Annotated in this window: 121 protein-coding genes, 2 tRNA genes, 1 pseudogene and 1 riboswitch (1 of these 125 only partly in view); of the genes and pseudogenes, 36 read left to right on the top strand and 88 right to left on the bottom strand. The window is 59.9% G+C overall.

Annotation, left to right across the window (positions count from 1 at the left end; all coding sequences use genetic code 11):
* The 4 genes in view from ACN0VH_RS11320 to ACN0VH_RS11305 are tightly spaced (each overlapping or abutting the next) and all read left to right on the top strand, a layout consistent with a single transcriptional unit that may run on beyond the window.
* A protein-coding gene (locus tag ACN0VH_RS11320; protein WP_417700638.1) for a histidine phosphatase family protein crosses the window boundary here: on the top strand, positions 1-163 show its final stretch. The gene continues 425 nt to the left of window position 1, outside the view; only the last 163 of its 588 coding nucleotides appear in the window; the start codon falls outside the window, past its left edge; it ends in the stop codon at positions 161-163.
* A complete protein-coding gene (locus ACN0VH_RS11315) occupies positions 160-1,332 on the top strand; it encodes a glycosyltransferase family protein (RefSeq protein WP_417700637.1) in 1,173 nt (390 codons plus the stop codon). The genes ACN0VH_RS11320 and ACN0VH_RS11315 overlap by 4 nt, the downstream gene beginning before the upstream one ends.
* On the top strand, positions 1,329-2,141 hold the full coding sequence (locus ACN0VH_RS11310; RefSeq protein ID WP_417700636.1) for a polysaccharide deacetylase family protein: 813 nt from the start codon (positions 1,329-1,331) through the stop codon (positions 2,139-2,141). The genes ACN0VH_RS11315 and ACN0VH_RS11310 overlap by 4 nt, the downstream gene beginning before the upstream one ends.
* A complete protein-coding gene (locus ACN0VH_RS11305; RefSeq protein ID WP_278923449.1) occupies positions 2,138-2,614 on the top strand; it encodes a class I SAM-dependent methyltransferase in 477 nt (158 codons plus the stop codon). Before ACN0VH_RS11310 ends, ACN0VH_RS11305 begins: the two co-directional genes overlap by 4 nt.
* Before the next feature lie 77 nt (positions 2,615-2,691).
* Here ACN0VH_RS11305 and ACN0VH_RS11300 read toward each other — a convergent pair whose 3' ends face one another.
* Complete coding sequence (locus ACN0VH_RS11300; RefSeq protein WP_278923450.1) at positions 2,692-3,834, bottom strand: alpha-D-ribose 1-methylphosphonate 5-triphosphate diphosphatase; 1,143 nt, start codon at positions 3,832-3,834, stop codon at positions 2,692-2,694.
* A 52-nt stretch (positions 3,835-3,886) separates the two neighbouring features.
* Between ACN0VH_RS11300 and ACN0VH_RS11295 the strand changes: the two genes are divergently transcribed.
* Positions 3,887-4,588, top strand: coding sequence for a DUF1045 domain-containing protein (locus tag ACN0VH_RS11295; RefSeq protein WP_417700635.1), 702 nt, complete (start codon positions 3,887-3,889; stop codon positions 4,586-4,588).
* Here ACN0VH_RS11295 and phnN read toward each other — a convergent pair.
* The 7 genes from phnN to phnG form a co-directional block, all read right to left on the bottom strand.
* Complete coding sequence (gene phnN, locus ACN0VH_RS11290) at positions 4,552-5,130, bottom strand: phosphonate metabolism protein/1,5-bisphosphokinase (PRPP-forming) PhnN (RefSeq protein WP_417700634.1); 579 nt, start codon at positions 5,128-5,130, stop codon at positions 4,552-4,554. The two genes, ACN0VH_RS11295 and phnN, sit on opposite strands and share 37 nt — an antisense overlap.
* Positions 5,127-5,810, bottom strand: coding sequence for a phosphonate C-P lyase system protein PhnL (phnL, locus tag ACN0VH_RS11285; RefSeq protein ID WP_278923453.1), 684 nt, complete (start codon positions 5,808-5,810; stop codon positions 5,127-5,129). Before phnL ends, phnN begins: the two co-directional genes overlap by 4 nt.
* A 12-nt stretch (positions 5,811-5,822) precedes the next feature.
* Positions 5,823-6,593, bottom strand: a complete 771-nt coding sequence (gene phnK / locus ACN0VH_RS11280; protein ID WP_278923545.1) for a phosphonate C-P lyase system protein PhnK — start codon at positions 6,591-6,593, stop codon at positions 5,823-5,825.
* 26 nt (positions 6,594-6,619) lie between these two features.
* Positions 6,620-7,477 carry an alpha-D-ribose 1-methylphosphonate 5-phosphate C-P-lyase PhnJ gene (locus tag ACN0VH_RS11275; protein WP_278923454.1) on the bottom strand — a complete coding sequence of 286 codons (858 nt, stop codon included), beginning with the start codon at positions 7,475-7,477 and terminating at the stop codon, positions 6,620-6,622.
* Between the two features lie 141 nt (positions 7,478-7,618).
* Complete coding sequence (locus ACN0VH_RS11270; protein WP_278923455.1) at positions 7,619-8,719, bottom strand: carbon-phosphorus lyase complex subunit; 1,101 nt, start codon at positions 8,717-8,719, stop codon at positions 7,619-7,621.
* 4 nt (positions 8,720-8,723) lie between these two features.
* Positions 8,724-9,308 carry a phosphonate C-P lyase system protein PhnH gene (phnH, locus tag ACN0VH_RS11265; RefSeq protein WP_278923456.1) on the bottom strand — a complete coding sequence of 195 codons (585 nt, stop codon included), beginning with the start codon at positions 9,306-9,308 and terminating at the stop codon, positions 8,724-8,726.
* Complete coding sequence (gene phnG / locus ACN0VH_RS11260; RefSeq protein WP_278923457.1) at positions 9,308-9,760, bottom strand: phosphonate C-P lyase system protein PhnG; 453 nt, start codon at positions 9,758-9,760, stop codon at positions 9,308-9,310. The genes phnH and phnG overlap by 1 nt, the downstream gene beginning before the upstream one ends.
* Positions 9,761-9,867: 107 nt before the next feature.
* Here phnG and phnF point away from each other — a divergent pair, with 107 nt between their 5' ends.
* The gene (phnF, locus tag ACN0VH_RS11255; RefSeq protein ID WP_278923458.1) at positions 9,868-10,599 is read left to right on the top strand and encodes a phosphonate metabolism transcriptional regulator PhnF; all 732 of its coding nucleotides are present in this window, start codon (positions 9,868-9,870) and stop codon (positions 10,597-10,599) included.
* A 137-nt stretch (positions 10,600-10,736) separates the two neighbouring features.
* Here the strand turns inward: phnF and ACN0VH_RS11250 are convergent, their stop codons facing one another.
* From ACN0VH_RS11250 to ACN0VH_RS11240, 3 genes are read right to left on the bottom strand one after another with little or no spacing between them, the layout of a single operon-like run.
* Positions 10,737-11,540, bottom strand: a complete 804-nt coding sequence (locus ACN0VH_RS11250; RefSeq protein WP_278923459.1) for an ABC transporter substrate-binding protein — start codon at positions 11,538-11,540, stop codon at positions 10,737-10,739.
* A complete protein-coding gene (locus tag ACN0VH_RS11245; RefSeq protein ID WP_278923460.1) occupies positions 11,537-12,253 on the bottom strand; it encodes an ATP-binding cassette domain-containing protein in 717 nt (238 codons plus the stop codon). Before ACN0VH_RS11245 ends, ACN0VH_RS11250 begins: the two co-directional genes overlap by 4 nt.
* Entirely contained in the window at positions 12,253-12,957 is a 705-nt protein-coding gene (locus ACN0VH_RS11240) for an ABC transporter permease (RefSeq protein ID WP_417700633.1), read from the bottom strand. The genes ACN0VH_RS11245 and ACN0VH_RS11240 overlap by 1 nt, the downstream gene beginning before the upstream one ends.
* Before the next feature lie 427 nt (positions 12,958-13,384).
* Between ACN0VH_RS11240 and nadA the strand changes: the two genes are divergently transcribed.
* From nadA to nadC, 3 genes are read left to right on the top strand one after another with little or no spacing between them, the layout of a single operon-like run.
* The gene (nadA, locus tag ACN0VH_RS11235) at positions 13,385-14,437 is read left to right on the top strand and encodes a quinolinate synthase NadA (protein WP_278923462.1); all 1,053 of its coding nucleotides are present in this window, start codon (positions 13,385-13,387) and stop codon (positions 14,435-14,437) included.
* A gap of 53 nt (positions 14,438-14,490) precedes the next feature.
* Positions 14,491-16,086, top strand: a complete 1,596-nt coding sequence (locus ACN0VH_RS11230; protein WP_278923463.1) for an L-aspartate oxidase — start codon at positions 14,491-14,493, stop codon at positions 16,084-16,086.
* A gap of 11 nt (positions 16,087-16,097) precedes the next feature.
* Entirely contained in the window at positions 16,098-16,949 is an 852-nt protein-coding gene (gene nadC, locus ACN0VH_RS11225; RefSeq protein ID WP_278923464.1) for a carboxylating nicotinate-nucleotide diphosphorylase, read from the top strand.
* A 61-nt stretch (positions 16,950-17,010) separates the two neighbouring features.
* Here nadC and ACN0VH_RS11220 read toward each other — a convergent pair whose 3' ends face one another.
* The 8 genes from ACN0VH_RS11220 to ACN0VH_RS11185 form a co-directional block, all read right to left on the bottom strand.
* Positions 17,011-18,996, bottom strand: coding sequence for a CocE/NonD family hydrolase (locus ACN0VH_RS11220; RefSeq protein ID WP_417700632.1), 1,986 nt, complete (start codon positions 18,994-18,996; stop codon positions 17,011-17,013).
* A gap of 143 nt (positions 18,997-19,139) precedes the next feature.
* On the bottom strand, positions 19,140-20,252 hold the full coding sequence (locus ACN0VH_RS11215; RefSeq protein ID WP_278923466.1) for a CaiB/BaiF CoA transferase family protein: 1,113 nt from the start codon (positions 20,250-20,252) through the stop codon (positions 19,140-19,142).
* Between the two features lie 119 nt (positions 20,253-20,371).
* Positions 20,372-21,373 (bottom strand): TonB family protein, encoded by a 1,002-nt coding sequence (locus ACN0VH_RS11210; protein WP_278923467.1) that lies wholly within the window; start codon positions 21,371-21,373, stop codon positions 20,372-20,374.
* 14 nt (positions 21,374-21,387) lie between these two features.
* A complete protein-coding gene (locus ACN0VH_RS11205) occupies positions 21,388-21,774 on the bottom strand; it encodes an ExbD/TolR family protein (RefSeq protein ID WP_278923468.1) in 387 nt (128 codons plus the stop codon).
* Complete coding sequence (locus ACN0VH_RS11200) at positions 21,774-22,169, bottom strand: ExbD/TolR family protein (RefSeq protein ID WP_417700631.1); 396 nt, start codon at positions 22,167-22,169, stop codon at positions 21,774-21,776. The genes ACN0VH_RS11205 and ACN0VH_RS11200 overlap by 1 nt, the downstream gene beginning before the upstream one ends.
* Positions 22,159-22,827: a MotA/TolQ/ExbB proton channel family protein gene (locus ACN0VH_RS11195; protein ID WP_278923470.1), complete on the bottom strand. Its 669-nt coding sequence runs from the start codon at positions 22,825-22,827 to the stop codon at positions 22,159-22,161. The genes ACN0VH_RS11200 and ACN0VH_RS11195 overlap by 11 nt, the downstream gene beginning before the upstream one ends.
* Positions 22,824-23,279 carry a hypothetical protein gene (locus tag ACN0VH_RS11190; protein WP_278923471.1) on the bottom strand — a complete coding sequence of 152 codons (456 nt, stop codon included), beginning with the start codon at positions 23,277-23,279 and terminating at the stop codon, positions 22,824-22,826. Before ACN0VH_RS11190 ends, ACN0VH_RS11195 begins: the two co-directional genes overlap by 4 nt.
* Before the next feature lie 26 nt (positions 23,280-23,305).
* Positions 23,306-25,297, bottom strand: a complete 1,992-nt coding sequence (locus ACN0VH_RS11185; protein WP_278923472.1) for a TonB-dependent receptor domain-containing protein — start codon at positions 25,295-25,297, stop codon at positions 23,306-23,308.
* Between ACN0VH_RS11185 and ACN0VH_RS11180 the strand changes: the two genes are divergently transcribed.
* From ACN0VH_RS11180 to ACN0VH_RS11160, 5 genes are all read left to right on the top strand, one after another.
* Complete coding sequence (locus tag ACN0VH_RS11180) at positions 25,296-25,511, top strand: hypothetical protein (protein ID WP_278923473.1); 216 nt, start codon at positions 25,296-25,298, stop codon at positions 25,509-25,511. The two genes, ACN0VH_RS11185 and ACN0VH_RS11180, sit on opposite strands and share 2 nt — an antisense overlap.
* Before the next feature lie 108 nt (positions 25,512-25,619).
* The gene (locus tag ACN0VH_RS11175; RefSeq protein ID WP_417700630.1) at positions 25,620-26,726 is read left to right on the top strand and encodes a hemin-degrading factor; all 1,107 of its coding nucleotides are present in this window, start codon (positions 25,620-25,622) and stop codon (positions 26,724-26,726) included.
* The gene (locus tag ACN0VH_RS11170) at positions 26,723-27,628 is read left to right on the top strand and encodes a heme/hemin ABC transporter substrate-binding protein (RefSeq protein ID WP_417700629.1); all 906 of its coding nucleotides are present in this window, start codon (positions 26,723-26,725) and stop codon (positions 27,626-27,628) included. The genes ACN0VH_RS11175 and ACN0VH_RS11170 overlap by 4 nt, the downstream gene beginning before the upstream one ends.
* Positions 27,629-27,630: 2 nt before the next feature.
* Complete coding sequence (locus ACN0VH_RS11165; protein ID WP_417700781.1) at positions 27,631-28,716, top strand: FecCD family ABC transporter permease; 1,086 nt, start codon at positions 27,631-27,633, stop codon at positions 28,714-28,716.
* On the top strand, positions 28,713-29,540 hold the full coding sequence (locus tag ACN0VH_RS11160) for a heme ABC transporter ATP-binding protein (RefSeq protein ID WP_417700628.1): 828 nt from the start codon (positions 28,713-28,715) through the stop codon (positions 29,538-29,540). Before ACN0VH_RS11165 ends, ACN0VH_RS11160 begins: the two co-directional genes overlap by 4 nt.
* Before the next feature lie 89 nt (positions 29,541-29,629).
* Here the strand turns inward: ACN0VH_RS11160 and ACN0VH_RS11155 are convergent, their stop codons facing one another.
* Genes ACN0VH_RS11155 through ACN0VH_RS11135 form a run of 5 tightly spaced genes read right to left on the bottom strand, consistent with a single transcriptional unit; the run spans position 29,630 to position 33,574 of the window.
* The gene (locus ACN0VH_RS11155) at positions 29,630-31,249 is read right to left on the bottom strand and encodes a polyamine aminopropyltransferase (protein ID WP_417700627.1); all 1,620 of its coding nucleotides are present in this window, start codon (positions 31,247-31,249) and stop codon (positions 29,630-29,632) included.
* Positions 31,239-31,463, bottom strand: coding sequence for a DUF350 domain-containing protein (locus ACN0VH_RS11150; RefSeq protein ID WP_278923477.1), 225 nt, complete (start codon positions 31,461-31,463; stop codon positions 31,239-31,241). The genes ACN0VH_RS11155 and ACN0VH_RS11150 overlap by 11 nt, the downstream gene beginning before the upstream one ends.
* Positions 31,464-31,474: 11 nt before the next feature.
* Positions 31,475-31,633, bottom strand: a complete 159-nt coding sequence (locus ACN0VH_RS11145; RefSeq protein WP_278923478.1) for a hypothetical protein — start codon at positions 31,631-31,633, stop codon at positions 31,475-31,477.
* 1 nt (position 31,634) lies between these two features.
* Positions 31,635-32,951 (bottom strand): DUF4178 domain-containing protein, encoded by a 1,317-nt coding sequence (locus ACN0VH_RS11140; protein WP_417700626.1) that lies wholly within the window; start codon positions 32,949-32,951, stop codon positions 31,635-31,637.
* Complete coding sequence (locus tag ACN0VH_RS11135; RefSeq protein ID WP_417700625.1) at positions 32,948-33,574, bottom strand: DUF4178 domain-containing protein; 627 nt, start codon at positions 33,572-33,574, stop codon at positions 32,948-32,950. Before ACN0VH_RS11135 ends, ACN0VH_RS11140 begins: the two co-directional genes overlap by 4 nt.
* Positions 33,575-33,923: 349 nt before the next feature.
* Here ACN0VH_RS11135 and ACN0VH_RS11130 point away from each other — a divergent pair, with 349 nt between their 5' ends.
* On the top strand, positions 33,924-34,151 hold the full coding sequence (locus tag ACN0VH_RS11130) for a hypothetical protein (RefSeq protein ID WP_278923481.1): 228 nt from the start codon (positions 33,924-33,926) through the stop codon (positions 34,149-34,151).
* Between the two features lie 103 nt (positions 34,152-34,254).
* Here ACN0VH_RS11130 and ACN0VH_RS11125 read toward each other — a convergent pair whose 3' ends face one another.
* The 5 genes from ACN0VH_RS11125 to pgi all read right to left on the bottom strand — a co-directional run bounded on the left by ACN0VH_RS11125 (position 34,255) and on the right by pgi (position 41,025).
* Entirely contained in the window at positions 34,255-34,977 is a 723-nt protein-coding gene (locus ACN0VH_RS11125; protein ID WP_417700624.1) for a FadR/GntR family transcriptional regulator, read from the bottom strand.
* A 5-nt stretch (positions 34,978-34,982) separates the two neighbouring features.
* Positions 34,983-35,807 carry a sulfite exporter TauE/SafE family protein gene (locus tag ACN0VH_RS11120; RefSeq protein WP_417700623.1) on the bottom strand — a complete coding sequence of 275 codons (825 nt, stop codon included), beginning with the start codon at positions 35,805-35,807 and terminating at the stop codon, positions 34,983-34,985.
* Positions 35,808-35,976: 169 nt separating this feature from the next.
* Positions 35,977-37,815 carry a phosphogluconate dehydratase gene (gene edd, locus ACN0VH_RS11115; protein ID WP_417700622.1) on the bottom strand — a complete coding sequence of 613 codons (1,839 nt, stop codon included), beginning with the start codon at positions 37,813-37,815 and terminating at the stop codon, positions 35,977-35,979.
* Between the two features lie 80 nt (positions 37,816-37,895).
* Entirely contained in the window at positions 37,896-39,356 is a 1,461-nt protein-coding gene (zwf, locus tag ACN0VH_RS11110) for a glucose-6-phosphate dehydrogenase (protein ID WP_417700621.1), read from the bottom strand.
* A 43-nt stretch (positions 39,357-39,399) separates the two neighbouring features.
* Positions 39,400-41,025: a glucose-6-phosphate isomerase gene (gene pgi / locus ACN0VH_RS11105; RefSeq protein WP_417700620.1), complete on the bottom strand. Its 1,626-nt coding sequence runs from the start codon at positions 41,023-41,025 to the stop codon at positions 39,400-39,402.
* Positions 41,026-41,374: 349 nt separating this feature from the next.
* Here pgi and ACN0VH_RS11100 point away from each other — a divergent pair, with 349 nt between their 5' ends.
* The gene (locus ACN0VH_RS11100) at positions 41,375-43,924 is read left to right on the top strand and encodes a response regulator (RefSeq protein WP_417700780.1); all 2,550 of its coding nucleotides are present in this window, start codon (positions 41,375-41,377) and stop codon (positions 43,922-43,924) included.
* A gap of 60 nt (positions 43,925-43,984) precedes the next feature.
* Here ACN0VH_RS11100 and ACN0VH_RS11095 read toward each other — a convergent pair whose 3' ends face one another.
* The 3 genes from ACN0VH_RS11095 to ACN0VH_RS11085 form a co-directional block, all read right to left on the bottom strand.
* Positions 43,985-46,045, bottom strand: coding sequence for a putative bifunctional diguanylate cyclase/phosphodiesterase (locus ACN0VH_RS11095; RefSeq protein WP_278923487.1), 2,061 nt, complete (start codon positions 46,043-46,045; stop codon positions 43,985-43,987).
* A gap of 305 nt (positions 46,046-46,350) precedes the next feature.
* On the bottom strand, positions 46,351-47,796 hold the full coding sequence (locus ACN0VH_RS11090; protein ID WP_417700619.1) for a cryptochrome/photolyase family protein: 1,446 nt from the start codon (positions 47,794-47,796) through the stop codon (positions 46,351-46,353).
* 99 nt (positions 47,797-47,895) lie between these two features.
* The gene (locus tag ACN0VH_RS11085; protein WP_278923489.1) at positions 47,896-48,354 is read right to left on the bottom strand and encodes an Lrp/AsnC family transcriptional regulator; all 459 of its coding nucleotides are present in this window, start codon (positions 48,352-48,354) and stop codon (positions 47,896-47,898) included.
* Positions 48,355-48,468: 114 nt separating this feature from the next.
* Between ACN0VH_RS11085 and ACN0VH_RS11080 the strand changes: the two genes are divergently transcribed.
* The 4 genes from ACN0VH_RS11080 (at position 48,469) to ACN0VH_RS11065 (ending at position 54,979) form a co-directional block, all read left to right on the top strand.
* On the top strand, positions 48,469-49,671 hold the full coding sequence (locus tag ACN0VH_RS11080) for a methionine gamma-lyase (protein ID WP_417700618.1): 1,203 nt from the start codon (positions 48,469-48,471) through the stop codon (positions 49,669-49,671).
* Between the two features lie 21 nt (positions 49,672-49,692).
* A complete protein-coding gene (locus ACN0VH_RS11075) occupies positions 49,693-52,092 on the top strand; it encodes a thiamine pyrophosphate-binding protein (protein ID WP_417700617.1) in 2,400 nt (799 codons plus the stop codon).
* A gap of 265 nt (positions 52,093-52,357) precedes the next feature.
* Positions 52,358-52,558, top strand: a riboswitch (cobalamin riboswitch).
* 64 nt (positions 52,559-52,622) lie between these two features.
* The gene (locus ACN0VH_RS11070) at positions 52,623-53,894 is read left to right on the top strand and encodes an aromatic ring-hydroxylating oxygenase subunit alpha (RefSeq protein ID WP_417700616.1); all 1,272 of its coding nucleotides are present in this window, start codon (positions 52,623-52,625) and stop codon (positions 53,892-53,894) included.
* A 5-nt stretch (positions 53,895-53,899) separates the two neighbouring features.
* Positions 53,900-54,979, top strand: a complete 1,080-nt coding sequence (locus tag ACN0VH_RS11065; RefSeq protein WP_278923493.1) for an FAD-binding oxidoreductase — start codon at positions 53,900-53,902, stop codon at positions 54,977-54,979.
* A 150-nt stretch (positions 54,980-55,129) separates the two neighbouring features.
* Here the strand turns inward: ACN0VH_RS11065 and ACN0VH_RS11060 are convergent, their stop codons facing one another.
* From ACN0VH_RS11060 to ACN0VH_RS11030, 7 genes are all read right to left on the bottom strand, one after another.
* Entirely contained in the window at positions 55,130-56,824 is a 1,695-nt protein-coding gene (locus ACN0VH_RS11060; protein WP_417700615.1) for an FAD-dependent oxidoreductase, read from the bottom strand.
* The gene (locus ACN0VH_RS11055; protein ID WP_278923495.1) at positions 56,821-57,579 is read right to left on the bottom strand and encodes an SDR family NAD(P)-dependent oxidoreductase; all 759 of its coding nucleotides are present in this window, start codon (positions 57,577-57,579) and stop codon (positions 56,821-56,823) included. The genes ACN0VH_RS11060 and ACN0VH_RS11055 overlap by 4 nt, the downstream gene beginning before the upstream one ends.
* A gap of 10 nt (positions 57,580-57,589) precedes the next feature.
* A complete protein-coding gene (locus ACN0VH_RS11050) occupies positions 57,590-58,336 on the bottom strand; it encodes an SDR family NAD(P)-dependent oxidoreductase (RefSeq protein ID WP_278923496.1) in 747 nt (248 codons plus the stop codon).
* 64 nt (positions 58,337-58,400) lie between these two features.
* Positions 58,401-59,519: a C4-dicarboxylate TRAP transporter substrate-binding protein gene (locus ACN0VH_RS11045; protein ID WP_417700614.1), complete on the bottom strand. Its 1,119-nt coding sequence runs from the start codon at positions 59,517-59,519 to the stop codon at positions 58,401-58,403.
* A 60-nt stretch (positions 59,520-59,579) separates the two neighbouring features.
* Complete coding sequence (locus ACN0VH_RS11040; RefSeq protein WP_417700613.1) at positions 59,580-60,881, bottom strand: TRAP transporter large permease; 1,302 nt, start codon at positions 60,879-60,881, stop codon at positions 59,580-59,582.
* Between the two features lie 10 nt (positions 60,882-60,891).
* Positions 60,892-61,404 (bottom strand): TRAP transporter small permease subunit, encoded by a 513-nt coding sequence (locus ACN0VH_RS11035; protein WP_278923499.1) that lies wholly within the window; start codon positions 61,402-61,404, stop codon positions 60,892-60,894.
* Positions 61,401-62,159, bottom strand: coding sequence for an SDR family NAD(P)-dependent oxidoreductase (locus ACN0VH_RS11030; RefSeq protein WP_278923500.1), 759 nt, complete (start codon positions 62,157-62,159; stop codon positions 61,401-61,403). Before ACN0VH_RS11030 ends, ACN0VH_RS11035 begins: the two co-directional genes overlap by 4 nt.
* Before the next feature lie 167 nt (positions 62,160-62,326).
* Between ACN0VH_RS11030 and ACN0VH_RS11025 the strand changes: the two genes are divergently transcribed.
* On the top strand, positions 62,327-63,070 hold the full coding sequence (locus ACN0VH_RS11025; protein WP_278923501.1) for a GntR family transcriptional regulator: 744 nt from the start codon (positions 62,327-62,329) through the stop codon (positions 63,068-63,070).
* The gene (locus ACN0VH_RS11020) at positions 63,067-63,687 is read left to right on the top strand and encodes a glutathione S-transferase family protein (protein ID WP_417700612.1); all 621 of its coding nucleotides are present in this window, start codon (positions 63,067-63,069) and stop codon (positions 63,685-63,687) included. The genes ACN0VH_RS11025 and ACN0VH_RS11020 overlap by 4 nt, the downstream gene beginning before the upstream one ends.
* Positions 63,688-63,770: 83 nt before the next feature.
* Here ACN0VH_RS11020 and ACN0VH_RS11015 read toward each other — a convergent pair.
* The 6 genes and pseudogenes from ACN0VH_RS11015 to ACN0VH_RS10990 form a co-directional block, all read right to left on the bottom strand.
* Positions 63,771-64,148: pseudogene (locus ACN0VH_RS11015) on the bottom strand (IS110 family transposase); the annotation flags it as partial.
* A gap of 322 nt (positions 64,149-64,470) precedes the next feature.
* Positions 64,471-64,547, bottom strand: a tRNA-Arg gene (locus ACN0VH_RS11010).
* Between the two features lie 101 nt (positions 64,548-64,648).
* A tRNA-Arg gene (locus tag ACN0VH_RS11005) sits at positions 64,649-64,725 on the bottom strand.
* Between the two features lie 137 nt (positions 64,726-64,862).
* The gene (locus ACN0VH_RS11000; RefSeq protein WP_278923503.1) at positions 64,863-66,248 is read right to left on the bottom strand and encodes a sensor histidine kinase; all 1,386 of its coding nucleotides are present in this window, start codon (positions 66,246-66,248) and stop codon (positions 64,863-64,865) included.
* A 15-nt stretch (positions 66,249-66,263) separates the two neighbouring features.
* Complete coding sequence (locus ACN0VH_RS10995) at positions 66,264-67,715, bottom strand: dihydrolipoyl dehydrogenase family protein (RefSeq protein WP_417700611.1); 1,452 nt, start codon at positions 67,713-67,715, stop codon at positions 66,264-66,266.
* Positions 67,716-67,718: 3 nt separating this feature from the next.
* Positions 67,719-68,480 carry a TVP38/TMEM64 family protein gene (locus ACN0VH_RS10990; protein WP_278923505.1) on the bottom strand — a complete coding sequence of 254 codons (762 nt, stop codon included), beginning with the start codon at positions 68,478-68,480 and terminating at the stop codon, positions 67,719-67,721.
* Between the two features lie 335 nt (positions 68,481-68,815).
* Between ACN0VH_RS10990 and rpmH the strand changes: the two genes are divergently transcribed.
* From rpmH to ACN0VH_RS10940, 10 genes are all read left to right on the top strand, one after another.
* A complete protein-coding gene (rpmH, locus tag ACN0VH_RS10985; RefSeq protein ID WP_027241708.1) occupies positions 68,816-68,950 on the top strand; it encodes a 50S ribosomal protein L34 in 135 nt (44 codons plus the stop codon).
* 26 nt (positions 68,951-68,976) lie between these two features.
* Positions 68,977-69,423, top strand: coding sequence for a ribonuclease P protein component (gene rnpA, locus ACN0VH_RS10980; protein ID WP_417700610.1), 447 nt, complete (start codon positions 68,977-68,979; stop codon positions 69,421-69,423).
* 37 nt (positions 69,424-69,460) lie between these two features.
* A complete protein-coding gene (gene yidD, locus ACN0VH_RS10975) occupies positions 69,461-69,706 on the top strand; it encodes a membrane protein insertion efficiency factor YidD (protein ID WP_278923507.1) in 246 nt (81 codons plus the stop codon).
* A 124-nt stretch (positions 69,707-69,830) separates the two neighbouring features.
* A complete protein-coding gene (gene ttcA, locus ACN0VH_RS10970; RefSeq protein WP_417700609.1) occupies positions 69,831-70,718 on the top strand; it encodes a tRNA 2-thiocytidine(32) synthetase TtcA in 888 nt (295 codons plus the stop codon).
* Positions 70,719-70,782: 64 nt separating this feature from the next.
* Positions 70,783-72,327 (top strand): putative bifunctional diguanylate cyclase/phosphodiesterase, encoded by a 1,545-nt coding sequence (locus ACN0VH_RS10965; RefSeq protein WP_278923509.1) that lies wholly within the window; start codon positions 70,783-70,785, stop codon positions 72,325-72,327.
* Positions 72,328-72,449: 122 nt separating this feature from the next.
* Entirely contained in the window at positions 72,450-74,261 is a 1,812-nt protein-coding gene (gene yidC, locus ACN0VH_RS10960) for a membrane protein insertase YidC (RefSeq protein WP_417700608.1), read from the top strand.
* Positions 74,258-74,995 (top strand): MOSC domain-containing protein, encoded by a 738-nt coding sequence (locus ACN0VH_RS10955; RefSeq protein ID WP_417700607.1) that lies wholly within the window; start codon positions 74,258-74,260, stop codon positions 74,993-74,995. Before yidC ends, ACN0VH_RS10955 begins: the two co-directional genes overlap by 4 nt.
* The gene (gene yihA, locus ACN0VH_RS10950) at positions 74,995-75,645 is read left to right on the top strand and encodes a ribosome biogenesis GTP-binding protein YihA/YsxC (protein ID WP_278923512.1); all 651 of its coding nucleotides are present in this window, start codon (positions 74,995-74,997) and stop codon (positions 75,643-75,645) included. Before ACN0VH_RS10955 ends, yihA begins: the two co-directional genes overlap by 1 nt.
* On the top strand, positions 75,646-76,017 hold the full coding sequence (locus ACN0VH_RS10945) for a DUF2946 family protein (protein WP_417700606.1): 372 nt from the start codon (positions 75,646-75,648) through the stop codon (positions 76,015-76,017). It abuts the gene before it with no gap.
* Positions 76,018-76,097: 80 nt separating this feature from the next.
* Complete coding sequence (locus ACN0VH_RS10940) at positions 76,098-77,495, top strand: PepSY-associated TM helix domain-containing protein (RefSeq protein WP_417700605.1); 1,398 nt, start codon at positions 76,098-76,100, stop codon at positions 77,493-77,495.
* Between the two features lie 157 nt (positions 77,496-77,652).
* Here the strand turns inward: ACN0VH_RS10940 and ACN0VH_RS10935 are convergent, their stop codons facing one another.
* Entirely contained in the window at positions 77,653-78,381 is a 729-nt protein-coding gene (locus ACN0VH_RS10935; RefSeq protein WP_278923515.1) for an SDR family NAD(P)-dependent oxidoreductase, read from the bottom strand.
* A 128-nt stretch (positions 78,382-78,509) separates the two neighbouring features.
* Here ACN0VH_RS10935 and argB point away from each other — a divergent pair, with 128 nt between their 5' ends.
* The 4 genes from argB to ACN0VH_RS10915 all read left to right on the top strand — a co-directional run bounded on the left by argB (position 78,510) and on the right by ACN0VH_RS10915 (position 81,294).
* The gene (argB, locus tag ACN0VH_RS10930; RefSeq protein ID WP_417700604.1) at positions 78,510-79,370 is read left to right on the top strand and encodes an acetylglutamate kinase; all 861 of its coding nucleotides are present in this window, start codon (positions 78,510-78,512) and stop codon (positions 79,368-79,370) included.
* Positions 79,371-79,460: 90 nt separating this feature from the next.
* Positions 79,461-80,198, top strand: coding sequence for a ferredoxin (locus tag ACN0VH_RS10925; protein ID WP_417700603.1), 738 nt, complete (start codon positions 79,461-79,463; stop codon positions 80,196-80,198).
* On the top strand, positions 80,195-80,704 hold the full coding sequence (locus ACN0VH_RS10920; protein WP_278923518.1) for a SixA phosphatase family protein: 510 nt from the start codon (positions 80,195-80,197) through the stop codon (positions 80,702-80,704). Before ACN0VH_RS10925 ends, ACN0VH_RS10920 begins: the two co-directional genes overlap by 4 nt.
* Before the next feature lie 131 nt (positions 80,705-80,835).
* On the top strand, positions 80,836-81,294 hold the full coding sequence (locus tag ACN0VH_RS10915) for a DUF411 domain-containing protein (protein WP_278923549.1): 459 nt from the start codon (positions 80,836-80,838) through the stop codon (positions 81,292-81,294).
* 96 nt (positions 81,295-81,390) lie between these two features.
* Here the strand turns inward: ACN0VH_RS10915 and ACN0VH_RS10910 are convergent, their stop codons facing one another.
* The 42 genes from ACN0VH_RS10910 to ACN0VH_RS10705 all read right to left on the bottom strand — a co-directional run.
* Complete coding sequence (locus tag ACN0VH_RS10910) at positions 81,391-82,140, bottom strand: amino acid ABC transporter ATP-binding protein (protein ID WP_417700779.1); 750 nt, start codon at positions 82,138-82,140, stop codon at positions 81,391-81,393.
* 30 nt (positions 82,141-82,170) lie between these two features.
* Complete coding sequence (locus ACN0VH_RS10905) at positions 82,171-83,472, bottom strand: amino acid ABC transporter permease (RefSeq protein ID WP_278923520.1); 1,302 nt, start codon at positions 83,470-83,472, stop codon at positions 82,171-82,173.
* A gap of 3 nt (positions 83,473-83,475) precedes the next feature.
* On the bottom strand, positions 83,476-84,696 hold the full coding sequence (locus tag ACN0VH_RS10900) for an amino acid ABC transporter permease (protein WP_278923521.1): 1,221 nt from the start codon (positions 84,694-84,696) through the stop codon (positions 83,476-83,478).
* Positions 84,697-84,839: 143 nt separating this feature from the next.
* Positions 84,840-85,856: an amino acid ABC transporter substrate-binding protein gene (locus tag ACN0VH_RS10895; protein ID WP_278923522.1), complete on the bottom strand. Its 1,017-nt coding sequence runs from the start codon at positions 85,854-85,856 to the stop codon at positions 84,840-84,842.
* A gap of 228 nt (positions 85,857-86,084) precedes the next feature.
* Positions 86,085-86,789, bottom strand: a complete 705-nt coding sequence (locus ACN0VH_RS10890) for an ATP12 family chaperone protein (protein ID WP_278923523.1) — start codon at positions 86,787-86,789, stop codon at positions 86,085-86,087.
* A 3-nt stretch (positions 86,790-86,792) separates the two neighbouring features.
* Entirely contained in the window at positions 86,793-87,461 is a 669-nt protein-coding gene (locus ACN0VH_RS10885; protein ID WP_278923524.1) for an HAD-IA family hydrolase, read from the bottom strand.
* The gene (locus ACN0VH_RS10880; protein ID WP_278923525.1) at positions 87,458-88,504 is read right to left on the bottom strand and encodes an RluA family pseudouridine synthase; all 1,047 of its coding nucleotides are present in this window, start codon (positions 88,502-88,504) and stop codon (positions 87,458-87,460) included. The genes ACN0VH_RS10885 and ACN0VH_RS10880 overlap by 4 nt, the downstream gene beginning before the upstream one ends.
* Positions 88,501-88,881, bottom strand: a complete 381-nt coding sequence (gene crcB, locus ACN0VH_RS10875; protein ID WP_278923526.1) for a fluoride efflux transporter CrcB — start codon at positions 88,879-88,881, stop codon at positions 88,501-88,503. The genes ACN0VH_RS10880 and crcB overlap by 4 nt, the downstream gene beginning before the upstream one ends.
* Positions 88,882-89,002: 121 nt before the next feature.
* Positions 89,003-90,322 carry a replication-associated recombination protein A gene (locus ACN0VH_RS10870; RefSeq protein WP_278923527.1) on the bottom strand — a complete coding sequence of 440 codons (1,320 nt, stop codon included), beginning with the start codon at positions 90,320-90,322 and terminating at the stop codon, positions 89,003-89,005.
* A 3-nt stretch (positions 90,323-90,325) separates the two neighbouring features.
* Positions 90,326-91,744, bottom strand: a complete 1,419-nt coding sequence (locus ACN0VH_RS10865; protein WP_278923528.1) for a trypsin-like peptidase domain-containing protein — start codon at positions 91,742-91,744, stop codon at positions 90,326-90,328.
* A 172-nt stretch (positions 91,745-91,916) separates the two neighbouring features.
* A complete protein-coding gene (rplQ, locus tag ACN0VH_RS10860; protein ID WP_278923529.1) occupies positions 91,917-92,342 on the bottom strand; it encodes a 50S ribosomal protein L17 in 426 nt (141 codons plus the stop codon).
* A 153-nt stretch (positions 92,343-92,495) separates the two neighbouring features.
* A complete protein-coding gene (locus ACN0VH_RS10855) occupies positions 92,496-93,512 on the bottom strand; it encodes a DNA-directed RNA polymerase subunit alpha (RefSeq protein WP_009810844.1) in 1,017 nt (338 codons plus the stop codon).
* A 112-nt stretch (positions 93,513-93,624) separates the two neighbouring features.
* Entirely contained in the window at positions 93,625-94,014 is a 390-nt protein-coding gene (rpsK, locus tag ACN0VH_RS10850) for a 30S ribosomal protein S11 (RefSeq protein WP_232405483.1), read from the bottom strand.
* 16 nt (positions 94,015-94,030) lie between these two features.
* On the bottom strand, positions 94,031-94,399 hold the full coding sequence (rpsM, locus tag ACN0VH_RS10845) for a 30S ribosomal protein S13 (protein ID WP_232405482.1): 369 nt from the start codon (positions 94,397-94,399) through the stop codon (positions 94,031-94,033).
* 242 nt (positions 94,400-94,641) lie between these two features.
* Entirely contained in the window at positions 94,642-95,022 is a 381-nt protein-coding gene (locus ACN0VH_RS10840) for a hypothetical protein (protein ID WP_417700602.1), read from the bottom strand.
* Positions 95,023-95,211: 189 nt separating this feature from the next.
* Entirely contained in the window at positions 95,212-95,859 is a 648-nt protein-coding gene (locus tag ACN0VH_RS10835; protein WP_278923531.1) for an adenylate kinase, read from the bottom strand.
* Positions 95,856-97,220, bottom strand: coding sequence for a preprotein translocase subunit SecY (gene secY, locus ACN0VH_RS10830; RefSeq protein WP_278923532.1), 1,365 nt, complete (start codon positions 97,218-97,220; stop codon positions 95,856-95,858). Before secY ends, ACN0VH_RS10835 begins: the two co-directional genes overlap by 4 nt.
* 110 nt (positions 97,221-97,330) lie before the next feature.
* Positions 97,331-97,801: a 50S ribosomal protein L15 gene (gene rplO, locus ACN0VH_RS10825; protein ID WP_417700601.1), complete on the bottom strand. Its 471-nt coding sequence runs from the start codon at positions 97,799-97,801 to the stop codon at positions 97,331-97,333.
* 298 nt (positions 97,802-98,099) lie between these two features.
* A complete protein-coding gene (locus ACN0VH_RS10820; RefSeq protein ID WP_278923534.1) occupies positions 98,100-98,315 on the bottom strand; it encodes a DUF1127 domain-containing protein in 216 nt (71 codons plus the stop codon).
* 243 nt (positions 98,316-98,558) lie between these two features.
* On the bottom strand, positions 98,559-98,747 hold the full coding sequence (gene rpmD / locus ACN0VH_RS10815; protein ID WP_009810836.1) for a 50S ribosomal protein L30: 189 nt from the start codon (positions 98,745-98,747) through the stop codon (positions 98,559-98,561).
* A gap of 12 nt (positions 98,748-98,759) precedes the next feature.
* Complete coding sequence (gene rpsE / locus ACN0VH_RS10810) at positions 98,760-99,329, bottom strand: 30S ribosomal protein S5 (RefSeq protein WP_027241741.1); 570 nt, start codon at positions 99,327-99,329, stop codon at positions 98,760-98,762.
* A 113-nt stretch (positions 99,330-99,442) separates the two neighbouring features.
* Complete coding sequence (gene rplR, locus ACN0VH_RS10805; RefSeq protein ID WP_058335703.1) at positions 99,443-99,802, bottom strand: 50S ribosomal protein L18; 360 nt, start codon at positions 99,800-99,802, stop codon at positions 99,443-99,445.
* 11 nt (positions 99,803-99,813) lie between these two features.
* Positions 99,814-100,347: a 50S ribosomal protein L6 gene (gene rplF, locus ACN0VH_RS10800; protein ID WP_278923535.1), complete on the bottom strand. Its 534-nt coding sequence runs from the start codon at positions 100,345-100,347 to the stop codon at positions 99,814-99,816.
* A 13-nt stretch (positions 100,348-100,360) separates the two neighbouring features.
* Positions 100,361-100,753: a 30S ribosomal protein S8 gene (gene rpsH, locus ACN0VH_RS10795; protein ID WP_122071980.1), complete on the bottom strand. Its 393-nt coding sequence runs from the start codon at positions 100,751-100,753 to the stop codon at positions 100,361-100,363.
* Positions 100,754-100,766: 13 nt separating this feature from the next.
* Entirely contained in the window at positions 100,767-101,072 is a 306-nt protein-coding gene (gene rpsN / locus ACN0VH_RS10790; protein WP_278923536.1) for a 30S ribosomal protein S14, read from the bottom strand.
* A gap of 22 nt (positions 101,073-101,094) precedes the next feature.
* The gene (gene rplE, locus ACN0VH_RS10785; protein WP_232405473.1) at positions 101,095-101,658 is read right to left on the bottom strand and encodes a 50S ribosomal protein L5; all 564 of its coding nucleotides are present in this window, start codon (positions 101,656-101,658) and stop codon (positions 101,095-101,097) included.
* Entirely contained in the window at positions 101,658-101,963 is a 306-nt protein-coding gene (gene rplX, locus ACN0VH_RS10780; protein WP_232405472.1) for a 50S ribosomal protein L24, read from the bottom strand. The genes rplE and rplX overlap by 1 nt, the downstream gene beginning before the upstream one ends.
* 2 nt (positions 101,964-101,965) lie before the next feature.
* On the bottom strand, positions 101,966-102,334 hold the full coding sequence (rplN, locus tag ACN0VH_RS10775) for a 50S ribosomal protein L14 (RefSeq protein ID WP_009810828.1): 369 nt from the start codon (positions 102,332-102,334) through the stop codon (positions 101,966-101,968).
* Positions 102,335-102,431: 97 nt separating this feature from the next.
* Positions 102,432-102,662: a 30S ribosomal protein S17 gene (gene rpsQ, locus ACN0VH_RS10770; RefSeq protein WP_009810826.1), complete on the bottom strand. Its 231-nt coding sequence runs from the start codon at positions 102,660-102,662 to the stop codon at positions 102,432-102,434.
* A gap of 12 nt (positions 102,663-102,674) precedes the next feature.
* A complete protein-coding gene (gene rpmC, locus ACN0VH_RS10765) occupies positions 102,675-102,878 on the bottom strand; it encodes a 50S ribosomal protein L29 (protein WP_009810825.1) in 204 nt (67 codons plus the stop codon).
* Between the two features lie 307 nt (positions 102,879-103,185).
* Entirely contained in the window at positions 103,186-103,806 is a 621-nt protein-coding gene (locus ACN0VH_RS10760) for a 2OG-Fe(II) oxygenase family protein (protein ID WP_278923537.1), read from the bottom strand.
* 150 nt (positions 103,807-103,956) lie between these two features.
* A complete protein-coding gene (gene rplP / locus ACN0VH_RS10755; RefSeq protein WP_278923538.1) occupies positions 103,957-104,370 on the bottom strand; it encodes a 50S ribosomal protein L16 in 414 nt (137 codons plus the stop codon).
* 11 nt (positions 104,371-104,381) lie between these two features.
* Complete coding sequence (gene rpsC, locus ACN0VH_RS10750; RefSeq protein WP_232405469.1) at positions 104,382-105,092, bottom strand: 30S ribosomal protein S3; 711 nt, start codon at positions 105,090-105,092, stop codon at positions 104,382-104,384.
* Positions 105,092-105,472: a 50S ribosomal protein L22 gene (rplV, locus tag ACN0VH_RS10745; RefSeq protein WP_232405468.1), complete on the bottom strand. Its 381-nt coding sequence runs from the start codon at positions 105,470-105,472 to the stop codon at positions 105,092-105,094. The genes rpsC and rplV overlap by 1 nt, the downstream gene beginning before the upstream one ends.
* A gap of 3 nt (positions 105,473-105,475) precedes the next feature.
* A complete protein-coding gene (rpsS, locus tag ACN0VH_RS10740) occupies positions 105,476-105,754 on the bottom strand; it encodes a 30S ribosomal protein S19 (protein WP_008207545.1) in 279 nt (92 codons plus the stop codon).
* A 3-nt stretch (positions 105,755-105,757) separates the two neighbouring features.
* Complete coding sequence (gene rplB, locus ACN0VH_RS10735; protein WP_232405467.1) at positions 105,758-106,600, bottom strand: 50S ribosomal protein L2; 843 nt, start codon at positions 106,598-106,600, stop codon at positions 105,758-105,760.
* 271 nt (positions 106,601-106,871) lie between these two features.
* A complete protein-coding gene (locus ACN0VH_RS10730; protein WP_417700600.1) occupies positions 106,872-107,678 on the bottom strand; it encodes a hypothetical protein in 807 nt (268 codons plus the stop codon).
* A 403-nt stretch (positions 107,679-108,081) separates the two neighbouring features.
* Positions 108,082-108,378, bottom strand: a complete 297-nt coding sequence (locus ACN0VH_RS10725) for a 50S ribosomal protein L23 (protein ID WP_232405465.1) — start codon at positions 108,376-108,378, stop codon at positions 108,082-108,084.
* The gene (gene rplD / locus ACN0VH_RS10720) at positions 108,375-108,992 is read right to left on the bottom strand and encodes a 50S ribosomal protein L4 (protein WP_232405464.1); all 618 of its coding nucleotides are present in this window, start codon (positions 108,990-108,992) and stop codon (positions 108,375-108,377) included. The genes ACN0VH_RS10725 and rplD overlap by 4 nt, the downstream gene beginning before the upstream one ends.
* Positions 108,989-109,699, bottom strand: coding sequence for a 50S ribosomal protein L3 (rplC, locus tag ACN0VH_RS10715; RefSeq protein WP_278923540.1), 711 nt, complete (start codon positions 109,697-109,699; stop codon positions 108,989-108,991). Before rplC ends, rplD begins: the two co-directional genes overlap by 4 nt.
* 18 nt (positions 109,700-109,717) lie before the next feature.
* Complete coding sequence (gene rpsJ, locus ACN0VH_RS10710; RefSeq protein WP_232405462.1) at positions 109,718-110,032, bottom strand: 30S ribosomal protein S10; 315 nt, start codon at positions 110,030-110,032, stop codon at positions 109,718-109,720.
* A 431-nt stretch (positions 110,033-110,463) separates the two neighbouring features.
* Positions 110,464-110,592 (bottom strand): EF-Tu C-terminal domain-related protein (locus ACN0VH_RS10705; RefSeq protein ID WP_490362986.1); only part of this gene is annotated, 129 nt, incomplete at its 5' end.

Raw genomic sequence — 110,592 nt, 5'->3', positions numbered from 1 at the left:
TGGGATAATGCGGATGATCCTGGCCCGTGCCCATCACTGGGATTTTGACGGTCCAGCCCCCTTTCGCATCAAACGCAACCGGCTGTTTGTGGTCGAAATCGACCAGGCGCACCTCACCCCCTGGGCAGAGCCGGTGCGCCTGCTGAAGAGGCCCGCACCATGAAGGTGATGATCGTGGTCACCCACCTGCTGGGCACCGGCCATCTGGCGCGGGCGTTGACCCTCGGGCGGGCCTTTCAGGCTGCTGGTGATCAGGTGCAGATCGTCTCGGGCGGCTGTTCTGCGCCGCAGCTCGACACCTGCGGGATCCCGCTGCTGCAACTGCCGCCGCTACGCTCTGACGGGGTGAATTTCACCCAGTTGCTGACGCCGGACAACACCCTGGCCGATGAGGGCTATCACCGGACGCGCCAGGTGGCGCTCTGTGCTGCGCTGCGCGCGATGCAACCTGACCTGCTGATCACCGAACTCTACCCCTTTGGCCGCCGCTCCCTGCGGGCGGAGTTCCGCGCCCTGCTGGAAGCAGCACAGCAGCTGCCCAAACGACCAAAGATCCTTGCCTCGATCCGCGACATCCTGGCACCGCCATCAAAGCCGGAAAAGGCCATCAAGGCGGATGCCATGATTGCAGAATTCTACGATGCCGTTCTGGTGCATTCCGATCCGCAGGCCACCCCGCTCGCGCTAAGCTGGCCGGTCTCGGATATGCTGGCCGCCAAACTGCACTACACCGGCTTTGTCGCCCCTGCCGCAGCCGGACCACATCCAGAGGCAGAGGGGCGCGGCGAAGTTCTGGTCAGCGCGGGAGGAGGCAATGTCGGAGACGAGATCTACCACTGCGCCCTGGCTGCCGCCCGGCTGATGCCGGATCAACCCTGGCGCCTGCTGGTGGGTGGCAGTGACGCCGCCGAGCGGATCAAGGCCCTGTCCAGTTTGGACTCACCCGCCCGGATCGAAGCCGCCCGCCCTGATTTTCGCCAGATGCTTTCACATGTGGCGGCCTCGGTCAGCATGTGTGGCTACAACACCGCGCTGGATCTGTTGCAGGCCAATACCCCTGCCGTGCTTATCCCCTTTGATGCAGGACGCGAGGTCGAACAGGGGCTGCGCGCCCAGAGCCTGGAACCGCTGCCGGGCTTTGCCAGCCTGCGCACCGCCGATCTGACACCAGAGCGCCTGGTTGCTGCGGTGCAAGCCGTGCAACAGGCGCCACGCCGCACGGCGGCGCAGTTTCAGTTTGACGGCGCGGCGCGCAGCGTCGAAATTGCCCATGACATGGTCCGGGATCAGGCCCAGGATCAGGCCAACGATCAGGCAGGAGCAAAGCCATGAGCCCGACGCAGCCCCCTGGTGCCACGCCTGATGCCACCCCTGACGGCCCCCCGGACTGGGCCCCGCTCGACCAAGAGCTGCGCCACTGGCAGGCAGCCGGTCTGAAACTGCCGCTGTGGTGGCGCGACGATGATGCGATCGAACCAACGCCGCAGCTCGACCAGCTGAGCGCACTGGCACAAAAGCTTGCCCTGCCGGTGCATCTGGCCGTGATCCCGCGCGATGCCCAGCCCGCGCTTGCGGCCTATGTCGGGGCGCATCCCGAAGTGATCCCCCTGGTGCATGGCTGGGCCCATATCAGCCGGGCCGCCCCCGGCGACAAGAAGTGTGAATTCCCGCCCCGGCATCCGCTTGCAGGGTCGCTTGCCGAGATGGCAGAGGGACTGGCGCGGCTAAAGGCCCTGTTTGGCCCCCGATTGCAGCCCATCTTTGTGCCGCCCTGGAACCGCATCGCGCCGGACCTGCTGCCCTTGATGGCAGACCTCGGTTTCGCCGCAGTGTCGCGTTTCACCCCGCGCACGCAGGCCTGGGCCGCCGCCGGGCTGGCACAGATCAACACCCACCTCGATCCCATCGACTGGAAGGGCAGCCGGTCTCTGGTTGCCCCAGAGCACCTGATCAACCAGGTCAGCAACCAGTTGCGCGCCCGGCGATTGGATCAGGCGGACAACCGCGAACCCTATGGCATCCTCACCCACCATCTGGTGCATGACGCGGCCATCTGGGATTTCACCGAGGCGCTGATTACGCGCCTGATGCAGGGGCCGGGGCAGATCTGGACCCTTGACAAAGAGGAAGATGAGAGATGAGCCGATTGGATTCCATGCTGCGCCGTTTGACCGCCCAGCGCGACGGGCTGAACTGGGCCGCCAGTGCAATCGCCGGGATCGACGGGGATGTGCTGGACATGGGACTTGGCAATGGCCGCACCTATGACCACCTGCGCGAAACCCTGCCAGATCGCCGGGTCTGGGTCATCGACCGGGTTCTACAGTGCCATCCGTCCTGTGTGCCGCCCGAGGCGGATTTTCTGCAGGGCGAGGCGGTGCCGATGCTGGAGCGCCTCAAATCTGAGGGCCACAAGATCGTTCTGGCGCATTATGATTTTGGATTTGGCGTCAAGGAAGAGGACGTGGCCGAGGCCGCAGCCATGTCGCCAGTGATTGCCAGCGTCATGGCCAGGGGCGGCATTGTGGTCTCGGGACAACCTCTGGTGGGGTTTGAAGAGCTCAAAGGTCCAGACGGCATTCCCGAGGGTCGCTACCTGTTTTACCGCGCCTGACACTGCGGCGACCCCTGCCAGAACATATTGCAGGGGCCACCGCAGTTGCATGTACCGCGGGCACAAAGCCTACTTGGCTAGGCCACGCGCTGCCCACGCGCCCAGACCCCCCGCAGCGCCGGGGTGCCATCAATCAGCTTGAAACGGATCAGATCGGCGCGTTTGCCGATCTCCAGCCGTCCACGATCCGACAGCTCGACCGCGTCTGCCGGGGCCAGGGTCACCGTTGACAGACCGCGCGCCATATCGCCCCAGATCTGGCCGAGTTTCACGGCAGACATCAGCAGTGCCCCCGGAACATAGTCCGAAGAGATGATATCCAGCAGCTCCAGCTCTGCCAGCTCCTGCGCTGCGACATTGCCCGAATGAGACCCGCCGCGGATCAGATTGGGCGCCCCCATCATTACCTTGATGCCATGGGCCTGGCAGGCACGTGCGGCCTCTACCGTGGTAGGGAATTCCGCCAGGTGAATGCCGTGCCCTGCCGAGGTTGCAACCTGGTCCGCGGTGGTATCGTCGTGGCTGGCCAGCACCGCGCCAAAGCGGCGCGCGGCCTTGACGGCCTCCACCTCATGCAGATCCCCGTATTGGTCCCGCAGGGCCTTCAGGTGGGCAACGTGGGCCTGAAACCCGGCATCATCCAGCCCGTGCTTGCCTTTGACATAGGCCTCCAATTTGGAGATGTCGCGAAACTGTCGCTGCCCCGGCGTATGATCCATAAGCGAGACCAGACCAACGCGATCCGCCTCGTCAAACTCTGCCAGTTCTTCGACCAATGTATCCGAACAGACCTCTGCCCGCAGGTGCAGGAAATGCGAAATCTTCAGAGCGTCGGCTGACCGCAGGTCCAACAGCTCGGTCGCCAAACCACGCGCATAAGATCCATAGCGGCTTTCTTTGCGGCTGACCGAGCCCACCCGCATGGCATCAAACACGGTGGTGATCCCGGTGCCGGCCAGCTCTGCGTCATGGGCCATGATGGCAGCAGCATGCGGCCAGTCCACCGAGGGACGCGGCTGAATGTGGCGCTCCAGATTGTCGGTATGCAGTTCAACCAAGCCAGGGCTCAGATGATCGCCATCGCAGTCAATCGCGCCTGTCGGCACCGATGCACCCGCACTGATATCGGCAATCTTTCCGCCGTGGATTTTGACCTGCCCGCGCAGTGTTTCACCAGGCAGGACAAGGGTGGCATTGGCAAGGATCAATTCATCTGTCATCTGAGCTTCACAACTTTCGGACTATAGGAACGGCCACGTATAGGAGGCCAATGTGACATTCACGCGATATGCGATTTACTACGCCCCCCCGGTGGGGGCCGATTGGGCTGAGTTTGCAACCCAGTGGCTGGGTTGGGACATGGAGGCTGGCATACCCGCCCCACAGCCCCAGATTGCCGGTTTGGATCTGGCCAGCATCACGCAGGTGCCGCGCAAATACGGGCTGCACGCGACGCTGAAGCCGCCGATGCGTCTGGCCAAGGGGCGCAGCCTTGCGGATCTGCAACAGGCCTGCGTCAGCCTGGCGGCCCGGCAGGCCCCGGTGGTGCTTGACGGGCTGCATCTGGCGCGGCTGGGGCGGTTTCTGGCCCTGCGCGTTAGCGGCGATGAGACCGCGCTTGGCCAATTTGCGGCCGCATGCGTGCAGGATCTTGATGCCTTTCGTGCGCCCAGCTCTGCGGCCGAACAAGCCAAGCGCCGCGCGACAGGGCTCTCCCCTGCGCAGGATGCAAACCTCATGACCTGGGGCTATCCTTTCGTACTGGATCAGTTCCGCTTTCACATCACGCTCACCGGCAAACTGCCCAGGGCGGATCTTCCCGCTGTCGAGACCGCGCTTGACGCCCATCTGATACCCTTGCTGCCCAGGCCTCTGGTGATCCGGGATTTTGCCCTGGTGGGCGAAGACAGCGCAGGACGGTTTCATTTGCTGCATCGCTATCCCCTCACCGGCAGTGGGGCATCAGCGGGATAAATCGCTGCCCTGGCCTGGGCGACGGCCAGCCCCAGATCGCCACTGTTGTCGATCTCGTGCAGCCGCAGCAGCCCCGCAGGCAATGGCTGGCCTGCGCGGGCCAGGCGACGTTGGACCTCGGCGCTGTCTTCGCGCCCGCGCTTGGACAACCGCTCGGCCAAAATCTCTGGGTCGGCGGTCACCGAAAGCACGATGAGATCGCTAAAAACCTCTTGCGCCGTTGCCAAGACGGCGCGCGACAGGTTCACCAAAACGCCCTGCCCCTGGGCGCGCAGATCTTCGATTGCCAACGGAATGCCATAGTGCAAACCATGGGCGTGCCAGTGCAGGGCGAAATGCCCGGCTTGCACCAGCTCGGAAAACGCATCTTCGCTAACCGCATCATAGTCTTCGCCGCCGGCCTCTGGCGCGCGGGTCACCACGCGGCGCATCAGGCACAGCCTGGGATCGTCTGTCGCCAGCGCCTCCATGATGCTGTCCTTGCCCACCCCGGAGGGGCCGACCACCGCAATCACCGGCCCCTTAGGTGCGCTGGCCTTCATGCCGCCACCTGCGGCGAAAAGGCCGAAACATCAACAAAGCGGTCGCAGACCTGATCGCGGGTGGCCTCGTCATGGAAAATGCCGATAATTGCCGCCCCCCGTGATTTGGCGCCTTCGATCAGCCGCAGCACCGTGGCGCGGTTCTTGGCATCCAGACTAGCGGTGGGTTCATCCAGCAGCAGCGCCGGATAGTCATAGGCAAAGCCGCGCGCGATATTCACCCGCTGCTGTTCGCCGCCGGAAAAGGTCGTAGGGCTCAACGACCAGAGCCGCTCGGGGATGTTCAGCTCCGCCAGCAGGCTGGCGGCCTTGTCCCGCGCCGCCGCCTGCGGGGTGCCAACAGCCAGTAATGGCTCTGCCACCACATCCAGTGCCGCCACACGCGGCACCACCCGCAGGAATTGGCTGACATAGCCCAGTGTGTCGCGGCGCAGGGCGATGATCTGACGCGGCGCCGCCTGGGCCACATCCAGATCCCCCACCATAACCCGGCCAGAAGCCGCAAGGTAGTTGCCATAGATCAGCCGCATCAGGGTTGATTTCCCCGCACCTGAAGCCCCCACCAGACCGACACATTCACCCGGAGCAACCGTCAGGTTGACCCGCTCCATCACCGGGATTACTGCACTGCCCTGATTGTGCAGGGTGAAACTCTTGCTCACGTTTTCAAGTTCAATCATCGTCTTTGTCCTTCAAACCTGCAGCACGCTGGAAACCAGCAGCTGGGTATAGGCATGTTGCGGGTCATCCAGCACCTGATCGGTCAAACCGCTTTCGACCACATGGCCGTCCTTCATCACCATGAGACGATCCGCCAGCAGGCGCACAACAGCCAGGTCATGGGTGACGATAATGGCACTAAGGCCCATTTCACGCACCAGACTGCGCAGCAAATCCAGCAGGCGGGCCTGTACCGAAACATCCAGCCCCCCGGTGGGTTCATCCATGAACACCAGTCGCGGCCCCGTCACCAGGTTGCGGGCGATTTGCAGGCGCTGCTGCATGCCGCCGGAAAAGTCTGAGGGGCGATCATCAATGCGGCTGTCACTGATCTCCACCCGGCCCAGCCAATCGGCGGCCTGCTCGCGGATCTCGCCATAATGACGCCCACCCACGGCCATCAGCCGTTCGCCGATATTGCCGCCAGCCGAAACAGACATGCGCAGGCCATCTCGGGCATGCTGATGCACAAAGGCCCAGTCGGTCCGCCCCAGCATCCGGCGTGCCGGTTCTGACATGGTACAGGTATCCACCGGCCCATCAGCGCGGGTATCAAACACCACTTCGCCGCAATCCGGCGCATGATGGCCAGCCATGGCATTGAGCAGTGTCGACTTGCCAGATCCACTTTCGCCAACGATGCCCATGACCTCACCTGGATAAAGATCAAAGCTCACATCCTTGCAGCCAATCCGGGGACCATACATTTTGGTCAGGGCCTTCACCTGCAACAGCGGTGTCATGTCCTGTTCTTTCACTTCAGCCCCCATCACGCGGCCTCCTCACCCAATCGACCCACATGGCCCTCGGCACGTCGGCTGCGGCAATAATCGGTGTCTGAACAGACAAACATCCGGCTGCCCGCATCATCCAGGATCACCTCATCCAGATAGCTATCCTCTGCGGCGCACAGATCGCAGGGATGATTGGCCTTCGTGGCCTCAAACGGGTAGTCCTCAAAATCGAGGCTCACCACACGTGTATAGGGCGGCAGCGCATAAATGCGCTGTTCGCGGCCCGCGCCAAACAACTGGATCGCTGCCATCTCAAGCTTGGGATTGTCGAATTTGGGGATCGGCGAGGGATCCATCACATAGCGGTCCTCTACCTTCACCGGATAGGCGTAGGCAGTGGCAATATCGCCGTGCTGGCTGATATCTTCATAAAGCTTCACATGCATCAAACCGTATTCCTCAAGACTGTGCATCTTGCGTGTTTCCATCTCCCGCGGTTCCAGAAAGCGCAGCGGCTCAGGGATTGGCACTTGATAGACAAGAATCTGGTCCTCGCTCAGGTCGGCCTCGGGAATCCGGTGGCGGGTCTGAATGACGCTGGCCTTTTTCGTTTCCTCAGTGGTGGCAACCCCAGCGGTGCGTTCAAAGAACTTGCGGATCGAAACAGCGTTGGTGGTGTCGTCCGCGCCCTGGTCGATCACCTTCAGGCTATCGTCAGGAACCAGCGTCGCTGCAGTGACCTGCACGCCCCCCGTGCCCCACCCATAGGGCATCGGCATTTCACGGCTGGCAAAGGGCACCTGATAGCCCGGCACAGCCAGACCTTTCAGGATGGCGCGACGGATCATCCGCTTGGTTTGTTCGTCCAGATAGGCGAAATTATAGTCAGACATGTTGGGCATCCTTCTTACCTTTAGCCCGGCAGCGCCGGGCAGCGCCCGATCTCCCCGTCAAGTCGGAGACTTGCTTCCAGAAAAATGGGAGGGCGCTTTGGACCCACCCGAGGTCGGGCACTGCCCTTTGTTCCAAGTGGTTCATTCCGCCGCCTCCTGTGCTGCCATCTGATCCGCCAGTTCCTGCGCCTCGCGGCGCAGTTTGCGCACCAGTTCCAGCTCGGATTGGAAATCCACGTAATGCGGCAGTTTGATGTGCTCCAGGAAACCCGTCGCCTGAATATTGTCGCAGTGGCTGAGGACAAATTCTTCGTCCTGTGCTGCGGCACCTAGGTTGTCTTCGCCCAGCTCTTCCCAGCGCAGGGCCCGATCAACCAGCGCCATGGCGATGCTCTTGCGCTCTGACTGACCAAAGACCAGACCGTAGCCACGGGTGAACTGCGGCGGCACCGTTTTGGAGCCTTTGAACTGGTTCACCGTCTCACATTCGGTCAGCTCCACCTCGCCAATCTCGATGGCAAAGCCCAGCTCGGGGATTTCCATCTCAACCGGCACCTTGCCGATGCGCAATTCCCCCACAAAGGCGTGGTTGCGCGCATAGCCACGTTGGGTCGAATAGGCCATACCAAGGATAAATCCTTCATCCCCACGCGCCAAGGATTGCAGCCGCACCGCACGCCCGGCAGGGAAGCTCATCGGTTCGCGGGTCAGATCGCCCGGCGTAACATCCGAAGCGGGTTCGCGCTCGATGATGTCCTCGCCCTGCAGGAACTCGGTGATATGCGGTGTTGCCTCAAGGCGTGGTTCTGCGATCGGAGCCTGCGGCACCTCGCCATCGGCGGCCAGTTTAAAATCGAGCAACCGATGGGTGTAATCAAAAGTTGGCCCCAGAACCTGCCCGCCCGGCGCATCCTTGAAGGTGGCAGAGATCCGTCGATCACAGGCCATCGCGCCAGTATCCACCGCCTGCGTGTAGCCAAATCGGGGCAGCGTGGTGCGATAGGCGCGGATCAAGAAGATAGCTTCGATCAGATCACCACGCGACTGCTTGATCGCCAGGGCAGCCAGATCAGGATCATACAGCGACCCCTCGGCCATCACCCGGTTCACCGCCAGGCTCATCTGTTCGCGGATCTGTGCCAGGCTCAGCTCGGCAACGTTGGTATCCCCCCGGCGCTCTTCGGCCAGCCAGGCATGGGCATTGTCGATGGCGCGTTCACCACCCTTTACAGCGACATACATCGGGTCACTCCTTTGGCAAAATCGTGGTGGACCGGGGCAGCGCCGTCAGTTGGCCACCGCAGGTAAAGAAGAAATCCACCCCCAGCGGGAACTGCATCGCATTTGCCTGACAGGCAGCAACATCCGGCAGACGCAGTTCTGCGCGCTCCTTTATGCCCGGCCCGGTCAGGGTGGCCGTAGCAGGTATCAGCTGCGCCATCTCGACAATCAGGGTGGCAGATCTGTCCGGGTATTCCGAGGTGCCGACGCGGTATTGTCCCACGGGCATCAAGGCCACCCAGCTGCCAAGGGCAAAATCTGCCTGATCCGCCGCAACAATCGGCGCGCCGGTATGAAAGGCCAGCCAGGCGCGCAGTTCAGGACTGTCCACATCCGGGGCCAGATAGACGCCAGTTTCCGGGTCGCACAGCGTCAGCAGCAAGGCCCCAGCCGCAGGGGAAATCCCCGCAGGGGGGCTGGCCCCGGCAATATCCTGAACAGTGCCGGGACGCGCCATGGCATTCATCGCCGCGCGAAAGGCATTTGCCGCATCCACAGGCGGCGTGGCAAAGCCACCGCCATAGCTGTTGGTCTCAATATCTAGGGACATCAATCCTCCCCCCGAACCATTGTGAAGAATTCAACCTTGGTGGCTGCGGCCTTGGCGGCGCGCGCCTCCTTGCGCGATTGCTGTGCCTGCTGCAGCGGCTCCAACACCGCTTGGCGCAGGTCATTTGCTACTTGGGTCTGCATCAAGGCATCCACCTTGGCCGCGATTTCGGCCTTAGGTTTTGAGCGCCCCTGCACATATGCATGGCCCACAGTGCCATCCGTCAGCGTCAACGCACAGCGGGTCACTGTCATCTCGCCCAGATTGAACGCCGCGCCCGCGCCCCCCATGCGGCCGCGCACCATGACGCCACCTGCTTCGGGGGGGCGCAGCCAGTCAAACGCCGGATCGTGATCAAAACCGCGCCACAGGCTGGCAAGCTCTGCCTCATTGGCCTGTGCCAGCAGGCTCATCCAAGCCTGGCGCGCGGTTGCGGAAATATCTGTTTTCATCAGTGAAAGCCTCTTGGCCGGGTTGTCTACATGAACTATACAACTAGACAAATACTAACGAGTCCAACCGCCCCAGCGCAATCGAAACCTTGTGAAAGTTTAGTGACATGTCCGATGCCCCCTCAGCAGCCAGCCGCACGCCTGTGTGGAAATCCATCTCGATCTCGCTGACCGATGACATCGCCCAGGGGCGGTATGGCACGGCGGACAAACTGCCCTCGGAGGCGCAGTTGGCGGCGCGCTTTGGTGTCAATCGCCATACGGTGCGCCGGGCCTTGGCTGCCATGGCAGAGCAAGGCCTGGTGCATGCCCGACGCGGTGCCGGCGTCTTTGTCGCCGCCGCCCCTACCGATTACCCAATTCGCAAACGGGTACGGTTTCACCAGAACATCCAACGGGGCGGGCAGACCCCGGCCAAGCAGATCCTGATGCTGGAAACCCGCATTGCCTCGTTGATCGAGGCCGAAGCCCTGGCGCTGGAACCCGGTTCATCTGTGCATGTCTATGACGGGATATCTCTGGCCGACGGCCATCCAATCGCACTGTTTCAAAGTGTTTTTCCCGCAGAAAACCTGCCCGGTATGCTGGCCGCGCTAGAGCAGAAACAATCGGTAACAGAGGCACTGAAGGACTGTGGAGTTGCTGACTATACCCGCGCAGAAACCCGCATCACCGCCAAGCTGGCCACCGCCACCCAAGCGCTGCATCTGCGCATTTCGGAAGGCGCGCCAATTCTGCGCACCACCGGGGTCAACATCGACCCCAACGGCCAACCGGTAGAATTTGGCCGCACCTGGTTTGCCGGCGATCGGGTGACCCTGACGGTGGATGGACGCTGAAGGCCCTGCCACCATGAAAACAGGCCCCCGCCATTGAGCGGGAGCCTGTCACAGGTCAGCTTGTTTGATTTCGCATGCATTGATGCGCGAAACCGGGACACATTTTTTCGCGACCTGCTCTAGACGCCAGTCGGACCCTACTGTTTGGCGTTAAAGACAAACAGGGTTTCGCCATTGATCTTGTAGTCGTTGATCAATTCCTTGGCCCGATCCGAGGTCAGCCAACCCTCTAGCTGCATCGCCAGATCGTTCTTGGCATGCGGGTGCTTTTCCGGGTTCACTGGCAGATAGGCATATTGGTTGAACAAGACCGGATCGCCAGAGAACAGCAGTTCCAGATCGCCCTTGTTGCCAAAGTTCAGCCAGCTTGCCCGGTCCGCCATGATGTAGGCGCCCATGCCAGAGGCCGTGTTCAAAGCCGCGCCCATGCCCGCGCCGACAGCGCGATACCAGGCGCCAAATTCTGCCGGGTCCAGATCCGCTGCCTGCCACAGGCTCAGCTCTTTCTTGTGGGTGCCACTGTCATCGCCGCGGCTGACGAAGGGGGCAGCAGCAGTTGCAACCCGCTGTAGCGCCGAGGCCGCATCCGACGCACCGCGCAGGTCCGCGGCATCGGTCTTCGGGCCGATAAAGACAAAATCATTATACATGATTTCGCGGCGGTGGGTGCCATTGCCACCCGCCAGGAATTTTTCTTCGGCCTTTTGCGAATGCACCAGAATAGCGTCAACATCACCGGCCTCGCCCAGACGGATCGCCTGCCCGGTGCCCACCACCAGAAGCTGCACATCAAGATCCAGATCGTTCTTGATTTCGGGCAGCAAAATTTCCGCCAGTCCCGAATTGTGGAAAGAGGTGGTCACCGCCAGTTTCATCTCTTCGGCCATGGCTGCACCAGTCAGCAACAGGCTTGTAAGTGTTCCGAAAATTATATGCTTCATTCTACAATGTCTCCTCTTAGAAACGCACTTGCTTGCGGGGTTTTCGGCCCGGCAAAAAATGCCTTGGCCGGGGTGAATTCATGGATGCGCCCATGCAGGACAAACAGCACCTCATCGGCCAATCGCTGCGCCTGCCCCATGTTATGGGTTGACATGATCAGCCGGGTGCCTGCAGCGGCGACCTCTTGCAGGATATCTTCGATTTCACGGGTGGCGCGCCCATCCAAAGAGGCGCAGGGCTCATCCAGAAAGAGCACATCCGGTTCGCGAATCAGCGCACGGGCCAGCGCCAGTTTCTGCCGCTCCCCCCCGGACAAAAGTACCGCCTGCCGGTCCAGCGCATCGCCCAGATTGATCCGTTCGGCCCACTGGGCTGCGCGCATCCGTGCCTCTTTGCGCGGGACGCCAATCAACTGCAAAGGATAGGCAATGTTTTCCACCACCGGGCGCCGCATCATGATCGGCGTCTGAAACACGAAGGCCTGTCGCCGCTGCGCCTGTTCCATCGGGCAGGCCCAGTTCAGGCTGCCTCCGCCCATCCGCGCGATCCCATGCAGCATCTTCAACAGGGTGGTTTTTCCCGCCCCATTGGGCCCGACGACGATGCTGGTGCCCTGCCCCGCAAGCGTCAGATCAATTGGGCCGACCAGCACCTTGCCGCGTCGGCGGACAAGGGCCTGTTTGGCAACCAGAGGAAACATCTGCTGCGTCATCACCAACGCCCCTCGCTTTCAGTATGGCCCAGCCAGTGGATTGCCAGGTTGACCGCAACCGCCATGGCGATCAGCACAAAGCCAAGCCCCAGCGCCATGGCAAATTCGCCCTTGCCGGTTTCCAGGGCAATCGCCGTGGTCAAAACCCGCGTGGCATGGTCGATATTGCCGCCAACCACCATGATGGCGCCGACTTCGCCGATGGCGCGGCCAAATCCTGCCAGCGCCGCGGTCAGCAGCGCGCGACGGCCATCCCACAGCAGGGCCTTGATACGTTGCACCTGGCTGGCATTCATCGAGATCAGCAAATCGTGGTAATCGCTCCAGAGTTCGCGCAGCGATTGATGCGCGATAGAGGCGACCAGCGGCACAATGATCACCACCTGTGCGATAATCATCGCCGTGGGGGTAAACAACAGCCCCAAGACCCCCAAAGGCCCCGCCCGCGACAGCAGCACGTAGATGATCAGCCCCACCACAACCGGCGGCAGCCCCATCAGCGCATTCAGCACCGCAATTGTGACACGGCGCAGACGAAACCGTCGCACTGCAAGCAGCGCCGCCAGCGGCAGCGCAATCATCGAAGCAATCGCCAGCGCCGTCAGCGTCACCCTGAGAGAACGCAAAGTGATCTCGACCAGATCCTGGTCCAGGGTCACCAATAGCCAAAAGGCCTGGGCTATGCCGTCCCACAGATCAGCCATTGCGCGTGTCTTCCCCCCAATGCGCGCGAAATCACCCCCGGTGCCGCGTTCTTATCGTGTTCAAAATCATAGCTATGGCGCCAGAAACAGTGTAAAAAACATCACAAATGAAAAAGGGTCAATTTGTCTACCCCGGCGAGAGCCAGGCCTGAAGGCCGGGCCATATCCGGCACCTTTTCCTAGCTGGTTTTTGCCGCCTCTCGCAGCCAAAACGGACGCGACACACAAAAAATGCGACCCGCACGCCGTCTTGCCTGTTTCCTTTCGCCGCCACAATGCGCCCATCTGCCCCAAATGCGCCGGGTTCCGCGCGCTAAATCATCGCAGTAGGGCAGCTATTCTACCGGCTTCTCTTGCGTGCGGGAATCGAACGTGAAACAAGCCCCTGCCATGGTTTCAATGCGAAACACCACTTTGAGGATTAGCCATGTTTGATCTGCAAACTATGCGCGATCAGCTCGCCGCTCATTACGATCTGGCCCCCAATCCTGCCCTGGCGCAGGAAATGTCAGAGACCTATGCCACCATGCAGCGCGTGATCACGCCAATGGATTGGGCCATTCATGCCCCCTATGTGGCCGCCATCAACGCGCTGAAGAAAGAACGCAACGCCGTCATTCTTGCCCATAACTACATGACCCCCGAAATCTATCACGGTGTGGCGGATGTGGTGGGCGACAGCCTGCAGCTGGCGATCGAAGCCACCCGCGTCGAGGCCGATGTCATCGTGCAATGCGGCGTGCATTTCATGGCCGAGACCTCCAAGATCCTCAGCCCGGACAAGATCGTGCTGATCCCCGATCTGGAGGCTGGCTGTTCGCTGGCAGAATCGATCACCGCCGAGGGTATCGCCGAAATGCGTCGACGCTACCCCGGTGCCCCCGTGGTCACCTATGTGAACACCACTGCCGAGGTCAAAGCCGCCTCGGATATCTGCTGTACCTCTTCCAATGCGGCGCAGATCGTCAGCGCGATGGAAAGCGACACGGTGATCATGACGCCTGATCAGTATCTGGCGCAGAACGTGGCAAAGGATGTCCCCCAGAAAAATGTGGTCTGGTGGGAAGGGTCGTGCATCGTGCACGAACAATACAGCGCCAAGGATCTGCGCGAGTTCCGCGAATGGAACCCCGGCACCCGGCTGATTGCCCACCCCGAATGCCCGCCAGATGTGGTCGCCGAGGCCGATTTCTCGGGCTCGACCAGCGGCATCATCAAATATGTCACCGAAGAGAAACCGGAAAAAGCCCTGCTGATCACCGAATGTTCGATGGCCTCGAATATCTCTGACAGCCTGCCCGAGGTGGATTTTGTCGGCCCCTGCAATATGTGCCCCTATATGAAGATGATCTCGCTTGAGAAAATCCTTTGGTCGCTGCACACAATGTCAGAGCCGGTCGAAGTTGACCCGGCCGTGGCTGCGGGCGCCCGCCAAGCGGTGCAAAAGATGATCGATCTATCGCAAAAGCTGGGTATCTGACCCCAGCCCCCGCGCAGCGACACTGACGGAGAGCACAGCATGGCCCGCGCCCGATGAGCAGCCCCCCCAGCAGTCCCTTGACGACGGACCGCATCGTGATCGTCGGGGCCGGCCTTGCTGCGCTCTATGCTGCGTTGGAACTGGCACCACGCCCCGTGCTGATGATCTCACCCGAGCCTTTGGGCCTGGGGGCCAGTTCTGCCTGGGCGCAGGGCGGCGTGGCGGCGGCCATGGCCAAGACCGACAGCGCCGCAGCCCATGCCCAGGACACCGAAGCCGCCGGGGCGGGCACCGTCGATCCCGAGGTCGCCGCGATGGTCACCCGCATGGCACGAGATCACATTCTGGACCTGACGGCCCTTGGCGCGCCCTTTGATCGCGATCCGCAAGGCAACTATGTCATGAGCCGCGAAGCCGCCCATTCCGCCGCCCGTGTGGTCCGGGTCAAGGGCGATCAGGCCGGACATCAGATCATGGAAACCCTGATCCAGACGGTACGCGCCACACCGTCGATCCAGATCATTGAAAACACCGAGGCCCTGCGACTGCAGACCGAGGGCGACACCGTCACCGGCCTGTGGATCCGCCGGGCTGATCGGCCTTCAGCGCCGGTGCAGATAAGCTGCCCTGGCGTGCTATTGGCGGGGGGCGGTTCCGGTGGGCTATTTGCCCATACCACCAATCCGCCGCGTATCCGGGGCCAGGTGATTGGCCTGGCCGCCCGCGCAGGCGCCAAGATTGCCGATGCGGAATTTGTCCAGTTTCACCCCACAGCGGTGGATTGCGGCGAGGATCCCGCGCCACTGGCAACCGAAGCCCTGCGCGGTGAGGGGGCAATCCTGATCAATGCGCAGGGCCACCGCTTCATGCAGGATCTGCACCCGCAAGCAGAACTGGCCCCGCGCGATGTGGTGGCCCGTGGCATCTTTGCCGAAACCCAGGCCGGACGCCGGCCGATGCTGGATACCCGCGCAGCCCTGGGAGAGGGGGTACTCAGCCGCTTTCCCGCCCTGGCCGAAACCTGCGCCCGTGCAGGCATCGACCCGGTGAAGGATCCCATTCCGGTGGCCGTCGCCGCGCATTACCACATGGGCGGCATCCAGACCGACCTGCAGGGCCGCGCCAGTCTGAACCACCTTTGGGTCAGCGGCGAAGCCGCCTCTACCGGGCTGCACGGGGCCAATCGCCTGGCCTCCAACGGGCTGCTTGAGGCGCTGGTCTATGCGCGCCGGGCCGCTGCCGACATTGCCGCCAGTATCGCCCCGCCGCCAGCCGCCGATAAGGTGCCACCGGTACATCCCGCATTCCCACCCGCAACCGATGGCGGCGCGGGTATGGATCTCGCCGCGCTGCAACGCCTACGCCAGACCATGACGGCCCATGTGGGCATGCGCCGCGACGCCGCCGGGCTGACCACTGCGCTGCGGATTCTGGCGCAGCTTGAGGTCGAGCAGGCCGAGGATGAGGCCTTTCTTAACATGTGCGCCACCGCGACGCTGATCACCATCAGCGCCCTGCAACGGCGCGAAAGCCGGGGTGGCCATTTCCGCAGCGATTATCCCGATGCCGACCCCGCCTTTGCCCGGCGCAGCCATATCACCCTGGACGCGGCCCATGCGATCCGCGACCGGGTGCTCTCGACCTCTTGAAAGGACAGCCCATGCTCCGCCAATCCCCCCTGCCCGATCTGCTGCTGGAGCCGCTGGTGCGCGCCGCCCTGCAGGAAGATCTGGGACAAAACGGCGATATCACCACCCGCGCGGTGATCCCGCCTGCGACCCGGTACAAGGCACGACTGAATGCGCGGCAACCTGGCGTGGTCTCGGGGATGCAGATAGCCCGCCTTGCCTTTCAACTGGTGGACCCTGCCCTGCAGATTGTCACGCAGGTTGAGGATGGCGCCGCTTGCGCGCCCGGCGACACGCTGATGACCATCGAAGGGGCCGCCGCATCCATCCTGTCGGGGGAACGGGTGGCGCTGAACTTTGCCGGCCGCCTGTCAGGCATTGCCAGCCTCACCGCCAGCTTTGTCGCCGAAACCAGGGGCACCCAGACCCGCATCACCTGCACCCGCAAGACCACACCGGGGCTGCGGATGGTGGAAAAGCAGGCCGTGGTGCATGGCGGCGGTGCCAACCATCGCTTTGGCCTGTCAGATGCCATCCTGATCAAGGACAACCACATCGCCGCCGCCGGGGGTATCGCGGCAGTGCTGAACGCCGCCAAGGCCAACGTCAGCCATATGATGAAGGTGGAAATCGAGGTCGACACCCTGGCACAGCTGGATGAGGTTCTGGAAACGGGTGGCGCAGATGTGGTGCTGTTGGACAATATGACCACCGAAGACCTGCGCCGCGCCGTCACCATGGCTCGTGGCAGGTTGGTCAGCGAAGCCTCGGGCAATATGACCCTGGGCCGTATCGCCGAGGTCGCCGCCACCGGAGTTGATTACATATCATCCGGGGCGCTGACCCACTCGGCGCAGACGCTGGATCTGGGGCTCGACTTTTAGCGGTACGCCCATCCCCGGAATACGGTTTCGAAGGGGGGGCAGCGTGCTTTGCCCCCCTGGTTCACAAAAATCCGCGCGGGATGGTTTCTTGCCATTCCTTGACCAGAACCTCTGTGCCCTCGGCCCCTTCGCGGGCGGTCACCCGCCGCCAGAGGTGAAAGTTATCGGTGTCGCAGGTCATCTTGTTTTCGGTATCAATCGAGACCTGCCAGTCCTCGCGCTCGAAGGTGAAGTTCCAATCACTGGCAAAGACCGCAGAAGCCGGATCATCTGGGTGGATCGCATAGTGCATTGTCACATGACTGCCCACCACCATGCCATGATAGGGATCACGGGCCTTGCCGTAGTCATCAAAGGTATCCAGCATCAAGGTGCCATCCGCACGGGTTGTGCGCTCCGATGTGCCGCTGGCCGCCCGCAGCACCTCGCTTTGCAGGGTGGGATAGGCGCGGGGCGCACCGGGGTTTTGCGGCGCGATTTCCGCCGCGACCTGGCGCTGCGGCAGGGTCAGGGTGCAGCCCTCCAGATGCAATGTCACCTCTACTGCCTGTGGGGCGGGCCAGACAATCGGCCAGTAGGATGTTGACAGGGCCAGCCGCAGCTGATGCCCCGCGCGCAGGTGATGGGCGCATTCGTTCAGCTCTACCACGACACTGTAGCGCTGCCCGGGCACCAGCATCTCTGGCGCGGTATGGCTGTCACGATGGGTCAGGTTCAGCGGGCGAAAGCTGATCCTCTGCGACACTCCTTCGGGCGACAGATCACAGAGCCGCGCCACCAGCTGGGCAACAGGGCGATCAACGCTGAACTCCACCCGCAGCCGTGGCCGCCCAAGGATTTCCAAAGGCGCCGTGAGCGGCGCTGTGTCAAAGCAGGCCGACAGTACATCATCACCGGATTGATCCCCCGGCAGTTCGTTGTCAAACCGCATCCCGGCGCAGAAATAACCACTCTCCTGCCCGAGGGTCGCCGGATTACTGATCCGCTGTTCCCCGCTGGCCGGTTCGGCCTGCAACCCCTGCGGGCCAAGGTGCATCACCCGATCCGTCACATTGGGCGAGGGCCACTGCGCCTCGGCCACCCAGCGGCCCCGGCGCGGTTTGTTCTGCTGGCTCGGGTTGAAATGTTCCTGCATGTAAACACGATAGTCCGGCAGGTCAGCCGCACCGCTATCCTGACCACGCAGGTGCTGATCAAACCAGGTCAGCACCTCGCCATGGAAATCCGCCGGATCGATCTTGGCGATATGGGCATAGCGATGTTCCCAAGGGCCAACCAGCGCCTTGGTCGGAGCCGTCAGGTTGGCGGCCAGCGCCGAGGGCGTGTTGACATAGGCATCCGCCCAGCCGGTGATCGCCAGAACCGGCGCAGTGATCGCCGACCAGTCCTCGCAGACCGATCCATGCTGCCACTGGCCGTCGCGGGTCTGATGGCGCAGCCAGTCTGCCGCCATAAAGGGCATATTCTGCATCCGCGCGATCCAGTCTTCGCGCCAATCCGCACGGTTCAGCGGGTCAGCCGGGCGCGATTGGTAGGCAAACATCTGGGCCCCCCAGTTGGCATTATCGCTCAGCAGGCAGCCCCCCATATAGTGGATATCATCCGCATACCGATCTGCGGTCGAGGCCACCGAGACCACCGCCTTCAGCGCCTCTGGCCGCCGATAGGCCAGCTGCAAGCCATTGAAGCCGCCCCAGGAAATGCCGATCATGCCGATGTTTCCGTCGCACCAGTCCTGGGCCGCGATCCAGGCCAGAATCGCCTCTCCGTCGCTCAGCTCTTGTTCCGAGTATTCATCGTCAAACCTGCCTTCGCTATCGCCGGACCCGGCAATATCAACACGGATACAGGCATAGCCTTCGCTGGCAAAGACCGTATGGGTCGTCTCATCGCGCGGCGCGGTACCGTCACGCCTGCGGTAGGGCAGATATTCCAGAATGGCCGGCACAGGCCCATCGACCTGCGGCAGCCAGAGCCGCGCCGCCAAACGGCGCCCGTCAGGCAGAGGGATCCAGGCGGTCTCGGTCACGTCATAGGCACAGGGCATTGGGGGCTCTCTTTCTTCTCAAATATTGCAGCGCGGTTTGTCCAGCGTGACCTCTGGCCGCCGCAGATACCACAGCAAACACGACATCTGCGGGATTTTTGCCCAAGCCCGCGCGCGGCAAGGCCGCTGGCGGGCCTATCCGATCAGGCCTTTGTCTTGGGCAGTACAGGCGCCGATTTGTCCAGTGCCAGTTCCGCATCAGAAAACCGCCAGGGGCCGCGCACACCTGGGATGCCCTCGGGCGAGATCTGCATCTCGCGGTGCTTGATCTGCGCATCGTCAAAGGCCTGGCCAATGGTATTGATCGGGCCTGCGGGCACGGTTGCCGCCTCCAGTGCCGCCAATAGGTCTACCTGGCGCCAGCTGGCAACAACGCCTTCCAGCAGGCTGGTCAGCGCCTCGCGGTTGGCCACCCGCTGCTGATTACAGGTAAAGCGCACATCATCCTTGATCCCCGGCAGGCCCAGCACATCGCAAAGCCGGTGAAACTGGCCATCATTGCCCACCGCCAAAATCACATGGCCATCCTGCACTGCCATGACCTGATAGGGCGCGATATTTGGGTGGGTATTGCCTAACCGGGTCGGGCTCTCACCCGTCGCCAGATAGTTCATCGCCTGATTGCCCAGGATTGCCGTGGCGCAGTCCAGCAGGGACATATCGATCTGCTGCCCACGCCCGGTGGTGTGGCGCTGCTCCACCGCGGCCAGAATGCCGATGGTGCCGTAAAGCCCGGTCACCACATCGGTGATCGCCATACCAACCTTTTGCGGCTGGCCCTCTGGGTCACCGGTGATCGACATCAAACCGGACATGCCCTGCAACAGGAAATCATATCCGGCGCGTTTGGCATAGGGCCCGTCCTGGCCAAAGCCGGTCACCGAACAATAGATCAGCCGCGGGTTGATCTTGGCAAGGCTAGCATAATCGAGCCCGTATTTCGCCAGCCCTCCCACCTTGAAATTTTCCACCAGGATGTCGGCATCGCGCACCAGTTCCAGCACGGTGGCGCGGCCTTCTTCAGTGCGGAAATCGGCAATCACGCAGCTCTTGCCGCGATTGGCCGAGTAATAATAGGCCGCCGATTTGTCAGTGCCGCGTTCAATGAAGGGGGGCCCCCAGCTGCGGGTGTCATCGCCATCCGGGCTTTCGACCTTGGTGACCTCAGCACCAAGGTCCGCCAGTGACTGGCCTATCCAGGGGCCTGCCAAGATACGTGCCAGTTCAACTACTTTGAGGCCAGAAAGCGGGGTCATGGGCATCTCTCCTATTGCGACGGAGAGGTGCCCCGCGCGTGATCCTGCCTGCTGTGTAGCCCAGAGAATCGGGGCACTGCAACGATTTGATCAAATACGGGCTGCGCCTCTTTGCCGCCTCACTTGCCCTTGATCCGCACCGTGAAGCTGGTGCGCGCGCCGGCGGGTGGTGGCGGAAAGGGGGCCGCGCGGCGGACCTGATCCAGGGCAATCCGGTCCAGCTTGTCAGAACCGGAACTGCGCGCCAGGCTCAGGCCTGCCAATCCGCCCCCTGCACCGATGCGAAACCGCACCATCGCAACACCGCGTACAGTGGTACGCCGCTTGGCCCGCTGGATCCGGCGCATGACCAGGCCTGGGTAGTTGCTGGCTGCCGCATTGCCCTGAACCTGCGCCGTCCCGCCCGTTTTGGTGGCCTGCCCGCCAGCGGGGCGGCTGTTGGATGTTTCCGCCCCCTGTTTCGCGCTGACGGTGCTATTGCCGCGCGACGACTGAGCCGCTGGCGCGGCTGTTGCGCCAGCCGTTGTCGCGGTCGGTTCGCGGGGATTGGCATCTGGGGCTATGCGCTGCTCGGGGGCCTGTTCTAGCGGCTGTTCTGCCGGGCGTTGCGGTGGCCGCAGCGAAGCTGTCACCGCCCTGCTTTGCGGCGCTGACGGCTGCGGCTGAAGCCTGGGCTGCCTGGGCGTGACCGTCGGGGTGGCGACCACATCAGCCAGGGCATCTGGCGTCACCGCAACCAGAGGCACCCCGCCCCGGACCGGCTTGATTGGCAGGGCCTGCGTCACCGCCACCGCCTGCTGTGGCAGCGCCGTAGCCGCCTTGGCAGATGTTGCAGGCGGTGTTGCAGCAACTGTAGACGGGACCGTTTGCTGCAACAGCGGAGCCGAAACCGGAGGGATCGTCGCAGTATGATCCGGGGCTCTGACCGGGGTTTCGATTCCGGCCGCCAAATTGACAAAACTATTGCCCTGCGCCGCAAGCGCCGTCTGGCCGCCCGCCTGCTGCGTGATCGTGCCAGTCCCCTGCAGGGCAAAGGCCGCATGTAGGCCAAAGGCCAGAACCAGGGCCAGCAGCGCCGCCAGGAAAGAGCGCGGCACCGCATGCCCCAAGGGAGGCACCATCTGCGCCACCCCGCTCACAACGCCCGCTCTGAGATCAGCACAACCCGTAGGGCCCCAGCCTCGCGCAGGATATTACCAACCTGCACCAGTTCTCTGGCTGGAAGGGCCTGATCCGGCACAATTCGAACCACTGCGCGGGCCTCGGACGACAAACCAGCGACATAGGCGCCGGCATCCGCAATGGCTGTGCCCCGCAGCGTAAGCCGCCCATCCGCATGCACCACCAGCGTATCGGGGGGCTCACGCCCCTCCAGATCTGCAGTTTTTATCAACGTCAGATCCCGGTCCAGCGGCGGCGCCAGAGTGCCCGCAATCATAAAGAAGATCAGCATCAGAAAGACAATGTTGATCAGGGCGATTGTTGGCTCTTTTGGCGTCGGAATACGGGGTTTCAACTGCATCAGCCCAGCACCACAGTCTGCAATTTCTTCACCTGGCGCAGCGCCGCCAACAGATCGACCAGCTGCTGCGCCGTGGCCTCCGCATCCGGGCTGATCAACACAAGATGGCCCCGACTGTCTTGCGGCTGACTGCGCACAAGATCCGCTATCCGCCCCAGATCAACGGGTTGGCCATTTAGCGCCAGACCATCACCGCCGAGGCTGACAAACAGCCGATTGCGGTCTTCCTCCGCGCCGCTCTCTCCAGGAGCCGCGCCTGCCGCCATCAGCTCGACCTCGCCGTATTTGGAAAAGGTCGAGGTCAGCATGAAAAACAGCAACAACAGAAAGATGACATCAATCAGCGATGTCATCGACAGGCGCGCACGCCGGGGAGCAGAGAGCTTAACCGGCATAGGCCAGAACACCTGCGGCAGACTCACCAGACGCATCTGCGGCGCTCTCTTGCGGCGCAAAAACCCGGCGCAGCGCTTGGTTGGCGAAAACCCTCTCGCGCTGCATCCGCGCCGTCAGCCAGCTGAGCACAAGCGAGGTCGGCATGGCCACCGCCAGCCCAGCCGCAGTGGTCAGCAGCGCCACCCAGATGCCACCCGCCAGCAAAGACGGATCCACCGAAGATCCCGCTGACTGCAATTTCTGAAAGGCTTCGATCATGCCGATCACGGTGCCAAACAGCCCCATCAGGGGTGCCAACTGCGCCACCATATCCAAGGCCCCGAGCCCGCGCTCCAGTTCGGCAAAGCGCGCTTCGGCTTCGGCGTCAACCCGGGCTGACAGTTCAGGGGTCTGCGGTGCCGCCAGCGCCATGCGCAACACCGGGGCAAGGTAGGATCGGCTTTCGCCCAGCGCCATCAGCGCCGCCTTGTGGTTGCCCCGGTCCCAAGCGGCGACAGCTATTGCCAGCTGCCGGTGGCGCCCCACCCGCGCCGCTTGGTATTGCCACAGTTTATAGATCACCAGTGCTGAGGTCAGCACCGAGACACAAAGCAGCAGCAAAACCACTGGACCGCCCAAATCCAGAATCCCGGTGATGGCATCTTGAATCAGGCTCATCCCAGAAGCTCCACCTTGACGCGACTGGTCAGGCTAAGCCCTTGACTACAGGCACCTTTGGGCAATGCGGGGGCAGAACAGGTCTGCGCCCCATTGATCAGAACCCGGCTGATATCAGCACAGGCCTGCGGGAATTGAAACTGCCGCACGCGCGGGCGCCCGGCAGGAAGATCCTGGAAATCCAACAGGGTCAGACGCGCCACCTGGCCCGCCGCGTCGAACAGGACGGTTTCATATACCGCCTGCTCCACATCGCTTTTATGGCCATTGGTCACCACAAATGACAGCTTGCACTGCGCATTCAGGTCTTCGGCCGCGCTCAGCTCCATCGCGATTGCAGGCCCTGCGGTCTGCGCCATCTCTTGGACCGTCTCCTGGGCGGTGGCGGCAGTGCCAAACCCTGCCATAAAGCAAAACGCCAAGGTCGAAGATTTCAGAGCAAGATGTCCCATTGGTATCCTCTCGTTTGGATCAGTGATCAGAAAGTTTTGGCCAGTGTCAGCTTGAAGTTGCGGCCTGCTGCCGCACGGGTCGACAGCTGGGTCTGATACTGTTTGTCAAAAACATTCTCGACGCCAAAGCGGATTTCCGTCCCTTTCAAGACACCATTCTGCGGCCGATAGGTGGCACGCAGGTTGTTGACCCCGTAACCACTGATCGGACCACTGCCATTGACCGCCATGGTGCCCTCTGCCGCGACCAGCTCCCAGCTGAGATCAAGGCTCTCGTCAAAGCGTTTCCCAAGCGTCAGCGCCGCCGATCCGACCGGCGCAAAGATATAATCGGAAACGGTGCCATCGGGGCGGCGCTGCTCTCCTTCAGCCGAGGTAGCGTTCAGGTCGACATAGAACCCATTTTCCATCCCGTAGGAGGCTTCGATTTCGACGCCACTGGTATCGATCTCTGTCAGGACGTCACCGGCAACACGCACATCTTCCAGGGTGGTGTCATAGTAATTGACCTTGACGGCAAAGCGATCCCCCGCCGAAAACAGGCTCTGACGCTGGTAAGAGAAGCCAATCTCGTAGGTTGTTCCCTGTTCCGGCACCCAGACCAAAGGATCCTTGTCCAGGCGGTCGATGATCGGAAAGACCTCGGTATAGGCGGCACCAGCAAAGAGCGCCAAGCCGCTGTCAAATTCATAGCGCGCCGATAGACCGCCCATCAGGGCGTCATTTTTGATTCTGCCGTTATAAGGATCGGTGTCACCCGGAGACACAATATCCGTGCCTTTTACATCCTGGGTTTCATAGCGCAGCGCCGGGGTCAGCGTGAAGCGCTGGCCAAACTGGATGTCATCCACCGCAAACAGCGCAATGCGGCGATCCGTACCCCCAGGGGCCGAAGGCGCATCCAGGCGTTCGCGGTTAACAAACTCCAGCCCAAGGCGCAGATCATGCGAGGCCAGGCCGGTATCAAAGTAGCTGGTATTCTTCAGGGTCAGCTTGGTGGTTTTGTAATTGTGATCCGCATTCAGCAAATCGGACACCGAAGCATCACAGCCGGGGAACCCTGCGCAGCTGCCGGGAAGATAGGTGCTGTCGATATCCTGTTCGGCATAGGTCAGCGTTGCGTCCAGATGGATCAGGTCATTGCCAACCGGATCAAACTGATAGCGCAGCCCAGCCGTGCGGCTATCGACAATTCGGTCCACATTGCCAAAATAGAACCCGCCCCCACCAGAGGCGCCCAATGCGTCATAGGGCACGTCCCTCTCGTTCGAATGGGTCACATTGTACCAAGCGGTCAGCGCGTGTTCGCGACTGTCGCCAAAGGTAAACCGCCCCTTGGCCAGATAGGAATAATCCCGAAAATCCGAGCCTGAAACCTGGGTGCCTTCACCATCGTCATAGGCGTCATTGTCGCGCACCGTATAGTTCAGCAGGAACTCGGCATTCTCGGTTGGCTGGAATGCCAGAATTGAGGAGGACGCCCACCCCGAACCATTGGACTGCGCCTCTAGCGTTTGGCGGAACCGAGTGCCGATTTCACCACCAGTGATATCCGAGGCATCCTTGGTTTCCAATTTGACAACCCCGCCGACAACGCCAGAGCCAAATTCAAAACTGCCAACAGTCCCCCGGATAACAGAGACCTCTTTGTAAAGCGCCGGGTCAGTGAACAGCTGGTTGCCGATACGGTAGATTTCCTCACCACCTGTAGTGGCTCCGTCGATTGAGACCAGCACCCGCGGGCTGGTGCCATAAGTCGCATCCGCGCCAAAGCCGCGGATCGAAATCCCCGAAGACTGCGGGGTGGTACCGTTCACCAGGCTCACCCCCGGTACGGACTCTACCAGCTGCGCAATTGTTGCCGCCTGGCGATCGTCAATTTCTTCCTGGTTGATCACTGTCAGGGGCACTGCGGTATCCACCTGCACCGCCCGCTTGCCCTGGCCCAGCTCAATCGTGCCCAGGAAGGCTTCATCCTGAAGATCCAGTGCCAGATCGTCGGGAAGATCCTGCGCCATGGCAGCCGATCCCAACGTCAAACCCAAAATGGAAACGGTCCCCAGCAAATGCTGCGCCAGCCGAATTCTTCCCATCACATGTCCCTTTGCATCTTTGGTCTTTGAACCGATGCTTGCAGTAGGGGCTGGCGCGGTATTTTTGCATTTTCAGTGGAAAATTAAGTTTCCACTTGAGCCTGATAGTAAAGGTGATAAAAACAGTCAACATAAATAAACGCTGTTTCAACAACAGCCGCCAGCCCTGCCTTGCGCCTAAAGACGCAGGTTACAGCCCAGAGCCAGCCCTTTCCGTAAACACTTCTGCTACTGAAAGGGCCCTAGAATGGACCTCTCTTCCCCGCTGGATCCCCAGACAATTCGCCAATTGCGCCAAGACCACGACACACTGCGCGACCGCGATTTTGCTGCCCAATTCCAGATCACCGAAGCCCAGCTGGTTGCAGCCTATGTCGGGCACGGCGTGACGCCAATCGCGGCGGATATCGACGCGATTTTTCCCCGGCTCGCAGATCTGGGAGAAGTCATGGCGCTGACCCGCAATGACGCCTGCGTGATTGAAAAGGTTGGCACCTACAGCGGCTATCACCCTGGCAATCATGCCGCGATGGTACTGAACCCGGATATCGACCTGCGGCTGTTCCCGCGCCATTTCATCTCTGCCTTTGCGGTTGAACGCAGCTCTGACAAGGGCGGCACCCGGCGCTCCTTGCAGTTCTTTGATGCGGCTGGCGATGCGGTGCACAAGGTGCATCTGCGCCCTGCCTCGGATCTTGCGGCCTGGGAGAGCCTGCTTGCGGATCTGGCACTGAAAGATCCCAGCGACCACCTAGAGGTCGCTCCGCGCCAGGCCCCGGAACCGGCCCGCGCCGAACCTGACAAGGCCGTACAGCTGCGGATCGGCTGGGCCAAGATGACCGACACCCACCAGTTTCGCAAACTGACAGGCGATCTCAAGATGAACAGGCTGGGCGCGTACCGGCTTGCCGGTGCGCCACTGGCCTGCCCGCTGGCACCCAGCGCGGTGGATGCGGCCCTGCAGGCCATCCAGGACACCGGCACCGAAGTGATGATCTTTGTGGGCAATCCCGGCTGCATTCAGATCCACACCGGTCCGGTGAAAAATCTGCGCCGCATGGGACCCTGGCAGAATATCCTCGACCCCGGCTTTGATCTGCACCTGCGCCTGGATCACCTGACCGAGGTCTGGGCCGTGAACAAACCAACCAAACGCGGTGCCGCGGTCTCGCTAGAGGCCTTTGACGCCGAGGGCCGGATCATCTTGCAGATCTTTGGCCGTCGCGACGAAACCGGTGATCACCGCCGCGCCTGGGAAGAAATTGTCGCGGCCCTGCCCGCCCCTGATGAGGCGACATGCGCGCAGGCGGCACCGGCAGCGCAGCCGGCACCGGCGGCGGAGGTCACGCAATGATCCCTGGCATTGGTAAACCAAAATCCCCTGACCTTGGCGCCAAATGTCAGCCCGCACTATTGGGGGCTGTCACTGCCGCCCTGTTGTTGCTATCGCCCATCGCCCGCGCCGACACCCCACAGCGGATCCTCTCGGTCGGCGGGGCTGTCACTGAAATCATCTATGCGCTGGACCAACAGGCGCGGCTGGTGGCGCGTGACAGCACCTCCACCTTTCCGCCCGAGGCCAGTGATCTTCCCAACGTCGGCTATGCCCGTGCGCTCTCTCCCGAGGGGGTGCTTTCGGTAGACCCCGACATGATCCTGGCCTCGCAAGGCTCTGGCCCGCCGGAATCCATCGAAGTTCTGAAACAGGCAAATCTGCGTTATGTCGAAGTTCCGGAGACCTATTCGGCGGCAGGGATCATCAGCAAGATTACCACCATCGCAGCAGCGCTGGACCAACAAGAAGCCGGTTCCGCCCTGGCAGAGCAGGTCGGCGCAGATCTGCAATCGGCCCAGGATTTCGCCCGCGCTGCCGCAGGTGACCACCGCAAGCGGGTGCTTTTCATCCTGTCGACACAAAGCGGGCGGATTACCGTGGGCGGCAAGGGGACCGGCGCGGATGCCATCATTACGATGGCAGGGGCAGTGAATGCGATCAGCGAATTTGACGGCTACAAGCAAATGACCGATGAGGCGATTACCGCCGCTGCACCGGACATTCTCCTGGCGATGGATCGCGGCGGCGACCACGGGCTGACGCTTGAAAGCATGACCAGCCTACCAGCCCTGATGCTGACACCGGCGGCACAAAATGGCCAACTTGTGCGCATGGATGGGCTGCGGCTGCTCGGCTTTGGCCCGCGCACCGCAACTGCAGTGAAAGACCTGTCGCAGGCCTTTTACGGAGCGAACGAGTGAACATGCTTTCAACCGAGATCGGCCCTGGTGCCGTCACCGCTCCGGCGCCGGTACCGGATCGACGGCACCGGGCGCGACGCCTGACGCTGGCCTTGCTGCTTTTGCTTGTCCTGACGTGCATTTTATCGCTGACCACCGGGGCCTCGCAGGCGTCCTTATGGCGGGCGCTGACCCATCTCTATGATGGGCAAGAACTGACCACCATGGACCAGATCGTATTGCTGGATATTCGCCTGCCCCGGCTGTGCATGGGGATTCTTGTCGGCGCGGCCCTGGCGGTCTCTGGCGCGGTGATGCAGGGGCTGTTTCGCAACCCTCTGGCGGATCCGGGCATTGTCGGCGTCAGCGCCGGTGCCGGGCTGGCCGCCATCTGCGCCATTGTTCTGGGGGCCTTTCTGCCACTTTCACTGCAGAAAATCCTAGGTTCAGCCCTTGTGCCGGTGGCGGCCTTTCTGGGCGGCTGGGGCTCAACGCTCTTGCTGTACCGGGTATCAACCCGCGGCGGACAGACCTCTGTGGCGACCATGCTGCTGGCCGGGATCGCACTTGGCGCGCTGGCCGGGGCGGCCTCTGGGGTGCTGGTGTACTACAGCGATGACAACCAGCTGCGCGATCTGACCTTCTGGGGCATGGGATCCCTGGCGGGGGCTACCTGGGCCAAGGTACTGGCAGCGCTTCCCATCATTGGCCTGGCCTTGGCGGCGGCCCCCTTTCTGGCGCGTGGCCTCAACGGTATGGCCCTGGGCGAAGCCGCAGCGGGCCATATCGGCATCCCGGTGCAACGGGTGAAGAACAGCGCCATTCTGGCGGTGGCAGGGGCCACAGGCGCGGCGGTGGCAGTCTCTGGTGGCATTGGCTTCATCGGGATTGTGGTGCCGCATCTGTTGCGCCTGGCCACAGGCCCGGATCACCACAGCCTGCTGCCCAATGCGGCCCTTTTGGGCGCGGCGCTCCTGCTAGCTGCGGATATGATCGCCCGGGTGGTTGTCGCCCCGGCAGAATTGCCCATTGGGATCATCACCGCCATTCTGGGCGCGCCGGTGTTCCTGTGGATCCTTTTGCGCCGCCGCGGGGAGCTGTCGATATGACACAGGCCCCCCCCTCCGCGACAGCCCAATTGCAAGCCATCGATATCACCGTCCAACTGGGACGACGGCAGGTCCTTCGGCAGGTAAATTTCACCGCCACCGCAGGCCGCGTCACCGCCATTGTCGGCCCAAACGGATCTGGCAAGACCACACTGTTGCGGGCGATGACCGGCGAAGTTGCCCACAGCGGCCAGGTCTATCTGAACGGTGCCGATACCGCCCGGCTCAGCCCTTGGGAACTGGCAGCGGTGCGGGCGGTACAGCCGCAAAGCAGCACGATTGCCTTTCCCTTTACCGTGCTTGAAATCGTTCGCCTTGGCCTTAGCGCCGGCCTTAGCGCGGCGGACAGCCATGTGCCGCTACAGGCGCTAGAGGCCGTTGGGTTGCACGGTTTCTCAGGGCGGATGTATCAGGATCTATCGGGCGGCGAACAGCAGCGGGTGCAGCTGGCCCGCGTCATCACCCAGGTCTGGGAACCGATGGTTGATGGCGCACCGCGCTGGCTGATTCTGGATGAACCCGTCGCCAGCCTCGATATTGGCCACCAGTTCACTGTGATGGATCTGACCCGCAACTACGCGGCCCGTGGCGGCGGCGTAGTTGCGGTGATGCATGACCTCAATCTCACCGCAATGTTTGCCGATCATGTGGTACTGATGCAGGCCGGCGCGGTTGCAGCCACGGGCACCCCGCAAGAGGTTCTGACAGATGAAACCCTGGCGCGCACCTATAGCTGCCCTGTCCCGGTCAATACCACCCCGCCCGACAAGATACCCTTTCTGCTGCCACAGGCGCGCAGGCGCTCGTCTCCGGTATCGACCTAGCGAGATACGGACAATAAACAGGCCCCGGCTTTTCAATCGGGGCCTGTTTACGGCCTATGCCTGCGCCCCCTAGGCCGACCAGTCGCCCCTTATTCAAACCAGCGCGCCCACCCCTTCAGGTAATAGCCCACCAGCGCATGCGACTGCAGCGAATTCACCGCGACAGGCAGCTTGGCGCTTTGACGATCAAACACCTGCGCCGCCTGCCAGACCTCGGGGGTGAGGTATTTCAACTGCTGTTCCAGCGCCGGAGGCAATGCAAGATGGCCCGCCGCAGCCCCCGCGCGCTGACTGGCGAGGACAAACCCCCAATCGCCAAAGCTGGGCAAATAGGCGTGATAGGGCTGCGTCACCAGGCCGGTGCCGGGCTGTTGCGGATTGCGGCTGGCCTGCAGCGTCGCATTGATCGACCAAAAGGCCTCACGCGCGAACAAAGGAGAGCCGGCCTGGGTAACCAGGCTGCCATATGCGCTCAACCGCTCCACCAAGGCACCATAGAACTGGCGACTATAGAGTTTTGACAGAGCCAGGTTCTTGGGGTCCGGCAAGTCGATGATGATCACGTCATAGATCGCGCTGGTGCTCTCCACATACCGCCAGGCATCGGTGTTGTGGATCTCGACCCGCGGATCAGACAAGGCATCCGCGTTGAGCTGCGACAGGTCGGGATGATCGCGAAACAGCGTGGTCACACGGGGGTCCAGATCCACCAGCGTGACCGCCTCGACATCGGGCCAGCGCAGCACCTCGCGGGCTGCCATGCCATCGCCACCACCCAGGATCAGCACCCGGTTCCGCCGCTGCGCCTGCGCCATCGCCGGATGGACAAGGCTTTCGTGGTAACGGTATTCATCCAGGCTGTCGAACTGGATTGAATAGTCCAGAAACAGCCGGGTGCGGTCGCGGTAGCGAGTGACGGTAATCTGCTGGTATGGCGTTGTTTCGCTAAGGATGATGTCATCCTCAAACAGATTGGTCTCGGTCATCGACACCAGCCGTTCGGCCTGCCACAACCCCAGCAGGGTGACGCTCAATGCGATGGCCCAAACCCCCACCTGCAAGCGGCTTGCTTCACTGCGAAAAACCCACAGCGACAGCCCCGCAACCGCGAGGTTCAGCGCACCAAAGGCGAGGCTGCCTGCCATCAGCCCCAGATGCGGAATGATAAGCACCGGAAAGGCCAGCGATGCCACAAGCGCGCCGATGTAATCCACGCTCAGGACGTTTTCAAACCGGAACTCCGGTGCCCCAATGCCCTTCAGCACCCGCGCGATCAGAGGTATCTCCATCCCCGACAGCAGCCCGACGGTGATCAACACTCCATAAAGCAGCAGGCTCACGCTCTCCATCCAGGCAAAGGCAAAGAACACCGCAGGCGCCATAAAGCCCCCGGCGATGCCGAGCAGGATCTGCGCCCAGACAAAGCCGGACATGGCACTCTCCACATAGCGAGAAAGCCAGGCCCCCAGCCCCATGGCCGATAGAAATATCCCAATGACATAGGAAAACTGGCGCACGGAATCGCCCAAGAGATAGCTCGACAATGTCGCCGCAATCAGCTCGTAGATAAGGCCGGCCACAGCCACCAGAAAGGTCGCCACCAAGAGCCAGGTCTCACGCAGGCGCAGATCCGACTCCGCAGCACGCGGATCCGCTGGCGCGCCTGCCTTCGCTGTCCCTGCAGTCTTGGCGCGCGGATCAGGAGACAATGACAGCCGCGATAATAATCGCAATAGAGATGAACAGCATACCGATCAGCACCGCCAGGGCCATGTTCTGATCCTGCTCGATCTCTTTCATGATCGGAAAGGGCGTGAGCCAGTCGATCACCTTCCAGACCAGCCCCATAAGCCCCACCCCGAGGATGGTATAGACGATGGTGCTGATCATCTCAGCCAGTTGAATTGCGGCTAGATACTCCATGAGAATCCTCTCTATTTGATACTTCCATTCAATCCCCGCCCGGCGCTGACGGCGCGAATAGAGCGATCCAGGTCCCGGCTTTCACCGCCATGACCCAGATAGGCAACATAGCTGGTGCCGGCGATGGCACTTGCAGACAGCAAGACAAAGACCACGCGAAATACCATCATCTCAATCGTCGTCCTCTTCGGTCCAGTCACTGCCCTGCCAGCGGGCCCTGTTGTGCAACATGCGGCGCAGCGCCGGATACCCGGCAACCCCGCCAAAGCAAAGCGCCAGGATCATCAGCCAAAAGCCGCTGGACACACCAGTGCGAATGCGCAGGCCTATCTGTGTCATCCTATGTTGGGCAGAGGCAGCAGCATTCTGACGCGGGGCCCATAGACCGGTCTCTTCCAGATCCAGGGTCAGCCTATAGGTGCCAGGCACAGGCGGAAAGAAAGCCAGGCTGGCCCGGTTGCTGCCTTCGCTCCAACTGCCGTCTTGATCGCGTCCGTTGTAATATTCAACGGTGCGACCGGATTCAAACAACAGCTCCCCTTCGGGATCTTCCAGTTCCACCGCAAGGTAGCTCCAGCTGTTGCGGCCGTTTCCCTCTAGATCGATGCGGGTCAGACGCCCCGCCTCGCTGACGTCAAACGGCACCGTGACCGGCAAGTCCAGCACGCTGTGGACCTGCGGATCTATTGCCCGCACACCGCCCTGCAGCGCCATAAAGCCGCTCAGAACCAGGCAGGTTAGCATGGCCCCCAGCCCAGTCTTCATCAAAAAACTGCCGTGGGAGTTGGCCTTGCGCCCCTTCAAAGGGTGCGCGCCACTGGGCGCCACCGCATCATAGGCGGCGACAAACCCGCCGCCCAGGTCGTCTCTCTCCAGGTAGGTGGTTCGGTAGATCTCGCGCTCGCGGGCGGTTGCGGAAAAGGACAGCATCGCAGTTTCGGACAGCGCGGTCACCGTGGTGGTTCGCTTGCCCTGGCGCGGTGTCCAGGTGAATTCCCCCTCGGCAAAGATCACCTCGCTGGTCGAGGTGTCATAGTATTTATAGATCTCTCCTGCGACGCTGAGCTGCGGCCGGGTATCGGCGCGGTTGACCTGTTCGGACGACATCCATCCCGCCGGTTTGCGGTAGCGGCGCGAAAAGGTCAGGTGCCCCTCTTCCAGCGTAATCCAGGCATAGCCATGGGTCGGGGAAAACACCTGATGATCCACCCAGCGCCAGATCCGGCCGTGCCAGGTCTCTTGATGCAGCAGCAGGCCGATCACGGTGAAATCAACGTCAAAAATCTGCCCCGCAGTGCCGATCTTGAAACTGGTTTCGGGGCGTTGCAGCAGGTCGAACTTTTGCAGCGCGCGATAATTGTCCAACGCGTCCAGCGCCGACCCGCAATAGGCGCAGATATGGGTGGTGACACGCCCGCCGCCCAGCACATCAAGCCCAGCACCGCAGGCAGTGCAGTTGATCGCCTTCAGATCAGGATTGAGGCTCATGCAACTGTCACCTTGACCTCAAAAGGATCAATCCAGGTGCCGATGAACCATTCATATTGCTCGCCGCTGATTTCAGCAGAGAGCACATTGCCAGCATCGCCCTGCAGGTTGAGAAAGCGATAGCTCTCTCCCACCGTCAGCGGATGATCAAAGCTGCCCTTGAGCCCGATGCAGGTGCCAGTGCCGTCTTCATCCACCCGAAATCCTTCGCTTTTATAGCGCAAGATCCGCCCCAGTCGCAGCTTGCCACCATAGGTGGGCCAAGCCTCGGGCGGCAGGCTGCGTTGCAGGATCAGATCGCCTTCGTCTACCGAAATCCAGACGGGTTTGCCCCCGGCATCAACCGCCCAGAATTCATCCCAGGTGCCACGCCTATAAGAAAACCGGGCATGGCCCAGGATCTGATACCGCCCGGTGCCGATCTGCAGCTGATCCCCCAGCCCGCACAGCATAGGCACGTCATGCAGCACCCCCTGTTGGCCAGAAAGACGCAGCCCCGCATCTTCCAGAAGCAGGGTGGTTGTGCAGGATTCGCAAGTGATCATCTTGACGCTTTTGATCGCCGGGCAGACCAGATCGCCGCAATTGGGACAGTGCAGTTCGCTCATATCTGCCAGTGTCATCACAGCTGCCAAGAGCGCAAGCGGGAAAAACCGCAAACACCGCTCAGAGTTGCATCATTTCCGTAGATGGGCACGGCGACCTGCCTGCATCTCCGAACTGTACCGGGCCTGTACGCCGCCTGCACGCTCACTGCGTCCTATGCGGTGCCTTTGCCCCGCCACCCAGGCCAGCGCCTTATTAAATCGCAAGAATTTTGATAGGCGGTCCAGAGACGTGCCCAGTTTTTGGGCAAATCCCGCCACCTGCGCCGGACGCATGGCGGCTATACCACTGCGATGGCTGGTCCCAGCCCCTGGTGCCGCCTATGTCCAAAGCAAGGGAGATGTTTATATTCAGGAGTGACCTGCAATGGCACATGCCGCCCACTACACTGCACCAACCGCCCTTGGCGTCCTAAGCCTGCTGGCAAAACCCTTTATCGCCCTGGGCAATGGCCTGGTTGCCATCGGAGAGGCAAACACCCGTTATCAGACCCTGAACAAGCTGATGGACCTGAGCGATGCAGACCTGGCCAAACGTGGCTTGAAGCGTGACGATCTGGTGCACCACGTCTTTTCCGACAGCTACTACCTGTAAGCGCCGCCGCTGCGGCACGACATCCGGGCAAACCTGTTTCTACCCTCGCAGCGCCTGGTGCCTGCGCGGGTGGATTGCAAAACCGGGCAGGAACGACCAGGCGCTAACTGCACGGATCACCCGTTTTCTGCGGCACGACTGGCCCAGCCTGCATCAGCGTTCGCGAAACGCAAATCAGATGGTCGCGCATCGCCTCTGTCGCGGCCTCTGCCTCTCCATTCAAGATCGCCTTTGCCAGCCTTTGGTGTTGCTGTCCCAGGACTGACGTGACCTCTGCGGAATAGGTTTTGGCCCGCGTCCGGGTCCACATCGCCTGTTGGCGCACGGAGCGGATCGACTCATAGACCGTTAGAAACAGCGGGTTTTGCGCCATCTCTGCAATCTTGTAGTGAAAAATGTCATCCGCGATCTCATAGCTTTGCTGATCTGGCGCATCCAATGTGGCCTGGGCCACCTCGGCAAACACCGCGCGGGCCTTTTCATTGGCGCGCAGGGCCGCCAGCCCGGCCAGAGCGGGTTCGATCTCAAGGCGCACCTCCATCACATCCTGCGGGCGCACCCGACGTGCCAGCCGATGCAAACCCGCCGCATCCGTCGCAGGCGGGGGCTGCACAAAGGTGCCCTGTCCACGGCGGCGAAACAGCGCGCCTTCACCTTCCAGTTGATCCAGCGCCTGACGCAGCCTGGCCCGGCTGACGCCAAAATACTCGGCCATTTCGCGTTCGGGCGGCAGGCGGTCGCCGCGCTGCAACTCTCCGGCGGCGATTTCCCGGCGCAATCGTGCAACCAGCGCCGCCTGTGTAGATTTCAAGACAGGCTCGGGCATCGTGCTCAGCCGCCCAGAAGGTCGCTGAACATCCGGGCTGATGTCAGCATCAGGAACAGCCCAAAGACCAGCCGCAGCGCCCGTCGCGGGATGCTATGGGCCAAGCTCACTCCGACACGGGCAAAGATCGTGCTCAAGGGAATGATGGCCGCAGCACACAGCAGATTCACATAGCCAAGCGAAAATGGCGGCAATCCTTCGGCAGCAAAACCGGTGCCCATGTAGATCAGCGCCCCCGGCAGCCCAATTACAAAGCCAATCGCCGCAGAGGTGCCCACCGCCTTGCGGATATCATAGCCGAGGAAGTTGAGCAGAGGCACGCAGACCGTGCCGCCACCGATGCCCATCATCGCAGAGACCGCCCCGGCAAAGACACCAAATCCCGCCCAGACAGGCCTGGAAAAACTGCGCGGAGTTGCACTGTCGGCACCAGTACGCAGGATCATGTCCAGCGCCACAATCGCCGCCACGCTGGCAAAGACCCCGATCAGCACCTTGCCGGACACCACGCCGCCCAGAATACCGCCAATCACCACCCCGATCAGGATCGACGGCGCCCAGAGCTTGAGCAGCCCCATATCAATGGCACCTTTGCGATAGTGGCCATAGCCGGACGACAAAGAGGTAAAAACAATCGTCGCCAGCGAGGTGCCCACCGCCACCTGCATGGTCAGGGCACTTTCCATCCCGGTCAGCGTCAGCGCCAGATAGAGCGCAGGCACAATGACGATACCGCCCCCCACGCCAAGCAACCCGGCCAGCACTCCGCCCACAATCCCAGACCCGGCAGCCACAGCAGCCAGGGTCACCAGGGTTTCGGTTTCAAACATCCACGTGTTTCCTTCTTGCCGCAGCGCCCCGCCCGAGGTCGCCGCAAGAGACAGGCCCGCTGGCGCCGTGCTCTAACAGCGCAGCGTCAGACCTTGAACCAATATAAGATTGGTTCAAAAGCACCAAAAAGCCACGGCAAGTCAAGCAGTCAGTCCACGATGATACAGGTTAACCCTTGGCGAAATCATCGCCTTCATTCTGGCCAAACACGGTCGCCCCCTGATCGGCAGAGGTCACAGAACGGCGGAACACGCCAAACATTTCGCGCCCCGTACCCTGTTGATAGGCGCTCAGATCAGCTGTCGCACTGTCGCGCTCCAATACACCCGGAGTGCAGATCTCCAGCACGCCGTTGGTGGCATCAAGCCGGATCAGGTCGCCATCGCGAATTTTGGCAATCGGGCCGCCGTCCAGGGCTTCGGGAACCACATGGATGGCCGAGGGCACCTTGCCAGAGGCACCAGACATGCGCCCATCCGTCACCAGGGCAACCCGATGCCCCTGCCCCTGCAGGATCCCCAGCATCGGCGTCAGACTATGCAATTCAGGCATGCCATTGGCCTTGGGGCCCTGAAAGCGCACCACCACGATAACATCGCCGGTGAATTCCCCGGCCTTGAAGGCCTCCTTGGCGTCCTCTTGGTCGTGAAAGACCCGCGCCGGAGCTTCGATCACGTGGTGTTTTTCATCCACCGCCGAAACCTTGATAACCGCCGTGCCCAGAGACCCGGTCAGCCGTTTCAACCCGCCCGTTGCCTGAAACGGCGCGCTGGCCGGGCGGACAATGGCCGCGTTCAGCGTCTCTTTCGGTGTGGGGCGGAAGGTCAGCCCCCCCTCGTCCGACAGGAAAGGTTCCTGCGCGTAGGTCTCAAGGCCAGCGCCCGCAATGGTTTTAGTATCAGCGTGCAGGAAACCCGCGTTGAGCAGCTCTTTGATCATGAAGCCCAAGCCGCCAGCCGCATGGAAATGATTCACATCCGCCAGCCCGTTTGGATAGACACGCGCCAGCAGTGGCACCACGTCGGACAGATCCGAGAAATCCTGCCAATCCAGAATGATACCGCCCGCCCGTGCCATGGCAATCAGGTGGATCAACAGATTGGTAGAGCCCCCGGTCGCCATCAGGCCCGTGATGCCATTGGCATAGGTCTTTTCATCCAGGATCTGGCAGACTGGCGTATAGTTGTTGCCCAGCGCGCTCAGCGATAGTGCCCGTTTGGCCCCCTCAACGGTCAAGGCCTCGCGCAGGGGGGTGCCCGGATTGACAAAGCTGGAGCCCGGCAGATGCAGCCCCATGAATTCCATCAGCATCTGATTGGAATTGGCCGTACCATAGAAGGTGCAGGTGCCCGGGCCGTGATAGGCGGCCATTTCGGCTTTCAACAACGTGGCACGGTCAACCTCGCCCGAGGCGTATTTCTGGCGGATCTGCGCCTTTTCATCATTGGCAAGACCGCTGGTCATCGGCCCGGCAGGCAGGAAAACCGCAGGCAAATGGCCAAAAGACTGGGCGCCGATCACCAGCCCCGGCACAATCTTGTCACAGACGCCAAGGTAGACCGCCGCATCAAAGACATTGTGGCTCAGCGCGATGCCCGTTGCCATGGCAATGGTATCACGGGAAAACAGGCTCAGTTCCATGCCTGCCTCGCCCTGGGTAACGCCGTCGCACATGGCCGGCACCCCACCCGCCACCTGCGCCGTGCCCCCGGCGGCGCGCAGCGCGTCGCGGATCAGGGTTGGATAGCTCTCGAACGGCTGATGCGCCGAAAGCATATCGTTATAGGCGGTGACAATTCCCAGATGCCCGCTGCTGGCCTGCGCCAGACTGGCCTGATCCGCCCCCGCTGCAGCATAGGCATGCGCCTGGCCAGAGCAGCTCAGATGGGCCCGCGCCGGACCCTTGCCGGCGGCAGCGGACATTCGGTCCAGATAGGCACGGCGGGTTGGCGCAGAGCGGGCAACAATCCGGTCGGTGACCTCGGCGAGTGTTTTATTTAAACGCATATGAGAAACCTTTCGGGTGTCAGACAGGGGGCATTAAAACAGGCATTAACAGCGTCATATCATCTGGAGCACCAGCAATATCAGGAACCGATACCGCGCCAGCGCCGGTTGTCGCGGTGCATCAGCAACAGGGAATCATCCGGCCCAGAGCTGCCCGGATCATAGAGCTGCGGCTTCGCACCGGACTGGCTCCAGTTGGCGATGATCGGATCAGCCCAGGCCCAGGCGGCCTCTACCTCGTCGCCGCGCATGAACAGGGTCTGATTGCCCCGGACCACATCCATGATCAGCCTCTCATAGGCATCCTGTGGACGGCCCGCTTCGGGCAGGGAATCCGCAAAGGTCATATCCAAGTTGGCCGCGGTGAGGCGCATACCTCCAGGCCCGGGATCCTTGATCGTGGTGCGCAGGGTGATGCCTTCGTCCGGTTGCAGCCGGATCACGAGAACATTGCCATGTACCCCGGCGGCACCTTCAAAAATGTTATGTGGAGGATCACGGAAGTAGACCGCGATTTCGCTTTCACGGGCACGCAGGCATTTGCCCGTGCGCAGATAAAACGGCGTGCCCGCCCAGCGCCAATTGGCCACATGCACCTTCAGCGCGATAAAGCTCTCTGTTGTGCTATCGGCATTGCCTGCATGGTCATGATAGCTGTCCGCCTCGGCGGTGGCGGCATTGCTGCGATACTGGCCCCGCGCCAGATCACTCTCCGACACTGGCTCCAGCGACTCTATCACTTTGACCTTTTCGTCACGCACCGCGTTGGGGGTAAAGCGCGAAGGCGGCTCCATCGCGGTGAGGCACAAGAGCTGCATCAGGTGGTTTTGCACCATATCCCGCATGGCGCCAGAGCGGTCATAATACTCCCCGCGCCCGGCAACGCCAATGCGTTCGGCAACGGTAATCTGCACATGGTCGATATGGGTGGAATTCCACAGCGGTTCAAACAGCGAATTGGCAAAGCGCAGCGCCATCAGGTTCTGCACCGTTTCCTTGCCCAGATAGTGATCAATCCGGTAGATCTGGCTCTCGCTGAAATGCTGGCTCAAGGCGGCATTCAGCGCCTGCGCCGAGACCAGATCATGGCCAAAGGGTTTTTCAAGCACGATCCGGCTTTCGGGGGTGGCGATACCATTGCTGTTCAGCCGACTGGCGATTTCGGGAAACAGGCTGGGCCCCACCGAGAGGTAGAACACCCGGACAACATCGGCGCGCAGATGGGTCTTCAGCTCCTGCCAGCCGGTATCGCCCCTAGCATCCACCGGCACATAATCCAGCAGTTCAACAAAAGCCGCGATATCGTCCTCTCCGGTTTCACCCTCCTGACCGAACTCGCGGATCGCAGCGGCAACAAAATCCTGAAATCCGCCGCGATCCAGTTTGCTGCGCGAGGTGCCGATGATGCGGCTCTTGGGGCAGAACTGGGCGATCTGAAACCGGTGGAACAGACTGGGGAGGATCTTGCGCCGGGCCAGATCGCCGGTGGCGCCGAACAGCACCAGATCAAAGGGGTCAACGGGGATAACGCGAGAAACCATGTCGATATCAGATCCAGAAAGGAACAGCGCCGCAGCAGGCGCGTCAGGTTGCGGATTTAGGCACAGAGAGCTTGGCCACAAGCCCAAGGGTAGAGCTGTCTTTGCTGGGGTCTTTGCCACCCTGAACAAGAGGCAGCAAACTCTCGGCGAGTTCCTTGCCCAGTTCCACCCCCCATTGATCAAAGGAGTTGATGCCCCAGATGGCGCCCTCGGTGAACACCCGATGTTCATACAGGGCAATGATCTGCCCCAACACAAAGGGGGTTAGCCGCGGATAGGCCAGTGTAACCGAAGGACGGTTGCCCGGGAAGGTCAGATGCGCGGTCATGCGCTCCAGATCGCTATCAGTATGGCCACGGCTTGCGGCCAGCGCGCGTGCCTGCTCGGGCGAACGCCCGGCCATCAGTGCCTTTGATTGCGCCAGGCAATTGGCCTTCAGCAGGTCATGCTGATGCGCCAGCTCTGGCTCATGACCGGTTGCTGCAATCAGGAATTCAGTCGGCACCACATGGGTGCCCTGATGCAACAGCTGATAAAAGGCATGCTGGCCATTGGTGCCGGGTTCGCCCCAAACAATGGGACCAGTGGTCCGGCTGACCTTTGCGCCCTCCAGCGTGACGCCCTTGCCATTACTTTCCATATCCAACTGTTGCAGATAGGCCGGCAGGCGGGCCAGACGTTGATCATAGGGCAAAATCGCCCGCGTGGCGTAGCCGCAGATATTGCTGTGCCAGATGCCAATCAGTCCCAATAGAACCGGCAGATTCTGGCGCAGATCCGCAGTTTGGAAATGGTGGTCCATCGCTGCCGCGCCGCTCAGCATCGCCCGAAAGTTGTCCCGCCCGATCGCCATCAGCACCGGCAGGCCTACGGGTCCCCAAAGCGAATACCGACCCCCGACCCAATCCGCGAAACCAAAGACCCGCTCTGGCGGGATGCCAAACGCGGCCGTCTTGTCCTGCGCGCTTGAAACAGCCACAAGATGCTGGCTGGCTTGCTCTCCCAAGGGGCCGCGCAGCCAGGCAATCGCCGTTGCCGCATTGGTCATGGTTTCGATGGTGCCAAAGGATTTAGAGGCAATGATAATCAGCGTGGTCTGCGGATCCAGCCCCTTCAGGCAGTCGGTAATATCGGCCCCATCCACATTGGAAACATAGTGGCAGCGCGGCCCATCATGATAGGGGGCCAGTGCCAGCGTGGCCATCACCGGCCCGAGATCAGAACCACCAATGCCAATGTTCACGACATCGGTAAAGCGTGCCCCGGTTGCACTCTTGTGGGCACCACTGCGCACCGCCCCGGCAAACCCTTCCATCCGCTCTAGCGTGTGGCGAATGCCAGGCATGACGTCCTCGCCATCGACCTCAACCACCGCATCGGCCGACGCACGCAGGGCCGTATGCAGGGCCGGCCGCTTTTCGGTCACATTGATCGCATCGCCCCGAAACATCTCGGCGATGCGGTCAGCTAGCCCGGCCTGCTCTGCCAGTTCTATCAGACCGGCAAGCGCGGTCTCGTCCAGCGCGGTCTTGGAATAGTCCAGCAACATGCCGTCCGCCTCGGCGGAAAAGGCCTGAAACCGCTGCGGGTCATCTTGAAAAAGCTTTGAGATCGCAATCTCAGAGGTGCGCCGACGATGATCCGTCAACCCTGCCCAATATTTGTCCATTTCAAAAACCCTTACCAAAGCCAACTGGCCGAATCATGCCTTTCGCTCTTATGCAACAAAGTTAGCGCTAACAAGAAGCAAAGAGAAGTCAAAGCACGGTCTCTGTCTTGCATCTGTGTACCACCCAGGCGACTGAGGGCTATTGCCCAGGTGGAGAATACGGAACGGTTTTGGATGACCACGTAGGCAAGAGCTGCTAGTCTCCCCTCAGGACCCAGAAAAACCCGCCTGGGTAGTGCTGTACAATTTTCCCCCCGCACCCATTTTCCGGGCGCAGAAATGAGGGTGAAAACGCATATAACAACCCTGGCTGCCTGAATACGGCCTGCCAAAAATTGATATTGGATTGGTGATCTACGGAGGCAAAACTCTGTTACAAGACCCAAAAACCCAGGCCAGCCGGGAGGGTGCCGCCCAGCCGGAACTGAAACTATCCGCCTATTTCACAAGATTTATTCCCCCCGCCAATATCACAATTCTCTTGGCCTTTCTGGCGCTGATTCTTGTCTTTGCCTCGGTTTTTCTTAAGATCCTTTCCGCTGAAAAGGATGCCTTCAAGCGCGAAATTGTTACCGTCGCAAACGTTTTTGAAAGCCACAAACAGAAGCTGAACTTCCAGCTGGAGCGCTACGCCGCTTCAAACGCGGCCTATCTCAAGATTGATACCGAGTTTTCGCTGCCTTGGATCGAGGAGCGGTTTACATCCGATCTGGCCACCGTCTCTGACTACGATGCCCTGTTCCTGATCGCCCCGGATCGCGAGATTGCCTTCAGAGCCTTCGCAGAACAGACGAGCACCGGTACCCCAGCGCGAAATTTTCAACAGATCCTGTCAGACGAAAGCATTCCACGCATACAGCAAAACTATCTCGATATCCTCGCGCAGGATTCCACACAGAGCAGACATTTCTCACCATATGTTTCCGAGCTGTCGCAGGTTAATCTCTACCAGTTTGGCGAGGACTTTGCCCTGGCCACCTATTTTGCCATTGTCCCCGATCCAGGCGGCATCCCCATTGCCCAACGCGCACCTTATGTTCTGGTCACCCTGCATGTTCTGGACGCTGCGCATTTGGAAACTCTGCTGTCAGCCTTGCCGCTGGAAGATCTGGTACTGGTGCAAGAGATCCCCTCTGGGATGATCGGCCTGCAGCTAACCCCCGACACCCCTGACCCAGACGCAGGCCCGGCCTATCTGGCCTGGCACCCAACTGCCAAAGGGACCTCGATTCTGCTGTCCTCTGCCCCGGTACTTGGCATAACGGTCGGATGCATTTTTCTGCTGGCGCTGTTTTCCATCAGGCGCAGCCAACGCGATCGGGCAGACCTGAAGGTCAGCGAACGCCAGCTGCATGACGCACATCGCATTGCCAAAATGGGCAGGTTTTCCATTTCGTCAGATAATGTGTTCAACTGCGGCGCAGAAACCTTGCAGTTGCTGGGCACTCCGGGCAGCGAAAAGATATCGTCATTTGATGACTTCTGCGCCCGGCATGTCCATGCCGACGATCAGGCCCCGCTTCAATCTGCGGTGCGTAAATGCTGGCAAAACGGCTGGCCGTTTGGCTGCGAATTCCGGGTCAGTTCCACCACTGACAAGGAAACCACCCTCCGCATGCAGGGGCAGGTGCATAACGGCGGCACCAAAGACGAACTCCAGGTGGTGGGCATGATCCAGGATGTTTCCGAATTCATACTTCTGGGCGAAAAGCTGCGCCAGTCACAAAAGATGGAGGCAATCGGCAACCTGACCGGTGGCATTGCCCATGACTTCAACAATCTTCTGGCCGTCATCCTTGGCAATCTTGAGCTCATTCAGGACTGCGAAACCTCCAAGATCACCCAGTCCCACATGGAAGATGCGATCCGTGCCACCATGCGCGCGGCTGATCTGACCCAGAACATGCTGACCTTTGCGCGCCGCGCACCGCTTGCGCCAAAACAACTGCAGCTGAACCAGATCATCAAAGATACCCAGAAATGGGCTGGCCGCGTCCTGCCCGAGACCATCGAAATCACGACCCGGTTGGAAAACGATGCCTGGCCCATTGCCGCAGATCCAAGCACCACAGAAAGCACCCTGCTCAATCTGATGCTGAATGCCCGCGATGCGATGCCCAATGGCGGCAGCCTGTTGATCGAAACCTCCAACATCTTGCTGGATGAGGAATTTATCAAGACGGTCAAGGAAGACCAGCCCCCCGGATTCTATGTCATGCTGTCCGTCGTCGATAGCGGGCAAGGCATCCCCGAGGCGTCGCTAAAGTACATCTTTGATCCGTTTTATACCACCAAGGGCCCCACCCATGGCACCGGACTTGGGCTTTCGGTGGTGCAGGGGTTCATGGAACAAACGGGGGGGCTGGTTCTGGTGCAGTCAAAACTTGGCGCTGGCACCAGGTTTGATCTCTATTTTCCCGCCCAAACGACCCACACCACAAAAGGAGAGCTGCCCTTTGACCCAGACATGCCCGCCCCGCCCCACAAGGGAAAGAAGGCGCGCATTCTGCTTGTCGAGGATTCCCCTAGCATGCTGAAAATGCTGGAAACAACTCTCAGCCAGGCTGGTCATAGTGTCATTTCCGCCACCTCTGGGGATCATGCACTGCTCGCCTTTGAGAGTGCTGACAGATTTGATCTTTTGCTCAGCGACATTGTGATGCCCGGCCAGATGCAAGGGATAGCTCTTGCCAATCAATTGCGGGCAAAACAGCCCTCTTTGCGCATCATTCTGATGACAGGTTATCCCAAGGCCCTACCCGATATCACCAAGGATCTGTCTGAGGGCGGCCAAGTACTGACAAAACCGATGCGCACAAAAGACCTGCTCTTGGCGATTGAAACCGCGCTGTCCCAACCCTCTCTTGACACCGCGACCCGCACTGCATCCGTTGACTGAGCCCAGATCGAAGCGGCGGCCGCTACCTTCACCGGAGGGCCAAGGATAGGCCGGACAGGATCACGCCGATCGCTCTGATCTGGGCAGGGCGATCTCATTCACGACCCGCCGCATCTCCTCGCGATTCATCGGGGTGCCAAAATAGAAGCCCTGAACAGAATTGCACTTCTCCTGCTGCAGGAACTGCAACTCTTCTTCACCTTCCACCCCCTCGGCTAGGACAGGAATATTCAACGCAGAACCCAGCAACAAAGTAGAGCGCACAATGGCCGCACTTTGTGCATTCTGATGCACACCGCGCACAAAGCTCTGATCAATCTTGATCTTGTCAAAAGGAAAGGTCTGCAAGGTCGCAAGAGAAGAATACCCGGTCCCAAAGTCATCCATCGCAATGCGCACACCATAGTTTTTCAGCTTATGCATTACCTTCAAGGTATGGACCTTGTCGTCGATGATGCTGGATTCAGTGATTTCCAGTTCCAGTCTTTCCGGGGCTAGGCCGGTCTCGAACAAGACATCCATCACATCCTCGACAAAGGAGGGCTGCACCAGCTGTTGGGGGGCGACATTGACCGCCACCTGAAAAGGGCGCGTCCATCCGGCGGCTTCTTTGCAGGCCGTTTTCAGAACCCAATAGCCGATCTCGCGGATCAGGCCGGTTTCTTCTGCGATTGGGATAAACTCATCCGGTTTCACCCGACCACGTGTGGGGTGGTTCCAGCGCAACAGCACCTCAAAGCCAACTGGCTCTAGTGAATTCAGGTCATTTTGAAATTGGTAGGCCAGTTCAAACTCGCCAGCAGCAGAGGCACGGCGCAGATCCTGGACCAACTGGAGTTTTTCGCGGCTTTGACGATCCATTTCTTCGCTGAACTGACAGACATTGCAGGTCATATCCGCTTTCGCACGGTACATTGCCAGGTCAGATTTATGCAGCAACTCTTGCGGGTCCCGACCATCCTTGAGACTGGTGGCGATGCCAATGGCGGCCCCCACATGCAGCGATTGGTGCTCTAGATCGATGGGATCAACAACAATCGAGGCATGCAAACGTTCCGCATAGGCCTGCACCTCTTCTATCCGCCGAAATCCCAGCTTCACCGCAACAAATTCGTCGCCGCCCACCCGCGCGATATATTCATCCGCGCCCTGCTGCCGGGTCAGGCGCTCAGACACCGCCTGCAGGACCTTGTCGCCCACGGCATGGCCGTATAGGTCGTTCACCTCTTTGAACAGGTTCAGGTCAATGGTCAAAACGGCTGCACGCTCGGTTTCGTCCTGCTCCAAGCGATGCTGCAGCCCCGACAAAAACTGCGTCAGCCACATACGGTTGGCCATAGAGGTGAGTGGATCATGCAGCACGGCATGCGCCAGTTGGCTACGGGCTTCGCTTTCGACATTTTGTTCAATGCTGGCCGAGGCAAATCCGAGAAGCAAAATAATTCCCGTGATGCCAAAAATCACGGTGCCCAGCGTCGCATCCGAAATAACCTGCGTCGGCACATCCACCAAGGGGCTAAGCCGCACGTCAATTGCGCTCATGCCGATGAAATGCATGCCACAGATGGCGCTGACAAGCAGCCCCGTTGCAGCCACCCAGCTTTTCACATCCAGCTTTTGTTTGACTGCAATAGAATAGCCCAAAGCCCCCAGACCGGCCCCGACCACAACCGAGAGCACAAGATATCCCAGTGACAATTCCAGGGTGCCAGGCACCAGATAGGCCTGCATCCCAGAGTAGTGCATTATCGAAACCGTAACCCCGAACAGCGCGCCCGCGACATAGGGCACCTGCCGCCCAGAGGCAAAGACAAGCACCGCATTGACCCCGAAGACGCCCAGAATGGCAATCAGCAGCGACAAGCCCGTCACAATCGGTTCATATCCGTGCTGAAAACCCGGTTCATAAGCTAGCATCGCAATGAAATGCGTCGACCAGATCGTCGCGCCTGCGATCATACTGGACAGCCCCAGCGGCACCAGCCGCCGCCGCTCTGCTGTGTCCAAAAGCCCGTTGGTCAGACGAACCGTCAGACTGACCCCCACCACGCAGACAAACGCAGCCACCGCAACAAGCGTGTAGTTGTGCTGCTGCGTCAAACAATCCAAAATTCGGTACATATGGGGGTCTCAAACTGTTAGTTATTACGGCCCCCCACCAAAGCAGCAAAAGCTTAATGAATGGCGAAACCCCCAGGGACTCATGGTCTATCCGGGCAGATATTCACCGCGCGGGCGCATGCTTTTGGTTAAAATCAAAAACAACCACCGCAACCTCTACTGCCCCCGGTCGCCCCCCCCCCCTTTGCAAGCGCGAAATCTGTATTGCTTGCTTTGCCACGCTTAATTAGGAAATAGCGCCCCCAGCTACGGAAAAAGGCGCGCATATTTGCGACCTTTCCCACCAGCTAGGCAGCCCGTGTTCGCTAAGCGTCGCCGCGCCCCTCTGAGCGCGATTTCATCTGTTCATAGGCCGCAAGAGCCCGCCGTCTTCCGCTACCAAGGTCAATCATCTGTTCCGGATAGGTATCGTCCGGGGCCAGTTGCCAGCAATGCGGACAGGCCTGGTAAAAATCCAGTGCATCGCGGCCCGGATCCTGTGACAATTCAGCCAAGTATCTGTGTACATATACCTTTTTCCCATCGAACTTCTCCGCCTGTGTTTGCGGGTTGAAGATCCGGAAAAACGGCGAAGCATCCGGCCCGGAACCGGCGACCCACTGCCAGCCCATAGCGTTTGCGGCAGGGTCCCAATCGATTAGGCAGTCTTCGAACCACTGCTGGCCAATGCGCCAGTGTTTCAGCAAATGTTTGGTCAGGTAGGATCCGGCGATCATTCTGCAGCGGTTGTGCATGTAGCCGGTCACATAAAGCTGACGCATCGCGGCATCGACAAGCGGCACGCCCGTGCGCCCCATTTTCCACCGCAAAACCGCCTCATCCTCGTCTTCCTGCCAAGGAAAACTGCTCCAGTCCGGACGCCAGTTTGACGATATGATTTCCGGCGAATGATAGGCGAGATGGTACGAGAACTCGCGCCAGACAAGCTCTTTCAGGAAGTGTTCGGCCCCCGGCTTGCCATCATTCATCGCCTGCACCCCGGCATGCCAGATAGTCCGGGGGCCAATCTCTCCCCAGGTCAGGTTTTCGGAAAGACGGGAAGTCGCCTCCTCGGCGGGGAAATCCCGGCGCTCCTTGTAGCCTATGACAGGACCATCGAGGAAATGTTCAAGACGGTCTAGCGCGCGGGCTTCGCCGACACAGGCATGCCGCGCCAGGATATCCCCGCCACGATTCATCGCCAGCTGCAAACCCCAGCTTTCAAGCTGGTCGCTGTCCGGCCAACTGTTGGGCGATAGCATCTGTTGCGGCGCAGGCTCTGCGCGCTCTACCGGCCTGTCTCGTACGGCGCGCCACATTGGGGTGTAGACCTTGAAAAACCCACCCTGCTTGGTCTTGACGCTCCAGGGTTCAAACAGAAGATGCCCGGCAAAGCTGCGGGCGTCATACCCCGCCGAAGCCAGACTGGATTTCACCGCGGTATCGCGGGCAATTGCATCTGGATCATAGGCGCGCGTCCACCAAATGGCACCGGCACCGGTTTCTTTGGCCAGGGACGCCAAGACATCCGCCGCCCGCCCCCGGCGCAGGATAAGCCGCGAACCGAGCGATTTCAGTCGCTCATCAAACAGGCGCAAGGCCGCATCCAATCGCCATTTTGGCGCGGCCCCGTAGGTTTCAACCACTTCGTCCAGTACAAAAACCGGAACAATGGGGCGGCCGGATCGCACCGCCTCGGATAAGGCTGCATGCTCTGCCAATCTGAAATCCCGTCTGAACCACAGGATTATCGGTGATTTGGTCTCTGACATGGCGTTTCCTATTCTAGCCCTGGCCTACAGGGCGTGGTGCATCTTGCTGCTTCTGGTTCCGCAGAAAGCACCGGACAGTAGTATTGGGCAAGACAGGGATCATGGCGTTGCCGGGAACACGGCCGTTTTCTTCACTGTTCCATAGACAAAACTGGTGTCGATCGAGGCTATGCCGCCAATGGGATGAATGCAATTGCGAATGAAATTTTCATAGGCTTCAAGGTCAGGTACCAGCACCCGAAGCTGATAATCCATCGCTCCGGTCATGACATGGCACTCCAGCACTTCGTCGATCAGCCGAACCCGTTTTTCAAAATTCTGCACATCCGCCTGATTGTGCCGTTCCAGTTTGATGCGCACGAAAACGGTGATGGAAAGACCATAGGCAGCCGGGTCGACATCCGCGCTATAGCCTTGGATGATCCCCTTCGTTTCCAGGTTTCTGACCCGGCGCAAACAAGGCGAAGGCGACAGGTTGACCGCATGGGCGAGATCCTGATTGGTCATGCGACCATCGCGCTGAAGGGTGCGAATGATTTGCTTATCTTTACTGTCCACCGGGGCCTCACATTAGCATACTATGCCAATATATATCGAAGATGTGGCAATATTGGCAATCCATTGATCCAATTTATGGTGCAAGGTAGCTCAAAATAGGATCAGGAGTTCACAATGCCCCACCCCACTGGTTTTGCCACCCGCGCCATCCACCACGCGTATGACCCGCAAGAAAATGAGGGCGCGCTGACCCCGCCGCTGCATTTGACCTCTACCTTCGCCTTTGAGACCACTGAGGCAGGCGGCGAGATGTTCGCAGGCGAACGTCAGGGGCATATCTACAGCCGCATTTCCAACCCAACCTGTGATCTGCTGGAACGCCGTATCGCCACGCTGGAGGGGGCCGAGGCCGGGCTGGCGTTGTCGAGCGGCATGGGCGCGATTACCGCCGTGTTGTGGACCCTGCTGTCACCGGGGGACGAGGTGATCGTGGACAAGACGCTGTATGGCTGCACCTTCGCTTTCATGCAGCACGGTTTGGCGAAATGGGGGGTTACCATCACCCATGTGGACATGACCGACCCTGACACCCTGCGCGCTGCCATCTCTGATCGGACCCGCGTGGTCTATTTCGAAACTCCAGCCAACCCGAACATGCGTTTGGTGGATATTGCCGCCACCGCCGAAATCGCCCATGCCGCCGGGGCGCAGGTGGTGGTGGACAACACCTATGCCACGCCCTACCTGACCCGCCCGATCGAATTGGGAGCGGATATCGTGGTGCATTCCGCCACCAAGTATCTTGGCGGCCATGGCGATGTCGTGGCCGGGCTGGTCGCGGGCCGCATGGAACAGGTCACCGAAATCCGGCTGGTCGGGATGAAGGACATGACTGGCGCAGTGATGGCGCCGTTCAACGCGATGCTGATCCTGCGCGGGCTGAAAACCCTGTCCCTGCGGCTGGATCGTCATTGTGAATCCGCCCAGATTGTGGCCGACTATCTAGAAGCACACCCGGCGGTTCAATCGGTGTCTTTCCCCGGATTGGAAAGCTTTGCGCAACACGATCTCGCCCAGCGGCAGATGGCACAGCCCGGCGCGATGATTGCCTTTGAAGTTACCGATGGCATGGCCGGGGGCATCCGGTTCATGAACGGGTTGAAGATGATCCAGCGGGCCGTATCGTTGGGCGATGCGGAAACTCTGGTCCAGCACCCGGCCTCGATGACACATTCGACCTATACCCCCGAGGAACGTGCCGCACATGACATCAGCGATGGGCTTATCCGCCTGTCCGTCGGGCTAGAGGACGTCGCGGATATTCTTGCCGATCTAAAGCAGGCCCTGCCGTTTCCTGCCCAATACGCTGCCGAATAAGCCCCGAACAAGGAGAGAGCCATGCACAACGATATGACCCACCTGAAGACCATTGAACAGCGTCTGTTGTGGCTCTCTCACTGGATGATCCATCACGCCAATCACCTGCGCCCGAAGGTGGACGGGATCAAGGTTGGCGGTCATCAGGCCTCATCGGCTTCGATGGTGTCGATCATGACCGCGCTCTACTTCTCGACGCTGAAACCCGAGGACCGGGTCGCGGTGAAACCCCATGCCTCTCCGGTTTTTCATGCGCTGCAGTATCTGATGGGCAACCAAACCCAAGAAAAGATGGAAAACTTCCGGGGCTTTGGCGGGGTGCAGTCTTATCCCAGCCGGACCAAGGATATCGATGATGTCGATTTCTCCACCGGGTCGGTTGGGCTTGGGGTGGCGATCACCTCCTTTGCCTCGATCATTCAGGATTATATCAAGGCCAAACGCTGGGGCGAGGACGCGCCGATGGGCCGGATGGTGGCACTGGTCGGTGATGCTGAACTGGACGAAGGCAACATCTACGAGGCGCTACAGGAAGGCTGGAAAAACGATCTGCGCAATACCTGGTGGATCATCGACTATAACCGCCAGTCCCTGGACGGGATCGTGCGCGAGGGCCTGTTTGAACGGGTCGAGAAAATCTTTGATGCCTTTGGCTGGGATGTGGTGCGGGTAAAGCACGGCGCCTTGCAGCGGGCCGCCTTTGAAGAACCGGGCGGCGACCGCCTGCGCGATTGGATTGATGCCTGCCCGAACCAGGAATACGCGGCGCTGACCTTCATGGGCGGCGCGGTCTGGCGCAAACGGCTGTTGGAGGATCTGGGCGATCAGGGCGCGGTATCGGCGCTGATCGAACGGCGCGATGATGCGGCACTGGCGGCGCTGATGGAAAACCTCGGCGGCAACTGCGTTGAAACGATGGCCCAGACCTTTCAGGCGATCGACCATGACCGCCCAACCTGTTTTCTTGCCTATACCATCAAAGGCTGGGGCACCCCGATTGCCGGGCACAAGGACAATCACGGCGGGCTGATGAATACCAGCCAATTTGCCCAGTGGCAGGCGCACATGGGGGTGAGAGAAGGGGAAGAATGGGATCCGATGGCCACCGTTGAAGATCCCAAGGCCCTGCAAGAGTTCCTGTCCCAGGTGGCCTTCTTTGCGCAGGGCAGACGTCGTTTTCAGGATATCAAACTGGCTGTGCCCAGCCTTGAAATTGACACCGCCCGCGATACTTCGACACAGATGGCCTTTGGCAAGATCCTCGATGATCTGTCCAAAGGTGACAGCCCGCTGGCCGAGCGGATCGTGACCACATCGCCTGATGTGACCGGCACGACAAACCTGGGCCCCTGGGTGAACCGGCGCAAACTATTTGGCCGGGCAGAACAGGCCGACGCCTTCATCGAACACCGCATCCCTTCGACCGCGAAATGGGAATTCACGCCGCAGGGACAGCATATCGAACTGGGCATCGCAGAAATGAACCTGATGCTGTTATTGGGGGCGGCGGGCCTGTCACATTCGCTGTTCGGCAAGCGCCTGATCCCTATTGGCACGGTCTATGACCCTTTTGTTGCCCGCGGCCTGGATGCGCTGAACTATGCCTGCTACCAGGATGCCCGTTTCATTCTGGTGGGGACGCCGTCAGGCATTACCCTGGCACCTGAAGGTGGTGCCCACCAGTCAGTCGGCACGCCGCTGATCGGGATGAGCCAGGACGGTCTCGCCGCTTTTGAACCTGCTTTTGCGGATGAATTGGCGGTGATCATGCAATGGGCCTTTGACTACCTTCAGCGCGACGGCGAAGGCGACCCGGATGAGCGCACCTGGCTGCGCGACGAAACCGGCGGCTCTGTCTATTTGCGCCTGTCCACCAACCCGATCGAACAGCCCGGCAAGCGGGTCGACGATGATTTCCGCCAGGGGGCCATTGATGGCGCCTACTGGCTGCGCAGGCCGGGGCCGAATTGCGATGTCGTGATTGCCTACCAGGGCGCCGTCGCGCCCGAAGCGATCAAGGCTGCAGGGATGATTGGCGAGGCCCGGCGGGATGTGGGCGTTCTCGCCGTTACCTCGGCTGACCGTTTGAATGCGGGCTGGACTGCGGCGCAACGGGTGCGGTCGCGCGGCGCTGCTGATGCGCAGTCTCATATCGAAACTCTCATGTCTGCCCTGCCGCCGCATTGCAAAATCATCACCGTGATCGACGGTCACCCGGCAACCCTGTCTTGGCTGGGGTCGGTTGCGGGGCACCAGACCATTCCGCTGGGTGTGGAACATTTTGGTCAGACCGGTACGATTGGCGATCTCTATAGTCATCATGGCATTGATGCTGCCGCCATTGTCGAAAAGGTCAATGGCCTAACCACTGGCAGAAACATACACCAGAACGCGTCTGGTTTACCGCTCAGCAACGCCTGATAGAGCGGTAGGCCACGCCAGCAACAGTTGGGCGATGACGGGGCCATCCCGGATGGCAAATCTTCGGCCAGCCCCCTCCCCGCTCTCGGTCTTCCCAATGCCCCCGCATCGGCGCAGCATTCGTTGCATGGGGCATCAACCTTCGCTTTTTGGGCATGGCAAGCCCTGCTTCGTTGCCTGCGGCGGCCATGTTGCAGCTTTTGCATGGCAGTACGGTTTTGGACCTAAAGAAGTCGTTCGCAACTCAGAAATCCGGCGCTTGCGATCTAGTCTGTCCCGGCAAGGTGCTGCCGTCCCGCGCGGGCGGCAGAGAATTGGGAAGTCGGTGAAAACCCGACACTGCCCCCGCAACGGTAAGGAAGATCAGGTTCGGCTATCACCACTGGGACGAGGATCCCGGGAAGGTGCCGCTACCCGGTGAAAGCCTCTTCCAAGTCCGGAAACCAGCCTTGCAGATATGTCAAACCGCGGGTGGCGGTGGGGGCACAGATTCCGGACGTGTTCCTCGCGCGCCTCCGAACTGTTCTCCCATGTCATCTGCCCAAGCAAGGCCGCGGGGCGCGGCAGGAGAGCCAGAAGTGAACACTATTCAAAGCCTAATTGCCCGCCGAAAACCGAAACATACCTTGGAACAGGCGTTCTACACCGACCCCGAAATCTTTCAGGCCGACCTGGAGAACATCCACTACCGCGATTGGCTGTTTGCAATTGCGGCCTGTGAATTGGCCAAACCCGGCGACTACGTCACCTATAACGTAGGGGCCTATCGCGTAGTTATCGTGCGGGGCGCTGACAATCTGATTCGGGCCTTCCACAACACTTGCCGCCACCGTGGTTCTATCATTTGCAAGGCGGCCAAGGGAAACGCCCCCAAATTGGTCTGCCCCTATCACCAATGGACCTATGAGCTTGATGGATCTTTGCTCTGGGCCCGCGATATGGGGCCTGATTTTGACCCCAGGCAGCATGGTTTGAAAACGGTGCATTGCCGCGAACTGGCAGGGCTGGTCTATATCTGCCTGGCGGACGAGGCCCCTGATTTTGATAGCTTTGCTGAAGTCGCCCGCCCCTATCTAGAGCCGCATGATCTGGGAAATGCCAAAGTCGCCTTCGAGAGCTCAATCGTTGAAAACGGCAACTGGAAACTGGTCTGGGAAAATAACCGCGAATGTTACCATTGCGGCGGTAACCACCCGGCACTTTGCAGGACTTTCCCGGATGACCCTGCTGTAACCGGTATCGAAGACGGCAATACACCAGCGCATCTGCAGGCGCATTTTGACCGTTGTGAAGCTGCGGGGCTGCCCTCTCACTTTCGCCTTGATGGTGACGGACAGTACCGGCTGGCACGCATGCCGCTGAAGCAAGGTGCCGAAAGCTATACGATGAACGGCAAAGCCGCTGTGCGTCGCGGGATGGGGCACGCCCCCTTTGCCGATGCCGGGGCACTGCTGAAGTTTCACTATCCCACAACCTGGAACCATTTCCTTGCGGACCATTCCATTGTCTTCCGTGTCACGCCGATCAGCGCGACCGAAACTGAGGTGACCACCAAATGGCTGGTCCACAAAGACGCGGTCGAAGGTGTCGACTATGATCTGAAACGCCTGACAGAGGTCTGGATCGCCACGAATGAAGAAGACCGGGAGGTTGTCGAAAACAATCAACAAGGCATCAACAGCCCAGCCTATGCGCCCGGCCCCTATTCGGGAACGCAAGAGACCGGAGTACTACAGTTTGTAGAGTGGTATTGCACCACATTGACAGATCGCCTGGCACCTGATGCCGTGGCGGCGGAGTAAACGATATGAAAGACCTCTATTCAGCCGCAGGCGTTTGGAAAGATGGGGAAACACTGGAATGTGTTTCAGTGGTTCCTGAGGCGCCAAATACCGCAAGCTTCAGCTTTCGCGCGCCTTCCGGGGCGCTCTTCAGCTATGAGCCCGGACAGTTTCTGACGCTCGAAATCCCGGCTCCGGGACAGCCGGGCGGTGTTGTGCATCGCACCTATACGGTTTCCTCCTCTCCGTCGCGGCCGCGTTCGATCACCATCACTGCCAAGGCGCAAGAGGACAGCATCGGAACCCGCTGGATGCTGGATAATTTGCAACCCGGGATGCGCATGAAAGCAATTGGCCCGGCGGGATTGTTCAGCAATTCCAAAAGCAAGGCCAGCAAGTATCTGTTCGTTTCCGCAGGTTCTGGCATCACCCCCATGATGTCGATGACCACCTGCATGTGGGATGAGGGCCAGGATCTGGATGTTGTCTTCATCAATTGCGCCAAACGCCCATCTGAAATCATCTTTCGCCAGCGCCTGGAATGGATGGCGAGCCGCACACCAGGGCTTGATCTCAAATTCGTGGTGGAAGAACCCGATCCTTACAAACCCTGGACCGGCTATCAGGGGCAGTTCAATCAGTTGATGTTGGGCCTGATGGCGCCGGATTATCTAGACCGAGAGGTCTATTGTTGTGGGCCAGAGCCTTTCATGACTGCCGTGCGCGAAGCACTGGCAGGGCTGGGCTTCGATCTGGACAACTATCACCAAGAGAGCTTTGGCGCCCCTGTCGAGACAGAGGCAGACCAGCCCGATCTGGATGATGTGGTGCTTGACGATGATACCAATGCCGTGATCCATTTTGCCACCTCTGACATAACAGCCAAAGTCGCGGAAACGGATACCGTCTTGGCGGCTGCACGCAATGTTGGCCTGAATATCCCGTCGGGCTGTACATTTGGTGTCTGCGGAACCTGCAAGGTCAAGAAATCCGCAGGCGAGGTCCATATGGTGCACAATGGCGGTATTTCTGAGGATGACATTGCAGCGGGATACATCCTCGCCTGCTGTTCCAACCCAATCGGAAGAGTTGAAATCGAAGTCTGAAAACCCAAAGGGGGCGCCGATCCGCGCCCCCTATGTAGTTGGACATAAACCTTCTACACCAATACGATTGCTTCGAGGGGGCTTGTGTCATCTCGTGTTGGCCAGGGGGGCGAGGCCTCCTCGCCCCGCCCCTGTTCTTCGTCTTCGCCGTCAGCCCTCCCCGGCAGCGTGGCGCCCAGCCAGATAGCCGAAGGTCAGAGCCGGTCCAAGCGTGATCCCCGCGCCTGGATAGGTACCGGCCATGATCGAGTTCATGTCGTTGCCGCAGGCGTAGAGCCCGTCGATCACGCTGCGGTCCTCGCGCAGGACCCGAGCGTCTGCATCTGTGGCGAGTCCCATGCTGGTGCCGATGTCGCCCGGGAAGATGCGCACGGCGTAGAATGGCCCGGTCTCAAGCGGGTTGAGGCAAGGGTTCGGGCAATGATCGGGATCCCCCAGATAGGTCTGATAGGCGGTTGATCCCTTGCCGTACTGCCGGTCGATCCCCTCTGCTGCATCAGCGTTGAAGGCCTGAATGGTCCGGTTAAGGGTCTCTGGGGGCAGGTTGATCCGCCGCGCAAGCTCCGCCGGGGTCGCAGCCTTTTTCAGGTAGCCCGAGCGCAGATGGTGGCGATAGGGCGCAGGCGCCGGACGCACCGGCCCGAGACCGTAGCGGCGCAGGGCCCGATGGTCACAAATCAGCCAGGCCTCCTTCAGCCCGGCACGGGTCATGCCCGATACGAAGTCATGATAGGAGACCGCCTCGTTGACAAAACGCTCCCCCTTGGGAGAGACGGCTATCACCCCCGGCTTGGCGCGATCCAGGAACAGATGCGGGAAAGGCCGCGTGGCGCCATTGCCCTCCGGGATCAGCGAGACCGGCGCCCAGAAACCCGCGTTGCGGTTGGTATCGATGAAATGCGCTCCAATCGCTCGGGCCGCACCGATGGCACCACCTGTGGCGGGACGGGGCGACATGGAGAAATGCTGAGCCCCCTTTGCCACATGGGGCATCAGCTCCGCGCGCATCTCGGCATTGGCCGGGAAACCGCCAGTCGCCAGAACCACGCCGCAGCGGGCGGTGATCTGCCCCCCGGCTTCTGTCTGGATCCCGGTGACGCGGCCCGCCCCGTCGGTCAGCAAAGCGGTGAGCGCCTGACCGGTAAAGATCGGAATGTCGCGTTCGAGAACCGACAGGGCAAGACGCCCGGCGACCGCCTGCCCCAAGGTGAGCCGTGTGCCGCGAGAATGGCGCAGTCGGTCACGGCCATGGCGCAGCAGAAGCCGCAACGCATGCAGCGCCGAGCCAGGCTTGCGCGTCATGTTCATGAAATGACCGATGTCGAAGCGATTGAGCATCATCCCCCCGAAGAGGGTAAAATCACCGATCGGCGGTTTCAGCCGGTCGAACTCCTTGCCCAGTCGGCGGCCATCGAAGGTCTGCGCATCAAGCACCCGCCCGCCCATGGACGCGCCCGGCCTATCGGGATGATAGTCCGGCGAAACTGCGCGATGTTCGAATTGTAGTGCGGTGTTGTCCTGAAAGAAACTGACCATCTCGGGGCCGGCCTTGAGGAAGCGGCGCACAAGATCCGTATCCATCAGATTGCCAACCTCGCCCTGCAGGTAGGTAAAGGCCGCCTCCGCATCCTCTTCCATACCCGCCGCGCGCATCAGCGGGTTATTGGGAATCCAGATGGCGCCGCCGGAGACGGCAGTGGAGCCGCCGAAATGGCTGTCCTTCTCGACGATCGCCACATCGAGCCCACCGATCTTTGCGGTGAGGGCCGCTGCCATACCCGCCGCGCCGGAACCAACGACAACCAGGTCATAGGCTGCGGCAGGGGTGTTTTCCTGACCGCTCATATCTGCGCCTCGCGCGGGTAGCGTCCCATGGCCCAGCCGCCATCGACGCGCAGGCTTTCACCCGAGATGAAGGCGGCCTCGTCACTGGCGAGAAACGCAATGGCCTGCGCCACATCCTGCGGCTGGCCAACGCGACGCATCGGCGATTGCTCGACGAAGATTTCGTGGCGCCAGGCCTCGGTGCGGATACGCTCGGCGGTGAGCGGGGTTTCGATCAATCCCGGCGCCACCGCATTGACCCGGATGCCCTCGGGCCCGTAGTCCGTTGCCATCTGGCGGGTGAGCGCGGCCACCGCCCCCTTGGAGGCGGAATAGCCGGAGGAGTTCTGAGCACCGACCTCGGCATAGATCGACGCGACATTGACGATGCTGCCACCGCCTGCGGCCTGCATTTGACCAACGGCAAAGCGCGCAAGGCGGAACAAACCGACCACATTGACCTCCATGTAGCGGCGCAACTCCTCGTCGCTGGTCTGGTCTAGACGACCGCCGCCGCCGATGCCGGCGTTATTGACCAGAATGGCGAGCGGTTTGCCAATCCGGGTGATTTCTTCCGCGAGGGTCTCGGGCAGCGCCGGGTCGGTCATATCACCGATGATGGTAGTGATGCCGCTCTGCGCCAACTCCTGCAGGGGCGCAGCGTCGCGATCCACCGCAATAACCTGCGCACCGCGGGCAGCGAAAAGCTCTGCCGTGGCGCGGCCGATACCGCCCGCCGCTCCGGTGATGAGGGCGAGTTTGTTCTCAACTGTCATGTTTGTATCCTTAGATCCCGAGCGCACCGCCAAGCGAGCGCCCGCCGTCGACCAGCAGGGTCTGGCCGGTGATGAACCCTGCCTGCGGAGCAGCGAGAAAGGCCACCGCCGCAGCGATATCGTCAGGGGTGCCAAGTGTGCCGCCCGGTTGCAGCGCGCGCAGGGCGTCCAGATTTGTATCAGAGCGGGCCCGCAGCATGTCCGTTTCGATCACCCCGGGGGCAACCGCATTGACGGTTATGCCCTTTGGGGCAAGCTCCAGCGCCAGCGAGCGGGTGAAGCCACCGACCGCCGCCTTGGAGGTGGCATAGTGAATGTATTGGGCCGAGCCGAGCATCGCCCGCGAGGCAATGTTGACGATGGCCCCCCCCTGCCCCATGGCAGCCGCCGCGCATTGGCACAGGCTGAACATGGCAACCACATTGACCTCATACATGCGGCGGAAGTCCTCAGCCTCCAGTGCGTCAAAAGGTTTGACGTTGAAGATACCGGCATTGTTGACGAGGCAGCGCAGGGGGCCGACGCGCTCGATCATGGCCGCGACGGCCTTCTCGTCGGTGATATCCAGCGTCTCCGCCTGGCCCTGCCCGCCCGCCGCTGTGATCAGCGCGACGGTTTCTTCGGCCATGGCGCCGTTCAGATCGGCAACGATGACGCGATGTCCGGCCTCTGCCAGATGAAGGGAGATGGCGCGCCCGATCCCGGCGCCGCCCCCGGTGACGATTGCGACATTTGCCTCTGTCGTGTGCTGTGCCATGAATTGTCTGCCTCTGTCTTGAAAGGGGGGAGAAGGCCGCTGCGGGCGGCCTCCTCGCAAGGGGTTACCGGCCCAGCTGCGCCATGTCCGCCTTGCCGTAGATTTCGGCGCGGATCAGGGCGGCGACCGCCTCTGCATCGGTGCGGTCAATGGTGGCGAGGCGCTCTTTCCAGCCCGCTTCCGCCGCCTGGAAGGCCGCGATCAAGGCGGACGGATCTTCGATTCCGCGGTCGGCTACCGATTTCTGAGGCAGGGCGGCAACGAAGTCCGACTGGAAGGAGGCCAGCGTTTCGGTCAAGCTGTCATCCGCTTCGAGGATCTCCAGGCCACGTTCGCGCGAACCGGCAAAGGCGGCCTCCACGTCGGCGGCATAGACCAGCTGCGTGCGCGCCAGACCGAGCGCCATGTGATCAAGCATCGCCTCGCGCTGCGCCTCACTGAGGCCGACCCAGAAGTTGGTATTGGCCACATAGGTCGCGCCCATCACCACACCCATCGGCAGCGTGGTCACGCTCTTGGCGACCTCCCAGAACTTGTTGCCCTTGTCGAGGTTGGTCGGGTCCGACATCGTGCAATCAAGCGAACCACGGCTGAGGCCGGAGTAGACATCGCCGATCGGCACCGAGACGGGCACCCCGCCGATCGCCTCGACCCATTTGGTTTGGGCACCACCGGCGGTACGGATCTTCTTGCCGCGGGCATCCTCGAGCGAGCGGATCGGATCCATGCAGATGAAGTGGTAGACCGGGGTGGAATACCCCCCGAGGAACACCCCACCATTCTCGTTCCATTCACCCTGCACCTGCGCATTGGTCACCCCGACCTCGGTATAGGCCAGAGCGGCAGCAAGCGCGTCATCGGCGGTGAAAACCAGGTCGTTCAGCACGTTGTTGACCGGCAGCTCTGAGGGCGAATAGCCCGGATAGACAACCCCCAGCTGGGCCACATTGTCACGAATGCCCTGCATGGTCGCCTTGGCCGGGATAAGCGAGCCGCTGGAATAGACCTCAAAGCCGATGCCTGCATCTGCGTCTTGGCCAAGCTCCTCGGCGAACTTCTGATAGGGCTGTGCATTGAGAATATGCACCGGAGCCAGCCAGTTGCTGGCGATATAGGTGTCGGCAGTGGCAGCGGATGCGATCAGACCGGCGACGGCCATCGGGATCAGTTTCAAGTGTTTCATAAGGTCTCCTCCTAGGTTGACGGGCACGGCCCGCCGGATCTGTGATGGGCCGATCTGGGATCAGCCCATCAGACTTGGCAGCCACAGCGAAAGCGCTGGGAAGGCCACCAGAAGTGCGATGGTGAAGGCGTCGGCGACGATGAACCACGTCACGCCCTGAAAGATCGTGCCGAGGGAAATCGTGTTCCCGAGGCTCGACTTGATGACATAGACATTCATCCCCACCGGCGGTGTGATGAGGCCGGTTTCCAGCAGTTTCACCGCCAGCACGCCGAACCAGATCAGGTTGATGTCCAGCGTCCCGAGCAGCGGCGCCAAGACCGGAACGGTCAGCAAGATGATCGAAATACTCTCTAGAAAGCAGCCGAGCACCAGATAGAGCAGGCAGATCAGGATGATGACCCAGATCGTATCCAACCCCTGGAACTGCCCGGTGACCCAGACCGGCAAGGTCGAGAGCGCCACGAAGCGCGAGAACAGTGCCGCCGAGACTACGATGATGAAGATCGCCGAGGTGCTCACCGCTGTGTCAACAAGCGCGCGGCGCATCATGTCGAAGGTCAGCGCCCGCCGCGACAGCGCGATCAGACCGGCAAGGAAAGCGCCGATGGCTCCGGCCTCGGTGGCGGTGAACACTCCAGAGAAGATACCCCCAAGCACCCCGGCAATCAGCAACGGCAGCGGCCAGGTTTCCCGCAGCAGGGAGAGTTTTTCCCGCCAGCTGGTGGTCAGGTCCTGGCGCGGCGCAAGCGAAGGCTTCAGCCAGCAGCGCAGGGTGATCATCGCCGCAAAGACGACACCGGAAAGAATCCCCGGGATCACTGCCGCCAGGAAAAGCGCGCTGATCGAGACATCCATCATCAACCCGTAGATGATCAGCAGCACGCTGGGCGGGATGAGCGAGCCAAGAGTGCCCGCCGCCGCCACCGAACCGGAGGCCAGCGAGGGCGCATAGCCCGCCTTCAGCATCTCGGGAATGGCGATCCGCGAAAAGGCCGCTGCGGTGGCCACGCTGGAGCCGCTGGCCGAGGCGAAGAGCGCACTGGATGCAACAGAGGCCGTCGCCAGCCCGCCGGGCACCCGGTTCAGAAATACCCGCGCCGCGTTGAACAGCCCACTGGTGAGCCCCGCCCCGGAGGCCAGATAGCCCATCAGCAGGAACATTGGCACTGCCGAGAGGTTCCAGTCCCCGATCATCTCGTAGGGGATGGCCTTGGTGATGCCGATGGCGGGCATGGAGCCCATCATCAGCCAGATTCCACCAAAGGAGGTCAGCCCCATGGCAACCGCGATCGGGACACGCAGCAACACCGCAACCAGCATCACCACGACGCCGAACAATCCGATTTCAAGACGTTCCATTTCTGTCCCCTTAAACCTGTTCGACTGGCGCCATCTCGGCGCGGTAGCGTCCGGTCAGGATCTGCACGAGACGCAGCACCATCACCAGGCAGGCCATTGCCAGCCCCAGCGGAAGCAGGAATTTCGTTGGCCAGATCACCACCCGCCAGGTGCCCTCGACCATTTCACCAATGCGCCACGACTGGATCGCCGGTGCCCAGGACAGCCATGCCAGCCCGCCATAGAAACAGGCGGACAGGGCGGTGCCGAGCAGCTGCGCGCCAGTGCGGGCCCGGCGCCCGAACTGCTCGTACAGCAGCTCCACCACGATCGAGCCATTGTTGATCTCGACCCAAGCCAACGGCAGGAAGACCGCTGCCACCATGTAGTAGCTGGCCACCACCTCGGCGGTGCCGGGGATCGGCGCGTTGAGCAGATACTTGCCCGCCACGTCCAGGGTCACGTGGAACATCATCAGCAGCAGAGCCCCCGCCGCCAATGTCGCCAAGACCTTGGCGATCATATCAATGATACGGTCTATCATTGCATCCGGTATCCGCCGTTCACGTCGATGACGCTGCCGGTGATGTAGTCGCTGTCGGCTCCGGCCAGGAAGGAGACCGCCCCGGCCACATCCTGCGGAGTGCCAATCCGGCCCTGCGGGATCGACTGGGCGACCTCGGCATCCTTGGCCGGATCAAGCGAGAGACGCAGCATCGGCGCATCAATCAGCCCCGGTGCGACCCCGTTGACGGCAACCCCCAGCGCGGCGCCTTCACGTGCCCCGGCCCGGATCAGACCAAGGACGGCGGATTTGCTGGCGATATAGGCCGAGCTGGAGCGATAGCCCCCGAGCTGTGCCGCCACCGAGGAAAAGCCGATGTAGCGCGCGCCCTCCACCCGACGGGCCGACCGCGCCTGCAGGAAGGCGCGCAGCAAAAGGAAGCTGCCGGTGCTGTTGATGGTCTGTGTGGTGTTCCACTCCTCCAGGGAGGTGTCGGTGAGCGGCCGACGCTGACCGTTCTCATCGAGGATCAGCACCCCGGCTGCGGCCACCAGAACCGCGATCGCACCATGCTCTGCCTCGATCTCCGCGATCAGCGTGTCGACCACCTCCTCCTCGGCCACATCGAGGGCAAAGGCCAGATGCCCGGCACCGGGCAGGCCCTGGATTACCGCCTCGGCCGCCGCGCGGTCGAGATCCGTGCCAATGACGGTGAACCCATCTGTCGCCAGTCTTTCGCATACGGCCCGGCCAATGCCCCCCGCCGCACCCGTTACCAATGCCAATCCGGCCATGGTTGCCTCCTCAGGTCTGTGATCTTTCGCATGATTGGATACATTTTGACGATATAGTCAACCATAAATCTTAAAAATCGCCCATATTGGATAAAATCTAACAGACTCCTCTTGAGATCACCGTGCATTCCGGTCAAGCTGGCGACAAGCAAACCAAGGATGTGAGCATGGATGTAAACGGACACACCGTGGCCGATGGTGCCGCGACAGCGCTGCGGGAGATGATCCTGTCGGGGGAGCTCCGCCCTGCTGCGCGCGTGCATCAGGACCAACTGGCCGACCGCCTAGGCCTTTCGCGGACCCCGCTGCGCACGGCGCTGGCCACTTTGGCCAATGACGGACTGCTGGTCTATGAGGCCAACCGGGGTTATCGAGTGCGCGAATTTTCGGTCGAGAGCATTGGTAGCGTCTTTGAAATCAGAAGCGTGCTCGAAGCGCAGGCTTGCCGGATTGCCGGACGGCTCAGCTGCTCCGAAGAAATGCTGGACAGATTGGATACATTAGTGCGCACCGGCGACGACATCCTCGCCTCGGGTCGGCTCGACCCCAAGGATCTGCCCGCCTGGCGCCGGATGAACGTGGAATTTCACGAAGCGATCATCCAAGCTGCAATGAACCCCTGGCTGGAGGAGTTTGTGGCACGCACCCATAATGTGCCCATGGTCTCCGACCGGGTGATCCTCTGGGACGACTATGAGATCATCAAACGCTCCCATGACGATCACCACCGGATTGCCAAGTGCCTGCGTCAGGGCGATGGCGAGCGGGCGGCGGCAATCATGCACGAGCATGTGAGCTTTGCCGGGGACCTGCTCACCGAACGCCTCAGCAAGGATCCTGAAGCTGCCTTCGAACAGTTCATCGGCAGCCCCCATTCCGCGAATTCTAACCCCAAGGAAGATGAAACATGACCCTCAGAGTTTTCCATTCCCCAGCGTCGCCCTTCGTGCGCAAGGTTCTGGTCTGCGCCCATGAAAAAGGTCTCGAGCAACAGATCGAAAAGCTGCCCTCGCAGGCCTGGCCGGTCAAACGCGACCCGGTGATCGTCAAGGAGAACCCTTCCGGGCAGGTGCCCACCGGGCTGACCGACGACGATGATCCCCTCTATGACAGCCGGGTGCTCTGCGCCTATGTGGATTCGTTGTCGGCAGAGACGCCGCTCCTTCCGTCCGAGGGCCGTGACCGTTTCGCAGCGATGACGCTGGAAGCGCTCGGCGACACGCTGCTCGGCGCGGCCCTGCTGTGCCGGTACGAATCCGTGCTGCGCCCCTCCGAATTCTACTGGGATCTGTGGCACGACAGCCAGATGGAGAAAGTCAACAGCGCGCTCGACGACCTGGAGGCACGCTGGCTCGACACGCTGAGTGCGCCGGTCTCCATCGGCAGCATCACCATCGGCTGTGCGCTCGGCTATCTCGATTTCCGCTTTGCAGATAAGGACTGGCGTAGCGGCCATCCGCAGCTGGCGGACTGGTACGCAGGCTTTGCCGAGCGGCCCTCTATGGTGGCGACTCAGCCGGTCGGCTAAGCACTCAACCGGACCTCGGGGTGGCGCCTTGCAGCTACATTGCGCCGCCCCCTGGCAACCCACGACCGGCTGGCCGGTGCCCGCTCCCGCGCCCGATGCAACGACAGCAGTGATTGTTGCTCGACTGTTTTGATCGCCACAAACCTCATGGTCGGTCGGGTTACGGCTTCGCAGATGGCCTCGGCGTCGATTGCGTCGGACTTCCCGCGTTTGACCTATGGCTTCACGTACATCGGCGGGAACAACCGCACGTCATGGCCCAATGCGGTCAGTTCACGGGCCCAATGATGCGCGCTGCTGCAGGATTCCATGCCAAACAGCCAGGGCTCCAACTTCGCAAAGAAAGGCAGAAACTGCGTCCGCCGCAAGGGCTTGTTGAACACTACTTCTTCACTGGAGGTCAGCCCGTGGACTTGGAAAACGTTCTTGGCCAGATCAACGCCAATTGTGGTAACTCGCACGGGGTGGCTCCTCTCATAACCGGATTTTGACAGCTGCACTATGGCGCATCGCGACACCGGTTGAAGCAGGAGCCATCCACCCCATCAGTTTTGGTGAAGCCGCACTGCGGCGTGACACGACTTGGCTAATGTCTCCTTCCGGGCCGGAAGCGTCGAGAGATGTGAGGGCCGACTTCCCAGGAAACATGCCCGCTTCCTGCGCCCTGGTGGCAAAGATCCGTTGGGTCGGGAATGCTTGGCACGGTCCTCTGAGAAGACTCAGAAAATTCGTCGGGAAAAGCCGGAAATGCGCGGCATTCGAAAAAAAAGGGGGGGGGGGCAGTGGCGGACCGAGGAGGATTCGAACCCCCGACCCCCTGATTCGTAGTCAGGTACTCTATCCAGCTGAGCTATCGGTCCACTGCTGCAGGATTTAAGGCCCCTGCGAAAAAGAAGCAAGCCAATTTGGCAATCTTCCCAAAACCTTTTCAAACCAACCACATCGGGAGAATTTGAAAGCGTGGCGGACCGAGGAGGATTCGAACCCCCGACCCCCTGATTCGTAGTCAGGTACTCTATCCAGCTGAGCTATCGGTCCACTGCGGCGGGGTTTAGTCCTAGGGACTGAAGCGCGCAACCCCTAAAACAAAATCCTGCCAGTCTTTTTGAATTCCGCCAGTCTGACCGCCAGTCTGCCCCCTAGTCTTGCCGCCAATCCGGCGGCTCTTCGCGTCTTCACAGGGTTCCGTCGCCCTTGGGCAGGTGGATTTCAAAAAGACTGCCCTCAGCACCGGTTTCACGCAGCACCAAAGCGCCGCCATGCCCCTTGGTCAGTTCAGCGGCGATGGTCAGCCCCAAACCGCTGCCGCCCTTGCGCGCACTGCCCTGAAACGGGGTGAACAGATTGTCCTGGGCGCGTTGCGGCAGGCCTGGGCCGGTGTCAGAGACCGAAATCCACCAGGCGTCCTCATCCTCGCGGGCGGCGATAGTGACGCGGCCGGGGGTGCCAGTCGCGACAATCGCCTGACGGGCGTTGCGCACCAGGTTCATCACCACGCGAAACAGCTGTTCGCCATCACCGCGCAGCATCATGCCCTTTGGCACCTCATTGAGGATCTCAACCCCGGTTTCATCGGCCACCAGCAGTTCACTTTCGACGATATCCTCGACCAGTTCACACAGCGCTATGCGGGCAAAGGTTGGTGCCGGCTCTTCGGCACGCCCAAAGGCCAGCGTGCCCTCACAAAGCGACACCGCCCGGGTAATCGAATTCACCAGTTTGGGGGCCAGCCGCCGCACCAGGGGATCCTCGCTGGCCTCAATCCGGTCGGTGAACAGCTGCGCAGAGGTCAGGATATTGCGCAGATCATGGCTGATCTTGGCCACGGCGCCGCCCAGTTGTGCCAGCCGTTCACGTTGGCGCAGCGCCTGGGTCAACTCGGTCTGCAATTGCATAAGCGCCTCTTCAGCCTCGCGCAGCTCGCGCACGCCAGCACTGGGGTGGATGATACCCCGGGCATCTTCCGGCGCGGCAGCGTAGCGCTGCATATAGCCCACAACCCCCTTGATCGGGCGCACCAGAAAAGCGCGGACGGCGGCAAACAGCAGCAAAGCGGTAAAAATGGAAATCACCGCCGAAAGCAGCAGCACCCGAATGCCATAATCAATCATTGCGCTGCGCAGCGGCGCGGTTTCAATGGTGATCTCGATCAGCAGCCCCGCATCACGCACCGGTGCGCCAATCACCCGGATGATCCGGTTTTCCGCGCTGAACAACTGCAAGAAGGCATCCCCGATCAGGGTAAAAGCCGAAGCCCGACGCAAATCATAGGTGCCTGCGATCTCTTGCGGAATAGGCGAGGACAGCATCAGCTGGCGGATCTCATCGCGGCGCAGCACCACGTTATAGACCCCGGCGTTTTCCAACAGCTCTGCCTCCAGCTCGGTATCCAGCATATCATCCGCCAGCAGCGCCAGAGAGGCAATCTGCGCCCGCTCCAGCCGGTCTGCCAGGTAATCAAGACGAAAGCGAGAGATCGAGGGCACGAAGATCAGCACCTCGGCCAGCATGACAAAGACAATGGTCAGAACCAAAAAACGGCCTGAAAGCGAATTCAGCATGGCGCTCTTTCCGGGTTAAGGGATCCAACGCTGCACAAAGCGCACCGCGCGCTTAACCAGCACACTGTCAAACAACCGTGGTGAGAAGTAGGCGCCAGCGACACGTTTATTGATCTCCCCGATTGACGGATATGGCGCCACCATTGCGGCAACCTGGCTCATCTTCAACCTATTTGCCAAAGCGAGCGACCACAATGAAATCAATTCTCCCGCTTGGTGCCCGACAATCGTCGCCCCCACCGGGCGCCCTTTGACCACCATCACCTTGATGAAACCCTTGGTTTTCAGCTCTGCCAGGGCGCGGTCATTATGGGCAAAATCAAACCGCGCCAATTCCACCCCATCGCCATGCCGGGCGCGGGCCTCGGTCTCTGTCAGGCCGACCTGGGCCAGTTCCGGGTCACTATAGGTGGCGCGCGGCAGGTGCAGTTCCTGCGCCCTGGACGGCAGGCCAAACAAAGCCGAGCGAATGATGACCCCGGCGTGATAGCCCGCCACATGGGTAAACTGCATCCCCCCCGCGACATCGCCAATAGCATAGACGCGACGGTTGCTGGTGCGCAGCGCCGCGTCCACCTTGATGCCGGTCTTGCTCGGCGTGATCCCGCCGGCCGCAAGATCCAGCCTGTCGGTATTGCTCTTACGGCCCACCGCCACCAAGAGATGCGAGCCGGTAAAGCGGCGCCCATCCCTGGTTTTCACCTCGATGGCACCAGCCTCGCCGCTGATCTGGGCCGCCATCGCGTTCTCGGCAATCACCACGCCCTCATTGCGCAGCGCGTCCAGCACAACGGCGGCGGCTTCTGGATCATCACCGCCCAACGCGCGCTCGCCTTCGATCACCGTGACCCTGCTGCCCAGCCGGATATGCGCCTGCGCCATTTCAATGCCAATCGGACCACCGCCGATGATCAGCAGATGCTCTGGGCGGTGGCTCAGATCAAACAGGGTTTCATTGGTTTCATAGGGCACAGTCTCCAGCCCCGGCACCGGCGGCACCAGCGGTACGGAACCCGTGGCGATCACCACCCGTCGGGCGCGGATCACATGATTGCCGGCCTGTACCTCGGTTGGGGAAACAAAGCGGCCAAATTCACGGATCACCCGCACGCCGAACCCCTCGAATCGCTCTTGGCTATCCATCGGGGTGATCGCATCAATGGTGTTCTGCACATGGGTTTGGGCTGCGGCGTAGTCCACGGTCGGCGCCACCTCGGCCACGCCAAAGGCTGCGCTGGTACTTTGGCCATAGGCCGCCTTGGCGCTGGCCAACAGCGCCTTGGACGGCACACAGCCATAGTTCAAACAGTCACCGCCCATCCTGTGCCCCTCAAGAAGCACCACCGAAGCCCCCATCTGGCTGGCTCCTGCCGCCACCGACAACCCGCCCGATCCGGCCCCGATCACCAGCAGGTCACATTTCAGCCGGGTTTGGGATGCGGCATCGGTTGCCGGGGCAGATGTCATGGTTCAGCGCCCCTTTGTTGGGGGCTTGGGGTTGGGGTTGGCGCTTTTGGGGCGCAGGGTTTTGACGATGATCGGCATCACCGCCAAGACACACAGCCCCAGAAGCGGGCCGATCACATGCGGTTCCCACAACAGGGACAGGTCTGGATCTTCGCCGCGATCAAAGACCTCTCCGACGCCGACCCCGATCCAGGTAAAGACAATTGCCCCCGGAATGATGCCAAGCGCCGTGGTCCACAGGAAATTGCCAAACCGCACCCCCACCAGCGCGGGCAACAGATTAGCGACAAAGAACGGCACTGCAGGCACCAAACGCAACAGCAGCAGCACCTCCACCTCATTCTGGCGCAGCGCATTCTTCAACATATGCACCCGGCCTTCACTCGCTTCTAGCTTCGCCGTAAGCGTCTCGCCCAATCCCAGGCGGGCCGCAAGAAAGATCGCCGATGCCCCAAAGGTCGCCGAGACCACGTTCAGCGCAGTGCCCGCGCCCAAACCAAACAGAAAGCCCCCCGTGACCGAGGCCACCGCCGCACCCGGCAAGGAAAAGGTCACAATCAGGACATACAGCCCAACAAAGAGCGCCACCAATCCCAGGTAATTCTGATCGCGAAAGGCCATCAGCGCCTCGCGGTTGTCGCGCAGCGTATCAAAGCTGAGGTAATCCTTCAGGGTCACCGCGCCGATCAGCGCCACCGCAACCACAGCGATCAGCGGCAGGTGGCGGGCAAGCCCTCGTTTTGGCGTCTTGGTCATATGTCTCATCTCTCTTGGTCGTCTGCCCCGGACCACAGGTCTAGCTGCCAATACCTGCTAGCGCCAAATGCACCCCAAGACGAGGTCTGGCATGGGCTTATCACGCGGCCTTGATCTGTTAGATGTGTTTTTGTGAAGATTCGCACCCTGCCCCGCCGATTTGCGGCATTTTGCGGCCTGCCCCGGTAAATTCCGGCCTTTTTGGCAGAAATCTTGCCCGGGCGCGACAAAAGTCAGGGCTCAGCGTTTGACTTGCCCGAGAATCCCTTCTAAAGACCGGGCTTCGAGATAAACACCACGGGGAGCGATTCCGCTGCCCCCTGTAGAAATTGGAGACCGGAGCGATGAAACGCACCTTTCAGCCCTCGAACCTGGTTCGTAAACGTCGCCACGGTTTTCGTGCGCGCATGGCCACCAAGGCAGGCCGCAAGATCCTTAACGCACGCCGCGCCCGTGGCCGTAAGGAGCTGAGCGCATAAGCGCGAGGCACCAAGGATTGACAGATATGACACCGCCGAAGGCCCCAAAGGACAGCGCAGCTGGCCACGGGAACCAGCCTTCGGCGGTTTCTGTTTGCCCAGCGCCCAAACAGACCGCAAAAAAAAGCCCGTCCTTGACCGTTCTGGCCAAGCGCAGCGCCTTTCTGGCCGCAGCCCGTGCCCGTCGTCAGGGCACCCAAGGCATGATGGTTCAGGGGCGCAAGCGCCGCGACGGCGAAACCGCCGAGCCCGGCTTTCGTGTTGGCTTCACCTGCTCCAAGAAGGTTGGCAATGCCGTGGCCCGCAACCGCGCCAAACGACGCCTGCGCGAAGCCGCCCGCCTGGTGCTGCCGCAACAGGGCCGCGATGGCTGGGACTATGTCCTGATTGGCCGCGCCAAGGAGACGGCAAGCCGCGATTTTCAGGATCTGCAGCGCGATCTGGCCTATGCGTTGAAAAAAATCCACGGGTGATCTGTTTCCAGCAGGCTCTTGCCCCTATTTTACCCCCATGACGCCGCTTGCCCATATCCTTGCCCTGCCGGTCCGCGCCTATCGGCTGCTTTTCTCACCCTGGGTGGGTTTCAACTGCCGCTATCAACCGACCTGTTCAGCCTACGCGCTGGAAGCCTATGAAAAGCATGGCGGCATCAAGGGGACCTGGCTGACGCTGCGCCGCATTGGACGCTGCCATCCGCTTGGGGGCAACGGCTATGACCCGGTGCCGGACCCAAAGCCCACCGCGCCACCAAAGTAATCGCCAGACAGTCCTGCCCCCCCTGCCCGGACAGCGAGCCTGCTGCGGGGCCTAGTGCTGGACTATTGCGACGCGCGTGCCCTTTTTCCTTGGCAAAGGCCGCGCCAGGGGCTAGGGGGCCGATATGCTTGATGATGATCAAACCGAAATCCATGCGCTGTTTGCCGGCGCGCCCTCGACCACCGAGTTCAAGAAGCTGCGCAAACGCATTGTGCGTCAGGCGCGTGAAGCGATTGAACAATACGGCATGGTGGAACGCCCCGCTGATGGCAGCACGCCGCGCTGGCTGGTCTGCCTCTCGGGGGGGAAGGACAGCTATACTCTCTTAGCTGTGCTCCATGAGCTGAAGTGGCGCGGGCTGCTGCCGGTGGATCTTTTGGCCTGCAATCTGGATCAGGGGCAACCGGGATTTCCCGCCACTGTGCTGCCCGCATTCCTGGAAAAGATGGGCGTGCCGCATCGGATTGAATATCAGGACACCTATAGCATCGTGGTGGACAAGATCCCGGAGGGACGCACCTTCTGCGCGCTGTGCTCGCGTCTGCGGCGGGGCAATTTGTACCGGGTCGCGCGGGAAGAAGGATGTTCTGCGGTCATATTGGGCCATCACCGCGATGATATTCTTGAAACCTTTTTCATGAATCTGTTCCACGGTGGGCGCCTGGCCACCATGCCGCCCAAGCTGCTGAACGAAGAAGGCGACCTTTTTGTCTATCGCCCGCTCGCCCATGTGGCCGAAGCCGACTGCGAGAAATTCGCCCGCGCGATGGACTATCCGATCATTCCCTGCGACCTATGCGGTAGTCAAGATGGGCTGCAGCGGCAGCAGGTGAAGCAGATTCTCGACCAGTGGGAATCAAACAGTCCCGGTCGCCGCCAGGTCATGTTCCGCGCCTTGACGAATGCACGTCCGTCGCATCTACTTGACCCCAAGCTTTTTGATTTTACCGGGTTGGAGCGCAATTCTGACGAAGATTCTGCCGATTCATCAGAAATACCCCTGTTGCGTTAACCCGCGAGTCAGAACCAGCCCTCTATTCTGCCGATGCACCCTGCTTTAGGCGAAAGGTCTGAACATGACAAAAGCGAATTCAGGTCTCCTTTACCGAATTCGAACAAGATTGGCTCCGGCGCTGCTTGCGCCGCCGATTCTTGCGTTCTTGCCTGCGCTCACCCTTGCGACTTTCTGGATCGGTGGCGAAGCTGCTCTGCTTTGGGTTGCTCTGGGTATGCCAGTTCTTTTTGCTGCTTTTGGCGGTTTTTCCGCCTATGGCCGAAACCTTGCGCCGCGCGACAGTGTAACAGGGCTGATGCTGCGCGAAGGATTTGAGCTAGACATGGAGCGAATCGTTGAAGATTGCGCCAGAACCGAGCTGCGGTCGGCGCTGTACTACATCGAAATTGACGACTTCAAAGAGCTGAGCAACCGAGAGGGCCAAGATGCCTGCGACCGGGTTATTCAAAGCTGCGGCGAACGTATCGCCAGCACCCTGCGCAATGGCGATACGGTTGCCCGAATCGGCGACAGCAAATTTGCCGTCTGCCTGACCCCGGTGCTGCAACTGGATCTGGAAACCTGCGTGCAGATGGCAGGGCGCATTCAATCCGCCGTGGAAGAGCCGATCTCGCTGGATGGCACCACGGTCTATGTCTCTTGCTCTATCGGGTTTTGCCTGAATACCCGCGCGCCCAGCAAATCCTATAGCGACTGGTCTGGCGCAGCAGCGGCGGCGCTGTCCGACGCTCAGCAAAACGGCCCCTCTGGGATCCGGGTCTTTTCCAACGATATGCATCAACGCAGCAAAGCCCATGGCAACCTGCGCGAAGAAGCCGCCGAAGCGCTGGAGGCCGGTCATATCCAGCCCTGGTTCCAACCGCAGATCTGCACCGACACCGGCCGCGTTTCAGGCTTTGAGGCCCTGGCCCGCTGGATGCACCCTGTGCGCGGCCTGATTCCGCCCGGCAAGTTTCTGCCCCTACTGGAAGAAACCGGTCTGATGGAACGCCTTAGCCAGGTCATGCTCTACCATTCTCTGACTGCGCTAAATGCCTGGGATGCCGCAGGTCTGAAGGTGCCGGCCGTTGGCGTCAACTTTGCCACCCAAGAGCTGCGCAACCCCAATCTGGCGGAAAACATCAAGTGGGAGCTGGAACGCTTTGATCTGCCCCCGGCGCGTCTGTCGATCGAAATTCTGGAAACCGTGATGACGGATCGGCCCGATGATGTGGTAACCCGCAATATTGCTGCGCTCAGCGATCTGGGCTGCCATATTGAGCTGGATGACTTTGGCACCGGACATGCCTCTATCTCGGCGGTGCGTCGCTTCAATATCTCCCGGATCAAGATCGACCGCTCTTTTGTGCTGCGTGCCGACCGCGACCCGGAACAGCAAAAGCTGATTGCCGCGATCCTGACCATGGCCGAGCGCCTGGACCTGGAAACCCTCGCCGAAGGGGTGGAAACCGCCGGCGAGCACGCGCTCTTGTCGCAGCTCGGCTGTGGCCATGTGCAGGGCTTTGGCATTGGCCGTCCGATGCCCTTTGACCAGACGCTTGACTGGATCACCGCACACGAAGCCAAACTGCAAGAGGCCCCGGAAATCGGCCGCCGCACCCGCTGATCCCCGCTTTTTCCAACGTCGGGGCGTATTGCCGCCCCTGATTTCCCCGATTCCACTTGACCTTTGGGGGTCATCTCTGTTGAACCCACCGTGTCATTCCCTACACGAGGTGGCAGTCCCAAATGGACGACCAGAACAAGAATCTTATTCTCGCAATCGCACTCAGCAGCCTCGTGCTTCTTGGGTGGATGTTTTTTTTCCCACCCCCAGAGGTCGAACCGACACCGGAGGCCCTGGCAACAGAAACTGTGCCCGCGTCCGCAGGTGACACCGCAAGCAGCCCTGGCGCTGATGCGACCGGGGCTGTCACCAGCCAGACCAGCGAAGAGGCCAGTGCTTCTGATGCGCCACGGATCAAGATCGAATCTGATCGCATCACCGGCAGCATCTCGCTGCAGGGCGGTCGTATCGACGATCTGGCGCTGAAAGATTACCGCGTCACCAACGATGCCCCGGAAATCGTCCAGTTCCTGTCGCCTGTCGGCGAACAGGGTGCCTATTACGCTCTCTACGGCTGGGCTCCAGGCAGCGGTCTTACCGCTGACGATGTCCCCGGTGCCAATACCCTGTGGCACACCCCTGATGGCGCCCAGCTAACGCCAGACACGCCCGTGACCCTGACCTGGGACAACGGCAAGGGCCTGACATTCAGTCGCACCATCGCGGTGGACGAGAACTATATGTTCTCTGTCAGCCAGTCGGTCAGCAATGCCTCTGGCAGCAATGTCTCGCTTGCGCCCTATGGCACATTGGCCCGTCATGGCGAGCCTGAGGATATGAAGAACTTCTTCATCCTGCACGAAGGCCTTGTTGGCATGGCCGATGGCGAGCTGTCAGAGCTGGACTATTCCGATGTCGCCGATTTTGACATTGACCCGCGCGACGGGTCGCGCTCTGAGGTCAAGCAGGTGGAAGGCAACGGCTGGATCGGCTTTACCGATCACTACTGGATGTCGACGCTGATCCCGGAGCCGGGCCAGTCCTTCCGCTCGATTGCCAAATATGACGAGCGTCGCAATATCTATCAGACCGATATCGTGCTGCCCACCGTCACCCTGGCCGATGGCGCCAGCACCGAGGTTACCACCCAGCTGTTTTCCGGGGCCAAGGAATGGGCCACCATTCGGGCCTATGAAAAGGGCGGCATCGCCGGTTTCCTCGACAGTATCGACTGGGGCTGGTTCTTCTTCCTGACCAAACCGATCTTTGCAGTTCTGCACTGGCTGAATGGTCTGATTGGCAACATGGGCTGGGCGATCATCGCGCTGACCGTGCTGATCAAGATCCTGGTCTTCCCGCTGGCTTATAAATCCTACGCCTCCATGGCCAAGATGAAAGAGCTGCAGCCAGAAATGGAGAAGCTGAAAGAGCGCTCTGGCGATGATCGGCAAAAGCAACAGAAAGAGATCATGGAGCTGTACAAGCGGGAAAAAGTGAACCCCGCTGCCGGCTGTTTGCCGATCCTGATCCAGATCCCGATCTTCTTCTCGCTCTACAAGGTGATCTTTGTCACGCTGGAACTGCGCCATGCGCCGTTCTTTGGTCCCTTCCAGGATCTGAGCGCACCGGATCCCACCTCGATCATGAACCTTTACGGGCTACTGCCCTGGGCCGGGCCGGCACCCGAAAGCCTGCTAGCATTGGTCTTTATCGGTATTCTGCCGCTGCTCTTGGGTATCTCGATGTTCTTGCAGCAAAAGCTGAACCCGGCGCCTACGGATCCGACACAGCAAATGATCTTTGCCTGGATGCCTTGGGTCTTCATGTTCATGCTGGGGGGCTTTGCCTCGGGGCTGGTGGTATATTGGATTGCCAACAACACCATCACCTTTACCCAGCAGTATCTGATCATGCGCAGCCATGGCTACACGCCGGATGTGTTTGGCAATATCAAGGCCAGCGTCAAGCGAAAGCCAAAGGCCGAGAACAAATGACAGCAACTGTCAAACAAATGTGGCGGCACCCGATCAAAGGGGTCGGGGCCGAACCATTGACACAGGTCCGTCTGGAGACAGGCGGGCCTATGCCGTTGGACCGGGCTTGGGCTGTGCTGACCGGCACAGCCGAGGATACCGGCGCATGGCAGCACTGCCGCAATTTTGCCCGCGGCTGTTTCGGGCCCGAACTGATGGCGGTTACGGCTGAAACACAGGGGGCCCAGATTACGCTGCGCCACCCGAAACAGGGTGAGATCACCCTGAACCCTGCAACTGATGGCGCAAAACTGATCGATTGGCTGCAACCGATCTACCCGACCGATCGGCCGCAGCCGCACAGCCTGATTGCGGCCCCGGCGGGCGGCATGGCAGATGCCAGTTTTTCGGCGCTCTCGATTCTGTCGCTTAGCTCTCTGCGGGCGCTGGGGGAAACCCTGGGGCAGAGACTGGACCCGCGCCGGTTCCGTGGCAACCTGTGGATCGACGGCCCTGCCCCCTTTGAGGAATTTGACTGGGTTGGGCGCCAGTTGCAGATAGGTGAGGTGCGTCTGGAAGTGGTCGACCGCATCACCCGTTGTCGCGCGACCGAAACCAACCCGGACACAGGCAAGCGCGACGCCAACACGCTAAAGGCCCTGCGCGAGCACTGGGGCCACACCGATTTCGGCATTCGTGCCAAGGTGCTGTGCGATGGGAAAATCGCCCTCACCGATACCCTGGAGGTTCTCTGATGCAGATCCCATTCTCTCTCGCCGAAGAGCCAGATCCAATCGCCGCTGAAAAGGGCCGCAAACTGTTTGCCGGCGAATCGGAATTTGTCAAAGGCGTCGTTGCCATGTCGGGCCTGCCCGAGGCCGACCGTATGGAAGTCTGCTTTGCTGGGCGTTCCAATGTAGGCAAATCCAGCCTGATCAACGCGCTGACCGGCACCAAGGGGCTGGCGCGGGCTTCCAACACACCGGGCCGCACGCAGGAAATCAACTTCTTCACCCAGGGGCCGGACCTCTATCTCGTCGATCTGCCCGGCTATGGCTATGCCAATGCGCCGCTGGCAGTGGTGGAAAAGTGGCAGAAACTGCTGAAACGATATCTCAGCGGCCGCCAGACCCTGCGCCGCGCCTTTGTGCTGATTGACAGCCGCCATGGCGTCAAGGATGTCGATGAAGAGATCATGAGCCTGCTCGACAGTTCTGCCGTGACCTTTCAATGCGTGATGACCAAGGCCGACAAGGTCAAAGCCAAGGACCGCGAGAAGGTGATAGAACAGGTGCGCACTGCCCTGTCCCGCCACCCGGCAGCCTATCCTGAAATCGTGCTGACCTCGTCGGAAAAAGGCGATGGCATCGCCACGCTACGCTCTATCATCACGGGCCTTGAGTAGGTGCTATCGCGCCTGCTGCCCTATGTGATGCTGCTGGCAATCACTGCTGCCGGGTTGATCCCGGCGGGGTGGATGCCGGCGCATGCAGGTAACGGCAAGGTGCTTTTGGTCATCTGTACCACCGATGGGGTCGAGGAGCGCTGGGTTGATCTGGGCGACGACGCGCCGCAGCCTATCCCGGCTGACCAGATGGATGACCGCAGCTGTCCTTTTTCAGCCCTATCAACCCATGCCAACCTGCCGCAGAACACGCCGCTTGCGCTGGATCTGACACCCTCCCTTGGTGCCCGCTGGGCACATGAGAGCTTTACCCATTATTCTGCCGGGTTCCACTGGCGCTATGATGCACGCGGGCCGCCTGCCCTCTCCTGAACCTTCAAAACACCGACGTTTTATCGCAGCCAAGCCGGGCAGCCCCCGGCAATGGCACAGTTCAGATATGGAGAAATCCCATGGCAAACAGCCAACCGCATCCTGCGGGCCAATCGCGCTCGCTCACCGAAAAATTCTACTTTGCCGCCTGGCGCTGGCATTTTTACGCCGCGCTTTATGTCATCCCCTTCTTTGTGACCCTTGCCATCACCGGCCTGATGATGATGTTCATCACCCAGTTTGACGGACGGGATGGCGAAACCATCCAGGTCACCCAGGGAGAAACCGCCCTCAGCCTGACCGAGCAATCGCAACGGGTTCTCGCCGCCCAGCCCGGCACCATTGCCGAATGGATCGGACCAAAGGCGCCTGATCTTGCCGCTGTGTTCCGGGTCAAGACCGAAGAAGGCCAACGCCTGGTGGCCCTGAACCAATACACCGGAGAAGTGATCGAGATCTGGGACCGCCGCGCTGGCTGGTATGATTTCGCCGACAATATCCATTCGGACCTGCTGATCGGCACTGCTGGTGACCGGATGATCGAAATCGCAGCCGGGCTCGGCCTGGTGTTGATCTTCACCGGGCTTTACATCTGGTGGCCTCGCGGCAACGCCATGTCGGCCTTTGTGCCGGATCTGCGCGCCCGAGGCCGCGCCCTGTGGAAGAACCTGCATGCGGTCACCGGTTTCTGGATTTCGGCCATGCTGGTGATTTTTCTCATCTCGGGCCTGTCCTGGACCGGCATCTGGGGGGAGAAGATGATGCAAGCCTGGAGCACCTTTCCGGCTGAAAAATGGGACAATGTCCCCCTGTCCGATTCGATCCACGCCGATATGAACCACGGTGCCACCAATGACGTGCCCTGGGCGCTGGAGCAGACCCCGATGCCCGCATCAGGATCGCAGGCAGGCATCACCGGCATTCCCGATGGCACCGCGATCAATATCGACAGCCTGGTAACGCTCGGCCGCAGGCTGGGCATGGAGGGGCGCTTTCGCGTGGCATATCCCGGCGGTGACGGTGGCGTCTGGACCATCAACCGCGACAGCATGAGCAGCGATTCAGATGATCCCTTTGTCGATCGCACCATCCATATCGACCAATACACCGGCAAGATCCTCGCGGATGTGAAATACGAAGACTATTCCTGGGCCGGCAAGGCCATGGCCGTGGGCATTCCGTTTCACATGGGGCTTATGGGCACCTGGAGCTTTGTCCTCAACGTGGTTTTCTGCCTGTCGGTGATCTTTGTCGCACTGTCCGGTCTGGTGCTCTGGGTCAAGCGCCGCCCTTCCGGGGCGGGTCGTCTGGCCGCCCCGCCGGTGCCTGCTGAAATGCCCTTCTGGAAAGGTGCTGTTTTGATTGGTCTTTTCACCTCGATGGCCTTCCCGCTGGTCGGGGCAACGCTATTGGCCGTGCTGGCCTTTGATCTGCTGATCCTCAGCAATATCCCTGCGATGAAACGCGCCTTGAGCTGACCGGGCTGGCGTCGCCCTGCACCTTCACCAGGGGGCGGCGCCTGAGGTCATGGGGCCTGTTGCGTCCCTTGAGGCCCCATTGACCCAAAGCCCCCGCAGAGCCTGGAGAGCGCTGCGGGGGCGGTTTTTATTGGGGGGGGCGGCATTCCTGCTACCGTCAAACGTGCTGCGCGCCGTTCACCTCGATCTCGGCCCCCGAGATGTAAGAGCTTTCCTGCGAGCAGAGAAAGAAAATAGCCGCCGCCACTTCTTCGGGTTGGCCCAGACGCTGCATCGGCAGTTTTTCGACGATCTTATCGGTGCCCGGCGACAGGATCGCCGTCTCGACCTCTCCCGGTGCGATCGCATTGACCCGCACCCCGAGGGGGCCAAAGTCATGTGCCATCTCACGGGTCAACGCGGCCAGCGCCGCCTTGGATGTGGCATAGGCCGCCCCGGCAAAGGGATGCACCCGGCTGCCCGCGATGGATGTCACATTGACCACCGATCCCTTGGCCGCCGCCAATTCATCCTTCAGCCCGCGTGCCAGCACCACCGACGAAAAGAAATTGACGTGAAAAACCTTACCCCAGGTCATCAGGTCGGTGTCCAGGGTGTTCAAACGCGCGCCATCAGGGCCCTTGGGGGAAATGCCGGCGTTGTTGACCAGTGCATCCAGACGGCCGCCCAGACGCTCTTGAATGATGCCCACCGCGTTGATGGTATCGCTTGGGTCAGACAAGTCCAGCTGGACATGGTCTTCGCGACCGCCGCCCCAGGGGCATTCCTCGGGGAAGGGATGGCGCGAACAGGTCATCACGCGCCAGCCTTCGGCATTGAACCGGCGCACTGTGGCATGGCCGATACCCCGGCTCGCACCGGTCAGAAGCAAAGTCTTTTGGCCCATCACACACTATCCATCTATTTGAAGCCTCTGCCGACACTATCAGCGCGCGGCTGCACTGCAATCGCTATGTGGCACTTGGCAGCGACGCCGGAAGCGCGTAACACCAGATGCCAAAGGGACCCCGAGCCATGAAGAAACAAGACATGAACCGCGACTGGATTGCCACTGCCGAAACACTGTCAAGCGCCCTGCCCTATTTGCAGCGCTATGATGGTGCCATTGTTGTCATCAAGCTGGGTGGCCATGCCATGGGCAGCGACGAGGCGATGGAAACATTTGCCCGCGACATCGTGCTGATGCGCCAGGTTGGGGTCAATCCCGTCATCGTGCATGGCGGTGGCCCGATGATCAACGCCATGCTGGACAAGCTGCAGATCAAGTCCGATTTTGTCGATGGCAAGCGGGTCACCGATCAGGCCACCATGGAAGTGGTGGAAATGGTGCTCTCAGGTGTGGTCAACAAGCGCATTGTGCAAGCGATCAACGCGCAGGGTGGCCGGGCCGTGGGACTGTCTGGCAAAGACGCCAATCTGATCACCTGCGATCAGGCCGATGCCAAGCTGGGCTTTGTTGGCGCACCCGCAGATATGGACCCGCAGGTGCTGCACGACCTATTTGAAAAGGACATCATCCCGGTGATTGCCCCCATCGGGGCTGGTCGCACGGGTGAGACCTTCAATATCAATGGCGATACTGCGGCTGGCGCCATCTCCACTGCGCTCAATGCCGACCGGCTGCTGCTGCTCACTGATGTGTCCGGCGTCAAGGATGCCAGCGGCGAGGTTGTGACCGAATTGAAAGCTGCTGATGTGGAACGGCTGACTGCCGAAGGCGTCATTGCAGGGGGCATGATCCCCAAGACGGAAACCGCTCTGGCGGCCGTTCGTTCCGGTGTGCGCGCCTGTACCATCGTGGATGGCCGGGTCAAAAATGCGGTTCTGCTGGAACTTTTCACCGATCACGGCGCGGGTTCGATGATCCGCGCCTAGGCTCTGGCCCAATCTCGTCGATTTTACGCCCCAGATGTTCCAAGGATCTGGTATCATCCCCCCAGGCTAGCCACGCCCTTGGGGGGGACCATGACAGTACAATATTATGCCGAGGCCACTCGGATCGCGGCTCAGCCCTGCGCTGCCGCGCGCTCTCGGGCCCAGCGATATCTTCAGGTGGAACAGGTCGCGCAGGCGCAGGGGCTAGAGATCTACGGCGCCTTTCGACCTGCAGAGGCAGATCGGCCCGCCGTGGGCCTGTCGCTGGGTACGCTGGTTCTCTTGGGGACTGGCGGGCAATTCTGGCCACGTTTCACCAAGTCGTGCGAATATGCAGATGGTCAGCCTGATCCGATTGATCGCTGGTCGACCCGCATTGTCACGGCAATCGCCAGGGATCTGGGGGCAACGGCATATTTTCCATTTGGTGCGCCGCCCTATCAGCCCTTTGTCGCCTGGGCGCTGGCCTCGGGCCGTGCCTTCACATCACCGTCACAAATGCTGGTGCATGATCGCTATGGTATGCTGACATCATATCGCGGGGCTCTGCACTTTGATCAATCCTTTGACATACCCCCCCCTGTTTTGGCACAGTCTCCCTGCGCGACCTGTACATCCAAACCGTGTCTCACTTCCTGCCCTGCGCAGGCGCTGGTTGACGGCGGCCCCTATGATCTGGCGGCCTGTCACCACCACCTAGATAGCCCGGCCGGTACGCCCTGCATGACGCAGGGATGCCTTGCGCGTTGTGCGTGCCCTCTTAGCCAGCGGGCCGGAAGATGCTCTGACCAAACCGCCCATCACATGAGGTATTTTAACCCGTCATGACCCGAACCCTGATTCTGACCCGCCACGCCAAATCCGCCTGGGATACCAACTCCCCCAGCGACCATGCCCGCCCCCTGAACAACCGGGGCTACAGATCTGCCGCCGCCCTGGGCGACTGGCTGCGTCTGACAGGGCAAGGCCCCGATCAAATACTGTGCTCTTCAGCACAGCGGAGCCGCGAAACCCAGGCTCAGTTACAACTCGACACGCCAACCATGTTCATCGAGCGGCTCTATCATGCCAGCCCGGACATCATTTTTCAGGCGCTGCGCGAAGCCGAACACAACCGCGTCATGCTGATCAGCCACAACCCCGGCATCGCCGCCTTTGCCCATGCCATCGTCGCCACCCCCCCGGATCACAATCGCTTTGGCGACTATCCAACCGGGGCCACCTTGGTGGCGCGATTTGATATCGACAGCTGGGCAGATCTGAACTGGGGCACGGGCCGCGTGATGGATTTTGTCGTACCCCGCGAATTGCTGAGCGAACCGGTCGACGCATAGCGCGACATAGCGCCGCTCCAGCGCGGGAGGCTTGTGGCAAAGCGAATCTGCACTGCCTAGGATCAAGCCTCCGGTAGAATTTGGTTCGCCATCGCAAAACCGTACGTCCCTTGACAGGAGCCCAGCCCATGATGCACCGCCGTTCCGTATTACTCGCAGCTTTGTCCCTGCCCATTGCCAATCTACCAGCCATGGCTGCTGCCGAGCCGGATATACTGGTGATGAAATCCCCCACCTGCGGCTGCTGCAGCGCCTGGGTGACCCATCTGGACGCCGCCGACCTGGGCCAGATTGAAAGCCGCAACCTTCCGGACGAACGGCTCTGGGAGATAAAGGCGCGGCTGGGGATCACTGAAGCGCTGGCCTCTTGCCACACAGCACTGCTGCTGGGCCGCTATGTGATCGAAGGTCACGTCCCTGCCAGCGACATTCGCCGCCTGATGCAAGACCAGCCAGACGCGCTGGGACTGACGGTTCCGGGCATGCCAATTGGATCGCCCGGCATGGAAATGCAGGATCAGAAAGAAGCCTTTGACACCCTGCTGATCCATGCGGATGGCACCACCTCCGTCTATGCAACACATTCCTGATTGATCACAGATCTGGCCTGATCGCAGACAGCTCTGGGCGAAATAAGAAAGGCCGGGCACAGTGCCCGGCCTTTTTGTTTGCTATGCATTGCAGCCTTAGTGACCCAGGATCTGGCTCAGGAACAGCTGCGTGCGTTCGCTTTTGGGATTGTTGAAGAACTCTTCCGGTTCGTTCTGTTCCACAATCTGGCCCGCATCCATAAAGATCACCCGGTTCGCCACCTGACGGGCAAAACCCATCTCGTGGGTCACGCAGAGCATGGTCATCCCCTCTTCGGCCAGCTCGATCATGGTATCGAGCACCTCTTTGATCATCTCAGGGTCCAGCGCCGATGTGGGTTCATCAAACAGCATGATCCGCGGCATCATGCACAGGCTGCGCGCGATCGCCACTCGCTGCTGCTGCCCACCCGAAAGCTGGCCTGGATATTTATTGGCCTGATCGGGAATCTTGACCTTTTCCAGAAAGTGCATCGCCCGTTCTTCAGCTTCTTTTTTGGGGGTCTTACGCACCCAAATCGGAGCAAGCGTGCAGTTTTCCAGAATGGTCAGATGCGGGAACAGGTTGAAGTGCTGGAAACACATCCCCACTTCCGAACGGATTTTATCAATGTTCTTCAAGTCATTCGACAACAGTGTCCCATCCACTTCGATGGATCCCTGCTGGTGTTCCTCCAGCGCATTGATGCAGCGGATCAAGGTGGATTTGCCCGAACCTGAAGGCCCACAGATCACGATCCGCTCTCCCTGGTTGACCGTCAGGTTGATATCGCGCAGCACGTGAAACGACCCGTACCACTTGTTCATCTGGTTGATGGTGATCGCGATTTCATCGGAGACTTGCATTTGAGAAGTGTCAGCCATTGTCCGGCCTCCTTATCGATGACCAGTGGCGAGACGACGCTCGAGCCACTGAGAGTATTGAGAAATGCCGTAACAAACGACAAAGAAGAGAGCGGCTGCGAAACCCAGAAGTTCCCAGTAGACCCCATTCCATTCCGTCGAGGCCAGAACGGGACCGCGGATCATGCCAACCAGATCGAACATCGAAATGACCGAAACCAGCGTGGTATCCTTGAACAGGCCAACAGCAACGTTGACGATGCCCGGAATAGAGATCTTCAGCGCCTGCGGCAGGATGATCAGGCGCATCGCCTGTGGGTAGTCCAACCCCAGACTGTCGGCCGCCTCATACTGGCCCTTTGGAAGCGCTGCGAGCCCGCCGCGGATCACCTCGGCGATATAGGCCGCCGAGAAGAGCGTGATCATGATGACCACCCGCAGGAACAGATCCACCGTCGCATCCGGCGGGAAGAAGTAGGACAGCATCACCGAGGCCACGAACAGCAGCGTGATCAGCGGTACACCGCGCACGAATTCGATAAAGACCACGCAGATCCATTTGATCAGCGGCATAGAGGACTGACGCCCCAGTGCCAGAGCAATCCCCAGCGGCACCGACAACGACACGCAGGTCACGCCAAGCATCATGTTGAGCATGAAGCCACCCAAATCCCGCGAGGGCACCGCAGTCAGCATTGCCGTTTCCGAGGCATTCTCTGGGATCAGCATGCCACCGATCTTCCAGATCACCAGCGCCGAGACAATGGCGCCAAAGAACCCGGCGGCAAAGCTGCCTTTGCCCAGTTTCTGGAACACCACCGCAGCAGCAGCAAACCCAAGCATCGCCACAATCGGCACCATGATGGAACCGCCCCAGATCAGCCAGAAGGCCAGGAAGGGGTAAATCACGGTAAAGCCCAGCAGTTTGCGCGGCAGGTCAAAGAACAAGACTGGCGCCATGGCAAAGAACAACAAGATCAGCGCCAGGTTCGGGCGCCAGTATTCTTCTTCCGGGTATTTGAAGCCATAAAGCAACTGCTGCCAGCGTTCCGCCAGGACAGAGAAACAGGCCCCTGTTTTACCCTGCAGCACCTCGCGGCATTCCGCCAGTGACGAGGTCGTCCAGATACCGTTCAGGATCCAAGGCAGGGTACTGCTGAGAACCTTGTAGAGAACCGCAATCGCCACAAGGGTCAGGATGCCATTCGGGATATTCGAGAACAGGTTCTCGCGCACCCATTTATAAATCCCGGTTTCTCGCGCAGGTGGCGGCGATTCAGGGATAACGCTGGTCGCGACAAAAGCAATCGGATTGTTGTTTTTGTTGTCACTCATGGCTCAGCGCTCCTTCAGCTTAACGGAGGCATTATAGAGGTTCATCCCCATCGAGATCAGCAGCGAGGCCGTGAGGTAAAACAGCATCAGCAGCAGCACGCATTCGATCGCGCGCCCCGTCTGGTTCAAGGTGATCCCGCCCAGTGTCGCGGTGATATCAGCATATCCCACTGCAATCGCCAGCGAAGAGTTCTTGGTGATGTTCAAGAAGTTAGAGATCAACGGCGGGATGATCACCCGCAGCGCCTGCGGCAGCACCACCAGGTTCATGATCCGACCAGGACGCAGCCCCAAGGCAGCAGCTGCTTCTGTTTGTCCACTGGAAACCGCCTGGATGCCAGCACGCACGTTTTCCGCGATAAAGGCACCAGTATAGATCGACAGAGCAAACCACAGCGCAATCAAGGGCGCACCGATTTGAATGCCGCCGCGCAGGTTGAATCTGTTGGCGAGCGGATCTGGTGCATCCAGGCCGATTGGTTGCCCGAGAAGGAAAAAGATGATCACGGTGGGCAAAATGAGGATTGCCAGACTTGGCCAGCCCATCGGTAATAGCTTACCGGTATCATACAGCAGTTTCGTGGCATAACGACGATAGGCGAACATCGCAAAAATCGAGACGAAGAAAACAGCAACAACAATCATCGACCCGTCATTCCACACCGGCGCAGGTGCATAAATGCCCCGGTTGGTAAAGGCGAAGAGACCAAATACCAGCTCCCGCTCTGGATTCTCACCCAGATAGGCCCTCGCACCCGGCATCACGGCGGTCATGATGGTAAAAATGATGATGATCCAGATCAGCACCGGAATGTTGCGAAAGATCTCAACATAAACGGCCATCAGTTTGGACACCAACCAGTTGTTGGACAACCGCAGCACCCCGGCGATCACACCAAAGATCGTGGCGGTTATACAGGCCAGGACAGCAACCAGCAGGGTGTTGAGAATCCCGACAAGGGCGGCGCTTGCATGGCTTGACTGGCTATCATATTCGATCAGACGCTGGTTGATATCATAGCCCGAACGATCGCCGAGGAAATCGTAAGAGATATTCAGGCCAGCAGCCCGCAGATTCTGAATAAGATTGTTTCCCAGATACCAGATGGCCAGGGCAAGAACCAAGGCGGCTATCGCCTGGAAGGTCAGCGATCGATAGCGGGTATCGTTGACCAACATGGACAGTCGGAACTGTTCCTTTGGTGGGTCAGTGAGAGTTGACATGAATGAGAGATCCCCGTGGCTCATAGATCTATCCTTCGGCGGGGTTGGGTCCCTGCTCGCGTCAGATCTAAAGCGTTCTTTGAGTGGATAGTAACTGTAAGAAAAAGGGCGCAGGAAGCCCTGCGCCCTTTCCTAGTTGGATCTTAGCGGAAAGGAGGCGAATACAGCAGGCCGCCTTTGGTCCACTGTGCGTTCAACCCACGCGCCAGACCGATGGGGGTGGCTTCACCGATGTTGTTGGCAAAGACTTCACCGTAGTTACCACCAGCGGCAATTGCGTTCTTGGCCCAGTCAGCCGACAGACCAAGCATCTCGCCCAGGGTACCTTCGGTGCCCAGCAGACGGTTGATTTCAGGGTTGTTGGTGCCAGCGGCCATCTCAGCGAGATTCGCAGATGTCACACCCAGCTCTTCAGCAGAGATCAGTGCATTCAGGGTCCAGCGTACAACATCACCCCATTCGTGGTCGCCGTGACGGACCAGTGGGCCAAGAGGCTCTTTAGAGATGATTTCAGGCAGCAGCGCGTGCTCATCGGGTGCCTCAAAAGTGGCACGAGTGGCCGCCAGGCCGGATGCATCCGTGGTGTAAACGTCACAGGCACCTGCCAGGTACTGCTGCTGCGCTTCTGCGTTGGTTTCGATTGGAACCGGCTCGTAGCTGATGTTGTTGGACCGGAAGAAATCCGCCAGGTTCAGCTCGGTGGTGGTGCCGGTCTGAATGCAGACTGTGGCGCCATCAAGTTCTTTGGCCGAGGAAACGCCCAGCTCTTTCGGGACCATAAAGCCCTGACCGTCGTAGTAGTTCACGCCGGTGAATTCAAACTTCAGATCAACATCGCGCGAGAAAGTCCAGGTGGTGTTCCGGGCCAGCACGTCGATTTCGCCAGAGGCCAGCGCGGTGAAACGCGTCTTGCCGGTGGTTGGCACAAATTCAACAGCGGTCGCATCACCCAGTACAGCCGCAGCAACAGCGCGACAGAGGGCAACGTCAAAGCCTTCCCATTCGCCACTCGCATTTGGGGCAGCAAATCCGACCAGACCAGTGGTGACGCCGCAGTTCAGTTTGCCGCGTGCCTTCACGTCGTCCAGCGTGCCAGCAGCTGCTGCACCAGCAGACAGACCGGCAATGGTCAGCGCGCCCAAAATAACGGTATTTTTCATATTTACCTCTTCCTGATGTCCCACCTATTTCGGTGGTTTTTTTGCCCGGCAGGCAGGCCGCCGGATATGGTTTGAAATAGGGCAGAGCCCCTTTCGTACAGGGAGTTTGGGCGCATTCATCAACAAACGTCAAGTGTGCGATCATGAAATTCGATGTCCGCATAGCGTACTTTTGCTATTCGATACAAAATTTCACGATCACGACTCCTGCCGCAACTTGCTGTCTTTTCAGCTAAAGTCGTAAAATGCTTTAGCGTGTATAAAGGCGGTGCGTTTCAATTCAGCAGTTGTTTCGGCCTCTTCATCGCTGCCCCACTGCTCTGCCTGCCAGGCTTCATCCAAACGCGAGATCCGCCAAATATCATCCGCCGTGCGCCAATCTTGCGCCGCAGCAAATCCCAGCACCAGGGAACCGGACATCGACACAAGGTCGTGAAATGCTGCCAGCTGAAAGGGGCTCAGCCCATGTACAGCATGACGCAGGCTGCGCAGCGCCGCCGCATCCTGGGGCCGATGCAGCAATCCGGTGCGCGGCTCCAGTCGGACACCAAGGGCCTGTTCGGCCCAGTCCAGCGCCGGATCCCATTCTGCCGCCTGACGCTGCACCAGTTCCTGTGGCGAATCGGCGCGATAGCACAGCAGATCCGAATCGCCGTATTCCGCCAGCATATCCGCGACTTCACCGTGTTGATTCGCAACCTTGTCGATCGCAGCATTGGCAGATCGGGTAAAAGGCATGGTCTCTGGATTGATCACCTCGGACTGGGCATCCCATTCAGTGGCGATAGCCTCGGCCATGGCACGGCTGGGCACCATCAGTGCGGCCTTCGCCGGGGTCTTGACCATGCGGCCATCCAGCGCCACGCCAAACCCATCTTCCGCCTCGGTCACGTCTGCCTGTTTCCAGAACCGTTTCTGCGCCCAGTTGCTCATGCCTTATGCCTTCCAAATCTGTTGCAGCAGCGGTGCCAATTGCGCAAAGCTGCTGATGACATGATCCGCACCCAGCCCGGCCGCCGGGTGATAGCCCCAGTCCACGGCAATCGTGCAAACGCCAGCCGCGCGGCCCATGTCGATGTCAAAACTTGTATCCCCAATCATCACCGCCTGCTCTGGCGCGAGCCCGGTTTCCGCCAGCGCCGTCAGCACCATCGACGGATGCGGTTTAGAGGGGTGATGATCCGCCACCTGCCGGGTGACAAAACAGGTCAGCCCATGCGCCTCTATCAGCGCATCCAGGCCGCGTTGCGATTTGCCAGTTGCCACCCCAAGCAAATACTCAGGGACTGCATGCAACGCCGCCAGGGTTTCGGCCGCACCGGGAAACAGTGGCGAATGGCCCGCCCCCTGCGCCAGGCGCTGGGTCATATAAGCGGATTTATAGCCCGCAACCAACTGTGCCTGCTGATCCGCCGAGGCCTGCGGTGCGAGTTGGGCCATGGCCAGCGGCAGCGACAGGCCCACAATCGACAGGATATCGCCGTGGTCGGGCGGTGTCAGTCCGGCCCCGTCAAAGGCCAGCCGCATCGCGGCGGCAATGGCACTCTGGCTATCTGCCAGGGTGCCGTCCACATCAAACAGGATCAATCGCAGATCTGCGCTCACAGCAGCGCCTCAAAGGGATCATCTGCCGCCAGATCTTCGCTCCAGCCGAAAGTATTCCAGCTGTCTTTCATGTGATCCGGCAGATCCGCAGTGACAACGATGTCCTTGCGGGTGGTCGGATGTTCAAACACCATGCGCCGCGCGTGCAGGTGCAGCTTCTTGCTGATGTCACCGCCCAGCTGTGCGCCCCAGCCATCGCCAAGGTTTTCCTGGCCCGAACCACCGTATTTGCCGTCGCCGATGATGGGATGACCAATTTCCGCCATATGCACCCGCAGCTGGTGGGTGCGCCCGGTCACCGGTTCCATCGCCACCCAAGCAGCCCGACCAGCCACCCGATAGAGTGTCGCGTAAAAGGTATGCGCCCGTTTAGCGCCGGGGGTGCGATCAATCTCGGACGGATGCACGGCGATCATCTTTTCGCCTTCACCGCTGCGGCCATGGCCCGCAGCCTTGACCAGGCCCGCCTTGATTTCCCCCAGATAGGGGGTCGGCACACCAGCCACCAGCGCCCAGTAAATCTTGCGCGTGTTGCGATGGCGGAATGCAGCAGTCAGCGCCTTGGCCGCCAGTCGGGTCCGGGCCAGTACCAGAACGCCCGAGGTATCCTTGTCCAGACGATGCACCAGGCGCGGTTTTTCTTCCGCGTCAAAGCGCAGCGCCTCTGACAGCCCATCCACATGTTTCGTGGTGCCGCTACCGCCCTGCACCGCCAGCCCAGCCGGCTTGTTCAGAACGATGACATCGTCATCCTTGTAAATCACGCAGTCGCGGATCATCTTGGCGTCCGCTTCGGAAACCCGGGCCACGCGCGGCTCTGCAGGTTTCAAATCCGAGGCCGCCAGCGGCGGCACCCGCACCACCTGGCCGGCAGTCACCCGCGTGTTGGCCTTGACCCGACCGCCGTCCAGACGCAGCTCCCCCTTGCGGCACATCTTCTCAATGCGGCCCTGGTTCACATGCGGGAACAGACGCCGCAGCCAGCGGTCAATCCGCTGGTCGTCATCCTCTTCGGTCACCGTGATCATCTGTACGCCGCTCATGCGAACACTCCTCTTGCGAGCCATAGGCCCAAAAACAATCCGCCGACCGACAGGCCCACCGAAAGCAAAACATAGACCGCAGCCTGCCCAAAGGCACCGCGCTCAATCATATTGGCACTCTCCAAAGAGAAGGCCGAAAACGTGGTGAACCCGCCCAGAAACCCGGTCATCACCAGCGGGCTCAGGTGGGTCAGCCCCCTATGCGCCGCCAGCACCACAAAGCCCCCCATCAGACAAGAACCGATCACATTCACAGTGATGATCGCCAGCGGAAACTCCTGATGGCCAATCAAGCGTGTAACGCCCAGACCTGTCAGATAGCGGAGCACCGCACCAGTAGCGCCGCCCAGAGCGACCAGAGAGAGAGTTGAAATCATCAAGGGTCTGTGGCGCGCACGCGGGTGGATGTCAAGTTTTAGCCGCTATGCAGGCTTGATCGCCGTAAGTTTTGCACGCCTATCCGTCAAATCGGTAGCGCAGGGTTGATGGGTCCTGGCCCTAGGAGTTTCGCTGCTGACGCAGTTTGGCAAAATAGGCACTGCGCCGTTTCAATTCCCGTTCAAACCCGCGTTCGACCGGTCGATACAGCACCGGTCGCTTGACCCCATCGGGAAAGTAGTTCTGCCCCGAAAACCCATCCTCGGCGTCGTGGTCATAGGCATAGCCATCGCCATAACCCTGTTCGGCCATCAGCTTGGTTGGCGCATTCATGATATGCTTGGGTGGTGGGGTGCTGCCGGTATCCTTGGCCAGGCGGCGGGCCGCCTTGATGCCCACATAGACCGCATTGGATTTGGGTGCGAGCGCCAGATAGACTGCGGCATTTGCCAGCGCCAGTTCGCCCTCGGGGCTGCCAAGCCGTTCATAGGTATTCCAGGCGTTCAGACACACCGTATTGGCCTGCGGATCCGCCAGGCCAATGTCCTCGGTCGACATCATGGTCAGGCGGCGGGCCAGAAACCGAGGGTCTTCCCCGCCCTCAAGCATCCGCGCCAGCCAGTACAGGGCGGCGTCCGGGTCCGATCCGCGAATGGATTTGTGCAGGGCCGAGATCAGATTGTAGTGCTCATCACCGGATTTATCGTATTTGGTGGCGCGCCGCATCAGCCGGGTCGCCAGGGCCTCGCGTCCCAAAGGAGCCTTCACCTGCCAGGCCGCGACCTGTTCAATCAGGTTCAACAAGGCCCGCCCATCACCATCTGCCATCTCTTGCAGGGCGTCGCGCGCCTCACCGCTCAGCGGCAGGGCGCGGCCCAGGTCCTGTTCGGCGCGCTGGGTCAGCCGTTCGAGATCGGCCAGCGACAGACGTTCCAGCACCAGCACCTGCGCCCGCGACAGCACCGCCGCGTTCAGCTCAAACGAGGGGTTTTCGGTGGTGGCCCCAACCAGAAGGATGGTGCCATCCTCCATATAGGGCAGAAAACCATCCTGCTGCGCCTTGTTGAAGCGATGGATTTCATCAACGAACAATAGGGTGCCCTGGCCATTCTGGCGGCGGATCTTGGCCGCCTCGAACACCTTGCGCAGTTCTGGCACCCCAGTGAAAATCGCCGAAATCTGAACAAAGTGCAGATCCGTTTCACGGGCCAACAGCCGGGCAATGGTGGTTTTGCCCACCCCAGGTGGCCCCCAGAACACCAACGAGGAGAGCGACCCGGACGACAGCATCACCCCCAGAGGCCCCTCCTCCCCCAGAATCTGTGCCTGACCGATCACCTCTCCTAGGCTCTGCGGGCGCAGCCGGTCGGCCAGGGGCCGGTTCACATCCCCTGCGGGATCTGTCCCAGTGTCGGGTGCGCTGCCAAACAGATCAGCCATGGATCAGCGCCGCATATGCAGGCTGACCCGCTGGCCCCGCCTGTTCAAATCAAATCGAACCCGGCGTCCGGCCTCTTCCAGCAGGCGCGGCACATCCGTCGGCGCCGCAACCAAAGCGCCATTGATCTCCATCAGAATATCGCCCGCCCTGACCCCGGCGCGCCCGGCAAAGGGGCCAGGATCCAGCACCACAACGCCGCTGGCCGAGAGCGGCAGTTGCAGCCGCACGATGGCGACCGGATTGATCAACCCGACGGTAAAACCCGGAAGGGCGCTGTCTTCAGTCATCACCAGCGATTCACCTGGCGGATCATTCGGGGCGGCATACATTTCAACCATGAGCGTCTCACGCTGGTCACCGCGCAGCCGGGTGACTTCGGAAATACCGTTCAACCCGGCCACAGACATGCGAAACACCATCTCAGAGGGGGAATTCACCACCTCGCCATCCACTTCGGTGATCACATCGCCAACCTCGAACCCGGCCTTGGCAAAGGGGCTCTTGGGGTGGAGTTCGGAAATCACCATACCTTCTGGCAAGTTCATCCCCAGCGATCCTGCCAGATCCGCATCCACCGGCTGGCCCGTCATCCCGGCCCAGGGCCGCTGAAAGGCCTCGGCGCCATCATGCGCCTGTTTGACAAATTCGCGCACCAGATTGGCCGGAATGGCAAAGCCAATACCGTTGGACCCGCCAGAACGGCTGAGAATACGCGTGTTGATGCCAATGAGATCGCCGTTCACGTCAATCAGCGCCCCGCCCGAATTGCCCGGATTGATCGGCGCATCGGTCTGAATGTAATAGCCAAAACCTTCGCCAGAGGCGGTGCCACTGCGCGCCAGGCCCGAGACAATACCGCTGCTGACGGTCTGGCCCACCCCAAAGGGATTGCCGATCGCCAGAGCCAGTTCGCCGACCTCAACCTTGTCACTATCGCGCAGCGCCAGGAACGGCAGATCCGCAGCGCCATCCAGTTGCAAGATCGCCAGATCGCTGGCCTGATCTGCAAGAACCACCTGCGCATCATATTCGCGTTTATCCGTGGTCACGACGCGAATTTCGGTGGCCATGCCCACCACATGATAGTTCGACACCACGATGCCATCCGCCGACAGGATGACGCCAGAGCCAAGCGAGCTTTCGACGCGGGGTCGCGGGCTGGTGAAACCACGAAAGAAGTCGTCGAAAAACGGATCATTCATGAAAGGCGAACGCTGTTGGGTCTGGCGCACCACCTTTGCATAGATATTCACCACAGCCGGGGCCGCCTGTTTCACCAAGGGCGCAAAGCCCAGCGAAATTTCCGCCTGGGATTGCGGCACGCGCGTTTGCGCACTGACCGAAGCCAAAGGCAACAGCACCACAGCGGCTATGAACGCAAGGGTCAGAACCTTGGGAAACGAAAGGACTGCGCGGACCATGGGACCTCCGAGAATTGTGATCCCTCAGGATATGCGGAGCCGCACCCCGGATTGCAAGCACTGAGACAATGCCGACGCCGGCACATCATCGGCAGAAACGCCGGACAACGAAAAACCCCCGCCTGAAACCAGACGGGGGCCAATTTCAAACCCACAGTTGGGGTAGGAAATCTTATTCTGCGTCGGCAGCTTCGATTTCTGCAGCGAGGCGGGCCTTGTCGGCGGCGCCTTTGGCAGCAACGTCACGGTCGACAAATTCGATGATCGCCATAGGCGCCATGTCACCGTAGCGGAAGCCCGCTTTCAGAATGCGAACGTAGCCGCCCTGACGGTCTTTGTAGCGGGGGCCAAGCACGTCAAACAGTTTGGCGACATACTGGTCTTCTTTCAGGCGCGCATTGGCCTGACGACGGGCGTGCAGATCGCCACGTTTTGCCAGGGTGATCATCTTTTCGATGATGGGGCGCAATTCTTTTGCCTTTGGCAGAGTCGTTTTGATCTGCTCGTGCTCGATCAGCGAGCCAGCCATGTTTGCAAACAGGGCCTTACGGTGCTCATGAGTACGGTTGAGGCGGCGGTAACCACGTGCGTGACGCATTGTCTAATTCCTTCTTTCGCGTTTTGCTTTGTCTGTCAGCCGATGCGTGTCAGCTGCTCTCCTTGGGGCGTCTGCCCATCTTTCCCCGCCAGTGCGGGCATTGGTTAAGGGCAGACCAGAGCCTGCCCTTAAATTCGTAGCGCCGGGAAATTCTTAGAACGTGTCTTCGAATTTCTTAGCCAGATCTTCGATGTTGTCTGGTGGCCAGTCCTCGACGTCCATGCCGAGGTGCAGACCCATGCCGGACAGCACTTCCTTGATCTCGTTCAGCGACTTGCGGCCAAAGTTTGGCGTGCGCAGCATTTCTGCTTCGGTCTTCTGGATAAGATCGCCGATGTAGACAATGTTGTCGTTCTTGAGGCAGTTTGCCGACCGGACAGACAGTTCCAGCTCGTCCACTTTCTTCAGCAGAAGCGGGTTGAACTCAAGACCGTCGTCTTCGTCCTGACGGTTCGCCGATTCGGGTTCTTCGAAGTTGACGAAGATCGACAGCTGATCCTGCAGGATCCGCGCAGCATAGGCCAGCGCATCATCAGGCGTAACGGAACCGTCTGTTTCGATTTTCAGGGTCAGCTTGTCATAATCCAGCACCTGGCCCTCACGGGTGGGCTGAACGTCATAAGACACCTTTTTCACCGGCGAATAGATCGCATCGATTGGGATCAGACCAATGGGTGCATCTTCTGGCTTGTTCTTGTCGGCAGAGACATAGCCCTTGCCGGTATTCACGGTCAGTTCCATGAACAGGTCGGCGCCATCATCAAGGTGGCAGATAACATGCTCGCGGTTCAGAACCTCGATGCCTGCGGACTCAGAGATGTCACCGGCGGTAACAACAGCTGGGCCTTTGGCGTTGATCGACAGGCGCTTGGGGCCTTCGACTTCCATGCGCAGCGAAACACCCTTCAGGTTGAGGATGATATCGGTGACGTCTTCACGTACGCCTGCAACGCTGGAGAATTCGTGCAGAACATTGTCGATCTGTACGGATGTAATTGCAGCCCCCTGCAGCGAGCTCATCAGAACACGACGCAGTGCGTTGCCAAGCGTCAGGCCAAAACCGCGCTCCAGTGGTTCGGCAATAATTGTTGCCTGACGTGCGGGATCGTTGCCCGGCTTAGCTTCAAGCTGCGTAGGCTTGATCAGCTCTGCCCAATTTTTATGGATCATGCAGTCCCTCCATTCCTGTCTGTACCTCATGTCCGAAGGTGCAGACGCCCGAGGTTTAAAATGACGGACTGGGGCTCAGCAAACAAGCAGAGCCCCAGCGTAATGCTCGAAATTAAACGCGACGGCGCTTTGGCGGACGGCAGCCGTTGTGCGCCATAGGTGTAACGTCGCGGATCGAGGTGATGTTGAACCCAACTGCGGCCAGAGCGCGCAGCGCCGATTCACGACCGCCACCGGGGCCCTGAACTTCGACTTCGAGGGTCTTCACACCGTGATCCTGCGCTTTCTTACCTGCATCTTCTGCAGCCATCTGAGCAGCATAGGGTGTCGATTTACGCGACCCTTTGAAGCCCATGGAACCAGCAGAGGACCATGCAATCGCATTACCCTGAACATCAGAGATCAGGATTTTGGTGTTGTTGAACGAAGAGTTCACGTGAGCAACGCCTGTGGCGATGTTCTTGCGCTCTTTTTTCTTAGTACGAGTCTTATCGCGTGCCATTGATCAAACCCTCCCTTTACTTCTTCTTACCAGCAATGGCCTTTGCAGGACCTTTGCGAGTACGAGCGTTGGTGTGGGTACGCTGGCCGCGAACGGGCAGGTTACGACGATGACGCAGGCCGCGGTAGCAACCCAGGTCCATCAAACGCTTGACGTTCATCTGAACTTCACGACGCAGGTCACCTTCAACGGTGAAGTTTGCATCGATATATTCACGGATGGACAGAACTTCAGAGTCGGACAGTTCATTCACACGGCGGGCCGTGTCAATGCCAACGGCTTCGCAGATGGTCGCGGCCGAGGTGTTTCCGATTCCGGTGATATATGTGAGGGCGATAGGTACCCGCTTAGCAGCGGGAATGTTTACGCCGGCAATACGTGCCACGTGTCACTTTCCTTTTCGTTGCGGTTCCGTAGTCCCAGAACCTTTTTTCACAACGCTTGACCAGGGCGACGGGGCCGCGCAGTCCAGCATTTTGAGGTGGTCATGCAGGCAAAGAATCCGCCCACATGGAATCATCCCGCAAAGGGATGGGCTTGCGTATGAGGAATCAGACAGAGCGTCAACCCGTCAAGGGGGCATCGGGCTTCTTTTCCTCAAAATGCGGGCTTTTCAGCAAATTGGCCTCAGGATGAGCAGCCGTAGAAGCGGATCGGCTCTGGGTCTCCTGTGTAAATGGAGATGACGCCCGGCTCATCCGGGTTGCGCACGATGGTGAACAACTGCGGCACATATTGCGGCCCCGGCATTTCACAGTGCCCCACATGCGTCGTCACATCATAGACCTGCCACTGGTACAGCGCTTTGGGGGTGAAGCTGCAGAAATACTCCAACGAGCTATAGCCCGTCTCTTCAAGGATCATTCCACCTTCGCCCGCATAGTCCAGCACCCCGTCAGGGTTGGACATGACAATATCGCAGCCCTCGGGGCTATCGACATAAAGATCCTGCGCCTGGGCAGAAACCGCAAGGGTGGTAAAGCAGAGTATCGAACAGATGAGCTTCACGGCAGAAACCTTTTTGGAAATGGATGGGTGAACACGGATATAACCCTTTTCGCCCCCTTACTGTAAAGCGCTTCCCCCAACCGCAGGCGATCTTGCCAGCGGCTGGGGGGGGGGGAATGCGTCTTCGCAAAAGACAAAGGAGCCCGCAGGCTCCTCAATCACGTTCGTCAAGATGGTCGCGGTGCGACCTCAGGCCTCCAGCACCGCTGCGATATCCGCAGCGACAGCCTCCATGGCCTGCAACCCATCAACAGAGCGCAGATCGCCCTTGGCATAGTAGTAGCCCAGCAAGGGCGAAGTCTTTTTGTAATACTCCATCAGACGTGTCTTGAGGCTCTCCTCATTGTCGTCCGCACGGCGTTTTACATCCGAACTACCGCAGTTGCCGCACTTGCCATCGGCGGGCCAGGGCTTGGTCTGATCGTGGTAGACCTCTCCGCAGCCACCGCAGGTAGAGCGCCCGGTAATGCGCGCCACCAGGGCGCCGTCATCCACCGCCATCTCGATCACGGCATCCAGGGTCAGACCCATTTCTGCCAGCAACTCGCCCAGTGCATCGGCCTGGCCCAGGGTGCGCGGGAAGCCGTCAAAGATAAAGCCCCCCTCCGCGCCTTCGGCAATCTTCTCGCGGATCAGGCCAATGACGATATCGTCTGTCACCAGCTCACCGCGGGCGATGACCTCTGCGACTTTCTTGCCCATCTCGGACCCGGCGGCCTGCGCTTCGCGCAGCATATCCCCGGTCGAGAGCTGAACCATGCCCCGGCTTTCGACAAGCTGACGCGCCTGCGTCCCCTTACCAGCGCCGGGTGGCCCCAACAGAATAATATTGGTCATCGACGAGATGGCCCCCGTTTTGCACGCTTCTTGTTGCGCCCACGCAGCTGGCTCTTCTCGATCAGGCCTTCATACTGGTGCGCCAGAAGATGGCTTTGCGCCTGCTGGATGGTATCCATGGTCACAGAGACAACAATCAGCACCGATGTCCCGCCAAAATAGACCGGGAAGGCAAACTGGCCGCGCAGCACCTCGGGCAGCAGGCAGACCAGCGCCAGATACATCGAGCCAAGAACCAGGACACGGTTCACAACATATTCGATATATTCAGCGGTCTTTTTGCCGGGGCGAATGCCAGGCACAAAGCCGTTCTGGTTCTTCAGGTTATTCGCCACATCTTCGGGCTTGAAGGCCACGTTGAAGGTATAAAAATAGGCAAAGAACACGATCATCGAGACAAAGAACAGCAGGTACAGCGGCTGACCGGGGCCAAAGTTGGCCAGCATCCAGGACATCACCGGCCCATTGGTCGCGCCGGACGAAAAGGCAGAAATCGTGGTTGGCAGCAGCAGCAGCGAACTGGCAAAAATCGCCGGGATCACGCCTGCTGGGTTCACCTTGACCGGCAGATGCGAAGACCCGCCATCATAGACCTTCATGCCAACCTGGCGGCGGGGGTACTGAATGTGGATCTTGCGCAGGGCGCGTTCCATGAACACCACAAACATGATCACCGCGATCACCATCAGGATCACACCGATAATCACGGCTGGGCTGATCGCACCGGAACGGCCAGAGGCAAAGAACTGCGCGATAGAGGCCGGAACCTCGGCGATGATGCCGACAAAGATGATCAGCGAAATACCATTCCCCAACCCGCGCTGGGTGATCTGCTCGCCCAGCCACATCAGGAACATGGTGCCGCCGACCAGAGTGATCATGCAGGCCAGCCGGAAATACATCCCCGGATCGGTCGCCAGATCCCCCGCTTCCAGCGAGACCGCCAGCCCATAGGACTGGGCCGTAGCCAGAAGTACGGTGCCGTAACGAGTGTATTGGCTGATTTTCTTCTGGCCCTGGGCACCCTCTTTTTTGAGCTGCTCAAGCGCCGGAACCATCGAGGTCAGCAACTGGACAATGATCGAGGCCGAAATATAGGGCATAATGCCCAGGGCAAAGATGCCCATACGGCCAAGGGCGCCACCGGTGAACATCGACACCATGCCGCCAATGCCCTGCCCCGCCGCTTCCATAAAGTCACGCAATGCGCCTGAATCGATGCCTGGAACCGGAATAAAGGTGCCAAGGCGATAAACGATCAGAAGGCCAAGCGTAAACAAGATGCGATTGCGCAGATCCGTGGCTTTGCCAAGTGCGGACCAGCTGGTGTTCGCTGCCATTTGTTCTGCTGCTGATACCATGAAATGGGTCTCTTTTTGCGAAAACGCCGCCCGGAACCTTTTTCCGGCTCGGACGGCGTACTGGAAAACTGATGACATGTGTAAGCGGCATTATCGCCGCTCACAAGCCGTTACTCAGCTGCGGCTGCTTCTGCCACGGTCAATGCGCCACCGGCCTTTGCAACTGCGTCAACAGCAGCGGCGGATGCGCCTGTCACGGAGATGGTCGCTTTTGCGGTGAATTCACCCTTGGCCAGAACCCGAACACCGTCTTTTTTGCGGCGCAGCAGACCCGAAGCAACCAGGCTGTCTTCGGTGATCGACGCAGCGTCCAATTTGCCCAGGTCGATGAATTTCTGGATCAGGCCCAGGTTCACCACGGCAAAGGCCTTGCGGTTTGGCTTGGTAAAGCCACGCTTAGGCAGACGTTGGTACAAAGGCATCTGACCGCCTTCATAGCCGTTGATCGACACACCCGAACGGGATTTCTGACCCTTGATACCACGGCCACCCATTTTACCCTTGCCAGAGCCGGGGCCACGGGCAACACGCATGCGTTTCTTGGCGGCACCTGGGTTGTCGCTGAGTTCGTGAAGTTTCATTTCGCTTCTCCTATCGCCGGATGTGCCCCCAGAAGCGGAAAACAGGGACAACCACGGCATGTTAAAAATGTGATTCCATGACCTCGAGAGGCCACCGCAGGCGTATAGCTGCCCTGCCCCACCGGATCAAGCCCCAAGCGTGCCAATGCGCCAATGCACCAGAGGACAGGCTGCGGGTCTCACCCAGTCATCTTAGCGCGATGGCCATGGCAAGGCAAAATGCAAAACGCCCCTGCGCTGTGCAGAGGCGATTGCAATGTCCCCAGTTGGAGGACGCATCAGGCCACAGATGTTTGAGTTAGAGCTCGTAGACGTGGCGCCGGGCAATATCGGCGATGTCGCAACGGCGCACGCCAATATCGGCAAGCTCGCGGTTGGTCAGCCGGTCAAGCTGGGAAAAGGTGCGCTTGTAGTCACGGGCCAGGGCCCAGCGGGCGCCAATATCGCGCAGCAGCCCACGCAGGCGGGCAAAGAGAGTAATCTGATTGGAGGCTGTGTTATAGACATGTGCCATGGTATTTTTCCTTGTAGCGACCGGAACCCATTTCCCGATCTTTGTTCAAACCTTGTTAGGTGAGTTTGCAATAAAGGATTGATTTCAGGAAAAACAACGCCCCGCTTGGTCGACCCGCCATGCGTCCAGCGCATAGGCTCGCGCGCTGTTCGCCGCAGTCAGCGGCACGGAAAAATCGCGAAACGGAAAAAGGCGCCCAGGGTTTCCCCCAAGCGCCTTTCATTTGGTCAATCAAAGAGCGGCTTAGTCGCGCTCTTCGATGATCTCAACCATGTGAGAGACCTTGCGAACCATGCCGCGAACCGAAGGGGTATCTTCAAGTTCACGTGTCTTGTGCATCTTGTTCAGACCCAGACCGATCAGCGTTGCGCGCTGGTCGGCGGGGCGGCGGATCGGGGAACCGATCTGCTTAACAACGATTGTTTTAGCCATCTGTCCGTCTCCTTACGCTTCTGCTGCTTCAGCAACAGGTGCTTCGTCCCGCTTGGGCAGGATGTCGGCGACCTTTTTACCACGACGCTGAGCAACCGAACGAGGGCTCTGCTCTTTGGTCAGGCCGTTGATGGTTGCACGGATCATGTTGTAGGGGTTCTGCGAGCCGATCGATTTGGACACAACGTCTTTGACGCCGAGCATTTCGAAAACTGCACGCATTGGACCACCAGCAATAATACCGGTACCTTCAGGGGCGGTCCGCATTACAACTTTGCCGGCGCCGTGGCGGCCTGCGATGTCGTGGTGCAGGGTACGACCCTCTTTCAGAGGTACACGAACCATCTGACGCTTGGCCTGTTCAGTGGCCTTACGGATGGCTTCAGGTACTTCTTTGGCTTTACCTTTGCCAAAGCCAACACGGCCCTTTTGGTCACCAACAACAACCAGTGCTGCAAAACCAAAGCGCTTACCGCCTTTTACAGTTTTGGATACACGGTTGATCGCAACCAAACGATCCGCAAATTCAGGTGTCTCATCACGGTCGCGACGATTGCCACGGCGGTTATCACGTTCTGCCATAAAGCATTCCTTTGTGTGTGGCGACTGGCGCCAATTGTTCCAATCCTGGTGAGGCGCGCCCGAAGACGCGCCCCCCGGATCATCGGGGCGGCGATATCGCCACCCGCAAGTCCTTAGATCTTGAGGCCGCCTTCACGCGCAGCGTCGGCCAGAGCCTTCACCTTGCCGTGGAACAGGAAGCCACCACGATCGAAATACGCCTCAGAGACGCCAGCCGCCTTGGCACGCTCGGCGATAACCGAACCCACTTTGGTTGCTGCTTCGATGTTGTTCTTGCCTACAAAGCCAAGATCTTTTTCCAGGGTCGATGCGGACGCCAGTGTCTTGCCTGCCAGATCGTCGATCAGCTGAACCGAGAGGTTCTTGTTCGAACGGTGGACGGAAAGACGCAGACGGCCAGCGTTGACCTTGCGAAGTTTGTTCCGGACGCGCAGGCGACGCTTCAGAAACAGGGTACGTTTGCTGTTTGCCATTTTGCTGGTCCTTACTTCTTCTTGCCTTCCTTGCGGAAGATAAATTCGCCCTTGTAGCGGATGCCTTTGCCCTTATAGGGCTCGGGACGGCGCCAGTCGCGGATTTTCGCCGCTACTTCGCCCACCTGCTGCTGGTCGTTACCTTCCACAACGATTTCAGTCTGCTTCGGCGCGGTGATGGTAACACCTTCCGGAGCAACAAATTCGACGTCGTGGCTGTAGCCCAGGTTCAGCTTCAGGGTGTTCCCCTGCATCTGAGCCCGGTAACCCACACCCTGGATCTCCAGCTCTTTCTTAAAGCCGGTGGTCACGCCGGTTACCAGATTGGCAACCATGGTGCGGGACATGCCCCACTGCTGACGCGCGCGCTTGGACATGCCGCGAGGCGTGACCGAGACTGCGTTTTCTTCAACAGTGATTGTGACATCGTCGGTGGCGGTGAAGCTGCGGGTCCCTTTGGGGCCTTTGACTTCAACGCTTTGGCCGGAAACGCTCGCGGTAACACCGCTGGGCAGTTCGACCGATTTCTTACCAATACGGGACATCGATTTGGCCTCCTTAGAAGACGGTGCAGAGCACTTCGCCGCCAACGTTGGCTGCGCGTGCGTTTGCGTCCGACATCACACCCTTGGGGGTGGAGACAATCGACACGCCCAGGCCCTGACGGACCGACGGGATGTCATTGACGCCCATGTAAACGCGACGGCCAGGTTTGGAAACCCGCTTCACTTCACGAATGACAGGATCGCCGTCGTAGTACTTGAGACTGATTTCCAGCGCCGGATGGCCGCGTTCGTCAGTGGATTTCTCGTAGCCGCGGATATAACCCTCGTCTGCCAGCACATCCAGAACCCAAGCCCGCAGCTTTGACGCTGGGGAGCTTACGGTGGATTTGCCACGCATTTGCGAGTTACGAATACGGGTGAGCATATCGCCGATAGGATCGTTCATATCTGTCTCTCCCTTACCAGCTCGATTTCACCATACCGGGGATCTGGCCGTTCGAGCCCAGGTCCCGCAGCGCGATCCGGCTGACCTTCAACTTACGGTAGTAAGCGTGAGGACGACCAGTCAGCTGGCAACGGTTGTGAAGACGAGTTGCCGAAGAATTCCGCGGCAGTTTAGCCAGTGTCAGACGCGCTTTGAAACGCTCTTCCATCGACTTGGATTCGTCATTCGCGATTTCTTTCAGCTCGGCGCGTTTAGCGGCATATTTTGCCACCAGACGCTCGCGCTTTTTCTCGCGTTCGATCATGCTTTTCTTAGCCATGTCTCTACTATCCTTCCCGCGCTCAGCTATTGAAGGGCATGTTGAAAGCTTTCAACAGCGCCTTTGCTTCCGCGTCGGTTTTCGCGGTGGTGGCAATCACGATATCCATGCCCCAGTTTTCGTCGATTTTATCAAAATCGATTTCTGGGAACACGAGATGCTCTTTCAGACCCATGGCGTAGTTGCCACGGCCGTCAAAGGAGGTACCCGATACGCCGCGGAAGTCACGGATACGGGGCATCGCGATGGTGATCAGACGGTCGAGGAATTCGAACATCCGGTCGCCGCGCAGAGTTACCTTTGCGCCCATCGGCATGCCTTCGCGAACGCGGAAGCCAGCGATGGAGTTCTTTGCCACGGTGGTCAGAGCTTTCTGGCCAGCGATGGTAGAGAGATCAGCCTGAGCCGATTTGGCCTTTTTGCTGTCACGGACAGCAGCACGACCACAGCCAATGTTCAGAACGATTTTTTCCAGCTTTGGCAGCTGCATGTCGTTCTTGTAGCCAAACTCTTCTTTCAGGGCACCGCAGATGGTGTCCTTGTAGAGAGTTTTCAGACGCGGAGTGTAGGTTGCGTTATCAAGCATCAGACAGTCTCCCCAGTCGTTTTGGCGAAGCGCACTTTCTTGTCGTCTTCCATGCGGAAGCCAACGCGAGTTGCTTTACCATTGGAGTCCAGCAGAGCCAGGTTCGACAGATCGACTGGCAGTGCTTTGGGCAGACGGCCGCCCTGTTCGTTTTGCGACTGACGGGTGTGGCGGATCGCCATGTTCAGCCCATCAACAACAGCTTTGCCAGCCTGGGGGTCAACAGAGGCGATAACGCCTTCTTTGCCCTTATCCTTGCCGGACAGCATGACAACCTTGTCACCTTTACGGAGTTTAGCAGCCATTGTTACAGCACCTCCGGAGCAAGCGAGATGATTTTCATGAAGTTCTTGGCGCGCAGCTCACGAACAACTGGGCCAAAGATACGTGTACCTACGGGCTCGTTGTTGGTGTTCAGGATGACGGCAGCATTGCGATCAAAACGGATCGCAGTACCATCGGCACGACGGACTTCTTTAGCGGTGCGAACGACGACGGCCTTACGGACATCACCTTTCTTAACGCGACCGCGGGGGATGGCTTCCTTAACCGAGACAACAATGATGTCGCCTACGGATGCGTATTTACGCTTGGAACCACCCAGAACCTTGATGCACTGAACTCGGCGAGCGCCGGAGTTGTCAGCAACATCCAGGTTTGTTTGCATCTGGATCATGTGGTTTCTCCCGACCTATGGGGCAGCGATGCGTGCTGGTATCCCCCAGGGTTTCGACAAACTGGTCAGCTTGCCGCTTATGGGACCTTACGGTCTCTTAAGCGGTCAGAACTTCCCAGCGTTTCGTTTTCGATTTCGGCGCGCATTCGATGATGCGAACTTGATCGCCGACCTTGAAAGCGTTCTGCTCATCGTGCGCCCGATACTTCTTGGACTTACGAATGGTCTTTTTCAGAACAGGGTGCGTGAAGCGGCGTTCAACCGAAACTGTTACGGTCTGGGCGTTGGCGTCGCTGGTCACGGTGCCTGTGAGAATACGTTTGGGCATCTGTCAGGCTCCTTATTCTGCAGCTGCGGCTGCAGCTTTTTCGTTCAGGATGGTTTTCACGCGGGCAGCGTTGCGGCGTGCCGCTTTGATGCCTGCAGTGTTTTCCAGCTGACCGGTAGCTTGTTGAAAACGGAGATTGAAGCTCTCTTTTTTCATGTTGGCAAGCACATCGCGGAGTTCATCCACGGTCTTGTCACGCAGATCATTGGCGTTCATCGCCTTTGTTCCTTGTCCAAAGCACCAGAAGGCCCCGAGAGGGTCACCTTGTTATCTGGTGGGTTATGTAAAACCCCGCCCCCTCAAGGGTGCAGGAAAGAATCACCGGGGCCAAATCCAAGACGAATTTAGCCCAAGCGATGTGCCCCTATAGGGGAGATAGGGGGTGGGGGCAAGGGAAAGGTTGGGCCGCGCCCGTCCCTCCCCGCGGGAGGCGCGGCCCCTACGATGCACACCTTGCCTTGGGCTCCGCCCGTTCGCCCCGCAATCGTTCCCCCGGAACGATTGCCACTATGTGGTTCGGCGCTCACTCCCAGCGATAATTAAAGCTAACAGAGATACGTTCATCTTCCGCCATGTTCATTGGCACCTCATGGCGCAGCCAGCTTTCCCAGAGCAGCACATCGCCCACCTCGGGCTTCATGTAGATAAAAGGCTTTAGCTCGCGCCGCGCCTCTTTCACCCGGACTGGGGCGGCCATCATCATCGCAGAACGCGGATCTTCCAGCTTCAGGGCGCTGGTGCCTTCTGGCATCGACACATAGGTGGTGCCGGAAATCACCGAATGCGGGTGGATGTGTGACGCATGCATGCCGCCCTCGGGCAGGATGTTGATCCACAGATCCTCCAGCACCAGCTTGCGGCCATCCAGATCAAACTCCAGGTCCTTGGCAAAATGTGCCACATGCGCATCCAGCGCTTTCACCAGATCGGCAAAGATCGGGAAACGCCAGGGCAGATCGGTCAGAGACGCATAGGAGGTATAGCCGGGATAGCCGTTCTCCTCGCACCAGTCCTGCCCGGCCTCGTCATCTTCGGCGATGACAATGCAGGAGGTTTCCATTTCCTGCGCGTCGATCCTGGGTTCAAACTCGGACAGGGCAGCGCGGTAAAGGCGGGTCACAAAAAGCGATTCTATCTGGGCCATGGCGGTCTCCGACAATCAGGTTGCCCCCTTCCCATAGGCGATCCACAAAGGCCCGGCAATGCGACGGGGCGCGCAAAACACCAAGTGCCACCACGAAAAAGGGGCGCACCCGAAGGTACGCCCCTGATCTTTGTACGCTTGCGACTGGGCTTACCAGTCTTCGCGAACCACGATGCGTGTCTTGACCGACAGTTTCATCGCGGCCAGGCGCAGGGCCTCGCGCGCGACGTCGTCATTGACGCCGTCGATTTCGAACATCACGCGGCCAGGTTTGACCTTGCATGCCCAATAATCCACGGAACCTTTACCTTTACCCATACGAACTTCGACGGGCTTGGAGGTCACTGGAGTATCTGGGAAGATACGGATCCAGACACGACCCTGACGTTTCATGTGACGGGTCATGGCACGACGGGCAGCTTCAATCTGACGCGCAGTAACGCGCTCAGGTGTGGTTGCCTTGAGGCCGTAGGTGCCAAAGTTCAGATCGGAGCCGCCTTTGGCGTCGCCTTTGATCCGGCCTTTGTGCATTTTACGGAATTTTGTACGCTTTGGTTGAAGCATCTATTCTCTCCTTAGCGACGACCGCCACCAGCACCACGAGGTGCAGGGCCGTCCTGGAGTTCCTGTGCTTTACGGTCACGTGCCTGAGGATCGTGTTCCATGATCTCGCCTTTGAAGATCCAGGTTTTGATCCCGATGATACCGTAAGGTGTCATGGCTTCGTTGTGAGCGTAATCGATGTCGGCGCGCAGAGTGTGCAGCGGCACACGACCTTCGCGGTACCATTCGGTACGGGCGATTTCAGCACCACCCAGACGGCCAGCAACGTTCACCCGGATACCCAGGGCGCCCATACGCATGGCAGACTGTACGGCACGCTTCATCGCGCGACGGAAAGATACACGACGTTCCAGCTGCTGAGCGATGGACTCACCAACCAGCTGCGCGTCCAGCTCGGGCTTGCGAACTTCAACGATGTTGAGGTGCAGTTCCGAAGCAGTCATCGAGGCCAGCTTCTTGCGAAGCACTTCGATGTCAGCGCCTTTTTTACCGATGATCACGCCAGGACGTGCTGTGTGGATTGTCACACGGCATTTCTTGTGAGGGCGTTCAATGATCACGCGGGCGATGCCAGCCTGCTTGCACTCTTCCTTGATGAAATCGCGCAGCTTGATGTCTTCCAGCAGCAGATCACCAAAATCTTTGGTGTCGGCGTACCAGCGGCTGTCCCAGGTGCGGTTGATTTGCAGGCGCATGCCAACCGGATTGACTTTATGTCCCATTAGGCTTGCTCCTCAACTTGACGCACCTTGATGGTGATCTCAGCGAACGGTTTCAAGATCTTGCCGAAACGACCGCGGGCACGTGGACGACCACGCTTCAGGGTCATGTTCTTACCGACCCAGGCCTCGGCAACGATCAGCTCGTCGACGTCCAGGTTGTGGTTGTTCTCGGCATTGGCGATGGCGGACTGAAGGCATTTCTTCACATCCTGCGCAATACGCTTGTTCGAGAAGGTCAGATCGGTCAGCGCCTTGTCAACCTTTTTGCCACGGATCATCTGGGCAACCAAGTTCAGCTTTTGCGGGCTGGTACGGAGCATGCGCGTTTTCGCCATTGCTTCGTTGTCTGCCACGCGGCGGGGGTTTTGTACCTTACCCATGACTTACTTCCGCTTCGCTTTTTTGTCTGCGGCGTGACCATAATAGGTACGAGTTGGCGAATACTCACCGAACTTCTGACCGATCATGTCTTCCGAGACGTTGACAGGAATGTGTTTGTGACCGTTGTACACACCAAATGTCAGACCCACGAACTGGGGCAGAATGGTGGAACGACGAGACCAAATCTTGATGACTTCGTTGCGGCCCGACTCGCGCGCAGCTTCGGCTTTCTTAAGCACGTAGCTGTCGACAAAGGGACCTTTCCATACAGAGCGAGACATAAATTAACGTCCCTTCTTCTTGGCGTGACGCGAGCGGATGATCAGCTTTTGCGACGCTTTGTTTTTGTTGCGGGTACGCTTACCTTTGGTCGGCTTACCCCATGGGGTTACCGGGTGACGACCACCAGAGGTACGACCTTCACCACCACCGTGTGGGTGATCGATCGGGTTCATAACAACACCACGAACCGAAGGACGCTTGCCCTTGTGACGCATACGGCCAGCTTTACCGTAGTTCTGGTTCGAGTTGTCTGGGTTCGACACGGCACCAATGGTTGCCAGGCATTCCTGACGGACCATGCGCAGTTCACCCGAGGACAGGCGGATCTGAGCGTAGCCACCATCACGACCAACGAACTGAGCATAAGTCCCGGCAGCACGGGCGATCTGGCCGCCTTTGCCTGGCTTCATCTCGATGTTGTGGATGATGGTACCGATGGGCATACCCGAGAAGGGCATTGCGTTACCGGGTTTGATGTCGGCTTTTGCCGAGGCAATAACCTTGTCACCAACCGCCAAACGCTGTGGCGCCAGGATATAGGCCTGCTCACCGTCTTCATATTTGATCAGTGCGATGAATGCGGTCCGGTTCGGGTCATATTCGATCCGTTCAACGGTTGCCGCAACATCAAATTTGTTCCGTTTGAAGTCAACGATCCGGTAGAGACGCTTTGCGCCACCGCCGCGGCGGCGTGAAGTGATCCGTCCGGTGTTGTTCCGGCCGCCCGATTTGGTCAAACCCTCAGTGAGAGATTTAACCGGACGCCCTTTCCAAAGCTCCGAACGGTCGATCAGAACCAGCCCACGCTGGCCCGGCGTCGTCGGCTTATACGACTTGAGTGCCATGCTTTCTGTCTTCCGTTTAGCTACGATGGGTTGCCCCACCGTTGCAGATCCTTAGGTTGTTGTCTTTGGATCCGCTATGTGTAAGCCCCCCGTCCGCCTGCCCCTATGGAACAATGACTACTAAGGTGGCCAGTCTTTAGGGCCCCTAAGGTCCCCAGCTCAAATAATCCCACAAAGAATACGGCCCCAGAACGAATCTGAGGCCAGTAGGATTGGGCGGATGTAGCAGGGTTGGGGGTGGCTGGCAATGGTCAATAGCCGCAGGCCGTGATCACCCCTCTGATTCGCAAAATTTCATGTGGGGAAAGTGGTCCCCGTGGTGGCGATGCGATGCATCTATGAACTTTTGCACAACCTTGTCACCGTGAAGAAGATCATCGTTCAAGTCCTTCCGAATGGCTCTCATGATCTCATTCATGTTGGCACGCTTACCCTGCGCAACCCCCTCCAAGTTCGGCGGAATGGCATCTACAACACGATTTTCGAAGATAGCCGGCTGCATGGTGACGCCCTCGCGCCAACGCTCGAATTCAATCGCGAGCTGGCGATACTGAAGCATAAGCGATGCGGTATTTGCCGCGCGTTGCTCCAGCAGATGAAGGTCCGCGATAAGGTCCGTCTCGCCCCCTTTTACCAGAAAAGAATACTCACAGGGCTTCAGAAAATCCGGCTCAATCGAACGACCAACAAATGCGGGCACCACATCACACGGTTCTTGCACTGGATGACCTGATTTCTCCGCATATTCGTAGGCACCGTCGATCAATGCTTTTTGGTTGGCAAGAAGGTTCACCCAGTGCCACAATTTCACATATCCAGAATATGCAGACTCAGCCCCAACACTTAGCCGATCATCTTTGCGACGCATGGCATCTGTATCGGCAGCCCTGTTAAACGACCAGCGAGCCACACAAAAGGCGATCCCACCCCCGACAACAGCACCTAGTAACGAAGGAGCAGCATCCGACAGAAGGTTACCAAGAAATGTCCCCGATGGAGGTTGCACAATCGGGGCGACAAAAAATGAAACGTCTCCGCTCAACTTCGAAGCCCAGCCAAAAAAACCATTCGTATCCAATTGCAACTCTTTCGTTCGCCCCTGTTATACTCACAACTACAGAGCAACACTGAAAAAGACGAGAGGGCGCCAGCGCCGTCCCGCGGGGTGGCGCCCTTAACAGCGCGTTTGGCACTTTATTCCAGCCAAGTCCGTACGACCTCACCGACATAGGCGGCACCTGCCAAAGCGCCGCCCCATTGGGGCGGGACGGCGCTGGCGCGGCGGCCTGCGGCCTTGATTCCGCGCAGGACACTTCCCTGCAGCCTCTCCCGCTCAAACCAAAGGTTTCCATAAAAAACTGAGCGAGCGTTTTCGCACCCAACTAGGGTCAGGCGCCGCCCTCTCGATAGCACGCCCCCAACGAAAAAAGGCCCCCGCTTTACAGCTAGGGCCTTTCTAGTCAGTTCAAAAGAACCTGATCTCAGAGTCCGGTGGACACGTCGATTGTGTTGCCCTCTTCGAGCGTCACATAGGCCTTTTTCACGTCTTTGCGACGGCCGATCTGGCCGCGGAACCGCTTGGCTTTACCCTTGGTGATGGAGGTGTTGACCGCCTTCACTTTCACACCAAAGAGGCTTTCAACAGCTTCTTTGATCTGGGGTTTGTTGCTGTCGATCGCAACTTCAAAAACAACCGCACCGTTTTCGGATGCCATGGTGGTTTTCTCGGTAATGATCGGCTTGCGGATCACGTCGTAGTGTTCTGCCTTGGCGTTCATTTCAAACGAGCCTCCAGTGCTTCGAGACCGGCCTTGGTGATAACCAGGGTGTCCCGCTTCAGGATGTCATAGACGTTCGCACCCATTGTCGGCAGGATATCCAGACCTTCAATGTTGCGCGACGCTTTCAGGAAGCCTTCGTTCACTGCGGACCCGTCGATGACCAGCGCGCGTTTCCAGCCCAGGTTTGCAACCTGTTTGGCCAGAGCACCGGTTTTGCCTTCGGCAGCAGCGTCAGAGATCACAACCAGTTCACCGGCTTTTGCCTTGGCGGACAGCGCGTGACGCAGACCCAGCTTGCGGAACTTTTTGGTCAGCTCGTGGCCGTGCGAACGCACAACGGGGCCTTTGTAGATACCACCACCGCGGAAGATCGGTGCCGAGCGGGCGCCGTGGCGTGCGCCACCGGTGCCTTTTTGGCGATAGATCTTCTTGGTCGAGTATTTGACTTCCGAACGGGTCTTTACCTTGTGGGTACCGGCCTGTGCGTTGTTACGCTGCCAGCGAACCACACGGTGCAGGATGTCTGCACGAGGCTCCAGACCAAAGAGATCGGCGTTCAGCTCGATGTCGCCAGCTTTGCTGCCGTCGAGATTCATCACATCAAGTTTCATGCTTCACCACCTTCCGCAGGGGCTTCGCTCGCAGCGGCTTTGATACCGGCTGGGAAGGGAAGACCTTCAGGAGCTTTCTTCTTCACGGCATCCTTGACGGTGACCCAGCCAGACTTTGGACCAGGTACGGCGCCTTTGATGAAGACCAGACCGCGGTCAGCGTCAGTTTTGACGACTTCCAGGTTCTGTGTGGTAACGCGGGCAGCACCCATGTGACCAGCCATCTTCTTGCCTTTGAAAACCTTGCCGGGATCCTGACACTGACCTGTCGAACCGTGCGAACGGTGCGAGATCGAAACACCGTGCGACGCGCGCAGACCACCAAAGTTCCAGCGCTTCATCGCACCGGCAAAACCTTTACCGATCGATGTGCCGGTCACGTCGACTTTTTGACCTTCCAGGAAGTGCTCGGCCGAGATTTCGGCGCCAACTTCGATGAGAGCATCGGCAGGCACGCGGAATTCCACGAGCTTACGCTTGGGCTCTACCTTGGAGGCCGCGAAGTGACCACGCATCGCCTTGGAGACGCGCTTAACCTTTGCGGAACCCGCACCAAGCTGAACAGCTGTGTAGCCGTCCTTGTCATCGGTACGCTGAGACACAACCTGCAGGCCGTCCAGGTGAAGAACGGTCACAGGGATCTGCTGACCATCTTCCAAGAACAGGCGAGTCATGCCAACTTTTTTTGCAATAATACCAGAGCGCATTATTTATACCCTCCGTTCTTAAGATTGCAGCTTGATCTCGACGTCCACACCAGCGGCCAGGTCGAGCTTCATCAGCGCGTCCACGGTCTGGGGGGTCGGATCAACGATGTCGAGCATACGCTTGTGCGTACGGATCTCGAACTGGTCACGAGATTTCTTGTCAACGTGGGGGCCACGCAGAACAGTGAATTTCTCGATCTTGTTTGGCAGTGGGATCGGGCCGCGAACAGTCGCGCCGGTCCGCTTGGCAGTGTTGACGATCTCTTGTGTGCTGGAATCCAGTACACGATAGTCAAATGCCTTCAGCCGAATACGGATATTTTGGCTTTGCATTAGTCAGCCTTTATCTAGGCGTTGAGGTTGAGAGGAGGGGCAGCGACCACCGCTTACCCTCATCGAACCCAAAAGGCGGGAATCACCCCGCCTTACAGTTCCACCAGGGAACTAGCGCCCTATACGCCCGAACGGCGCATGGAGCAAGAGGTTTCGCGCGCGAAACAGTTGCGGATCGGGCGTTCGGCGGGTCTGGAGGAGGTTTGGAAATGTGAAGGCACCGTTCCTTCACCCATGGCCTATCCATCCCGCTTCCTGAAGAACACCACTGGAGCTTTTTTCAAGAGCGCCACCGGCCAAGCCCTGCCCTGTTCAGACGTTACAGCAACAGAAAAGAGCGCCCCGAAGGGCGCCCTCTTTATCTTTTCGCCAGTGTGGGTCTTGGGACATTAGCGCCGAGGCGCGAATACCCTGTCACCACTGTTTCAAAATCACTCGGTGATTTTGGACACAACGCCGGCGCCGACGGTGCGGCCGCCTTCACGGATGGCGAAACGCAGGCCGTTTTCCATCGCGATAGGCGCAATCAGTTCAACGTCGAACTTCAGGTTGTCGCCAGG

Origin of the sequence: Pseudophaeobacter sp. (assembly GCF_048267565.1) — a bacterium.
Lineage (GTDB): Bacteria > Pseudomonadota > Alphaproteobacteria > Rhodobacterales > Rhodobacteraceae > Pseudophaeobacter > Pseudophaeobacter profundi.
Note: the sequence above shows the minus strand (reverse complement) of the source record. Positions and strands in the feature narration are given on the sequence as shown.

Coding starts and splice junctions, on each gene's coding strand:
- ACN0VH_RS11315 (WP_417700637.1), top strand. CDS start 160: ATGAAGGTGATGATCGTGGTCACCCACCTGCTGGGCACCGGCCATCTG.
- ACN0VH_RS11310 (WP_417700636.1), top strand. CDS start 1,329: ATGAGCCCGACGCAGCCCCCTGGTGCCACGCCTGATGCCACCCCTGAC.
- ACN0VH_RS11305 (WP_278923449.1), top strand. CDS start 2,138: ATGAGCCGATTGGATTCCATGCTGCGCCGTTTGACCGCCCAGCGCGAC.
- ACN0VH_RS11300 (WP_278923450.1), bottom strand. CDS start 3,834: ATGACAGATGAATTGATCCTTGCCAATGCCACCCTTGTCCTGCCTGGT.
- phnN (WP_417700634.1), bottom strand. CDS start 5,130: ATGAAGGCCAGCGCACCTAAGGGGCCGGTGATTGCGGTGGTCGGCCCC.
- phnL (WP_278923453.1), bottom strand. CDS start 5,810: ATGATTGAACTTGAAAACGTGAGCAAGAGTTTCACCCTGCACAATCAG.
- phnK (WP_278923545.1), bottom strand. CDS start 6,593: ATGACACCGCTGTTGCAGGTGAAGGCCCTGACCAAAATGTATGGTCCC.
- ACN0VH_RS11275 (WP_278923454.1), bottom strand. CDS start 7,477: ATGTCTGACTATAATTTCGCCTATCTGGACGAACAAACCAAGCGGATG.
- ACN0VH_RS11270 (WP_278923455.1), bottom strand. CDS start 8,719: ATGTATGTCGCTGTAAAGGGTGGTGAACGCGCCATCGACAATGCCCAT.
- phnH (WP_278923456.1), bottom strand. CDS start 9,308: ATGTCCCTAGATATTGAGACCAACAGCTATGGCGGTGGCTTTGCCACG.
- phnG (WP_278923457.1), bottom strand. CDS start 9,760: ATGAAAACAGATATTTCCGCAACCGCGCGCCAGGCTTGGATGAGCCTG.
- phnF (WP_278923458.1), top strand. CDS start 9,868: ATGTCCGATGCCCCCTCAGCAGCCAGCCGCACGCCTGTGTGGAAATCC.
- ACN0VH_RS11250 (WP_278923459.1), bottom strand. CDS start 11,540: ATGAAGCATATAATTTTCGGAACACTTACAAGCCTGTTGCTGACTGGT.
- ACN0VH_RS11245 (WP_278923460.1), bottom strand. CDS start 12,253: ATGACGCAGCAGATGTTTCCTCTGGTTGCCAAACAGGCCCTTGTCCGC.
- ACN0VH_RS11240 (WP_417700633.1), bottom strand. CDS start 12,957: ATGGCTGATCTGTGGGACGGCATAGCCCAGGCCTTTTGGCTATTGGTG.
- nadA (WP_278923462.1), top strand. CDS start 13,385: ATGTTTGATCTGCAAACTATGCGCGATCAGCTCGCCGCTCATTACGAT.
- ACN0VH_RS11230 (WP_278923463.1), top strand. CDS start 14,491: ATGAGCAGCCCCCCCAGCAGTCCCTTGACGACGGACCGCATCGTGATC.
- nadC (WP_278923464.1), top strand. CDS start 16,098: ATGCTCCGCCAATCCCCCCTGCCCGATCTGCTGCTGGAGCCGCTGGTG.
- ACN0VH_RS11220 (WP_417700632.1), bottom strand. CDS start 18,996: ATGCCCTGTGCCTATGACGTGACCGAGACCGCCTGGATCCCTCTGCCT.
- ACN0VH_RS11215 (WP_278923466.1), bottom strand. CDS start 20,252: ATGACCCCGCTTTCTGGCCTCAAAGTAGTTGAACTGGCACGTATCTTG.
- ACN0VH_RS11210 (WP_278923467.1), bottom strand. CDS start 21,373: ATGGTGCCTCCCTTGGGGCATGCGGTGCCGCGCTCTTTCCTGGCGGCG.
- ACN0VH_RS11205 (WP_278923468.1), bottom strand. CDS start 21,774: ATGCAGTTGAAACCCCGTATTCCGACGCCAAAAGAGCCAACAATCGCC.
- ACN0VH_RS11200 (WP_417700631.1), bottom strand. CDS start 22,169: ATGCCGGTTAAGCTCTCTGCTCCCCGGCGTGCGCGCCTGTCGATGACA.
- ACN0VH_RS11195 (WP_278923470.1), bottom strand. CDS start 22,827: ATGAGCCTGATTCAAGATGCCATCACCGGGATTCTGGATTTGGGCGGT.
- ACN0VH_RS11190 (WP_278923471.1), bottom strand. CDS start 23,279: ATGGGACATCTTGCTCTGAAATCTTCGACCTTGGCGTTTTGCTTTATG.
- ACN0VH_RS11180 (WP_278923473.1), top strand. CDS start 25,296: ATGGCAGCCGATCCCAACGTCAAACCCAAAATGGAAACGGTCCCCAGC.
- ACN0VH_RS11185 (WP_278923472.1), bottom strand. CDS start 25,297: ATGGCGCAGGATCTTCCCGACGATCTGGCACTGGATCTTCAGGATGAA.
- ACN0VH_RS11175 (WP_417700630.1), top strand. CDS start 25,620: ATGGACCTCTCTTCCCCGCTGGATCCCCAGACAATTCGCCAATTGCGC.
- ACN0VH_RS11170 (WP_417700629.1), top strand. CDS start 26,723: ATGATCCCTGGCATTGGTAAACCAAAATCCCCTGACCTTGGCGCCAAA.
- ACN0VH_RS11165 (WP_417700781.1), top strand. CDS start 27,631: ATGCTTTCAACCGAGATCGGCCCTGGTGCCGTCACCGCTCCGGCGCCG.
- ACN0VH_RS11160 (WP_417700628.1), top strand. CDS start 28,713: ATGACACAGGCCCCCCCCTCCGCGACAGCCCAATTGCAAGCCATCGAT.
- ACN0VH_RS11150 (WP_278923477.1), bottom strand. CDS start 31,463: ATGGAGTATCTAGCCGCAATTCAACTGGCTGAGATGATCAGCACCATC.
- ACN0VH_RS11145 (WP_278923478.1), bottom strand. CDS start 31,633: ATGATGGTATTTCGCGTGGTCTTTGTCTTGCTGTCTGCAAGTGCCATC.
- ACN0VH_RS11140 (WP_417700626.1), bottom strand. CDS start 32,951: ATGAGCCTCAATCCTGATCTGAAGGCGATCAACTGCACTGCCTGCGGT.
- ACN0VH_RS11135 (WP_417700625.1), bottom strand. CDS start 33,574: ATGACACTGGCAGATATGAGCGAACTGCACTGTCCCAATTGCGGCGAT.
- ACN0VH_RS11130 (WP_278923481.1), top strand. CDS start 33,924: ATGGCACATGCCGCCCACTACACTGCACCAACCGCCCTTGGCGTCCTA.
- ACN0VH_RS11125 (WP_417700624.1), bottom strand. CDS start 34,977: ATGCCCGAGCCTGTCTTGAAATCTACACAGGCGGCGCTGGTTGCACGA.
- ACN0VH_RS11120 (WP_417700623.1), bottom strand. CDS start 35,807: ATGTTTGAAACCGAAACCCTGGTGACCCTGGCTGCTGTGGCTGCCGGG.
- edd (WP_417700622.1), bottom strand. CDS start 37,815: ATGCGTTTAAATAAAACACTCGCCGAGGTCACCGACCGGATTGTTGCC.
- zwf (WP_417700621.1), bottom strand. CDS start 39,356: ATGGTTTCTCGCGTTATCCCCGTTGACCCCTTTGATCTGGTGCTGTTC.
- pgi (WP_417700620.1), bottom strand. CDS start 41,025: ATGGACAAATATTGGGCAGGGTTGACGGATCATCGTCGGCGCACCTCT.
- ACN0VH_RS11095 (WP_278923487.1), bottom strand. CDS start 46,045: ATGTACCGAATTTTGGATTGTTTGACGCAGCAGCACAACTACACGCTT.
- ACN0VH_RS11090 (WP_417700619.1), bottom strand. CDS start 47,796: ATGTCAGAGACCAAATCACCGATAATCCTGTGGTTCAGACGGGATTTC.
- ACN0VH_RS11080 (WP_417700618.1), top strand. CDS start 48,469: ATGCCCCACCCCACTGGTTTTGCCACCCGCGCCATCCACCACGCGTAT.
- ACN0VH_RS11075 (WP_417700617.1), top strand. CDS start 49,693: ATGCACAACGATATGACCCACCTGAAGACCATTGAACAGCGTCTGTTG.
- ACN0VH_RS11070 (WP_417700616.1), top strand. CDS start 52,623: ATGTCATCTGCCCAAGCAAGGCCGCGGGGCGCGGCAGGAGAGCCAGAA.
- ACN0VH_RS11065 (WP_278923493.1), top strand. CDS start 53,900: ATGAAAGACCTCTATTCAGCCGCAGGCGTTTGGAAAGATGGGGAAACA.
- ACN0VH_RS11060 (WP_417700615.1), bottom strand. CDS start 56,824: ATGAGCGGTCAGGAAAACACCCCTGCCGCAGCCTATGACCTGGTTGTC.
- ACN0VH_RS11055 (WP_278923495.1), bottom strand. CDS start 57,579: ATGACAGTTGAGAACAAACTCGCCCTCATCACCGGAGCGGCGGGCGGT.
- ACN0VH_RS11050 (WP_278923496.1), bottom strand. CDS start 58,336: ATGGCACAGCACACGACAGAGGCAAATGTCGCAATCGTCACCGGGGGC.
- ACN0VH_RS11045 (WP_417700614.1), bottom strand. CDS start 59,519: ATGAAACACTTGAAACTGATCCCGATGGCCGTCGCCGGTCTGATCGCA.
- ACN0VH_RS11040 (WP_417700613.1), bottom strand. CDS start 60,881: ATGGAACGTCTTGAAATCGGATTGTTCGGCGTCGTGGTGATGCTGGTT.
- ACN0VH_RS11035 (WP_278923499.1), bottom strand. CDS start 61,404: ATGATAGACCGTATCATTGATATGATCGCCAAGGTCTTGGCGACATTG.
- ACN0VH_RS11030 (WP_278923500.1), bottom strand. CDS start 62,159: ATGGCCGGATTGGCATTGGTAACGGGTGCGGCGGGGGGCATTGGCCGG.
- ACN0VH_RS11025 (WP_278923501.1), top strand. CDS start 62,327: ATGGATGTAAACGGACACACCGTGGCCGATGGTGCCGCGACAGCGCTG.
- ACN0VH_RS11020 (WP_417700612.1), top strand. CDS start 63,067: ATGACCCTCAGAGTTTTCCATTCCCCAGCGTCGCCCTTCGTGCGCAAG.
- ACN0VH_RS11000 (WP_278923503.1), bottom strand. CDS start 66,248: ATGCTGAATTCGCTTTCAGGCCGTTTTTTGGTTCTGACCATTGTCTTT.
- ACN0VH_RS10995 (WP_417700611.1), bottom strand. CDS start 67,715: ATGACATCTGCCCCGGCAACCGATGCCGCATCCCAAACCCGGCTGAAA.
- ACN0VH_RS10990 (WP_278923505.1), bottom strand. CDS start 68,480: ATGAGACATATGACCAAGACGCCAAAACGAGGGCTTGCCCGCCACCTG.
- rpmH (WP_027241708.1), top strand. CDS start 68,816: ATGAAACGCACCTTTCAGCCCTCGAACCTGGTTCGTAAACGTCGCCAC.
- rnpA (WP_417700610.1), top strand. CDS start 68,977: ATGACACCGCCGAAGGCCCCAAAGGACAGCGCAGCTGGCCACGGGAAC.
- yidD (WP_278923507.1), top strand. CDS start 69,461: ATGACGCCGCTTGCCCATATCCTTGCCCTGCCGGTCCGCGCCTATCGG.
- ttcA (WP_417700609.1), top strand. CDS start 69,831: ATGCTTGATGATGATCAAACCGAAATCCATGCGCTGTTTGCCGGCGCG.
- ACN0VH_RS10965 (WP_278923509.1), top strand. CDS start 70,783: ATGACAAAAGCGAATTCAGGTCTCCTTTACCGAATTCGAACAAGATTG.
- yidC (WP_417700608.1), top strand. CDS start 72,450: ATGGACGACCAGAACAAGAATCTTATTCTCGCAATCGCACTCAGCAGC.
- ACN0VH_RS10955 (WP_417700607.1), top strand. CDS start 74,258: ATGACAGCAACTGTCAAACAAATGTGGCGGCACCCGATCAAAGGGGTC.
- yihA (WP_278923512.1), top strand. CDS start 74,995: ATGCAGATCCCATTCTCTCTCGCCGAAGAGCCAGATCCAATCGCCGCT.
- ACN0VH_RS10940 (WP_417700605.1), top strand. CDS start 76,098: ATGGCAAACAGCCAACCGCATCCTGCGGGCCAATCGCGCTCGCTCACC.
- ACN0VH_RS10935 (WP_278923515.1), bottom strand. CDS start 78,381: ATGGGCCAAAAGACTTTGCTTCTGACCGGTGCGAGCCGGGGTATCGGC.
- argB (WP_417700604.1), top strand. CDS start 78,510: ATGAAGAAACAAGACATGAACCGCGACTGGATTGCCACTGCCGAAACA.
- ACN0VH_RS10925 (WP_417700603.1), top strand. CDS start 79,461: ATGACAGTACAATATTATGCCGAGGCCACTCGGATCGCGGCTCAGCCC.
- ACN0VH_RS10920 (WP_278923518.1), top strand. CDS start 80,195: ATGACCCGAACCCTGATTCTGACCCGCCACGCCAAATCCGCCTGGGAT.
- ACN0VH_RS10915 (WP_278923549.1), top strand. CDS start 80,836: ATGCACCGCCGTTCCGTATTACTCGCAGCTTTGTCCCTGCCCATTGCC.
- ACN0VH_RS10910 (WP_417700779.1), bottom strand. CDS start 82,140: ATGCAAGTCTCCGATGAAATCGCGATCACCATCAACCAGATGAACAAG.
- ACN0VH_RS10905 (WP_278923520.1), bottom strand. CDS start 83,472: ATGAGTGACAACAAAAACAACAATCCGATTGCTTTTGTCGCGACCAGC.
- ACN0VH_RS10900 (WP_278923521.1), bottom strand. CDS start 84,696: ATGTCAACTCTCACTGACCCACCAAAGGAACAGTTCCGACTGTCCATG.
- ACN0VH_RS10895 (WP_278923522.1), bottom strand. CDS start 85,856: ATGAAAAATACCGTTATTTTGGGCGCGCTGACCATTGCCGGTCTGTCT.
- ACN0VH_RS10890 (WP_278923523.1), bottom strand. CDS start 86,789: ATGAGCAACTGGGCGCAGAAACGGTTCTGGAAACAGGCAGACGTGACC.
- ACN0VH_RS10880 (WP_278923525.1), bottom strand. CDS start 88,504: ATGAGCGGCGTACAGATGATCACGGTGACCGAAGAGGATGACGACCAG.
- crcB (WP_278923526.1), bottom strand. CDS start 88,881: ATGATTTCAACTCTCTCTCTGGTCGCTCTGGGCGGCGCTACTGGTGCG.
- ACN0VH_RS10870 (WP_278923527.1), bottom strand. CDS start 90,322: ATGGCTGATCTGTTTGGCAGCGCACCCGACACTGGGACAGATCCCGCA.
- ACN0VH_RS10865 (WP_278923528.1), bottom strand. CDS start 91,744: ATGGTCCGCGCAGTCCTTTCGTTTCCCAAGGTTCTGACCCTTGCGTTC.
- rplQ (WP_278923529.1), bottom strand. CDS start 92,342: ATGCGTCACGCACGTGGTTACCGCCGCCTCAACCGTACTCATGAGCAC.
- ACN0VH_RS10855 (WP_009810844.1), bottom strand. CDS start 93,512: ATGATCCATAAAAATTGGGCAGAGCTGATCAAGCCTACGCAGCTTGAA.
- rpsK (WP_232405483.1), bottom strand. CDS start 94,014: ATGGCACGCGATAAGACTCGTACTAAGAAAAAAGAGCGCAAGAACATC.
- ACN0VH_RS10835 (WP_278923531.1), bottom strand. CDS start 95,859: ATGACCAATATTATTCTGTTGGGGCCACCCGGCGCTGGTAAGGGGACG.
- secY (WP_278923532.1), bottom strand. CDS start 97,220: ATGGTATCAGCAGCAGAACAAATGGCAGCGAACACCAGCTGGTCCGCA.
- rplO (WP_417700601.1), bottom strand. CDS start 97,801: ATGAAACTTCACGAACTCAGCGACAACCCAGGTGCCGCCAAGAAACGC.
- ACN0VH_RS10820 (WP_278923534.1), bottom strand. CDS start 98,315: ATGGCACATGTCTATAACACAGCCTCCAATCAGATTACTCTCTTTGCC.
- rpmD (WP_009810836.1), bottom strand. CDS start 98,747: ATGGCTAAAACAATCGTTGTTAAGCAGATCGGTTCCCCGATCCGCCGC.
- rpsE (WP_027241741.1), bottom strand. CDS start 99,329: ATGGCAGAACGTGATAACCGCCGTGGCAATCGTCGCGACCGTGATGAG.
- rplR (WP_058335703.1), bottom strand. CDS start 99,802: ATGGCAAACAGCAAACGTACCCTGTTTCTGAAGCGTCGCCTGCGCGTC.
- rplF (WP_278923535.1), bottom strand. CDS start 100,347: ATGTCCCGTATTGGTAAGAAATCGGTCGAACTGCCCAGCGGTGTTACC.
- rpsH (WP_122071980.1), bottom strand. CDS start 100,753: ATGAACGATCCTATCGGCGATATGCTCACCCGTATTCGTAACTCGCAA.
- rpsN (WP_278923536.1), bottom strand. CDS start 101,072: ATGGCTAAGAAAAGCATGATCGAACGCGAGAAAAAGCGCGAGCGTCTG.
- rplE (WP_232405473.1), bottom strand. CDS start 101,658: ATGCTTGATAACGCAACCTACACTCCGCGTCTGAAAACTCTCTACAAG.
- rplX (WP_232405472.1), bottom strand. CDS start 101,963: ATGGCTGCTAAACTCCGTAAAGGTGACAAGGTTGTCATGCTGTCCGGC.
- rplN (WP_009810828.1), bottom strand. CDS start 102,334: ATGATCCAGATGCAAACAAACCTGGATGTTGCTGACAACTCCGGCGCT.
- rpsQ (WP_009810826.1), bottom strand. CDS start 102,662: ATGCCCAAACGTATTCTCACAGGCACCGTGACCAGCGACGCCAACGCC.
- rpmC (WP_009810825.1), bottom strand. CDS start 102,878: ATGAACGCCAATGATCTGCGTGACAAGACCGTGGATGAACTCCGCGAT.
- ACN0VH_RS10760 (WP_278923537.1), bottom strand. CDS start 103,806: ATGGCCCAGATAGAATCGCTTTTTGTGACCCGCCTTTACCGCGCTGCC.
- rplP (WP_278923538.1), bottom strand. CDS start 104,370: ATGCTTCAACCAAAGCGTACAAAATTCCGTAAAATGCACAAAGGCCGG.
- rpsC (WP_232405469.1), bottom strand. CDS start 105,092: ATGGGACATAAAGTCAATCCGGTTGGCATGCGCCTGCAAATCAACCGC.
- rplV (WP_232405468.1), bottom strand. CDS start 105,472: ATGGGTAAGGTACAAAACCCCCGCCGCGTGGCAGACAACGAAGCAATG.
- rpsS (WP_008207545.1), bottom strand. CDS start 105,754: ATGTCTCGCTCTGTATGGAAAGGTCCCTTTGTCGACAGCTACGTGCTT.
- rplB (WP_232405467.1), bottom strand. CDS start 106,600: ATGGCACTCAAGTCGTATAAGCCGACGACGCCGGGCCAGCGTGGGCTG.
- ACN0VH_RS10725 (WP_232405465.1), bottom strand. CDS start 108,378: ATGAACGCCAAGGCAGAACACTACGACGTGATCCGCAAGCCGATCATT.
- rplD (WP_232405464.1), bottom strand. CDS start 108,992: ATGAAACTTGATGTGATGAATCTCGACGGCAGCAAAGCTGGCGACATC.
- rplC (WP_278923540.1), bottom strand. CDS start 109,699: ATGCGCTCTGGTATTATTGCAAAAAAAGTTGGCATGACTCGCCTGTTC.
- rpsJ (WP_232405462.1), bottom strand. CDS start 110,032: ATGCAAAGCCAAAATATCCGTATTCGGCTGAAGGCATTTGACTATCGT.